At 41.6% G+C, this 115343-nt stretch carries 85 protein-coding genes, 1 tRNA gene, 1 other RNA gene and 4 pseudogenes (1 of these 91 running past the window's edge); 54 read left to right on the forward strand and 37 right to left on the reverse strand.

All coding sequences use genetic code 11. The features are described from left to right. The first annotated feature begins 132 nt into the window (after positions 1-132). A pseudogene (locus tag U1P77_RS00005) lies at positions 133-865 on the forward strand (pyridoxine 5'-phosphate synthase). Positions 866-971: 106 nt separating this feature from the next. On the opposite strand, the gene U1P77_RS00010 reads toward U1P77_RS00005, so the two are convergent. After that, the gene (locus U1P77_RS00010; RefSeq protein ID WP_321156713.1) at positions 972-1529 is read right to left on the reverse strand and encodes a pilus assembly FimT family protein; all 558 of its coding nucleotides are present in this window, start codon (positions 1527-1529) and stop codon (positions 972-974) included. Between the two features lie 684 nt (positions 1530-2213). Between U1P77_RS00010 and U1P77_RS00015 the strand changes: the two genes are divergently transcribed. Then, complete coding sequence (locus U1P77_RS00015) at positions 2214-3395, forward strand: OmpA family protein (RefSeq protein WP_321155457.1); 1182 nt, start codon at positions 2214-2216, stop codon at positions 3393-3395. Positions 3396-3747: 352 nt separating this feature from the next. Continuing rightward, a pseudogene (typA, locus tag U1P77_RS00020) lies at positions 3748-5594 on the forward strand (translational GTPase TypA). 319 nt (positions 5595-5913) lie between these two features. Here typA (U1P77_RS00020) and U1P77_RS00025 read toward each other — a convergent pair. Continuing rightward, complete coding sequence (locus U1P77_RS00025) at positions 5914-6525, reverse strand: zinc ribbon domain-containing protein (protein ID WP_321155458.1); 612 nt, start codon at positions 6523-6525, stop codon at positions 5914-5916. Between the two features lie 117 nt (positions 6526-6642). Continuing rightward, on the reverse strand, positions 6643-9813 hold the full coding sequence (locus tag U1P77_RS00030) for an Eco57I restriction-modification methylase domain-containing protein (protein ID WP_321155459.1): 3171 nt from the start codon (positions 9811-9813) through the stop codon (positions 6643-6645). Positions 9814-10744: 931 nt separating this feature from the next. Between U1P77_RS00030 and U1P77_RS00035 the strand changes: the two genes are divergently transcribed. Further along, positions 10745-12300 (forward strand): IS3 family transposase gene (locus U1P77_RS00035; protein ID WP_321155460.1). Its coding sequence is split into 2 segments (ribosomal slippage): positions 10745-11210 and positions 11210-12300, totalling 1557 coding nucleotides; the frame shifts between segments, so codons are not numbered across the junction. Between the two features lie 146 nt (positions 12301-12446). Here U1P77_RS00035 and U1P77_RS00040 read toward each other — a convergent pair. Both U1P77_RS00040 and U1P77_RS00045 read right to left on the reverse strand, forming a co-directional pair. Next, positions 12447-12854: a hypothetical protein gene (locus tag U1P77_RS00040; RefSeq protein ID WP_321155451.1), complete on the reverse strand. Its 408-nt coding sequence runs from the start codon at positions 12852-12854 to the stop codon at positions 12447-12449. 278 nt (positions 12855-13132) lie between these two features. Then, positions 13133-14338, reverse strand: a pseudogene (locus tag U1P77_RS00045) (DUF3362 domain-containing protein); the annotation flags it as partial. A 168-nt stretch (positions 14339-14506) separates the two neighbouring features. On the opposite strand from U1P77_RS00045, the gene U1P77_RS00050 reads away from it, so the two are divergent. Continuing rightward, positions 14507-14893 (forward strand): hypothetical protein, encoded by a 387-nt coding sequence (locus U1P77_RS00050; RefSeq protein WP_321155452.1) that lies wholly within the window; start codon positions 14507-14509, stop codon positions 14891-14893. Between the two features lie 36 nt (positions 14894-14929). Here U1P77_RS00050 and U1P77_RS00055 read toward each other — a convergent pair whose 3' ends face one another. After that, the gene (locus U1P77_RS00055) at positions 14930-15397 is read right to left on the reverse strand and encodes an Lrp/AsnC family transcriptional regulator (protein ID WP_321155453.1); all 468 of its coding nucleotides are present in this window, start codon (positions 15395-15397) and stop codon (positions 14930-14932) included. Positions 15398-15677: 280 nt separating this feature from the next. On the opposite strand from U1P77_RS00055, the gene rarD reads away from it, so the two are divergent. Further along, positions 15678-16688, forward strand: coding sequence for an EamA family transporter RarD (rarD, locus tag U1P77_RS00060; protein WP_321155454.1), 1011 nt, complete (start codon positions 15678-15680; stop codon positions 16686-16688). A 168-nt stretch (positions 16689-16856) separates the two neighbouring features. On the opposite strand, the gene smpB is transcribed toward rarD, so the two are convergent. After that, complete coding sequence (gene smpB, locus U1P77_RS00065; RefSeq protein ID WP_321155455.1) at positions 16857-17333, reverse strand: SsrA-binding protein SmpB; 477 nt, start codon at positions 17331-17333, stop codon at positions 16857-16859. Positions 17334-17714: 381 nt separating this feature from the next. Here smpB and coaD point away from each other — a divergent pair, with 381 nt between their 5' ends. From coaD to U1P77_RS00130, 13 genes are all read left to right on the forward strand, one after another. Then, on the forward strand, positions 17715-18224 hold the full coding sequence (gene coaD / locus U1P77_RS00070; RefSeq protein WP_321155456.1) for a pantetheine-phosphate adenylyltransferase: 510 nt from the start codon (positions 17715-17717) through the stop codon (positions 18222-18224). Positions 18225-18414: 190 nt separating this feature from the next. Then, positions 18415-18663, forward strand: coding sequence for a YfhL family 4Fe-4S dicluster ferredoxin (locus tag U1P77_RS00075; protein ID WP_201556718.1), 249 nt, complete (start codon positions 18415-18417; stop codon positions 18661-18663). Positions 18664-18889: 226 nt separating this feature from the next. After that, positions 18890-20203, forward strand: a complete 1314-nt coding sequence (gene bioA / locus U1P77_RS00080) for an adenosylmethionine--8-amino-7-oxononanoate transaminase (protein ID WP_321155461.1) — start codon at positions 18890-18892, stop codon at positions 20201-20203. A 229-nt stretch (positions 20204-20432) separates the two neighbouring features. Then, positions 20433-21173: a dethiobiotin synthase gene (gene bioD, locus U1P77_RS00085; protein WP_321155462.1), complete on the forward strand. Its 741-nt coding sequence runs from the start codon at positions 20433-20435 to the stop codon at positions 21171-21173. A 105-nt stretch (positions 21174-21278) separates the two neighbouring features. Beyond that, positions 21279-21660, forward strand: an RNA gene (gene rnpB, locus U1P77_RS00090) — RNase P RNA component class A. 192 nt (positions 21661-21852) lie between these two features. After that, positions 21853-21929: transfer RNA gene (locus U1P77_RS00095), tRNA-Met, on the forward strand. Between the two features lie 414 nt (positions 21930-22343). Next, the gene (gene lepA / locus U1P77_RS00100; RefSeq protein WP_321155463.1) at positions 22344-24140 is read left to right on the forward strand and encodes a translation elongation factor 4; all 1797 of its coding nucleotides are present in this window, start codon (positions 22344-22346) and stop codon (positions 24138-24140) included. A gap of 80 nt (positions 24141-24220) precedes the next feature. Further along, positions 24221-25123, forward strand: coding sequence for a signal peptidase I (gene lepB / locus U1P77_RS00105; RefSeq protein WP_321155464.1), 903 nt, complete (start codon positions 24221-24223; stop codon positions 25121-25123). Positions 25124-25396: 273 nt separating this feature from the next. Next, entirely contained in the window at positions 25397-25792 is a 396-nt protein-coding gene (locus U1P77_RS00110) for a DUF4845 domain-containing protein (protein ID WP_321155465.1), read from the forward strand. A 165-nt stretch (positions 25793-25957) separates the two neighbouring features. Further along, a complete protein-coding gene (gene rnc / locus U1P77_RS00115) occupies positions 25958-26755 on the forward strand; it encodes a ribonuclease III (RefSeq protein WP_321155466.1) in 798 nt (265 codons plus the stop codon). Positions 26756-26910: 155 nt separating this feature from the next. Continuing rightward, the gene (era, locus tag U1P77_RS00120; protein WP_321155467.1) at positions 26911-28101 is read left to right on the forward strand and encodes a GTPase Era; all 1191 of its coding nucleotides are present in this window, start codon (positions 26911-26913) and stop codon (positions 28099-28101) included. A gap of 84 nt (positions 28102-28185) precedes the next feature. Next, complete coding sequence (recO, locus tag U1P77_RS00125) at positions 28186-28920, forward strand: DNA repair protein RecO (protein WP_321155468.1); 735 nt, start codon at positions 28186-28188, stop codon at positions 28918-28920. A 77-nt stretch (positions 28921-28997) separates the two neighbouring features. Further along, positions 28998-29825, forward strand: a complete 828-nt coding sequence (locus tag U1P77_RS00130; RefSeq protein WP_321155469.1) for a pyridoxine 5'-phosphate synthase — start codon at positions 28998-29000, stop codon at positions 29823-29825. A gap of 106 nt (positions 29826-29931) precedes the next feature. On the opposite strand, the gene U1P77_RS00135 is transcribed toward U1P77_RS00130, so the two are convergent. Next, entirely contained in the window at positions 29932-30657 is a 726-nt protein-coding gene (locus U1P77_RS00135; RefSeq protein ID WP_321155470.1) for a pilus assembly FimT family protein, read from the reverse strand. 517 nt (positions 30658-31174) lie between these two features. On the opposite strand from U1P77_RS00135, the gene U1P77_RS00140 reads away from it, so the two are divergent. Continuing rightward, the gene (locus U1P77_RS00140) at positions 31175-32356 is read left to right on the forward strand and encodes an OmpA family protein (protein ID WP_321155457.1); all 1182 of its coding nucleotides are present in this window, start codon (positions 31175-31177) and stop codon (positions 32354-32356) included. Positions 32357-32711: 355 nt separating this feature from the next. Beyond that, complete coding sequence (gene typA, locus U1P77_RS00145; RefSeq protein ID WP_321155471.1) at positions 32712-34559, forward strand: translational GTPase TypA; 1848 nt, start codon at positions 32712-32714, stop codon at positions 34557-34559. Between the two features lie 287 nt (positions 34560-34846). On the opposite strand, the gene U1P77_RS00150 is transcribed toward typA (U1P77_RS00145), so the two are convergent. Next, the gene (locus tag U1P77_RS00150) at positions 34847-35491 is read right to left on the reverse strand and encodes a zinc ribbon domain-containing protein (protein ID WP_321155472.1); all 645 of its coding nucleotides are present in this window, start codon (positions 35489-35491) and stop codon (positions 34847-34849) included. Positions 35492-35608: 117 nt separating this feature from the next. Further along, a complete protein-coding gene (locus U1P77_RS00155) occupies positions 35609-38779 on the reverse strand; it encodes an Eco57I restriction-modification methylase domain-containing protein (protein WP_321155459.1) in 3171 nt (1056 codons plus the stop codon). Positions 38780-39801: 1022 nt separating this feature from the next. Between U1P77_RS00155 and U1P77_RS00160 the strand changes: the two genes are divergently transcribed. Both U1P77_RS00160 and U1P77_RS00165 read left to right on the forward strand, forming a co-directional pair. Continuing rightward, entirely contained in the window at positions 39802-40338 is a 537-nt protein-coding gene (locus U1P77_RS00160; RefSeq protein ID WP_321155473.1) for a porin family protein, read from the forward strand. A 97-nt stretch (positions 40339-40435) separates the two neighbouring features. Then, positions 40436-40897 (forward strand): DUF2846 domain-containing protein, encoded by a 462-nt coding sequence (locus U1P77_RS00165; protein WP_321155474.1) that lies wholly within the window; start codon positions 40436-40438, stop codon positions 40895-40897. A gap of 1556 nt (positions 40898-42453) precedes the next feature. Here U1P77_RS00165 and U1P77_RS00170 read toward each other — a convergent pair. Beyond that, entirely contained in the window at positions 42454-42894 is a 441-nt protein-coding gene (locus tag U1P77_RS00170; RefSeq protein ID WP_321155475.1) for a hypothetical protein, read from the reverse strand. Between the two features lie 282 nt (positions 42895-43176). On the opposite strand from U1P77_RS00170, the gene U1P77_RS00175 reads away from it, so the two are divergent. After that, a complete protein-coding gene (locus U1P77_RS00175; RefSeq protein WP_321155476.1) occupies positions 43177-43788 on the forward strand; it encodes an IS607 family transposase in 612 nt (203 codons plus the stop codon). Further along, positions 43785-44939, forward strand: coding sequence for an RNA-guided endonuclease InsQ/TnpB family protein (locus U1P77_RS00180; RefSeq protein ID WP_321154353.1), 1155 nt, complete (start codon positions 43785-43787; stop codon positions 44937-44939). Before U1P77_RS00175 ends, U1P77_RS00180 begins: the two co-directional genes overlap by 4 nt. A 339-nt stretch (positions 44940-45278) precedes the next feature. Here U1P77_RS00180 and mutM read toward each other — a convergent pair whose 3' ends face one another. From mutM to cysM, 5 genes are all read right to left on the reverse strand, one after another. Continuing rightward, the gene (mutM, locus tag U1P77_RS00185; RefSeq protein ID WP_321155477.1) at positions 45279-46178 is read right to left on the reverse strand and encodes a bifunctional DNA-formamidopyrimidine glycosylase/DNA-(apurinic or apyrimidinic site) lyase; all 900 of its coding nucleotides are present in this window, start codon (positions 46176-46178) and stop codon (positions 45279-45281) included. 141 nt (positions 46179-46319) lie between these two features. Then, positions 46320-48878 carry a RelA/SpoT family protein gene (locus tag U1P77_RS00190; protein WP_321155478.1) on the reverse strand — a complete coding sequence of 853 codons (2559 nt, stop codon included), beginning with the start codon at positions 48876-48878 and terminating at the stop codon, positions 46320-46322. Between the two features lie 347 nt (positions 48879-49225). Then, on the reverse strand, positions 49226-50767 hold the full coding sequence (gene rlmD, locus U1P77_RS00195; RefSeq protein ID WP_321155479.1) for a 23S rRNA (uracil(1939)-C(5))-methyltransferase RlmD: 1542 nt from the start codon (positions 50765-50767) through the stop codon (positions 49226-49228). An 81-nt stretch (positions 50768-50848) separates the two neighbouring features. Continuing rightward, positions 50849-51673 (reverse strand): 3'-5' exonuclease, encoded by an 825-nt coding sequence (locus U1P77_RS00200; RefSeq protein ID WP_321155480.1) that lies wholly within the window; start codon positions 51671-51673, stop codon positions 50849-50851. A gap of 29 nt (positions 51674-51702) precedes the next feature. Next, the gene (gene cysM / locus U1P77_RS00205) at positions 51703-52701 is read right to left on the reverse strand and encodes a cysteine synthase CysM (RefSeq protein WP_321155481.1); all 999 of its coding nucleotides are present in this window, start codon (positions 52699-52701) and stop codon (positions 51703-51705) included. Between the two features lie 495 nt (positions 52702-53196). On the opposite strand from cysM, the gene U1P77_RS00210 reads away from it, so the two are divergent. From U1P77_RS00210 to U1P77_RS00230, 5 genes and pseudogenes are all read left to right on the forward strand, one after another. Next, positions 53197-56910 (forward strand): hybrid sensor histidine kinase/response regulator, encoded by a 3714-nt coding sequence (locus U1P77_RS00210; protein WP_414479023.1) that lies wholly within the window; start codon positions 53197-53199, stop codon positions 56908-56910. A 94-nt stretch (positions 56911-57004) separates the two neighbouring features. Continuing rightward, positions 57005-57817, forward strand: a complete 813-nt coding sequence (locus U1P77_RS00215; protein ID WP_321155482.1) for a crotonase/enoyl-CoA hydratase family protein — start codon at positions 57005-57007, stop codon at positions 57815-57817. 521 nt (positions 57818-58338) lie between these two features. Then, complete coding sequence (locus U1P77_RS00220; RefSeq protein WP_321155483.1) at positions 58339-59598, forward strand: multidrug effflux MFS transporter; 1260 nt, start codon at positions 58339-58341, stop codon at positions 59596-59598. A 697-nt stretch (positions 59599-60295) separates the two neighbouring features. Next, positions 60296-61009: pseudogene (locus U1P77_RS00225) on the forward strand (transporter substrate-binding domain-containing protein). 12 nt (positions 61010-61021) lie between these two features. Then, a complete protein-coding gene (locus U1P77_RS00230; protein ID WP_321155484.1) occupies positions 61022-62821 on the forward strand; it encodes an Hpt domain-containing protein in 1800 nt (599 codons plus the stop codon). Between the two features lie 12 nt (positions 62822-62833). Here U1P77_RS00230 and U1P77_RS00235 read toward each other — a convergent pair whose 3' ends face one another. Continuing rightward, the gene (locus U1P77_RS00235) at positions 62834-64141 is read right to left on the reverse strand and encodes an RNA-guided endonuclease InsQ/TnpB family protein (protein ID WP_321155485.1); all 1308 of its coding nucleotides are present in this window, start codon (positions 64139-64141) and stop codon (positions 62834-62836) included. Between the two features lie 74 nt (positions 64142-64215). Here U1P77_RS00235 and tnpA point away from each other — a divergent pair, with 74 nt between their 5' ends. The 7 genes from tnpA to tsf all read left to right on the forward strand — a co-directional run bounded on the left by tnpA (position 64216) and on the right by tsf (position 69134). Further along, on the forward strand, positions 64216-64614 hold the full coding sequence (gene tnpA, locus U1P77_RS00240; RefSeq protein WP_321155486.1) for an IS200/IS605 family transposase: 399 nt from the start codon (positions 64216-64218) through the stop codon (positions 64612-64614). An 80-nt stretch (positions 64615-64694) separates the two neighbouring features. After that, entirely contained in the window at positions 64695-65147 is a 453-nt protein-coding gene (locus tag U1P77_RS00245; RefSeq protein WP_321155487.1) for an ATP-binding protein, read from the forward strand. A gap of 20 nt (positions 65148-65167) precedes the next feature. After that, positions 65168-65530, forward strand: coding sequence for a response regulator (locus U1P77_RS00250; RefSeq protein ID WP_321155488.1), 363 nt, complete (start codon positions 65168-65170; stop codon positions 65528-65530). 30 nt (positions 65531-65560) lie between these two features. Further along, on the forward strand, positions 65561-66010 hold the full coding sequence (locus U1P77_RS00255) for a chemotaxis protein CheX (protein ID WP_321155489.1): 450 nt from the start codon (positions 65561-65563) through the stop codon (positions 66008-66010). 40 nt (positions 66011-66050) lie between these two features. Beyond that, entirely contained in the window at positions 66051-66500 is a 450-nt protein-coding gene (locus tag U1P77_RS00260) for a chemotaxis protein CheX (protein ID WP_321155490.1), read from the forward strand. A gap of 516 nt (positions 66501-67016) precedes the next feature. Beyond that, complete coding sequence (gene rpsB / locus U1P77_RS00265; RefSeq protein WP_321155491.1) at positions 67017-67937, forward strand: 30S ribosomal protein S2; 921 nt, start codon at positions 67017-67019, stop codon at positions 67935-67937. 312 nt (positions 67938-68249) lie between these two features. Further along, positions 68250-69134, forward strand: a complete 885-nt coding sequence (gene tsf, locus U1P77_RS00270) for a translation elongation factor Ts (RefSeq protein ID WP_321155492.1) — start codon at positions 68250-68252, stop codon at positions 69132-69134. 195 nt (positions 69135-69329) lie between these two features. Here tsf and U1P77_RS00275 read toward each other — a convergent pair whose 3' ends face one another. The 4 genes from U1P77_RS00275 to hflX form a co-directional block, all read right to left on the reverse strand. Next, the gene (locus U1P77_RS00275; protein WP_321155493.1) at positions 69330-70136 is read right to left on the reverse strand and encodes a lytic transglycosylase domain-containing protein; all 807 of its coding nucleotides are present in this window, start codon (positions 70134-70136) and stop codon (positions 69330-69332) included. A 653-nt stretch (positions 70137-70789) separates the two neighbouring features. Beyond that, the gene (locus tag U1P77_RS00280; RefSeq protein ID WP_321155494.1) at positions 70790-71500 is read right to left on the reverse strand and encodes an LrgB family protein; all 711 of its coding nucleotides are present in this window, start codon (positions 71498-71500) and stop codon (positions 70790-70792) included. Further along, positions 71497-71943: a CidA/LrgA family protein gene (locus U1P77_RS00285; RefSeq protein ID WP_321155495.1), complete on the reverse strand. Its 447-nt coding sequence runs from the start codon at positions 71941-71943 to the stop codon at positions 71497-71499. Before U1P77_RS00285 ends, U1P77_RS00280 begins: the two co-directional genes overlap by 4 nt. Before the next feature lie 424 nt (positions 71944-72367). After that, positions 72368-73828 carry a ribosome rescue GTPase HflX gene (gene hflX / locus U1P77_RS00290; RefSeq protein ID WP_321155496.1) on the reverse strand — a complete coding sequence of 487 codons (1461 nt, stop codon included), beginning with the start codon at positions 73826-73828 and terminating at the stop codon, positions 72368-72370. A gap of 398 nt (positions 73829-74226) precedes the next feature. Between hflX and U1P77_RS00295 the strand changes: the two genes are divergently transcribed. Continuing rightward, complete coding sequence (locus U1P77_RS00295) at positions 74227-75042, forward strand: lysophospholipid acyltransferase family protein (protein WP_321155497.1); 816 nt, start codon at positions 74227-74229, stop codon at positions 75040-75042. A gap of 122 nt (positions 75043-75164) precedes the next feature. Here the strand turns inward: U1P77_RS00295 and U1P77_RS00300 are convergent, their stop codons facing one another. Continuing rightward, positions 75165-76205, reverse strand: coding sequence for an aldo/keto reductase (locus tag U1P77_RS00300; RefSeq protein ID WP_321155498.1), 1041 nt, complete (start codon positions 76203-76205; stop codon positions 75165-75167). Positions 76206-76265: 60 nt separating this feature from the next. Continuing rightward, positions 76266-76763: an FKBP-type peptidyl-prolyl cis-trans isomerase gene (gene fkpB / locus U1P77_RS00305; RefSeq protein WP_321155499.1), complete on the reverse strand. Its 498-nt coding sequence runs from the start codon at positions 76761-76763 to the stop codon at positions 76266-76268. A 377-nt stretch (positions 76764-77140) separates the two neighbouring features. Here fkpB and U1P77_RS00310 point away from each other — a divergent pair, with 377 nt between their 5' ends. The 5 genes from U1P77_RS00310 (at position 77141) to U1P77_RS00330 (ending at position 80065) form a co-directional block, all read left to right on the forward strand. Further along, a complete protein-coding gene (locus tag U1P77_RS00310) occupies positions 77141-77536 on the forward strand; it encodes a hypothetical protein (RefSeq protein WP_321155500.1) in 396 nt (131 codons plus the stop codon). Positions 77537-77547: 11 nt separating this feature from the next. Next, positions 77548-78078, forward strand: coding sequence for a hypothetical protein (locus tag U1P77_RS00315; RefSeq protein WP_321155501.1), 531 nt, complete (start codon positions 77548-77550; stop codon positions 78076-78078). Next, complete coding sequence (locus U1P77_RS00320) at positions 78075-78494, forward strand: hypothetical protein (RefSeq protein ID WP_321155502.1); 420 nt, start codon at positions 78075-78077, stop codon at positions 78492-78494. The genes U1P77_RS00315 and U1P77_RS00320 overlap by 4 nt, the downstream gene beginning before the upstream one ends. 201 nt (positions 78495-78695) lie before the next feature. Continuing rightward, the gene (locus tag U1P77_RS00325) at positions 78696-79355 is read left to right on the forward strand and encodes a DUF1294 domain-containing protein (protein WP_321155503.1); all 660 of its coding nucleotides are present in this window, start codon (positions 78696-78698) and stop codon (positions 79353-79355) included. A gap of 98 nt (positions 79356-79453) precedes the next feature. Continuing rightward, positions 79454-80065 carry a glutathione S-transferase family protein gene (locus U1P77_RS00330; RefSeq protein ID WP_321155504.1) on the forward strand — a complete coding sequence of 204 codons (612 nt, stop codon included), beginning with the start codon at positions 79454-79456 and terminating at the stop codon, positions 80063-80065. Between the two features lie 126 nt (positions 80066-80191). Here U1P77_RS00330 and lspA read toward each other — a convergent pair whose 3' ends face one another. Together lspA and ileS are read right to left on the reverse strand one after the other, a co-directional pair. After that, on the reverse strand, positions 80192-80863 hold the full coding sequence (gene lspA / locus U1P77_RS00335; protein ID WP_414479024.1) for a signal peptidase II: 672 nt from the start codon (positions 80861-80863) through the stop codon (positions 80192-80194). Then, positions 80856-83738 (reverse strand): isoleucine--tRNA ligase, encoded by a 2883-nt coding sequence (ileS, locus tag U1P77_RS00340; RefSeq protein WP_321156559.1) that lies wholly within the window; start codon positions 83736-83738, stop codon positions 80856-80858. The genes lspA and ileS overlap by 8 nt, the downstream gene beginning before the upstream one ends. Before the next feature lie 980 nt (positions 83739-84718). Here ileS and ald point away from each other — a divergent pair. Next, positions 84719-85834, forward strand: a complete 1116-nt coding sequence (gene ald / locus U1P77_RS00345) for an alanine dehydrogenase (protein WP_321155505.1) — start codon at positions 84719-84721, stop codon at positions 85832-85834. Positions 85835-86425: 591 nt separating this feature from the next. Here ald and U1P77_RS00350 read toward each other — a convergent pair. Both U1P77_RS00350 and U1P77_RS00355 read right to left on the reverse strand, forming a co-directional pair. Then, positions 86426-86899 carry a protein disulfide oxidoreductase gene (locus U1P77_RS00350; protein WP_321156560.1) on the reverse strand — a complete coding sequence of 158 codons (474 nt, stop codon included), beginning with the start codon at positions 86897-86899 and terminating at the stop codon, positions 86426-86428. A 319-nt stretch (positions 86900-87218) separates the two neighbouring features. Continuing rightward, the gene (locus U1P77_RS00355) at positions 87219-88856 is read right to left on the reverse strand and encodes a carbon-nitrogen hydrolase family protein (RefSeq protein ID WP_321155506.1); all 1638 of its coding nucleotides are present in this window, start codon (positions 88854-88856) and stop codon (positions 87219-87221) included. Between the two features lie 514 nt (positions 88857-89370). Between U1P77_RS00355 and U1P77_RS00360 the strand changes: the two genes are divergently transcribed. Beyond that, complete coding sequence (locus tag U1P77_RS00360) at positions 89371-90003, forward strand: BLUF domain-containing protein (RefSeq protein ID WP_321155507.1); 633 nt, start codon at positions 89371-89373, stop codon at positions 90001-90003. Between the two features lie 121 nt (positions 90004-90124). On the opposite strand, the gene U1P77_RS00365 is transcribed toward U1P77_RS00360, so the two are convergent. Beyond that, the gene (locus tag U1P77_RS00365) at positions 90125-91588 is read right to left on the reverse strand and encodes a D-2-hydroxyglutarate dehydrogenase (RefSeq protein WP_321155508.1); all 1464 of its coding nucleotides are present in this window, start codon (positions 91586-91588) and stop codon (positions 90125-90127) included. A 390-nt stretch (positions 91589-91978) separates the two neighbouring features. Between U1P77_RS00365 and serA the strand changes: the two genes are divergently transcribed. Beyond that, the gene (serA, locus tag U1P77_RS00370) at positions 91979-93205 is read left to right on the forward strand and encodes a phosphoglycerate dehydrogenase (RefSeq protein ID WP_321155509.1); all 1227 of its coding nucleotides are present in this window, start codon (positions 91979-91981) and stop codon (positions 93203-93205) included. Between the two features lie 581 nt (positions 93206-93786). Here serA and U1P77_RS00375 read toward each other — a convergent pair. Beyond that, positions 93787-94785: an oxygen-dependent tRNA uridine(34) hydroxylase TrhO gene (locus U1P77_RS00375; protein WP_414479053.1), complete on the reverse strand. Its 999-nt coding sequence runs from the start codon at positions 94783-94785 to the stop codon at positions 93787-93789. Between the two features lie 437 nt (positions 94786-95222). Here U1P77_RS00375 and U1P77_RS00380 point away from each other — a divergent pair, with 437 nt between their 5' ends. Both U1P77_RS00380 and U1P77_RS00385 read left to right on the forward strand, forming a co-directional pair. Further along, positions 95223-98270, forward strand: coding sequence for an Eco57I restriction-modification methylase domain-containing protein (locus U1P77_RS00380; RefSeq protein ID WP_321155510.1), 3048 nt, complete (start codon positions 95223-95225; stop codon positions 98268-98270). Positions 98271-98371: 101 nt separating this feature from the next. Next, positions 98372-98956: a peroxidase-related enzyme gene (locus U1P77_RS00385; RefSeq protein WP_321155511.1), complete on the forward strand. Its 585-nt coding sequence runs from the start codon at positions 98372-98374 to the stop codon at positions 98954-98956. Between the two features lie 187 nt (positions 98957-99143). Here the strand turns inward: U1P77_RS00385 and U1P77_RS00390 are convergent, their stop codons facing one another. The 3 genes from U1P77_RS00390 to metX form a co-directional block, all read right to left on the reverse strand. Further along, positions 99144-99725 carry a tetratricopeptide repeat protein gene (locus tag U1P77_RS00390; RefSeq protein ID WP_321155512.1) on the reverse strand — a complete coding sequence of 194 codons (582 nt, stop codon included), beginning with the start codon at positions 99723-99725 and terminating at the stop codon, positions 99144-99146. A gap of 389 nt (positions 99726-100114) precedes the next feature. Continuing rightward, positions 100115-100732, reverse strand: a complete 618-nt coding sequence (gene metW / locus U1P77_RS00395; protein WP_321155513.1) for a methionine biosynthesis protein MetW — start codon at positions 100730-100732, stop codon at positions 100115-100117. Next, the gene (gene metX, locus U1P77_RS00400; protein WP_321156562.1) at positions 100729-102153 is read right to left on the reverse strand and encodes a homoserine O-acetyltransferase MetX; all 1425 of its coding nucleotides are present in this window, start codon (positions 102151-102153) and stop codon (positions 100729-100731) included. Before metX ends, metW begins: the two co-directional genes overlap by 4 nt. Before the next feature lie 496 nt (positions 102154-102649). Here metX and hemH point away from each other — a divergent pair, with 496 nt between their 5' ends. The 3 genes from hemH to U1P77_RS00415 all read left to right on the forward strand — a co-directional run bounded on the left by hemH (position 102650) and on the right by U1P77_RS00415 (position 104887). Beyond that, complete coding sequence (gene hemH, locus U1P77_RS00405) at positions 102650-103669, forward strand: ferrochelatase (RefSeq protein ID WP_321155514.1); 1020 nt, start codon at positions 102650-102652, stop codon at positions 103667-103669. Between the two features lie 231 nt (positions 103670-103900). After that, entirely contained in the window at positions 103901-104710 is an 810-nt protein-coding gene (locus tag U1P77_RS00410; RefSeq protein WP_321155515.1) for a BPSS1780 family membrane protein, read from the forward strand. Positions 104711-104722: 12 nt separating this feature from the next. After that, complete coding sequence (locus tag U1P77_RS00415) at positions 104723-104887, forward strand: hypothetical protein (protein WP_321155516.1); 165 nt, start codon at positions 104723-104725, stop codon at positions 104885-104887. A gap of 112 nt (positions 104888-104999) precedes the next feature. Here U1P77_RS00415 and U1P77_RS00420 read toward each other — a convergent pair whose 3' ends face one another. From U1P77_RS00420 to U1P77_RS00440, 5 genes are all read right to left on the reverse strand, one after another. Next, positions 105000-105317, reverse strand: a complete 318-nt coding sequence (locus U1P77_RS00420) for a hypothetical protein (protein ID WP_321155517.1) — start codon at positions 105315-105317, stop codon at positions 105000-105002. Positions 105318-105554: 237 nt separating this feature from the next. Further along, positions 105555-106343, reverse strand: coding sequence for an SDR family oxidoreductase (locus U1P77_RS00425; RefSeq protein ID WP_321155518.1), 789 nt, complete (start codon positions 106341-106343; stop codon positions 105555-105557). Between the two features lie 231 nt (positions 106344-106574). After that, the gene (locus U1P77_RS00430) at positions 106575-106955 is read right to left on the reverse strand and encodes a hypothetical protein (protein ID WP_321155519.1); all 381 of its coding nucleotides are present in this window, start codon (positions 106953-106955) and stop codon (positions 106575-106577) included. A gap of 423 nt (positions 106956-107378) precedes the next feature. Further along, the gene (gene polA / locus U1P77_RS00435) at positions 107379-110387 is read right to left on the reverse strand and encodes a DNA polymerase I (RefSeq protein WP_321156563.1); all 3009 of its coding nucleotides are present in this window, start codon (positions 110385-110387) and stop codon (positions 107379-107381) included. 271 nt (positions 110388-110658) lie between these two features. Then, on the reverse strand, positions 110659-111075 hold the full coding sequence (locus U1P77_RS00440; RefSeq protein WP_321155520.1) for an Ohr family peroxiredoxin: 417 nt from the start codon (positions 111073-111075) through the stop codon (positions 110659-110661). A 629-nt stretch (positions 111076-111704) separates the two neighbouring features. On the opposite strand from U1P77_RS00440, the gene U1P77_RS00445 reads away from it, so the two are divergent. From U1P77_RS00445 to U1P77_RS00455, 3 genes are all read left to right on the forward strand, one after another. Continuing rightward, entirely contained in the window at positions 111705-113327 is a 1623-nt protein-coding gene (locus U1P77_RS00445) for a peptide chain release factor 3 (RefSeq protein WP_321155521.1), read from the forward strand. A gap of 307 nt (positions 113328-113634) precedes the next feature. Further along, positions 113635-114483 carry an RsiV family protein gene (locus U1P77_RS00450; RefSeq protein ID WP_321155522.1) on the forward strand — a complete coding sequence of 283 codons (849 nt, stop codon included), beginning with the start codon at positions 113635-113637 and terminating at the stop codon, positions 114481-114483. Positions 114484-114678: 195 nt separating this feature from the next. Further along, positions 114679-115343 carry the 5' portion of an FHA domain-containing protein gene (locus U1P77_RS00455; protein ID WP_321155523.1) on the forward strand. It continues 541 nt past the right edge of the window, so only the first 665 of its 1206 coding nucleotides appear in the window; its start codon is at positions 114679-114681; its stop codon lies off the right edge, out of view.

Raw genomic sequence — 115343 nt, forward strand, 5'->3', positions numbered from 1 at the left:
TCGGTAAATCATCTGAATATTACTAAAGGATTTTTTATGGCTATCCCCTCACAAGTATCCTCCTCACAACAAAATGTGACCCAGAAAATCTTCAGCAACAACCTCCAAAAGAATCACTACAAAAAAAACCCCCTGCCACTATTGGGTGTCAATATCGACCATGTGGCGACCTTGCGTCAAGCGCGCGGGGTTAGCTATCCGAGTCCTTTAGCAGCCGCATTATTATGCGAAAAAGCGGGCGCAGACGGTATTACCATTCATCTGCGTGAAGATCGACGTCATATTCAAGATGCGGATGTTTATGAAATCGCCGAGCAGCTGACCACTCGATTGAACTTAGAGATGGCCGCTACGACTGAGATGCTAGCGATTGCCTGTGAAGTGCAACCGTTTTGGGTTTGCTTAGTACCCGAAAAGCGTGCAGAGCTGACCACTGAAGGCGGCCTTGATGTTGCAGGGCAGAAGGTATGGCTGACCGATTATATTAACAAGCTCCACAACGCCGGTATCAAAGTATCGTTATTTATTGACCCTAACGAGACCCAAATCAAAGCAGCTGTTGCCTGTCACGCTGACGCTATTGAGCTGCATACTGGCGCTTATGCAGAAATGGGATTAGCGGGTAATACTGAGGGACAGCGAGCTGAATTACAGCGCATTAAGCAAGCAGTCAGCACCGCACAGCACGCTGCTAATAAACTGTTTGATCAATGCGGGTCACGGTCTGACACGTGATAACGTTAGCGCTATTGCCCAAATTGATGGTATTTATGAGCTTAATATTGGCCATGCACTCATTGCTGACGCAGTATTCGTCGGTTTAGCTCAAGCAGTCACTATGATGAAAGCGGCCATGTATCAGTAAGTCCCAACTCAAGGATACAGTCGGTACACTGTAAAACAGATACAGCTACACGGGTTCATCTACGTATCGCTGCTATTTAGCACTGACTATAGTGTATTGAATATAACTATTCCTTACATCCAGTATCATGAATGCTATTAGGCTTGTACTTGATGATCCCTGATTGATTAAACGATATTTGATACATTTTTTGGTTGTAAGATACGTTTGGGCAGTATTTGATGTGTCCAAAAAACCCGCGTGGCTTACCGCTATCGCCAGCAAATCTCACATAAGAACGGTTGCCAGCGCGCAGATGTAGCGTGGCATACTTAGGGTCTAGTGATTGTGTTTCCAAAAGTGCATCGATATTGGCATCAAAATTATTATTATCGTTATTGTCTATAAATAATAGCAAAGTCTTGTCGCTGTCTCTATGACAAACTCCATTAGTATCAGACAAGCATGCTAGAACGTTTCGGTGTTGAATAAAACTTTCTGCCTTAGCAATGGCAAGGGTATTCTTGATATCGAACCTGATACGTTTGGCTTCCATGTTTGCCAGTTGCGTTACTATAGAGGGAGCAGCGATTGTGGCTACAATCGCCAAAATTGCTACCGTCACGATGAGCTCTACTAAAGTAAAGCCGTATTCGCTACTAAATCTATAGGGATCCTTGTGAATTTTAAGTTTTTTATTGGGTGAGCTGGTTGAGTGACTTTAGGGCGAATACTATAAACACGGTTCACCAATGCTGAACAGACCCGTTTATACTTAGTAAAAACTAACTTAAGTAAGATAAATATAGATGCCTGCTGATTACTCGATATTACTTTAGATAAGATAGCCATAAGCTGTTGTTGCCTATATAAGTAGTGACGTTAAACTGAGTAGTTTGACTTGCCTCTATAGTATTCAGCATAATATTCAATTCTTTAATGCATTAATAGAATTATGTTGGCTGTCACAATATAAACAGAATATATGTCTATTGTCAAAAAATGTTTCAATTAGTGAGTGCTAAGTCTTAACAATAGAGAAATACGTGCACTTGTATTAAACTGCGCACAGACAATAGATATCATTTGGTATATTGTCTATTGCGAATTAGCATTCAAAAGCCAGTAAGCGCAATTTATGTTAGCCCTCAGTAAAATAAGCAAACCATTGTGTTTTAGTTACAACGCTATCGTGTAATAATGTGTAGCCCCTTAGCGAAAAAAGTTGTAAACTTAATTGATAGTCGATAAGCTACTTCCTAATTGGTTTTGTTGTATAATTACAAATTCATAACGGTGTCTGCTTTTAGGTCATCTGGGAAGTGGTCCTGCTTAACGCATCACTCAAATTATCCTTTGGAGGAAGTCCATGAAATTGAATAAAATTGCTCTAGCTTTATTTGCCGTGACCGCTGCGCCACTAGCAGCCAACGCTGGCGTTACTATTAGCCCACTACTACTAGGTTATCACTATAGCGAAGGCGCTGACGATGACCAAGCTGATTTGCTGCAAAACGGTAATGACAGCTATTACAAAGAAGATGGCCTATATACTGGTGCTGCGCTGGGTATCGAATTGACTCCTTCTACTCAGTTTCAAGTAGAGTATGGTGTATCAAACACTGATGCCATCAACCAAGCTGGAACTGACTCTGCTGACGCAGAACAAGAAATGATTTCTGGTAACTTCTTAATTGGTACCGAAGAGTTTACTGGTTATACTGATGGTGCCTTCAAGCCATACATGCTGATCGGTGCTGGTCAATCTAAACTTGAGATCGAAGATTCATCTGGTAATCAAGTTGCAGAGACTACTGACACTATCGGTAACTTAGGTTTAGGTGCTATGTATCGCATCAATAACGCGCTAAGCCTACGTGGTGAAGCCCGTGCGATTCATAACTTCGACAACAACTGGTGGGAAGGCATGGCCTTAGCCGGTCTAGAAGTGGTACTAGGGGGTCATTTAGCACCAACAGTAGCGGTACCACCAATGGTAGAACCAGAAGCTCCAGTAGTTAGTACTCCAATCATTGTTGTTGAATCTGATCTTGATTCTGACGGTGATGGCGTATATGACAGTATGGATGCTTGCCCAGGTACCCCAATGAACGTGGTTGTAGATGAACGCGGTTGCCCAGTACCAGTAGACATTACTGATGAGCTGAAAATGGAACTTCGTGTCTTCTTTGATAACGATAAATCAGCTATCAAAACACAGTATCAGCCTGAGATTGCTAAAGTAGCAGAGAAAATGCGCGAGTATCCTAACTCTACCGCGCGCGTTGAAGGTCATGCCTCTAAAACTGGTCCTTCAGCACGTTACAACCAACGTCTATCTGAAGCTCGTGCCGTTGCTGTAAAATCTATGTTGACTAATGAATTCGGTATTGCACCAAACCGTCTATCAACAATTGGTTACGGTTATGACCGTCCAATCGCTCCAAACGATACTGAAGAAGGTCGTGCTATGAACCGTCGTGTTTATGCCATCATCACTGGTGACAAAACTATGACTGTTGAACAAACTAAAGACATGGTTATCCAGTAAGCAATTGCTTATTAAGTAAAATGTAACCAATAAAGTTACAAAAAAAGCTGCCTTTTAGGTGGCTTTTTTTAATTCATTCGTGCAGATAAATAAGTTATTGCACAAATTTACAGTACAATAATGTTATACTAGCCGCCCAAACACTTTGTAAATTGACAGGGTGTGCATAGCATGGCTAACGGTACGATGGATGTATCGGTATAGATGTTTACTTTTGTTGCTACGACTTATCCACGCGCTCATTGTGGCAGGCGTTTAAGAGCAGAGATAAATTATCTGGCTGATTGACGATTGAAGCTTATCCCAGCGGCGCCTACTGCTACTACATTTTATTAAGACAAACGAGCATTTTATATGGCGAACGACATTAAAACATCTGCGTAATATTGCAATCATTGCCCACGTTGATCATGGTAAAACTACTTTGGTCGATAAGCTGTTACATCAATCTGGTACTTTTGGTGGACCGTGCAGTTGCGGAACGCGCAATGGATTCAGGTGACATTGAGCAAGAGCGTGGCATTACGATTCTTGCCAAAAACACTGCTATTAAATGGCAGCACCCTAAAAAGATATCGAATACCGTATCAACATCGTAGATACCCAGGTCACGCTGACTTTGGTGGTGAAGTTGAACGTGTTATGTCAATGGTTGACTGTGTGCTTTTGGTCGTTGATGCCGTTGATGGGCCCATGCCACAGACCCGATTTGTGACCCAAAAAGCATTTGAGCAAGGCTTAAAACCCATTGTTGTTATTAACAAAATTGACCGTCCTGGTGCCCGTCCTGATTGGGTAATGGATCAGATTTTTGATTTGTTTGATAACCTTGGCGCCACTGATGAGCAGCTAGACTTTCCAGTTGTTTATGCCTCTGCACTGAATGGGGTTGCCGGTTTGGAAGTAGATGATCTTGCTGATGATATGACGCCACTATTTGAAACCATTGTAGATGTTGTACAGCCACCACAGGTTGATGCAGACGCTCCATTCCGTATGCAAATATCCAGCATCGATTACAACAGCTTTGTAGGTGTTATCGGTATTGGCCGCATCCAGCGCGGTAAAGTTAAAACCAATACGCAAGTGACTGTGATCAATAAAGAAGGCGAAACACGCAACGGCCGTATCTTAAAAATTATGGGCTACCATGGTCTTGATCGTATCGAAGTTGACGACGCTCAAGCAGGTGACATTATCTGTATTACAGGTGTTGATGCACTCAATATTTCAGATACTATTTGTGATCCTAGTAATGTTGAAGCTATGCCACCGTTGACCGTTGATGAGCCAACAGTATCGATGAATTTCCAAGTAAATAACTCACCATTCGCAGGTCGTGAAGGTAAGTTTGTGACCTCACGTAATATTCGTGAACGTCTAGAACGTGAGCTGATTCATAACGTAGCATTGCGTGTAGAAGACACAGAGTCACCTGAGAAATTTAAAGTATCAGGCCGTGGTGAGCTACATCTGTCTGTGCTAATCGAAAACATGCGCCGCGAAGGCTACGAGCTTGGCGTATCAGGTCCAGAAGTTATCGTCAAAGAAGTTGATGGTAAGCTGCAAGAACCGTATGAAAACGTTATCTTTGATGTTGAAGAGCAGCATCAAGGTCCAATCATGGAGCAGGTTGGTTTACGTAAGGGTGAGATGACCAACATGGTTCTTGATGGTAAAGGTCGTATGCGTATCGAAGCGACAATACCAGCTCGTGGACTTATTGGCTTCCGTTCTGAGTTTCTAACCTTGACTTCAGGATCTGGTATCTTAACGTCTAGCTTCTCGCATTATGGGCCACAAAAAATCGGTGATGTTGGCGGCCGTGCTAATGGCGTACTAGTCTCTATGGCAAAAGGTACTTGCTTGGGCTTTGCGTTATTTAACCTGCAAAAGCGTGGTAAGTTGTTTGCTGAGCCACAGCTTGAAGTGTATGAGGGTATGATTGTTGGTCTGAACTCACGTAACGATGATATGGCCGTTAACCCAACAACAGCCAAACAGTTAACCAACGTTCGTTCTAGTGGTACTGATGAGGCTTTGACTTTAACGCCTGCGATTAAATTTACACTTGAGCAAGCGCTTGAATTTATTCAAGATGACGAGCTGGTTGAGGTTACGCCAAAATCTATCCGTATTCGTAAACGCTACTTGACTGAAAGTGAGCGTAAACGTCATGGTCGTAAGAAGGGATCTTAATACTTTTTCTTACTGAGAACTGATATTGAAATAAAAAAGGCTAACCATTATGGTTAGCCTTTTTTTGTTGTTAAGCATTTGTTTTAACTAGGTATTAAGTTATAACTATTATTTTTGGTGCCCGCTGTGGTGCCCATCTATTTTATTTTCTGAAGTTGAAATGTTACAAAACTGTCTATTTATAAATAAGCTTAACGTATCGGCTAAGCATAATCGTTCATATTCGCTAACGATCTGTTCATTAAAACTCATACAATACTAATTTGGCCTATGAATTTAATATAACTTTAAAACCATTCAGGGGCAAATAGCACATATATTAAATAATCATCAGTGTTATTAAAAACCCAATACCCAGCCCGCCAGCAAGTGAAGTTCCGCCTTGGGCTGATAGTTGCTGTTTAATTATATTAGGGTCAGAAGATAGTATTTTTATTTTGTTTATCTTTTTTATACTGTGAGTTAAGTAAAAATAATTACCAAGAAAACCTGTTAGGAATAACCATAGCAAACCGTATAGCAAGTTATCAAAACTACTATAACCCTCAAAACCCTTAACATGCATCATGGTTATATCAAACGCTGGTAATAAGGCAGCAAGAAGAAAGGCCATGCCATACATTTTACGGTAGCACAGCCAAACAAATCCTAAAAAGAAACCTGCTAGGTTAAAACTATATATTTCAAAACCTTTTTTCTTATCTAGGCTTGGCGTACGACCTTTAAACCATTTCTCGCGGTAATACCCATAATATTTGTCACCCACGAAAGTATTTAATAAGTCATCGGCACTATTAGTTTGTGAGTTGAGAGGCGGTGGACTAGCATATTGATTACTGGTTGATAGTGTGTTTTCGATTAAACCTTTTCCACATTCCGTACAAAAATTACTATTACTTTGGTTATTATGACCACAATTACTACAAAACATCTCAATTCTCAATTATCAAAGTTGTCGTATTCTAGATAAGAGTATTCTAATTGTTCATGGTCCAATAGTGGCAAACCATAGTTCTTATACTTGCCACCATACTTTCTTACCAGCTTGCTACTTAACTTCTGCTTCTATCAAAGCAATCTCATCAGCGGTTAAATTGAACAGCTTATAAACTTCCTGATTTAGTTCATCTTCAAGCAATTTTACTTTTGCCTGTAGCTCTTGGCGCTTGGTTTGCTCTGACTCAAAATAATCTTGCCAGTCGTTTCTTTCAGCCAGCGATATACTACCTTTAAAGGCTTTCTTAATCTCTGATTGCAGACCAGAAAAGTCTAGCTCCCACCAGTTTGTTAGCTTCTTATTTAGCTTAAATACACCTTGGTCTGGTACTAAGTCTTCAATACGGCGAGCAAAACTCGTTTCGCATTTATACCTAGCTTCCGTTGTAACTTGGCAATTAATGGCTATTGTGGAGATAATTTCATCTTTAGGCTTAGCTGGTATTGGTAGAGTTTCAATATATTGAACTCTCACCTCATAATATCCCCCTCTAACGAAAGGACAAATAGATTTGATAAAGAACCAAATAACATTACTGTTTAATAACCCATAAAGGTAATAATCATCCGTCGGGATTATGTAGCTTTTATCATTTGAAAAGTCACCATCTTTGTTCATGTGAAAAAGTGGCTCAGAACAAAAATGTGCATATTGAATCTTTGTACCTTCAAAAGAAGGTTTATAGGCAAGTTGTGCTTGTTGAAGTTCAAACCACTCTTGTTTCGTTGCACGTTTCTCTAGTCTATCCTTATATACTGTTAGCCATGTCTTAATAGCAGGATAGTCCTCTATATCTATCTCGTTCTTAGGTATGTATATAATGTAAAGCTTTCTTGATTGATTGTGCCATTTTTTTAAATCTTTTCCTTCTAGGAATGGCTTTAACAAATCGGCAGAACTTGGATGTTCAGCAACGAGCTTTTTCTTTACTTCGTCTGGAATAACAAAGGCATCATTACATCCCGTTTTTATACCATATTGAGGTGAGCCGTAAGTCTGTGAAAGTGTCAAAGAATTGGCCTGTAGCTTTTCTAATAACGTGAAGCTCTTAAGGTCTTGAAGCTGCCACCCTTGATCCGTTAATTGATTTTGATACATCTCGTTAGCATCATTTTTAAAACTTAACTCTAGATTGTCTGGGACGCACTCTGTCAAATCTAAGAAGCTAATCACGTTGTTTTCTTTATCCAAAATTTTCTTTACAACTAAGATTGCTGGATAGGTTGTTACCCCTTCAAAAATTTGCAAATCGTTAAAATTAACGATTTTTTCTATGCTAAAGCTTTCTAATAAAAAGTCTCTTAGCCGCTTGCCAGAACCTGTTTTGAAAAACGTTGAGTTTGAAATATAAGCCATCTTGCCTTCTGGCTTCAGTATTTTGTAACCTAGCTCAAAGAAATAGCCATATAAATCGAGTCTATCCGACGCCACTATATACTTATTCTCTAGCCAAGGTTTTATGTCTTTTAGCAGCTCCATTCTTACATAGGGTGGGTTACCAAGCACAACATCAAACCCACCTTCAGCAAATATCTGTGGAAAAGCGGTTTGCCAAGAGAATGTATTACCTGGTACGGGTTCATCAAAACCAAGACTGTTACCAGCAATAAAGTTGGCATCTAGGGACTCTAAGGGCTTGCCTCTTTCGGCTGTTTTAAGCCATAGAGAAAGCTTGGTTATCTCTATTGATTCTTCGTTTATGTCTACGCCAAATAGATTGTTGTTCAATATCTCTTTATTCAGGTCTAACACACTGCGTTGACCTGTCAGCTCTGCAAGCTTTTCATTTATTTTTTCATATTCAATGTGGAGGTAATCAAAGGCAGCCACCATAAATGCACCCGAGCCAACAGCTGGATCAACGATTTTGATGGTCATTAGCTTTTCTTGCCATTCATACCAAAAACGCTGCTCTACCTTACTACCTCTCTTCCATTGGATAGTTCCATCAGGTTTGTATTTACCGTATTCAGAAAAGATTAAATCAAACTGTTCGTCTATATAATCACCTAACGTATTGGCAACAATGAACTGTGTAATGTTGTCTGGCGTATAAACGACACCGTCTTTTTTACGCTTGCCAGTAACGGAGGTTGCTTTGCTCTTGGTGTTCGGTAGTACACCAGCAGCAATTGATTCTGTCAGCACTTCTAAATCAGCAATGGATTGCTCGAAAATATGCCCCAGTATCGTTACCGAAACTTCTGAATCAAAGTCATACTCAGCTAAATTCTTAAACCCTTCGCAAAGCTCATTGCTAATAATCAGGTTATCTAGCTCATCATCTTTTGCAAAAAGTCCGCCGTTATAGGCAGGGATATTTAGTGCGGCGTTACCTTTATCAACTGAGTTAAATAAACCAATAAAATTCTGATAAGTAGGACGTGGGTTATAAGGGTCTTGGTGTTCATAGGCTTTCTTAATACTGTTATCAGGTATCAATCCTTTATCTTCTGCAAAGGATATAAATAGAATACGGTCTAATAGCTTCTGTGCTGGCTGTATGAGTTCTTCAGGCGTTTGGGTGGGGTTATCAGTTATCATGTGTGACAGCATATTCTCACGCAATTGCTTATAGTCTGCGTAAAGCTTGTCACTGATGTCTTTATCAGCACTGTTACTTTCTTTAAGCAATTCTTCAGTGTTTCCTGACAGAAAGCTTTTAGCATTAAGTAGCAGATGAAATTTGGCGTATTCAGCTGGGTCGAGTAGGTCTTTAAAAAAGAACCGTTCATAAACTAGGCTGGTTTCGCTGATAGCGTATAAGCGCAATTCTACATAGTTAGAAAGCAATACCCACTTAACGCCTTTGATGTCTCTAGCGTATTCATAAGCTTGCTGTACTGGCGTTTTGTGGCGGCCTGACATGATTGCATCTAGGTTTTTAGTGCCTGCGCCTTTTAATTCAAAAGGTGCTATCACGGTATTTTTTAAATTATCTTTTTCTCCCATAAAGCTACCTAGGGCTAAATCAACACGGCCTCTAGCAACAGGGTATTCTCTAGCAATAGTATAAGTATCTGCTTCGCCAACTTCAGTGTAACCCAACACCTTACACATGATTTGTTGTGTGAACGCTCCCTGAACCTGAACTTCATTGAGATTATTAAACGTGCCTGAATTTATCTGATTTATCCAATTCTGAATCACATCCTTATGAGCTTCGGGTATGGTTGGGGATTTTATATAATTGGCTAAAGTTTTATTATTAAATAGGCTCATTTTTTCTCTAATCTTCCCTATGGATGTTTATGTAGTGTAACGCAAAGGTAAACGAATGACTTTAGAAAATAGAATTTAACTACTGATCTTAACTATCGTATTAAATAATGCTAGAAGTATTCATAACTGTCATGATTGACGGCAAGGTTCGTTAATGCATTAACAAGTCAGTTAGTTAGTTAAGCGACAAACTTTTACAGCTTGTCTGTCTTATGATACTTGTCGATAAACCAAGTTTAACCATCGCTCTAGTTTGCATATAATTATCAATATTGATCAATTAATCACTATCAAAAGGCATTCACTTTTACAGTAGGAATCAGTGCGATCTTGATTCCTTCGGATTCTCTGATTCCACCTGTATACCTATATATGTCTGAACTTGGTAGATATCTGAACTTGGAATCAAAACCAAAATGAGGTGGTTTTGATTCCACTTTTCCACGCTTTGCCTCTGGTTTGATTCCAAATTTTCTGCTATTTCTTACCCATCAATTTTTCCGGTTTTTTGTTTCCTTCAGATGTTCTGTTTTCATGTTTTCATGTTTTTACCTACATATGCCTCATTTGGAAGCAAAATCAAAACAGGGCTTTTTTGCTTCCATGCTTCCATCTTTTGCTTTTATTATCATAAGCTTAGCTTGGAAGCAAAATCAGAAAGGGGTCGTTTTGTTTCCTGTTTCCTTTGTTTTTAGCCTATTCTGTTTCCAATTTATCGTAATGGATAGTGCCAGTAATATTTAGGGCTGTCGTGACTGGCTGGCAAGGATGATCATACCAGCCAGCCATAAAAAAGATAGACGTTTAATACCTGCGTTTTAGAACAGTGAATTAACGGGGGTGACAACTATCCTGCCATAGGGGGCCCCCTATGGCAGGATAGTTGTCACCCCTAAAAAAACAATCCAAATGGGGGCATCAAGGACTCATCATGCCACGCTATAGTGAAGAACGTAAACAGGCGATATTAAACAAACTACAACCACCCTTGAACCTATCCATCGCCGAAGTCTCAAGAAATGAAGGCATTGGGCTACAAACTTTGTATAATTGGCGCAACCAAGCCCGACAACAAGGTCAGCCCATGCCTGGAAACAAGAGAACCCCCAATGACTGGTCAAGCGCGACCAAACTTGCCACCGTCATTGAAACCGGCAGTCTAAGCGAAGCCGAACTCAGTGAATACTGCCGCCGTAAAGGACTCTATAGCGAACAAATCAAAGCGTGGCGTAGCGACGCCCTAAAAGGCTTTAGTAGCAGCAAACAACAAAGCCTTAAAGATAAGCGTCAACAGCAGACGGATCGCAAACACATCAAACAGCTACAACGCGAGCTTGCCCGAAAAGAGAAAGCGTTGGCTGAAACCGCCGCTTTACTGGTGCTCAGAAAAAAGTTGGATGCGTTTTGGGAGGAGCACGAGGACGACTGACCTTGCTGCCAGAGCGCAAACAATATCTAGCGTGGATACAAGACGCGAATCAGTCAGGTGCTAGAATTAACCTTGCCTGTGAAGAGGTTGGAATTAGCTTACGTACCTATCGGCGCTGGTACCGCGCGGGTCAGGTGAGCTGGGACAAGCGATTAGATGCCATACGTCCCGTACCGAAGAACAAGCTAAGCGCGTCTGAGCAAGCCGCGATCATTGCCGTGTGTAACCTGCCACGCTTTGCAAGCTTGCCGCCCACCCAGATTGTACCGACACTGCTTGATGAGGGGTTGTATTATGGTTCAGAGTCCACTTTTTACCGGGTACTTAAGCAACACCAACAACTCAATCATCGAGGTCGCAGTCTTGCCCCTCGAGTATCAAAGGCACCAAAGACCTTCACGGCGACAGGACCCTGCCAAGTGTTCTGCTGGGACATCACTTATTTGCCAAGCCCTGTTCGCGGGCAGTTTTATTATCTGTACATGATTGAGGATGTGTATAGCCGTAAGATTGTCGGTTGGGAAGTGCATGATCACGAGTCAGGAACACTGGCAGCCGAGCTGCTACAGCGTACGTTAATCAGTGAAAATGCGCTACACACGGGTGTGGTATTACACTCAGACAATGGCGCACCCATGAAAGCACAAACCATGCGTATGAAAGCGTATGAGCTTGGTGTGGTTACTTCTTATAGTAGACCGAGGGTAAGTAATGATAATCCGTTTGCAGAGTCGCTGTTTAAAACCTGTAAGTATCGCCCTAATTGGCCAACACAAGGCTTTGAAAGCCTGAATGATGCAAGACGATGGGTACTTACATTCACTCGCTGGTATAATTATGAGCATAAGCACAGTCAGCTTCGCTTTGTGACCCCCAATCAGCGCCACACGGGTGAAGATGTTGAGATATTAGCTCAGCGTAAGATGACGATGGATCTCGCTAAAGCTGAAAACCCTATACGTTGGGGCTCAAAAGAGGTTAGAAACTGCTCACCAGTTGGGCCGACGACATTGAACCCAGTAAAAGAGCAGAAACAGGATAAATTAAAAGCCGCTTAAACCGGCTTATGGTGACAACTAGCTTGATAAACTCCGCCATCGTTTGATGACTGTTTTTTATATCTATAACAACTGACTATTTATGAAGCTTAATGATGTATCTATTCATTAGAATAAGTCGTTATTTTCTCAATTAAAATGACGGTTTAGATTTGGCAATTAACTTGGTATTCTTTACCGTCTGCCCATTTCATGGCTAGGATACCTTTATCGCCTTTTATGTGCCATGCATAGACAATTTCTGGGTTAGAGTCGTTTACATAGCTTGCGGTATCGCCTTGCACGCCACCATTTAAAATGATTGGCTGTTCTGACCATTTAATTTTAGGTAGAGTGGCGTTTAACATGACTTCTTCTTTGTTGATAGACTGTTTTGCCATGATTTTAGCGTCGTCAGTACAAGTATAAGGCGCTGGTGCCATACGATCATAGGCAGCTTTAGTCACGCTTTCTGAAGGGGTACTAGTACTAGGTGCAGTAGGAGCGGTAGTAGCACAAGCGCTAAGTAGAGCAAGGGCTGGTAGGGCAGTAGCTAGTTTCATCATGGTATTCATGGTCTTCTCCAAAATATAAAAATCGTTGTGTCTTTAGTTTTAATAACGCATTAAGCGTATGGCGTTCATAGTATCGAAAAGCCAATCTGGACAATGTTAGAAATTGTTCCTTAGATGTTAGCTTCGTTGCTTAACTTACTGACTAATGTAATTGTTCAGATGAGCTAATAAAAGACCAATAAAAAGCGCACAACAGCTTAAGGGCTGATGTACGCTTTTTATCTGAGCTGATTTAACTTATTTCATTTATATTAGCTCATTTATGCTGATTTATAAGCTTACTTGGTTTTACGCGGTGGCAGTCCGGTATGCTGAGTTTGGAAATTACCTTTACTCACCCTTTTAGCGTTTTTGCCCACTGGACTTTTCGCAGCAGAAGCACCACTCTTGGTAGCGACATGGTTATTACGTTTTACAGAGTCATTACCAAGACGACTGTTCTTTTTACGCGCCGATTGATAGCTGTCCTGCGCCGCATCACGCCCTTCTAAACTGGCGTTAAATGGAGGTATTAGGCAGCCACGACCTTTGCCAATAAGATCGCCACGGCCCATACTCTTAAGCGCCTCACGTAGTAGTACCCCGTTTTTTGGGTCGTGATAGCGTAAGAATGCTTTGTGTAATTTGCGCTGCTTACCGGACTTGACGATATCCATATCACCTTCAGCACGGCTAACTTTATGCAGCGGATCTTTATGGGTGTGATACATGGTGGTGGCAGTGGCCATAGGACTGGGATAAAACGCTTGCACTTGATCTGCGCGGTAGCCATGGCTTTTGATCCAAAGCGCAAGATTCATCATGTCTTCGTCTTTGGTACCCGGATGGGCGGCGATAAAGTAAGGAATCAGGTACTGTTCTTTACCGGCTTCTTGGCTGAACTGTTCAAACATGGCTTTAAATTGATCGTAACTGCCCATGCCCGGCTTCATCATTTTCGATAGTACGCCTTCTTCTGAATGTTCAGGGGCAATTTTGAGATAGCCGCCAACATGATGGCTGACCAGCTCTTTGACATATTCAGGATCTTTAACCGCCAAATCATAACGCAGACCCGAGGCAATAAGGATTTTTTTGACGCCTTTGATATCACGTGCTTTACGATATAGTTTAGTCAAATTACTATGATCGGTAATTAAGTTCTCACAGACGTCAGGATAGACACAAGACGGTTTACGGCAATTCTTTTCAATCTTCTCATCTTTACAGCTGAGGCGGTACATATTGGCAGTGGGCCCGCCAAGGTCGGATATCACACCAGTAAAGTTGGGCGCAGTATCACGAATAGCCTCAACCTCGCGTAGAATGGATTCTTCTGAGCGGTTTTGAATAATGCGCCCTTCGTGCTCGGTAATGGAGCAAAAAGTACAGCCGCCAAAGCCGCCGCGCATGATGTTCACTGAGAATTTAATCATGTCATAAGCAGGGATGCGCGCATCGCCATAGCTCGGATGCGGTAGGCGTGCATAAGGCAAGTCAGAGACAGTATTTTATGAGAAATAGTGTTTGTAACGGCTAATTAGGTATAGTTGAACTGTTTTAGTTCAGTGTTTAACCATAATATACTTCAATGTTATGAGAGGGCCTGTCTCTTGAAGAAAGCAGCATTTAAAAACAGCATTTTCTGAAAACAACACTACCTAGGATTAGAAATGCCCAATCGAATAATAGCGTTTTTATTAATTTTGCTCATACCTCTATCAGCAAATGCTTCAGACATGATTGTATTAAATGGCTTTTTATCTATAGCTTATATGTTGTTCTTCATACCTCTAGCACTATTAATCCATTTGATAGTTACTGTCTATTTTCAAAAGAAAGGCTACTATCGCGGCAAATCTTTTACTATCAAATATCTGATAATCGCTATGTTAGTTCCTATAACGGGCATTGCTTTGCTCACCTTTGAATATTTGTCGAATATGAGTAGGGCAGGCATGCACGTTGGAACCTTTTTATCTATTCTGTTCGTACATGGGTTTCTATCTTTAATTTTTGCTATTCCTTATCTTCTTCATCTTACGGCTACCGAAAAATAGAAAAACTATTCACTTTTCAACAACTATCAATAGTTATCAATCGAGCATAATCTTCGTACCACTCTTAGTAAAGTTCATTACAAACTGACTCTTAAAATTGCGCACATTATTTTCATAAGTCAGCAAGCTGCGGGTGAACTGATGATAGTCGCTCATATTCTTAGCGTTGACCATCAACATAAAATCAAAATCGCCCGACACTTCATAGCAGCTCATCACTCGCGACTGCGCGTCCATTAAGCGCTCAAATCGATGCTGCATCGAAGTATTGGAGCGCTCCATCTCTATCATAACCACCGCTGTCAGACCGTAGCCAACCTTATCAGGATTGACGATAGCCACCTGCTTGGTAATCACGCCATTGTCTATCAGTGCTTGAATTCGGCGTTGCGCCGTGGCGATAGACACATGAACGTGTTCTGCCACTATTTTTAGTGGTAGCGTCACATCGTCTTGTAATAGATTTAAAATGGCTTTATCCGTATTGTCTAAAAGCTGACTCATAAGTGTGTGTCCTCTTAGATAAAATCTTTAATAAGGGCTGATATTCTCAATAAAAAATTGTACAGTATCGAGAGAATATAGCTTCGTTATCATAACAACTTAAAATCTAATAAAAAAAGCTATTATTGTTCTGTTTTTAGATAAATAAAATCATATGTTCGATAATACTGAGATATATTTCCACTGTATCGCTGTAAACTGAATCTTATCAGCCAATAAGCAAAAAAATAAAGCTGGTAACGGTCTCTTTCTATTTCTATCTCAATTTATGGTGCTCTGTATGTCTACGTCAATCCTATCTAATATGGTAGCGTCCACTTTGTCGCGGTGGCTATTACCTGCCGTCTGGACCACCAGTAATACGCAGCAGCGCACCTTGATGTTAGGGGTGGTGTTTGCCATAGTATCCAATGTGCTGTTTGGCGTGCTTTATGCGTACAGCAGTTTTTTGGCACCTTTATCAGGTACGCAAGTATTTATTTGGCGCATGTTGGCGATGTGGGCGGTATTGATCGGATATTTGCTTATCAGTAGTCGGCTCAATTTGCATATTGATAAGCTGCGTGCTTTGAAGTCAGTCAAACAATGGGCATGGTTGCTACTGCCAACGCCAATATTTTTAAGTCAGTTGTGGCTATTTATGTGGGCACCCGTCAATGGTCAAGGCGTACAGACGGCGATGGGATATTTCTTATTCCCCTTGATGATGGTGGTGTTCGGTTGCGTATTGTTTGGTGAAAAGCTCAGCCGCCTCCAGTGGTTGGCAGTCGCATTTGCAGCAGTCGGCGTGGGCAGTGAAATCATACGGACCCAAAGCGTGTCGTGGGCGACTTTATGGGTCTGCGGTACCTATCCAATATATTATATTGTACGCAGACTGCAAGGTATTGATGCGATTACCGGCATGTTGGTGGATTTGACTTTGTTTGCGCCCTTTGCGCTTGGCTATCTGTATCTAGTGGCACCCAGTAATTTGTCTATGGTGGCAGGTTCTGGGTTCTTTATGGTGATGCTGGCAGGTTTGGGTGTGCTGAGTGTGTTAGCAATGAAGACCAATATCGATGCCAGTCAAATGTTGCCTGTGAATGTATACGGAATGATGAGTTATTTGGAGCCGGCGTTATTGTTTATTTTAGCGGTAACCGTGCTGGGCAATCCATTTGAATCGGCGATGATATACAGCTATGGTTTGATTTGGTTAGGTATTGCCTTTTTAATTGCTCATGGTATCCGTCAGTTACGTCGTGCTCGTAGAGAGACGCGAAGGGTGTTAAATGAGCAGGTAGCTTAAATGAATAGAGAGCTTAATTTTAAAGTTATTTAAAAATTACTGAGCAAAACTAACCCTATAAAAGATCATAAAAAAACGGACGATTCAGCTATTATTTAAGCCGAATCGTCCGTTCTATCGTAAAGAAACAAGTGCGTTGTTAAACTAACACCTCTAATATAAAAGCGGCTAGTCTAAATGTTGCTTAAAACCGCGCTGTTTATCACGTTCCCAATCGCGGTCTTTTAAGGTTTTGCGTTTGTCGTGCTGTTTTTTACCTACCGCCAGCGCAATTTGGCATTTGACCATTGAGCGCTTCCAATAACAAGACAACGGTATGCAGGAATAGCCTTTTTGGTTGACTGCCCCAAATAGTTTTTCAATTTCGCGGCGATTGAGCAGCAGCTTGCGAGTCCGAATACTATCAGGGTCTACATGGGTCGAGCTTGAAAGTAGGGCTTGCACATGCGACCCAAATAAGAACGCTTCCCCATTACGGAAGGTAACGTAAGCTTCCGTAATCTTCATTTTACCGGCACGGATGGCTTTAACTTCCCAACCTTGGAGTGACAAACCTGCTTCAAACGTCTCTTCAATAAAGTACTCGTGGCGAGCCTTTTTATTGGCACAAATTTGATTGTCAGGCTTTTTTGATTTTTTTGACATGGCTTCCTCTTCTAGACATGGCGTCTTGGTCTGACCAGTTCCTCATCCTATCGTCAAACCTAACTATTTGGTTTTGACTACAAATACAGATGAGTCGAACCGCCTATTGTAGCAAAGCATCCAACGAAAATGTAAGTAGGCTGTTATGACAAATGTAGCGGCTGCGTTGTATAATGAACGAGTAACTTTGAAAATTTATGAGCGATAAAAACGAGGGTGTTTTGCTAAATTATATTAGCAATAACGGAAATTAAAAAATTAACAGCGCTGACTAGTATTTTTTATTGCCAGATAAATGGGAGATAAATGGGAGATAAGTGTTAAATTTAGGCAAAATTTGCTAGCATAGTCGGTAACATTAACGACCAAATTAGCACCGCTATGAGCCTTCCTGCGACTTCCTCAAAATTACATACTAAAATTTTATATCCGGGTACCTTTGACCCCATTACTAATGGTCATGTGGACTTAGTCACACGGGCGGTAAAACTGTTTGATGAAGTGGTTATTGCCGTTGCTTCTGGCCATCATAAAAAGCCTTTATTTAATTTTGAAGAGCGCGTAGCATTAGTCGAGACAGTATTTGCTGATTTACCGCAAGTATCCGTAATAGGCTTTGAAGGTCTATTAGTCGATTTTATGCGCGAAAAAAATGCCACCGCCGTACTGCGTGGTCTGCGAGCCATGTCAGACTTTGAATACGAGTTTCAGCTGGCCAATATGAACCGTGAGCTTGATGAAAACTTTGAAGCGGTATTTTTAACCCCTTCTCAGAATTACTCGTTTATCTCATCGACTATGATTCGCGAAATCGCTAAACTTGGTGGTGATGTCAGTAAATTCGTGCCGGATTGTGTTGCCGAAGCCTTTACGCAAAAGCTAGATGTATAGTCTATTTACCTTGAAATGACTACAGGGTGGCTGGGGAAAAATTTTGTAGCATCGAAAAGTGGCGTAGCCGCACAGCAAGCAAGAAAATTTTACCAGCCCCACGTAAATAAGACGTGTCTAATTCGGTTTTGTAGCAAATACTTAGAAGTTAAATATACAATAGCCAATTCCAACAAATAAGGAGCCGTTCATGGCGCTATTAATCACGGATGAATGCATCAACTGTGATGTGTGCGAGCCTGCTTGCCCAAATGATGCTATCTCAGAAGGCGATGATATTTATGTTATCGACCCTGACTTGTGCACCGAATGTGTCGGGCATTTTGACGAGCCACAGTGTGTAGTCATCTGTCCGGTTGACTGTATTCCTCATGACCCTAATTATGTCGAAACGAAAAGCGATTTGATGTCAAAATATAAACGTATTACTGGTAAATAAACTACTGGGCAATAAGTCACTATTAAACATGACTGTTAAAAACGACTACTCACATCTAACCACCATTTAAGAAGCATTCATTCTAATACTTTCTCTGAAAATCAAAGCCAACTAGGAAGACGAGTGCAAATGCTGTGTTCGTAGGTTGAGTGAGTCTGAGAGTATTGGCTTAGCTAAATTGTTTTTTGAAATTGGTATAAAGAGCTAATATTTTACGGACAAGACTATGACTATCAGTATGGACCAGTCTACAAGTGACTTTGACCAACAACATCTCTGGCATCCTTATGCCAGCCTGCCGCCCACTTATCCTAATATCGTTATTGACCATGCCGATGGCATTTACATTGTCACCCAAGATGGCACGCGCCTTATAGATGGGATGTCTTCATGGTGGGCTAGCGTTCATGGTTATAACCACCCCACACTAAATGCCGCTATTGTTGAGCAGTTGGGTAAAATGGCGCATGTGATGTTTGGTGGCTTGACCCATCAGCCAGCGATAGATTTAGGCAAAAAATTACTAGATATTGTCCCAGCTGGATTAGATGCTATCTTTTATTCCGATAGTGGCAGTATTGCGGTGGAAGTAGCGCTTAAGATGGCGCTGCAATATCAAGTTGCCGCCAAATGCCCAAACAAGAAGCAATTTGCTTCCACCCATTCAGGATATTATGGCGATACTTGGCATGCAATGAGTGTCTGTGATCCGGTAGCGGGTATGCATAGTCTATATGGTAATCAATTGCCCATGCAGCATTTTGTACCTGCGCCGCCATTAGGCTTTGAGCGTGCGTTGATGGAAGATGAGCGCGATGAGTTAACCACTTTTTTTGATAATAACAGCGACAAGTTAGCAGGCTTTATTATTGAGCCGATTATCCAAGGCGCTGGCGGTATGCGCTTCTATAGTCCTGAGTATTTGCAACTGTTACGTCAGCTGTGTGATGAGCATGATGTAGTATTAATTGCTGATGAAATTGCGACTGGTTTTGGTCGTAGCGGTAAATTGTTTGCTTGCGAGCATGCCAATATCAGTCCCGATATTATGACTGTCGGTAAAGCGTTGACTGGTGGCTATATGACCTTTGCGGCGACTTTATGTACGCGCAAAATTGCCGAGACTATTAGCCAGAGTGATTATCCAGCGCTGATGCACGGCCCTACTTTTATGGGCAATCCTCTGGCCTGTGCGGTCGCGTGTGCCTCAATTGATTTGATAGTATCTTATGATATCCCTAATCGTACCGCAAAGATGCAAGCCACTATGGAGCAGCAGCTTGCACTAGCCACGATGCTAGAGGGCGTTAAAGAAGTACGCTGCCTGGGCGCAGTAGCCGTTATTGAGCTATATGACGCTGTTGATATGCCTACCTTTCAATCCTTACTTATTGAAAATGGAATTTGGGTCAGGCCATTTGGTAAATTGGTCTATATCATGCCGCCTTATGTTATTACCGATTCCGAGCTTGTGACTTTATGCCAAGCGTTGTTAAAAGTAGTCAGCACTTATTTGACTCAAATTCAAAACCAGCGATAGTAAATATTAAATGAAATAGATACGGGTCATAAAAATTGCAAGGCTGGCAAATTTTTATCGCTTGCTGTGCGGCTCCGCCACTCCAGAGGCTTCAAAAAATTCACACAGCCATGCACACTGTATCCGTTTTAAGGTCGATATATCCACCCTGACGCTTAGTTGTGGTTTTTAATTTCATGATTAAGTCACTGTTGTATCGGTTAACAAGTCTTCTGTTATAAGGTAGGTTATGAGCGTTCTATTTGTTTCTGGCATTGATACTGACATTGGTAAAACTTATGCCACTGGAATGATTGCTAAAGCGTTGATGCAGCAGGGTATCAATGTCATGACCCAAAAGCTGGTACAAACGGGTGTGGCGATTAATCCACTCAACGGCGAAATGGGTATTGCTGATGATATTGTTACTCATCGTCAATTGATGGATATCCCGCTACAGCCTTGTGATCTTGATTTTACAACCTGTCCTTATCGTTATCAGAAGCCTGCGTCACCGCATTTATCCGCTAAGCTTTCAGGACAAACTCTTGACCCTGAGTTGATTACTAGCGCCACTCAACGTTTGCAACCCGAGTATGAGGTAGTGTTATTAGAAGGAGCAGGTGGGTTACTCGTGCCGATAACTGAATCGTTATTAACCTTAGATTATATTGCTACTCAAGGCTATCCTGTCATTCTGGTCACCTCGGGGCGGCTTGGCAGTATCAATCATACTTTACTCAGTTTGGAAGCCATAAAATCGCGCGGCCTACAAGTCCATAGTGTTATCTATAATCATATTCATGATGCCAGTGCTAATACCGATGCTGAGATAGCTGGTAGTACCATTGATTTTTTGCGAAACTACCTTCAGCAGCATTATCCCAGTGCGCATTGGTTACAGCTGCCGCATTTAGCGATTAACACGCCAGCTAATACTAAAATGCTATCAGCAGAAGATTGTTTAACTTTGCCTAGTAACTTTGTTTGAGTCATTTATATATTTAATTTACATATTTAATAGCTTTATTTTGAGCGGGCAAATAACTGGAAAAGACTTTCCCAAATAAGCGTAAGGTTTGCTATAATAGCGCGCTTGGTAGACTAGGCAATCGCCGCTGCACACTGGCAACAGACATGCAGGGGAGGAAAGTCCGGGCTACATAGGGCAGCGTGCCAGCTAACGGCTGGGCAGGGTAACTTGACGACCAGTGCAGCAGAGAGTAGACCGCCTTTGATTATTTAATTGTCGCAAGACGTTGATGTCATCGGTAAGGGTGAAAGGGTGCGGTAAGAGCGCACCGCGTGGCTAGCAACAGTCCACGGCATGGTAAACTCCACGCGTAGCAAGACCAAATAGGCATCGGCATGGCGCGGCCCGCGTTCGATGCGGGTAGGTTGCTTGAGCGTATTAGCGATGATACGCCTAGAGGAATGATTGTCCACGACAGAACCCGGCTTATCGGTTTACCAAACCTTTTTTGAAGTTTAAGTTACAAGTTTTCAAATTTCAGTATTTTAAGTGTTAAAACAGCCATAAGGGCTTGCTGTTTTAACGAATGGCTTTATTTTTAAAGTAAAACTATGCTTTTGTAAAAAGTTTTTGTAAAAAAATTCTACTTAAGGGTTGACGCAAGTTATCTGCTTAGGCATAATACCGAGCCTAAAATGGCGATGTAGCTCAGCTGGTTAGAGCGCATGACTCATAATCGTGAGGTCAAGAGTTCAAGTCTCTTCATCGCCACCATTTATATGCAGTTGCTCAAATTTAAAACTCCAATCCTTTGTGATTGGTTTTTTTTTGCCCGAAAAATACTTAACTCTTCAAGCCCTTCCTACCTAGCAGTTTTAATTTCTCTACTTCTACCTCATATAGCCGCAAGCTAAGTCAGCTTCATCAATCAGCTAAGTTATTTTCATCGTTAAATCACTTGATTTTTAAATCAAATGCTTGCTGACGAAATCGCCTTACTTTACAGCAGAAAACTGCTAGAATACGCTCACATGCCTGCGCGTATTAGTAAGCGCTATGAGCTGTTGATTTGAGGCGATAATATTAGCGAACCAGCTGATCTTAATTATGGGCGATTATTTTATTAATTGCGCCTGACATCATTTTTTATTCCCATTATTCAATCACCCCTTATTTAGTAGGCGCTTTGTGACTGCATTAGCCAATATTCGTAACTTTTCTATCATTGCCCACATTGATCATGGCAAGTCGACCCTTGCTGATCGTTTTATTCAAATGTGCGGCGCGCTGCAAGATCGCGAAATGCAAGCGCAAGTACTCGACTCCATGGATATTGAGCGAGAGCGCGGTATTACCATTAAAGCACAGTCGGTGACTCTGTATTATGATCACCCCAATGGTGAGCGCTATCAGCTCAATTTTATTGATACGCCAGGACACGTCGATTTTTCTTATGAGGTTTCGCGCTCACTAGCGGCTTGTGAAGGCGCGTTATTGGTGGTTGATGCTGCGCAAGGGGTAGAGGCACAATCGGTTGCTAACTGCTATACCGCGGTCGATCAGGGCCTAGAGGTGATGGCCGTTTTAAACAAGATCGACTTACCGCAAGTTGAGCCTGAACGCGTTATTCAAGAAATTGAAGATATTATCGGCATCGAAGCTATTGATGCCCCGCGTGTCTCCGCAAAGTCTGGGCTGGGTGTTGACAAGCTGCTAGAGGCCTTGGTTGAATTTATTCCAGCGCCGACCGGTGACCGTGAAGCGCCGCTACAAGCCTTGATCATTGATTCGTGGTTTGATAACTATTTGGGCGTCGTCTCATTAGTACGCGTGCGCCAAGGTACGGTACGTCAAGGCGATAAAATCTATATTAAGTCGACCAAAGATTCGCATCCGGTGGGCTCAATTGGTGTCTTTACACCGAAGCCTTTAGATACCGGTATTTTGGAAGCTGGTGAAGTTGGTTTTATCATTGCGGGTATTAAAAACATTGCCGGTGCGCCGGTTGGTGATACCATTACTCATGCCAAAACGCCTGACGTTGACTATATCCCTGGGTTTAAGAAAGTCACTCCGCAAGTGTATGCGGGTATGTTCCCGGTCGAATCTACTGATTTTGAAAAATTCCGTGAGGCGCTACAAAAATTACAAATTAACGATGCTTCGTTATTTTTTGAGCCAGATACCTCAGATGCGCTAGGTTTTGGTTTTCGCTGCGGCTTTTTGGGTATGTTGCACATGGAAATTATCCAAGAGCGCCTAGAGCGTGAATATAACTTGGACTTAATTACTACGGCACCCTCGGTCATTTATGAGATTGTGAAGAAAGATGGCGAGATTATTTATGTTGATAACCCGTCAAGACTACCTGAACCTAATAACATTGAAGAGTTCCGTGAACCCATAGCGCGCTGTCAGATTTTAGTACCGCAAGATTATCTTGGTAACGTTATGACTCTCTGTATTGAGCGTCGCGGTATGCAGGTTGATATGCGCTTTATGGGCAAACAAGTCCAGCTGATATTTGATATTCCGATGGGCGAGGTGGTGATGGATTTTTTCGATCGCCTCAAATCAGTCTCGCGCGGATTTGCTTCACTTGATTATAACTTTGAGCGTTATCAAGTCGATAACCTAGTCAAAGTTGATGTGCTGATTAATGGTGAGAAAGTGGATGCCTTAGCAATGATTGTACACCAAGCACAATCTCGTTACCGTGGTAACGCGCTGGTTGGTAAGATGAAAGAGCTGATTCCAAGACAGATGTTTGATGTGGCCATTCAAGCCGCTATCGGCGGTCAAATTATCGGTCGTAGTACGGTCAAAGCCATGCGTAAAGACGTGTTGGCTAAGTGTTATGGCGGTGATGTCTCGCGTAAGAAAAAACTATTGTCTAAGCAAAAAGCCGGTAAAAAACGTATGAAGCAAGTTGGTAATGTAGAGATTCCGCAAGAAGCCTTCTTAGCGGTATTGCAAGTAGATTAAAATATTGATATCAAAATAATCATAGCTAGTCTTATAAATTAAAATAGTCAGATAAGCAGCTTGTTAATAGGTCATTGAGTATGGATTTTGATTTTAATTTAATTTTGGTGCCATTAACCTTAGTCTTAGGTGTGGTCTGGCTATTGGACAAATTAGCATTTAAGCAGCGTAAAACCCGTGGGCCCGGCAAAGAAAGTTTGCTGGTACGCTGGGCCTATGATTTTTTTCCCGTACTAGCAGTGGTGTTAATAGTGCGCTCGTTCTTGATTGAACCGTTTAATATCCCGTCATCCTCTATGGTGCCGACTTTATATACGGGCGACTTTATTGCTGTTAATAAATATGCTTATGGCGTACGTTTACCGCTTACTTATAATAAAATTATAGATACGGGTTCGCCGGAACATGGCGATGTAATGGTATTTCGCTACCCTGAAAACCCCAGCATTTATTATATTAAGCGCTTGATTGGTTTACCGGGTGATACCGTTAGCTATGATCAAGGCACACTTGCGATTAATGATGTACCGGTAGACACCAAGTTAGTGAATTTTGATGCCAATGCTGAGCTGACTTCTCAGTTGTATGGCGCAGGGCAGGTTGCTCCCGGACGAGTCATTACTGAGCAAGCAGCAGTACAGATGGGACAAGAAGAAGAAGGTCAGGCGCAATATTTTCAAGAAAACCAAGGTGACAATCAGCATTTAGTTCGTTATTTAGAGGGTATGAATAGCTCACAGTATGCCCCATTTTTACAGCAACAAGCGCCAGAAGTAGTCAGCTCAGAGGGCACGCAGTGGAGTATTACTGTGCCTGAAGGTCAATATTTTGTAATGGGTGATAACCGCGATCGTAGTGCTGATGGACGTTTTTGGGGCTTTGTTCCTGAAGAAAACTTAGCCGGTAAAGCGGTTTATATTTGGATGCATAAGCCGCCAGGTCTTAATCTGCCTACCTTTGCACGTAATGGCTCTATTGACTGAGATGATAAATGGTCTGCTGGTTGGTTCAACTACTGGTTGGTTCAACTACTGGTCGGCCTAACCACTGGATGGCGTACCAATTTAATATTGCCACGTTCCCTCGTTTTTGCCCTGTAAATCATAGACAAGCGTCTTATGAATGCAAAGTTTGTGCTAATATTGACGCCAACTGTATTTTTATTACTACACAATCTCAAGACTTTTCTATAAAAGAGCTATCGCTACAGTAGGTATAGCTACTAAAAAATAATAATTTATCAGTCGGGGAATGTTATGTTGCAGCAGTTGTCTGGTTTGTCTTCACAGCGCGGCGCTAGTGCGACTAGTATAGTGTTGTTTATAATCGTTCTTGGGGTTGCCGCTAAGTTAGTGATTGCTATCGTACCGGCACAGGTCGGCGACTACCAACTGACTAAAACCTTGGAATCACAGCTTAAAGAAGCAAACAATAATAGTGTGGCGGCCAATCAGTTCGTTGAGCACGTTAATAAACAGTTGTCTATTAATGCTGATTATGATACTAAGGCTGAAGACGTGTTTACCTTTACCAATAAAAAGACAGGTCAACTGGCTATCTATAAAAAGTACGAAAAAACCAACACCCTCTATGGTAATGTCGATATCGTTAATCGCTTCGAGGGAAATATCGATGCGGCAGCAGCTGAGTAGTTAGCTATAGCGCTAAGCCGATTTTTAGACTGTTTATATTTAAAAGCGCTTCTTAGCTCTTGTTATAGAGACCTTATCGGAACATTCGAAAACTATTTTTTATAAAAACTCTATACATTTAGCCAACTCAATCATTGAAATAAAAGGGATAACCACAAGCCACGCATGAAATCAATTTCGCAGCAAAATCAGGCGGTGCCTACGGTCCAGAAAAATAGTGCACCTGTGGACACTTTTCTTATCAGCTCAGACTTTATTCAACGGTTGACGGTATTGACCCGTAAGTTGGGTTATGTATTTAATGATCTTAGCTTACCTAAGCTTGCGTTGACCCATCGTTCGTTTGATAGCAAAAAGAACTACGAGCGTTTAGAGTTTTTAGGGGATGCACTCTTGGGTATGATTGTTGGTGAGGCCTTGTATCATCGTTACCCCACCCAAAATGAAGGGCGTTTGACTCGTATGCGCGCAACCTTAGTACGTCAAGAGTCGTTGGTGACGATTGCACAAAACCTAGAGTTGTCCAATCACTTGATCTTAGGTGTGGGTGAGCGCAAAGGGGGCGGCCGCAACCGTGCTTCGATATTGGCAGATGCTGTGGAATCCCTTATAGGCGCTATTTATTTAGACAGTCAAGATATGACTATTACTCGGACTTGCGTATTGTCATGGTACGGGGATCTTATTGATAACGTCAATGATCAGAAAGTACTCAAAGACGCCAAAAGCCGTCTACAAGAATGGCTACAATCTAAGCAATTTGATCTGCCACATTATGAGCTCATGGAGACGCGTGGTAATGCGCCGCATCAGATATTTGTGGTGCGCTGTCAGGTAAATATCAGTAAGTGTCCTGATATTACAGAGTCTGGCGAAAGTCGCCGCATTGCTGAGCAAAAAGCGGCAGAGCTAATGATCAATCAGTTGTATAAGCTGCCGAATGCGCTCAAAAAACGTTCTTAGCTTGAATGTTAGCTATCCAAATAAATACCATTAAATTATAACGATTTTTAAATATATAACCGTCTCGCTGTCAGCTTTATGTTTCGATTAAGCTATTCTGATAAAGTAATTAGAGACAGTTGAGCAGCCTTTATAAAACCCCACAGGATCAACCTATGAGCAATCGCACCGACTTGCCATCTAACCATCAAGATAATGCCGATAATATGACCGAAAACCCCAATAATTTGACAGACAATACAGACCTAAGTTCAGTTGAAAATGCCGTTGAAGGCACAGACTCTGCGTCCGATGAGAACAATGCTGAGTTGGACAGTGCTGATTTGAACGGTGCCGACTTGAACAGTGCCGACTTGAACAGTGCTGAGCCAAACAATGATACGGCGATCGAAGCGTTTTTTGCGCCAAGTGGCCACACTCGTGTTGACGAAGATTTTAAAGCCGGTTATGTGGCGATTGTTGGGCGTCCGAATGTTGGTAAGTCGACTTTAATGAATCATTTATTGGGTCAAAAGCTGTCTATTACCTCGCGCAAACCGCAAACGACACGTCATCGTATTCACGGTATTTTGTCTAACGATGAGATGCAAGCGGTGTTTGTTGATACTCCGGGTATTCACCGTAATGAAGTACGTGCTATCAATGAGCGCATGAATAAGGCCGCCGTTTCAGCATTGGTCGATGTCGACTTGGTGCTATTTGTAGTCGACTCAGACCAGTGGCGTGATGATGATCTACTAGTCCTACAGAAGCTGGGTGATACTGAATTGACCGTGGTCTTAGTGATTAATAAAGCGGATACTTTGAAGGATAAAGGCAGCATCTTGCCTCTTATTGAAACCTTTAGTGACAGCTTTGATTTTGCTGATATCGTACCGGTTTCTGCATTGAAGAGTCAGAATCTAGATCGTCTACAAGAAGTCATTGCTTCACATCTGCCAAAGGCTGCACCCATTTATGACACTGAGCAAATTACTGATCGCTCAGAGCGGTTTTTGGCCAGTGAAATTATCCGCGAAAAAATCATGCGTAGTGCTGGTGATGAAGTACCTTACGATTTGACGGTTCAAATTGATGAATTTAAAGATGAAGCTGCGCATATGGATCCAAAAACGGGTCGTCCGCGCAAAGCCTGTACCTTTATTGATGCCACTATTTTTGTAGAGCGCAGTGGTCAAAAAGCGATTGTTATCGGTGAAAAAGGCCAGCGTATCAAACAAGTTGGTATTGATTCGCGTAAGGATATGGAGCAGCTGTTTGATAAAAAAGTCATGCTGACGTTGTGGGTGAAGGTGAAGCGTGGTTGGTCTGATGATGAACGCGCTCTGACCAGTTTGGGTTATTGATTAAATAGCTTATTAAGTGAATGCTTGGACGGGAAGATCGCACTTAAATAGGCCATATTAAGGTTAACGCTGAGGTAATAAACCATGCGTAATGAAGCATTAATCGGTTATTTATTACATCAGAGGCCTTTCCAAGAAAAGCGTGCGCTATATTACTTGTTCTCGCAGCAACAGGGTGTCATTCATGGTATTGGTAAAAAAGGCGCACCGCTATTTGTGCCATTACAACTTTTTGCTACCGGCAAACGGGATCTAAAGACGTTCAGTCAGATTAATATCGCACAAACAGACAGTACCGCTATAGTAGTAGAGCAGAAGCCCTACAAACAAATTAGCGGTCAACATCAATACGCCGCCTTGTATTTAAATGAAATACTGTGGCGGCTGCTGCCTACCGAACATCCCATGCCAGTACTCTGGCAGCATTATCAAGACAGTTTGCGACAACTTCAGCAATCCCTAACCGCTAACGAGCTGCGCTTATGTTTACGGCACTTTGAACAGCATTTATTTATCGAGTTAGGATTTGCTTTGACACTGGCGCATGACAATACTCTAGCCGCCATCGAGCCTGATTGCGCTTATCGGTTCTTGCCCGATGTGGGGCTAGTTCCGATTGTACAAACTGATCATCCAGCGAGCACTAGCGTGCAAATGGTTTTTGATGGCAGCGAGATTATGATGATGGCAGAGCAGGGTATATCTGATATCACGCTTGGGCCATGGTCACGTTTGCACCGACAGCTGATTGATCATCTACTGGATTACCAGCCTTTGCAAAGTCGTTTACTGTGGCAACAACAACAGCGCTATCAATAATAGGTTTATAGTTCAATAAAAGCTCCATACAACCTATTTATCGGTAAATCATCTGAATATTACTAAAAGGATTTTTTATGGCTATCCCCTCACAAGTATCCTCCTCACAACAAAATGTGACCCCAGAAAATCTTCAGCAACAACCTCCAAAAGAATCACTACAAAAAAACCCCCTGCCACTATTGGGTGTCAATATCGACCATGTGGCGACCTTGCGTCAAGCGCGCGGGGTTAGCTATCCGAGTCCTTTAGCAGCCGCATTATTATGCGAAAAAGCGGGCGCAGACGGTATTACCATTCATCTGCGTGAAGATCGACGTCATATTCAAGATGCGGATGTTTATGAAATCGCCGAGCAGCTGACCACTCGATTGAACTTAGAGATGGCCGCTACGACTGAGATGCTAGCGATTGCCTGTGAAGTGCAACCGTTTTGGGTTTGCTTAGTACCCGAAAAGCGTGCAGAGCTGACCACTGAAGGCGGCCTTGATGTTGCAGGGCAGAAGGTATGGCTGACCGATTATATTAACAAGCTCCACAACGCCGGTATCAAAGTATCGTTATTTATTGACCCTAACGAGACCCAAATCAAAGCAGCTGTTGCCTGTCACGCTGACGCTATTGAGCTGCATACTGGCGCTTATGCAGAAATGGGATTAGCGGGTAATACTGAGGGACAGCGAGCTGAATTACAGCGCATTAAGCAAGCAGTCAGCACCGCACAGCACGCTGCTAATAAACTGTTGATCAATGCGGGTCACGGTCTGACACGTGATAACGTTAGCGCTATTGCCCAAATTGATGGTATTTATGAGCTTAATATTGGCCATGCACTCATTGCTGACGCAGTATTCGTCGGTTTAGCTCAAGCAGTCACTATGATGAAAGCGGCCATGTATCAGTAAGTCCCAACTCAAGGATACAGTCGGTACACTGTAAAACAGATACAGCTACACGGGTTCATCTACGTATCGCTGCTATTTAGCACTGACTATAGTGTATTGAATATAACTATTCCTTACATCCAGTATCATGAATGCTATTAGGCTTGTACTTGATGATCCCTGATTGATTAAACGATATTTGATACATTTTTTGGTTGTAAGATACGTTTGGGCAGTATTTGATGTGTCCAAAAAACCCGCGTGGCTTACCGCTATCGCCAGCAAATCTCACATAAGAACGGTTGCCAGCGCGCAGATGTAGCGTGGCATACTTAGGGTCTAGTGATTGTGTTTCCAAAAGTGCATCGATATTGGCATCAAAATTATTATTATCGTTATTGTCTATAAATAATAGCAAAGTCTTGTCGCTGTCTCTATGACAAACTCCATTAGTATCAGACAAGCATGCTAGAACGTTTCGGTGTTGAATAAAACTTTCTGCCTTAGCAATGGCAAGGGTATTCTTGATATCGAACCTGATACGTTTGGCTTCCATGTTTGCCAGTTGCGTTACTATAGAGGGAGCAGCGATTGTGGCTACAATCGCCAAAATTGCTACCGTCACGATGAGCTCTACTAAAGTAAAGCCGTATTCGCTACTAAATCTATAGGGATCCTTGTGAATTTTAAGTTTTTTATTGGGTGAAGCTGGTTGAGTGACTTTAGGGCGAATACTATAAACACGGTTCACCAATGCTGAACAGACCCGTTTATACTTAGTAAAAACTAACTTAAGTAAGATAAATATAGATGCCTGCTGATTACTCGATATTACTTTAGATAAGATAGCCATAAGCTGTTGTTGCCTATATAAGTAGTGACGTTAAACTGAGTAGTTTGACTTGCCTCTATAGTATTCAGCATAATATTCAATTCTTTAATGCATTAATAGAATTATGTTGGCTGTCACAATATAAACAGAATATATGTCTATTGTCAAAAAATGTTTCAATTAGTGAGTGCTAAGTCTTAACAATAGAGAAATACGTGCACTTGTATTAAACTGCGCACAGACAATAGATATCATTTGGTATATTGTCTATTGCGAATTAGCATTCAAAAGCCAGTAAGCGCAATTTATGTTAGCCCTCAGTAAAATAAGCAAACCATTGTGTTTTAGTTACAACGCTATCGTGTAATAATGTGTAGCCCCTTAGCGAAAAAAGTTGTAAACTTAATTGATAGTCGATAAGCTACTTCCTAATTGGTTTTGTTGTATAATTACAAATTCATAACGGTGTCTGCTTTTAGGTCATCTGGGAAGTGGTCCTGCTTAACGCATCACTCAAATTATCCTTTGGAGGAAGTCCATGAAATTGAATAAAATTGCTCTAGCTTTATTTGCCGTGACCGCTGCGCCACTAGCAGCCAACGCTGGCGTTACTATTAGCCCACTACTACTAGGTTATCACTATAGCGAAGGCGCTGACGATGACCAAGCTGATTTGCTGCAAAACGGTAATGACAGCTATTACAAAGAAGATGGCCTATATACTGGTGCTGCGCTGGGTATCGAATTGACTCCTTCTACTCAGTTTCAAGTAGAGTATGGTGTATCAAACACTGATGCCATCAACCAAGCTGGAACTGACTCTGCTGACGCAGAACAAGAAATGATTTCTGGTAACTTCTTAATTGGTACCGAAGAGTTTACTGGTTATACTGATGGTGCCTTCAAGCCATACATGCTGATCGGTGCTGGTCAATCTAAACTTGAGATCGAAGATTCATCTGGTAATCAAGTTGCAGAGACTACTGACACTATCGGTAACTTAGGTTTAGGTGCTATGTATCGCATCAATAACGCGCTAAGCCTACGTGGTGAAGCCCGTGCGATTCATAACTTCGACAACAACTGGTGGGAAGGCATGGCCTTAGCCGGTCTAGAAGTGGTACTAGGGGGTCATTTAGCACCAACAGTAGCGGTACCACCAATGGTAGAACCAGAAGCTCCAGTAGTTAGTACTCCAATCATTGTTGTTGAATCTGATCTTGATTCTGACGGTGATGGCGTATATGACAGTATGGATGCTTGCCCAGGTACCCCAATGAACGTGGTTGTAGATGAACGCGGTTGCCCAGTACCAGTAGACATTACTGATGAGCTGAAAATGGAACTTCGTGTCTTCTTTGATAACGATAAATCAGCTATCAAAACACAGTATCAGCCTGAGATTGCTAAAGTAGCAGAGAAAATGCGCGAGTATCCTAACTCTACCGCGCGCGTTGAAGGTCATGCCTCTAAAACTGGTCCTTCAGCACGTTACAACCAACGTCTATCTGAAGCTCGTGCCGTTGCTGTAAAATCTATGTTGACTAATGAATTCGGTATTGCACCAAACCGTCTATCAACAATTGGTTACGGTTATGACCGTCCAATCGCTCCAAACGATACTGAAGAAGGTCGTGCTATGAACCGTCGTGTTTATGCCATCATCACTGGTGACAAAACTATGACTGTTGAACAAACTAAAGACATGGTTATCCAGTAAGCAATTGCTTATTAAGTAAAATGTAACCAATAAAGTTACAAAAAAAGCTGCCTTTTAGGTGGCTTTTTTTAATTCATTCGTGCAGATAAATAAGTTATTGCACAAATTTACAGTACAATAATGTTATACTAGCCGCCCAAACACTTTGTAAATTGACAGGGTGTGCACTAGCATGGCTAACGGTACGATGGATGTATCGGTATAGATGTTTACTTTTGTTGCTACGACTTATCCCAGCGCGCTCATTGTGCAGGCGTTTAAGAGCAGAGATAAATTATCTGGCTGATTGACGATGAAGCTTATCCAGCGGCGCCTACTGCTACTACATTTTATTAAGACAAAACGAGCATTTTATATGGCGAACGACATTAAACATCTGCGTAATATTGCAATCATTGCCCACGTTGATCATGGTAAAACTACTTTGGTCGATAAGCTGTTACATCAATCTGGTACTTTTGGTGACCGTGCAAATGTTGCGGAACGCGCAATGGATTCAGGTGACATTGAGCAAGAGCGTGGCATTACGATTCTTGCCAAAAACACTGCTATTAAATGGCAGCACCCTAAAAAAGATATCGAATACCGTATCAACATCGTAGATACCCCAGGTCACGCTGACTTTGGTGGTGAAGTTGAACGTGTTATGTCAATGGTTGACTGTGTGCTTTTGGTCGTTGATGCCGTTGATGGGCCCATGCCACAGACCCGATTTGTGACCCAAAAAGCATTTGAGCAAGGCTTAAAACCCATTGTTGTTATTAACAAAATTGACCGTCCTGGTGCCCGTCCTGATTGGGTAATGGATCAGATTTTTGATTTGTTTGATAACCTTGGCGCCACTGATGAGCAGCTAGACTTTCCAGTTGTTTATGCCTCTGCACTGAATGGGGTTGCCGGTTTGGAAGTAGATGATCTTGCTGATGATATGACGCCACTATTTGAAACCATTGTAGATGTTGTACAGCCACCACAGGTTGATGCAGACGCTCCATTCCGTATGCAAATATCCAGCATCGATTACAACAGCTTTGTAGGTGTTATCGGTATTGGCCGCATCCAGCGCGGTAAAGTTAAAACCAATACGCAAGTGACTGTGATCAATAAAGAAGGCGAAACACGCAACGGCCGTATCTTAAAAATTATGGGCTACCATGGTCTTGATCGTATCGAAGTTGACGACGCTCAAGCAGGTGACATTATCTGTATTACAGGTGTTGATGCACTCAATATTTCAGATACTATTTGTGATCCTAGTAATGTTGAAGCTATGCCACCGTTGACCGTTGATGAGCCAACAGTATCGATGAATTTCCAAGTAAATAACTCACCATTCGCAGGTCGTGAAGGTAAGTTTGTGACCTCACGTAATATTCGTGAACGTCTAGAACGTGAGCTGATTCATAACGTAGCATTGCGTGTAGAAGACACAGAGTCACCTGAGAAATTTAAAGTATCAGGCCGTGGTGAGCTACATCTGTCTGTGCTAATCGAAAACATGCGCCGCGAAGGCTACGAGCTTGGCGTATCAGGTCCAGAAGTTATCGTCAAAGAAGTTGATGGTAAGCTGCAAGAACCGTATGAAAACGTTATCTTTGATGTTGAAGAGCAGCATCAAGGTCCAATCATGGAGCAGGTTGGTTTACGTAAGGGTGAGATGACCAACATGGTTCTTGATGGTAAAGGTCGTATGCGTATCGAAGCGACAATACCAGCTCGTGGACTTATTGGCTTCCGTTCTGAGTTTCTAACCTTGACTTCAGGATCTGGTATCTTAACGTCTAGCTTCTCGCATTATGGGCCACAAAAAATCGGTGATGTTGGCGGCCGTGCTAATGGCGTACTAGTCTCTATGGCAAAAGGTACTTGCTTGGGCTTTGCGTTATTTAACCTGCAAAAGCGTGGTAAGTTGTTTGCTGAGCCACAGCTTGAAGTGTATGAGGGTATGATTGTTGGTCTGAACTCACGTAACGATGATATGGCCGTTAACCCAACAACAGCCAAACAGTTAACCAACGTTCGTTCTAGTGGTACTGATGAGGCTTTGACTTTAACGCCTGCGATTAAATTTACACTTGAGCAAGCGCTTGAATTTATTCAAGATGACGAGCTGGTTGAGGTTACGCCAAAATCTATCCGTATTCGTAAACGCTACTTGACTGAAAGTGAGCGTAAACGTCATGGTCGTAAGAAGGGATCTTAATACTTTTTCTTACTGAGAACTGATATTGAAATAAAAAAGGCTAACCATTATGGTTAGCCTTTTTTTGTTGTTAAGCATTTGTTTTAACTAGGTATTAAGTTATAACTATTATTTTTGGTGCCCGCTGTGGTGCCCATCTATTTTATTTTCTGAAGTTGAAATGTTACAAAACTGTCTATTTATAAATAAGCTTAACGTATCGGCTAAGCATAATCGTTCATATTCGCTAACGATCTGTTCATTAAAACTCATACAATACTAATTTGGCCTATGAATTTAATATAACTTTAAAACCATTCAGGGGCAAATAGCACATATATTAAAATAATCATCAGTGTTATTAAAAACCCAATACCCAGCCCGCCAGCAAGTGAAGTTCCGCCTTGGGCTGATAGTTGCTGTTTAATTATATTAGGGTCAGAAGATAGTATTTTTATTTTGTTTATCTTTTTTATACTGTGAGTTAAGTAAAAATAATTACCAAGAAAACCTGTTAGGAATAACCATAGCAAACCGTATAGCAAGTTATCAAAACTACTATAACCCTCAAAACCCTTAACATGCATCATGGTTATATCAAACGCTGGTAATAAGGCAGCAAGAAGAAAGGCCATGCCATACATTTTACGGTAGCACAGCCAAACAAATCCTAAAAAGAAACCTGCTAGGTTAAAACTATATATTTCAAAACCTTTTTTCTTATCTAGGCTTGGCGTACGACCTTTAAACCATTTCTCGCGGTAATACCCATAATATTTGTCACCCACGAAAGTATTTAATAAGTCATCGGCACTATTAGTTTGTGAGTTGAGAGGCGGTGGACTAGCATATTGATTACTGGTTGATAGTGTGTTTTCGATTAAACCTTTTCCACATTCCGTACAAAAATTACTATTACTTTGGTTATTATGACCACAATTACTACAAAACATCTCAATTCTCAATTATCAAAGTTGTCGTATTCTAGATAAGAGTATTCTAATTGTTCATGGTCCAATAGTGGCAAACCATAGTTCTTATACTTGCCACCATACTTTCTTACCAGCTTGCTACTTAACTTCTGCTTCTATCAAAGCAATCTCATCAGCGGTTAAATTGAACAGCTTATAAACTTCCTGATTTAGTTCATCTTCAAGCAATTTTACTTTTGCCTGTAGCTCTTGGCGCTTGGTTTGCTCTGACTCAAAATAATCTTGCCAGTCGTTTCTTTCAGCCAGCGATATACTACCTTTAAAGGCTTTCTTAATCTCTGATTGCAGACCAGAAAAGTCTAGCTCCCACCAGTTTGTTAGCTTCTTATTTAGCTTAAATACACCTTGGTCTGGTACTAAGTCTTCAATACGGCGAGCAAAACTCGTTTCGCATTTATACCTAGCTTCCGTTGTAACTTGGCAATTAATGGCTATTGTGGAGATAATTTCATCTTTAGGCTTAGCTGGTATTGGTAGAGTTTCAATATATTGAACTCTCACCTCATAATATCCCCCTCTAACGAAAGGACAAATAGATTTGATAAAGAACCAAATAACATTACTGTTTAATAACCCATAAAGGTAATAATCATCCGTCGGGATTATGTAGCTTTTATCATTTGAAAAGTCACCATCTTTGTTCATGTGAAAAAGTGGCTCAGAACAAAAATGTGCATATTGAATCTTTGTACCTTCAAAAGAAGGTTTATAGGCAAGTTGTGCTTGTTGAAGTTCAAACCACTCTTGTTTCGTTGCACGTTTCTCTAGTCTATCCTTATATACTGTTAGCCATGTCTTAATAGCAGGATAGTCCTCTATATCTATCTCGTTCTTAGGTATGTATATAATGTAAAGCTTTCTTGATTGATTGTGCCATTTTTTTAAATCTTTTCCTTCTAGGAATGGCTTTAACAAATCGGCAGAACTTGGATGTTCAGCAACGAGCTTTTTCTTTACTTCGTCTGGAATAACAAAGGCATCATTACATCCCGTTTTTATACCATATTGAGGTGAGCCGTAAGTCTGTGAAAGTGTCAAAGAATTGGCCTGTAGCTTTTCTAATAACGTGAAGCTCTTAAGGTCTTGAAGCTGCCACCCTTGATCCGTTAATTGATTTTGATACATCTCGTTAGCATCATTTTTAAAACTTAACTCTAGATTGTCTGGGACGCACTCTGTCAAATCTAAGAAGCTAATCACGTTGTTTTCTTTATCCAAAATTTTCTTTACAACTAAGATTGCTGGATAGGTTGTTACCCCTTCAAAAATTTGCAAATCGTTAAAATTAACGATTTTTTCTATGCTAAAGCTTTCTAATAAAAAGTCTCTTAGCCGCTTGCCAGAACCTGTTTTGAAAAACGTTGAGTTTGAAATATAAGCCATCTTGCCTTCTGGCTTCAGTATTTTGTAACCTAGCTCAAAGAAATAGCCATATAAATCGAGTCTATCCGACGCCACTATATACTTATTCTCTAGCCAAGGTTTTATGTCTTTTAGCAGCTCCATTCTTACATAGGGTGGGTTACCAAGCACAACATCAAACCCACCTTCAGCAAATATCTGTGGAAAAGCGGTTTGCCAAGAGAATGTATTACCTGGTACGGGTTCATCAAAACCAAGACTGTTACCAGCAATAAAGTTGGCATCTAGGGACTCTAAGGGCTTGCCTCTTTCGGCTGTTTTAAGCCATAGAGAAAGCTTGGTTATCTCTATTGATTCTTCGTTTATGTCTACGCCAAATAGATTGTTGTTCAATATCTCTTTATTCAGGTCTAACACACTGCGTTGACCTGTCAGCTCTGCAAGCTTTTCATTTATTTTTTCATATTCAATGTGGAGGTAATCAAAGGCAGCCACCATAAATGCACCCGAGCCAACAGCTGGATCAACGATTTTGATGGTCATTAGCTTTTCTTGCCATTCATACCAAAAACGCTGCTCTACCTTACTACCTCTCTTCCATTGGATAGTTCCATCAGGTTTGTATTTACCGTATTCAGAAAAGATTAAATCAAACTGTTCGTCTATATAATCACCTAACGTATTGGCAACAATGAACTGTGTAATGTTGTCTGGCGTATAAACGACACCGTCTTTTTTACGCTTGCCAGTAACGGAGGTTGCTTTGCTCTTGGTGTTCGGTAGTACACCAGCAGCAATTGATTCTGTCAGCACTTCTAAATCAGCAATGGATTGCTCGAAAATATGCCCCAGTATCGTTACCGAAACTTCTGAATCAAAGTCATACTCAGCTAAATTCTTAAACCCTTCGCAAAGCTCATTGCTAATAATCAGGTTATCTAGCTCATCATCTTTTGCAAAAAGTCCGCCGTTATAGGCAGGGATATTTAGTGCGGCGTTACCTTTATCAACTGAGTTAAATAAACCAATAAAATTCTGATAAGTAGGACGTGGGTTATAAGGGTCTTGGTGTTCATAGGCTTTCTTAATACTGTTATCAGGTATCAATCCTTTATCTTCTGCAAAGGATATAAATAGAATACGGTCTAATAGCTTCTGTGCTGGCTGTATGAGTTCTTCAGGCGTTTGGGTGGGGTTATCAGTTATCATGTGTGACAGCATATTCTCACGCAATTGCTTATAGTCTGCGTAAAGCTTGTCACTGATGTCTTTATCAGCACTGTTACTTTCTTTAAGCAATTCTTCAGTGTTTCCTGACAGAAAGCTTTTAGCATTAAGTAGCAGATGAAATTTGGCGTATTCAGCTGGGTCGAGTAGGTCTTTAAAAAAGAACCGTTCATAAACTAGGCTGGTTTCGCTGATAGCGTATAAGCGCAATTCTACATAGTTAGAAAGCAATACCCACTTAACGCCTTTGATGTCTCTAGCGTATTCATAAGCTTGCTGTACTGGCGTTTTGTGGCGGCCTGACATGATTGCATCTAGGTTTTTAGTGCCTGCGCCTTTTAATTCAAAAGGTGCTATCACGGTATTTTTTAAATTATCTTTTTCTCCCATAAAGCTACCTAGGGCTAAATCAACACGGCCTCTAGCAACAGGGTATTCTCTAGCAATAGTATAAGTATCTGCTTCGCCAACTTCAGTGTAACCCAACACCTTACACATGATTTGTTGTGTGAACGCTCCCTGAACCTGAACTTCATTGAGATTATTAAACGTGCCTGAATTTATCTGATTTATCCAATTCTGAATCACATCCTTATGAGCTTCGGGTATGGTTGGGGATTTTATATAATTGGCTAAAGTTTTATTATTAAATAGGCTCATTTTTTCTCTAATCTTCCCTATGGATGTTTATGTAGTGTAACGCAAAGGTAAACGAATGACTTTAGAAAATAGAATTTAACTACTGATCTTAACTATCGTATTAAATAATGCTAGAAGTATTCATAACTGTCATGATTGACGGCAAGGTTCGTTAATGCATTAACAAGTCAGTTAGTTAGTTAAGCGACAAACTTTTACAGCTTGTCTGTCTTATGATACTTGTCGATAAACCAAGTTTAACCATCGCTCTAGTTTGCATATAATTATCAATATTGATCAATTAATCACTATCAAAAGGCATTCACTTTTACAGTAGGAATCAGTGCGATCTTGATTCCTTCGGATTCTCTGATTCCACCTGTATACCTATATATGTCTGAACTTGGTAGATATCTGAACTTGGAATCAAAACCAAAATGAGGTGGTTTTGATTCCACTTTTCCACGCTTTGCCTCTGGTTTGATTCCAAATTTTCTGCTATTTCTTACCCATCAATTTTTCCGGTTTTTTGTTTCCTTCAGATGTTCTGTTTTCATGTTTTCATGTTTTTACCTACATATGCCTCATTTGGAAGCAAAATCAAAACAGGGCTTTTTTGCTTCCATGCTTCCATCTTTTGCTTTTATTATCATAAGCTTAGCTTGGAAGCAAAATCAGAAAGGGGTCGTTTTGTTTCCTGTTTCCTTTGTTTTTAGCCTATTCTGTTTCCAATTTATCGTAATGGATAGTGCCAGTAATATTTAGGGCTGTCGTGACTGGCTGGCAAGGATGATCATACCAGCCAGCCATAAAAAAGATAGACGTTTAATACCTGCGTTTTAGAACAGTGAATTAACGGGGGTGACAACTATCCTGCCATAGGGGGGGGGTAGCAATGATTAGACCTCTTGCATAAGTCATCGCTAGCCTTTGAAGCTCTGTTTGTAGAAGTCAATAAAATGGTACTTTTGCAAGAGGTCTATTGATTACTTTCTGTTACAATATATTCTTTTATTCTGCCAACAAAATTTAGGATAGATGTAATGAATATTTCAAAAAAGGTACTTATCACGTTACTAGCTGGTTCATTATTCAGCGTTGCCGCACAAGCTGCTCCTACTGCTCAGTCAGGTTATGTAGGTGCTAAAATTGGTCAATTTATGGTTGATGAGGGCGATCTTGATGATCCTACTGCATTTGGTGCTTATGCAGGTTACAACTTCACACCAGAATTCGGTATGGAAGTTGAATATGTAGGTTCATCTGAAGAAAGTATCAATATTAGTGGTGTTAATATTGACTATGATTTAAAAACATACGGCATCTATGGTACGTATCGCTACGCATTCCCTAACACTGCCCTATACGCTAAAGGCAAGATAGGTTTTGCAAAAGCTGAAATTGATGCTACGGCAAGTAGTTTTGGTTATACTTTCTCTGAAAGCGGTAGTGATTCTGGTGTAGCCGGTGGTATTGGTCTTGGGTATTTAGTTAATCCTAATATTGCAATTGAAGCTGAATATGCTCTTGTTGCAGAAGACCTAGATTTACTAACTATTGGTGCAAATTTTAAATTCTAATTTAAGATTAAATTTTAATTAGTAAGAAAATAGAAAACGGCTATCTTATATGTCGTTTTTTATTTATCCGATAAATAAAAATCATAGAAGATAGAATATGTTAAAAAGACTTTTTTTTATAATAACTTTATCAGGGTTATTCGTTGGCTGTGCAACTGTACCGACAGAGCAAGTTCAAGTAACGAATGCTATGAAACAGTTTAAGTCACCTTCATCTGATAATGCAGGCTTATACATCTATCGAACTGCCAGTGTGCTTGGTGCCGCATTAAAGAAAGATGTTTGGGTAGATGACAAATGCGTTGGTGAGACTGCAAGAGGAACTTTTTTCTATGAAGAAGTTTTAGGCAATATGGAGCATAAAGTCTCAACTGAATCTGAATTCTCACCTAATGATTTAATGATTCAAACTCAAGCGGGACAAAACTATTTTATCAAACAATATATGAAGCCAGGTTTATTTGTCGGTGGCGCAGGTCTCAAACTAGTTACTGAAGCAGAAGGAAAGCAAGACATTAGCGACTTAAAATTAGGAATCAAAGGAAACTGTAGTAAGTAGTTCAAAGATTGTCTAAACATTGATATTTAGTTTTTGTTTTACTGGTTTTTATAAAGTAAAGAGACGCTAACTTTCGGGTTAACGTCTTTCTTATCGGCAAAAAAGGTATTTCTGCTTAGCAACTTTAAAATAATATCGAAGCGTTTCACTATAGTCTAATGATAGTTATCATATGTTTTATGTATAATAAGATAGCTACCAGTCTAGAAGGAACAATGATGTGAAATACTTGATACTTTTAATTCTTATACTTACACCAATTGCTAATGCTCAGTTATGGATTAAGTTAGACATGCCTAAAGGGTCTCTAAATTATATTGACAGGGATTCGATAAGAAAAGAAGGTGATTTTGCCTACTACACTATGAAATATAACTCTTTGGATGATAGTTACAGTTTGGTTAAGTTTAAGCATGACTGCAAATATAAGGCTCGTGGAGTTATATCTACGTCTGATTTTGACAATAAGACAGATAAACTTATATCATCTAATATTAATTCTAAGAATGAAATGTTTGAATACTCTAGATCAGCACGAATGATTAAAGTAGAAAAAATAGTCTGTAGACACTAACATCCTATTCATAAGGTCTTTTTTTCTTTGAGCCTATTTTAGCTCCATGCTTATTAGAGAATGTCTGATATTAATGTACGGCCCATAACTGGCATGTCCATATTATGGTGAGGGCTGATTCTTTTTACTGACAGCATTTATAAATCCAAACAGAGCACACTGTCAATTCACCTTTAACCATAGCTGGCTGGCATGACAATATTATAGTGGTGGTCATGTGATGAAAATTTTGAGCAAATGATAGTCAAGTTGGTAGCCAATTTATAATATCTAAAAGTCAAACCCTTATTTATAAATGGTTTAACAGACAAAAAAAGGCCCAAAAAGGGACTATTTTGAATCATAGCAGAAAAAGTGCCAAAAACTACAGGCACAAATAATGGTACTTAAAGTATAGATAAATTAGGAAGTTTATAAGCTGTTTAATTTAACTGCTGATAAAATTGCCTTGATAGAATCTGGAGTTAAGTATCTACTGGCGGGAAAAGAACTTCACAAGTGATTGAAAGTTTTTGTAGACTGTCGTAGTTAATCATTCAATCGAAAGCCAGTAGTTAGCCTTTGAACTCGCCCTGACTTTGAATCTAGCTAGGTGGCTGGCACGTTAACTGCCAAACCAAAATTAAGCTTTTAATTATAGATTGATAGAGGTTCCCGTTTTGTAGCAGTAAGCCTCATATCATGCTGAACAATCACTTGTAGCTGGCATATAGCTTTACCTATACACAGACAATTTTGTAACGGTCAAACCTCAAAAAATAAAATAGATGGGTACCACAGTGGGTACCAAAAATAATAAATATAATATAATTATATTTAAATCAATGAATTAGGTAACAAAAAAGGCTAACGCGATGTTAGCCTTTTTTTATGCAATTTTTTTATATAAATACTGTTATTTGAATGCTGTTATATAGATGCTATCTGTTTAACGAAATCGTCCTAAGGGTCTTGCTTTAATAGTTACTTATATAAGTAAAGGCTAAGGCGTGACAATCACATAATCATTGGTGTTAATTAAAATCTCTGATGGGCGATCGACGACGATACGTACTACATTATCATTAACTACTTGTGATTTATAATAGTTGTCTTCAGCAACGGTGCAGCCTAAGCAGCGGGCAATCGCATCCCAAGGTTCAACGAATAGTTTTTGTTGTGCTTGATCCGCATTACCACCGATAAGTGAGAAAGGCAGACTGACCAGATAAGCGGCCGTACCAGCAACAGCAGTTACTAGCTGTAGAGGCTTGCCAACTATCGTATCTACTGCCATAGTTTCATAAGAGGGGCCAAAGTCAGTTTCATCAATTTCTATAGCGGCTAATGCAGGTTGCATGCTCACCATAATTAAGCTTACGCTGGCGATTGCCGTAAGAAGCCTATGCTTGACTGTACGTTGGGTGTTGGCTGTAACCGTCATGACAATATCCTAAAACTCGTAAGCGTTATTTTTAACAGTTGCTGCTATTTTTCACATGGAAATGAAGCGGCAACGATTGCTATTATAATTGAATACTACCTATAAATAAGCGATAAACGCTATTCGTGTAAGTGCTATTACTATTAAAGCAAGATGTGCATTGATAAGCAACAAAAATGCGCACGATATATGCAGGGTTACGAACAGTTACCTAAAATACAACCAATTCTAATCATTTATATCTATAATAAGTAAATTAAGAAACAATAAAGAGATAGGGTTATGGGAAAACTGGTTAGTATTGGGGAGGCGGCCAAGCATTTTGGGGTTGCTCAATCGACATTAAGACGTTGGGATGAAGATGGTACGTTAGTCGCCAAAAGAACCGAAAATGGTCACAGACGTTATGATTTAAATGAAGTAAGACCACACCCTTTAAATACACCACCAAAATTAGACCGAAAAACCATTGCTTATGCTCGTGTTTCAAGTTGTGACCAAAAAGATGACTTGCAGCGCCAAGCGCAGGTTTTGGAACTTTATTGTGCCAAACAAGGTTGGCGTTTCGAGACAATCACCGATTTTGGTAGTGGTATGAACTATAAGAAGAAAGGCTTAAAAATCCTGCTTGACGACATTCTTGACAACAAAGTCGAGCGACTGGTAATCACCCACAAAGACAGACTTTTACGCTTTGGTGCTGAATTGGTGTTTATGCTATGTGAGGCGCGTGATGTTAAGGTGGTCATTATCAATCAAGGCGAGGAACTTAGTTTTGAGCAAGAATTAGCCCAAGATGTATTAGAGATTATCACTGTATTTTCAGCGAGGCTCTACGGTTCTCGCAGCAAGAAAAATCAAAAACTAATAGAGGCGGTTAAACAAGTATTATGATCCGTGGTCATATCATCGAACTCAAACCAAACAACGTACAGGCGAACCATTTTGCCCGTGCTTGCGGTGTGGCGCGGAAAGCTTACAACTGGGCCTTGCATGAGTGGCAACGTCAATATAGAGAGGACAAGGCCTACCGTGACGCCTGTTTATTGGCTGGTATTGAGATTGATTCCAAAAATCTAAACAGACCCTCACAAGCCAAGCTCAGACGCGAATTGAACGCCATTAAACGTGAGCTATTCCCGTGGATGACGGAAGTGACAAAATGTGCCCCGCAAGCCGCAATCATGCAACTGGGCGATGCTTATAACAACTTCTTTAAAGGGCTGGCTGAATACCCCGTCACGCGCAAGCGTGGTAAAGACGATAGATTCAGTCTCTCTAACGACCAATTTGCCATTAAAGGTAAATCCATTCGCATCCCTAATTTAGGCTGGGTGCGTATGAAAGAGGCTTTACGGTTTGACGGTAAAATAATGGCGGCCACCATCTCTAAGCGCGGCGGGAAATGGTTTGTCAGCGTTGCAGTTGATTTAGACCACAGGGTTAAAAAGATTATCAAGACAGGTAAAAGCGTTGGTATCGACCTTGGTATTACCGATTTATTAGTTTTATCAGACGGCACCAAAATTAAAGCACCTAAGCCCTTAGCTAAATATTTAAGCAAATTAAGAACACTCAATAAAAACCTGAGTCGCACTAAAAAAGGCAGTAAAAACAGAGAAAAGGCGAAAACCAAGCTCTCTCGTTTGCATTATAAGATCAGAGGTATCAGGCAGGATTCGTTGCACAAAATAACCTCTAGCTTGGTCAGAGAGTTTGATGTGATTGCGATTGAAAGTCTTAATGTCAAAGGCATGGTTAAAAATAGAAAGCTGTCACGCGCCATTAGTGATTTGGGTTTCTTTGAATTTAAGCGTCAGCTTATCTATAAAGCCAATGAGCAAGGCAAGGTTGTGAAGTCAGTCGGTCGTTTTTACCCAAGCTCAAAGACTTGCTCAAACTGCAATCACATCCTTGGCAAAGATGAATTAACACTAAAGATGCGCGAATGGACGTGTCCTGAGTGTCAGTCCAAACATGACCGCGATCTCAACGCCAGTATCAATATTTTAAATAACGCGACTGTTATTTTAACAGTCGCATAACCCCGCTCATTGGTCGGTGAGTTCCATCGCCAATTAAAAAAGTCTGTGGAGTCGTAGTCAGTCTAAGTCTCAAACGAGAGGTAGCGCATGGCATTGAAGCAGAAAGAAAATTTTAAATCTAGCTAGTTAGATATATTTAGTGAGATTTGAGTAATATTTTTGGAACGGTGTTGACAAATTACTAGGTAGTAAATAACTATTATCTTATTACGGTCTCAGTCTCGATTAATTTTATTCAAAGAATACTTTCATCCACTATAACGCCACGACTTGCTTAACAAATTATACCAACCGTATTAGAGCTGACTCTATATTCTATGGTAATTTATCGGGTTCCACTTATTTCAACGGCTGACAGGTTGGGCAATAAACACTGGCACGTGCATTGAGCTTGATGTTATCGAGTACCGTATCGCAGTGCGGACAAGTCTCACCCTGTCTACCGTAGACATTTAATGTCTGCTGGAAATAACCCGTTTGACCGCTAGCTACTGTGAAATCGCGTAGTGTTGAGCCGCCAAGTTCTATCGCCTTTTTTAAGATAGCTTTAATATGATCGACCAGTATAACGGTCTGATCGTACGATAACTGATGAGCGGGTGTTGCTGGATGAATACCTGCTAGATATAAGCTTTCGGTCGCGTAAATATTGCCTACGCCAACCACGACTTGCTGTTCCATAATCACTGACTTGATAGCACGTGCGATAGGGCGTTTGCTCGGTTTATTGGCTGTATTATTCGGTATCTCATTAGCAATGGGAATACGCTGGATGAAATGATAAAGATAGTCTGCGGTAAACTCTGTAGATAGGGGCTCAGGACCCAAATGATTCAACAATTTATCACTATAGTCTGCATACCATAAAACTGCCCCAAAGCGTCTAGGGTCATGATAGTGCAACTGTGTGTCTATACCATCGGTATTGCTAAAAGTCATAATTAAATGATCGTGCTTACGTTTATCAGTATCCACTGGATATTGCTGTAAACTTCCTGACATGCCAAGATGCATTATTAATTGGCGTTGCGGTAGTTTCTTTATTGTAGGTGTGAAGGTAAGTATTAAATACTTTGCTCGCCGCTCTACAGTATGCAAAGTATAATCAATTAAGCTATTCAAGTCATCAGGCATCAACCAACGCAATTTTGGCTGGAACACTTGGACATTGCTAACTTGCTGTCCTAATAAAGGAGTTAAGCTGGTTTTGGTAGTTTCAACTTCGGGTAATTCAGGCATAGTAGTTTTTTATAATGACTCTGTTGTTATCAAAGGAGTATGGTATTAAAAGAATCTGTTTTTAAAAAGATTTAGTGTCCATCTCTAAAAGATAGACACTAAATAATAAGTGCTAAACAACAGATCCTAACTAATAGATTTTTATGCAACGGCGCGGCGCGCATGCAAAACACCATGCTGCTGCTCAAGCTTGGCTAATAGTTTAGATAGATGCGCAAGTCCCGAAACTTCAACATGGAATCTCAAAAAAGCAATGTTGTCGTCTGTACTTTGGGTCTCAACTTGACGAATATTGACATTTTCTTTATCAATAATTTGGGTCAAATCACGCAGTAAGCCGCGGCGGTCATAAGCTTCGACATGAATATCAACCGGCTGATAACGACCAGAATTAGACTTCCAAGCAGCATCTATTTTACGTTCGGGGTCGCGCTCAATTAAGCGCATATATTCTGGACAGCCGCGGTTATGGACACTGATACCGCGCGATAAGGTAATGTAGCCAGCAATCGGCTCTCCATGTACGGGATGACAGCAGCCTGCTAAATTAATCTCAATATTATCCAAACCATCGATACAGATCTTGTAAGCATCAATCTTACCCGTGGTCTTAGGATCAACACTGGGTGCAAAGTATTCTTCTTGTTTTTCAGGTTCTAGATGGAGCTGACGAGAAATATGACCCGTAAGCTGGTTTATGCCTATCTCACCAGTTACCAAACCGACCACAATATCATCGCTATTATTGACGTGAAAATACTGGAGATAATCGTTCAAATCAATACTGTTAGGATGCACTGATAAGCGCTCTAGCTCCTTGCTTAGCATCCGCCGACCAATCTCAATATTTTTATCACGATCCTGCTTATTAAACCATTGACGTAGCTTTGAGCGGGCTCGATTAGTATGAATGTAACCCAGTGATGCCACCAGCCAATCACGATTGGGCTCGCGTGAGGCCTTGGTAATAATTTCGACTTGCTCGCCAGTCTTGAGCTGATAAGTCAGTGGCACATAGCGCTGATTTACTCTTGCGGCTTGGGCACGGTTGCCCACTTGTGTGTGCACGTAATAAGCAAAATCAAGGACAGTCGCGCCCTTCGGAAGCTCAATAATATCGCCATCGCGACTAAAGATATAAATGCGTTCGAGCTCATCAAAATCAACGATTTGCTCTTCGTCATCAAGCTCAGCAAGCTCTATTTCATCATGTTCTTCACCGGTCACTAACGCGGAGCGCAGCTGATTGCGGGTTTCATTATTGACAGACAGTAAGTGACGTAGTGAACTGATTCTTTGATTGAGGTAATTGTCTTTTTTGTTCTTCAGCCCTTCTTTATAATTGACATGGGCACACATGCCAAGCTCGGCTTCAAAATGCATCTCATGAGTACGAATTTGTACCTCAAGCGACTTATTTTCGGCAATAACAGCGGTATGCAATGAGCGATAGCCGTTGGATTTTGGGTTGGTGATATAGTCATCGAATTGCTCAGGGATATAGCGCCATAAACCATGCACCAACCCTAAAACGTGATAACAGTCTGAAGGATTAGTGACCAAAATTCTGAGGGCACGAATATCATATAGCTGATCGAATGATAAGCCTTTGAGCTTCATTTTACGATAGATAGAATAGATGTGCTTGACGCGTCCTGAGACTTCACCGGCAATACCGGCCTCTATCAGAGCATCATTCAGCTTATCTTGGACGCGCTGAATATAAGACTCACGCTCGCTACGCTTTTCAGACAGTAACCTAGCAATCTCTTTATAACGCTCAGGCGCGAGATAACGAAATGCTAAGTCTTCAAGCTCCCATTTAAGCTGCGCAATACCTAGACGGTGGGCAAGCGGAGCGTAGATAGTCATGACTTCACGTGCAACCCGGTTTTGACGTTCAGCATTAGCAAAGGTCAGCTCACGCATGGCGAATGTACGCTCAGCCAGCTTGATGAGCACCACGCGCACATCATTGGTGACCGAGATGAGCATGCTATAAATGTTCGATAGCTGATCGCGCTGATTATTGACGAAGTGATCTTCTAGGCGTTTATTGCTTTCAATAATCTCTGACAGCTTACCCATCGATAAAGTGTCTTTCACTAAAGCAGATATATCAGCGTCAAAGTTTTTCTCAATATCAGCCAGACTTATTAAGGACTTACGCGCACTACGATATAACATAGCAGCGACTAGCGCATCTTCATCTTGATACAGATAGGTTAAAATGTCCGTCATACCAATGCCAGTCACATAGGCACCTGAGCGCTCAGATTCACTGGTATTCATACGGCTGCGGATAAACTCACAAGCAGTACTAAGATTGGGCACTGTCTCTTGCCCGATACGTTTGGCCACATTGTCTAGCCAAGCAGGGACATCAATATTGGCATGATTTAAATCGATAGCTTCAAGCTCTTCTGAGAGCATAAGGGTTTTGTCCAAATGGGTATTGGCCAAATACTTGTTTTCAAACTTTGAGTTATGATTGTGATGAGCATGCTGCGCTGAGCGATCAAAAGTAGTGTGCAGTTTATGAGTCGTCAGTTGTTGTTTGATATCAAGCGGTATTTGGGCGTAGCTGTTAGCAGACTGCTGAGAGCGTTGACTGGCGACCAGTTGCGCTGTTAATGTCGCACTGTCAGCTTGCGTGGTTTGTCCATCTACCAGCGGTAAGCCTTCACGAATTTTTACCATAGCCGATTCCTCTTAGCTATTTTTGAATTATTTATGACCTCACTCGCCACGTGCAACCCCTGATTTATATCTCATAAACTATCAAATATAAATCAACATAGCTGCCAAAAAGTCCATTTTTTAGCAGCTGATATAAAGGCGAATACCTAGTATTTATAAGGCTATAGATCCCAATATTTAGCACATTCTTTGTCATATTCTGATCAAAAAATTCATAAGCCAGTGGGCAATTATTATCTCATTTACACACTGCAAATCAAGCAGAGCTCTGTAATGTTAATATAGGTGAGGGTAACATAATGGCCGCTTGACTAATGGACTTTAATCTATTCGTTCAAAAATAGTAATTAAATAGATAGTTTCTCGAAGCGCGCAATCGACTCAACGTGACCTGTATGACAAAACATATCCATGACACCAGCGTGTGTCAGACGGTAGCCTTGTTCAAGTAACGCCTTGGTGTCACGTGCTAAAGTAGCTGGATTGCACGAGACATAAACAATACGCTCAGCTTTAAACTTAGGCAAATATTGCATAATTTCCCAAGCTCCAGAGCGCGGCGGATCGATGAGTAGCGCATCAAATCCTTGGTTGGCCCACGGCTGATCGGTACAGTCTTGAGTCAAGTCTTGGCTATAAAACTCGGTATTATGAATGCCATTGCGACGAGCATTGTCAGCAGCACGTAGAGTCATCGCCTCGCTACCTTCAACCCCAACTACTGTACCGGTCTCACCAACCAAGCGTGCCATCGGTAAACTAAAATTACCCAAACCACTAAATAAATCCAGTACCCGCTCACCCGCTTTTAGGTCCAATAAATCACAAGCTAACTTGGTCATTTCTCGATTGACGGACAAATTTACTTGGGTAAAATCAGTAGGAATAAATTCAAAAGTCAAATCATACTCGGGCAATTGGTAGTACAAGCGACCAAATTGCTGGCTCATATCATCATTATCCGTTAGGGCAATGCGCTTGATGCTATCAACGCCTTTAGATTGCAGGTATAACTGCCAGTTACGTGCAGCAAAAAAGACTTTTAATTTATCCACATCACCGTCTGATAAAGGCGATAGATTACGTACAATCAATGCCACCGGTTGATCGCCATCAGGCAGTTCTGGCAAGTATTCACCCATTGCTAGCTCAAGTTGGGCGATTTGACTACGGGCTTCAAGCGAGCTGATCAGCGCCTTTAAGTTTTCAATCTCAAAACCGATACGCGGGTCTAAGATATGACATTCATTCAGCTCAGCCAAGAAGTTACTTGAACGCTCACGAAAGCCGACTAGCGCGGTTTCTTTTTTAGCGACATAGCGCACACCCATTCTCGCCTTAGTACGATAACCCAGTCGATCACCGACCACTGGCGCCAGCCACGTATCAGGCTGCGTGTCCGCTTGGTGCGTCAACATCTCAGCAAGCACTGACTGCTTAAAATTAATTTGTGCATCGGGCTGCCAATGTTGCAAGTTGCAACCACCGCAAACCCCAAAGTGCGGGCAGGGCGGCACGGCGCGCTCAGGATTAGGATTGGCAGTAACGCTAAGCGCATCGCCTTCTTCAAAGCTAGTGCGGCTGTTGGTCAGCTTGACGTCAACGCTTTCACCTGGCAAGGCAAAGCTGACAAAGATTTTTTTGCCATGTTTGTCCTCTACATGACCGTCTTCCTCGCCCCAGCCATTGCCATACACTGCAACGCCGCGTCCATCATGCGATAAGCCATCAATAGTAAAGGGTAGCGGTTGCGCCTCTTTTAGACGTTTGCGCGTCTTTGATGAGGGTTTGGATTTTTTCTTATTAGGCGGAACGGTAATGGTTTGAGTGTCGCTGGCTTGTTGAGTAGTGTCATGTGCTGTAGAAGTCTTGGAATCGGTGGGTTGCATAAACCTGCCTTAACAATAAATGAGAAATAATAAAAGGGAATAAAGGGCGCTGATAACTATCAGCTCCTATAATGTCAGTACTTATGATGCAGGCGATGACGTCCAATCAGCAATAAATTCTTGATGTCGTAAGCTACCATCCGCTTGAGTAAATTTGGCTATGTAATTGCGGCTTTGCTGCTGCCAATAATCAAAAGATGGCGATGAAAGCTGTCCGGTTAGACGCAGCCAGCGTAGATAAATCAGCCAAGTATTCATCACGTCAGACTCGCAGTATATAGATAGTGTCTGCCATTCTTCATTGGCAACGAGCTCACCGACCATACTACCGTCAACATCAGTTTTACCCGGTAGACCATATAGGCTAGCGACCACATCCATCGCCTCACGCCGGCTGGCACCGTATTGGCTAAATCTGTCCATCAAATCAAGGTGTTTGGTTTGGAAACGGTTAACATAATTGTCAAAACGCATGTTTTTGATACGCGCGCCTTCTTCAAACAGCCACGGCGCTGACAAATCGTACTGCATGGCGCGGTAGATAAGTACAGGGATGTCGAACCCTGAGCCATTCCAACTGATCAGCTGTGGCAAGTTATCAATATCGCCAAATGCTCGAAAAAATTTGGCAAGAATGTCCTTTTCACTAAACTTGTCCGCGGTCAAGGAAAACAAAGACAGTTGACCGTCCTTGATATATAGCGCAGAAATACAGACAATACGCTGCAGTGGCAGCCGCATAAAATCATGTCCCGCTTCTTGGATACGAATCGCTTGTAATGCGCTCATGGCATCAGCATCGTTTAGATCAGCCAATTGCGGATAGATACGGCGTGCGGCATCGGTATCCGCTACTGTCTCAATATCGAAGACCAATATCGGGTTGCAAGGTAAGGCATGTGGCATAAATAATCCTGAGCTATCATTGGTTACGCTTATTTGGCATTGTCACTCATATTGTCACTAATACTGTTATTAAAAATAGTATCATCAATACTGTCATCAACATTATATAAACCAGTCGATAAATAACGATCACCGCGATCACAGACGATAAAGGCAATCACCGCATTAGGGTTGGCTTTGGCAACTTGTACGGCTGCCCATGCAGCAGCTCCTGAGGATACCCCTGCAAAAATACCCTCATTTTTAGCAAGTTTACGCATATAAACTTCAGCAATATACTGATCAATATCCATCATCTCATCGACGGCATCAGCCTCAAAGATACCGGGCATATAAGCGGCAGGCCAGCGGCGGATGCCCGCAATAGAGGCTTCCTCATTAGGCTGGAGGCCAATAATTTTGACCGCTGGATTTTGTTCTTTTAAATATTGCGAGACACCCATAATGGTGCCTGTAGTCCCCATAGAACTGATAAAGTGAGTGATCTTACCGTCAGTTTGCGCCCATAGCTCAGGACCTGTAGTAAGATAATGTGCCTGCTTATTATCAGGGTTATTAAACTGATCTAGTACGATACCTAAACCGTCATCTTGCATCTTTAACGCTAAATCACGTGCCGCTTCCATACCTTCATCGACTTCGATTAAAGTAGCTCCATATGCCGTCATGGCATCTTTACGCTCTTGGGTTGATTTGGTTGGCATTAGTAGTGTTATTGGATAACCGCGCATGGCGGCTACCATCGCAAGAGCAATACCAGTGTTGCCACTGGTTGCTTCAATCAAGGTATCACCAGGCTTGATATCACCGCGTTGTTCCGCTTGATAAATCATATTAAAAGCAGGGCGATCTTTAACGGAACCGGCAGGGTTATTGCCTTCAAGCTTGGCCAGTAACACCGCACCATTGGCAATTTGCTCTTGTTCAGGCAAACGCTGTAGTTGGACCAAAGGCGTCTGACCAACGCAATCAGCAAGATCAGTGACTTGAGTGATAAAGTTAGCGTTCAACGGGGTCGTAGACGACATAAGGCATCCTTATTGATTATTTTAGATAACAATTTAAGTGTTGGTGTAGAAACGTATGACGTAACAGGTTGAGACGATACCACTGGAACGACTTTATTGCGGCAAATAAAAAGTGGCACCATTATATCATTTTGTTTTCAGCTGCGCTTATCGCATCAATATTTATTGGTAAATAGACCCTGTTTAAAAAAGACTAACCAATCAAATTGCTTTCAAAACTAACATTAATATAAACCTCAAAATACTCTATAGCCGCTCGAGTACTAAGCCAATATATGAGCTTCAGTACAGACAACCTTTAATATAAGACCAAAAACTCCATTGCTCGCAAACACGCATGTCGCTTATTTATTTTCACTAGATTGCATTGGTAGCACTTACACTTATAAATGCTGTTAAAATACCTACAATATTTAGACAGTTAGCTATATAGGAACAGCGGTCTACAGCTGCTATATATAAACGGTATGAACGACAGTGGGGTTTAAATCTAGCATGGCATACAAAAAACGCTTCGATACCAGTAGCGCCTATGGCCAGTTGATTATATTGGTGTTTTTGCCGATTTGTGTGTTGGCAGCAGTCGGTGGCATTTTGGTATTCTATGAGACCATGCGAGCCAGTAATTCCGAGCAAGAAGCTTTAGCAGAAGCGTTCTTAATCCGCTATAAACCGATGGTTACTGAGCTTATCCCTGAATTATTGCTGCAACAGAATCAGCAGTCAAAAGCAAACGAGGAAAATGCTCAGAACCTTATCGATAGCATGGCAGCGGCTAGTCAATCGGCGCTTGAGAAGAGTATACCCGCTGAGCATCTACCCTTATCACAGGTGCACTCAGATCACTATATTGGTACACGCGTCGGTAGTTTGAGCAGTGCCGCACTCTCAGAAGAAGTATTAGGAGGCATGTCTACCTCTGCACAATCAAGTACAGTAGTCGTCGATGAGAGTCAAGACATTACAGAGCTTGCGCGGCAAGGAGCCGTGGCAAGCCTAGTGTCGATTCGCGAAAGACTCAGTCGTATGCAGTCCGAGCAGCATGTACAGCGTATTGCTATCATCAATGAGAACAATCAACTACTCGCTACGGTGGGCTATGGGGTTAATGAGCCGTGGCCTCTGATAGATGCGTCGCAGCGCTTCTTATCGCAACAAGCCACACCTATCGGTACGGCTTATGGCAGTGTACTGGGCAATTTTGAAGGTCAAAGGCTATGGCTATTGGTCGATATGGACAACGAGCCGCTCTATATCGCGCGCTATCGCATTGCTATGGCACTGGTCATTACTGGTTTGACCACTATTTTAATCTTATTACTGAGCTTAAACATCTACGCCAAACGCTGGATTGCGCCGATTTATGAGCTGCGTTTGCAGCTACAACGGACCCATGTCGACAATCTCTATAAACCCGTTCCCGTTGAGACTGATGGGGAGCTGAACTTATTGCAGCAAGATTTAGTCAGAACCTTACGCCGTCTACATAGTAGCTTTCAAGAGCTCAAAGACCATGCGGAACAAACTGAAGATGACTTACGTCTTGCGTTTGATGAGATGGAAATGCAAAACATCTCAATTCGAGATGCGCGTGATGCCGCAATCTCAACCAGCCAAGCTAAATCAGCGTTTTTGGCCAATATCAGCCATGAGCTGCGTACCCCGCTGAACAGCATTGATGGTTTTATTAATTTGCTGGCACGCCACGGCGAGCTGAATGCTGAGCAAGATCTATATGTGCAAACCATTCGTAAATCTTCTGCGCACTTACTGGCATTGGTCAATGATGTCTTGGATTTTTCAAAGATTGAAGCCGGTAAGTTGGTGCTTGATCGCCATGAGTTTGATCTGTATGACAGCATCTATGATGTGGTCGATATGTTCTCACCAGTCACTGCAGAAAAAGGCTTGCGGATGGCGGTGCTGTTTTATAACGACGTACCGATGCGAATCGTTGGCGATGCGCTGCGCCTCAAGCAAGTGCTGACCAACATCGTTGGTAATGCAATCAAATTCACTGATAGTGGTGATGTGGTGGTGCGCGTTAGTTTGGATGATCATCGCGACAATTATTTGATGATTAGCGTGCAAGATAGTGGCAAAGGTATCTCGGCCGCCGATCAAAAAATGCTGTTTCAAAGCTTTAGCCAAGGCGATCCGTCTATTACGCGCCAATATGGTGGCACAGGGTTAGGTCTAGTGATATCTAAGCAATTAACACGGCTTATGGGCGGCGATATTGGTTTTTATGACAATGCACAAGAAAATATTGCCAATCAAGGGGCGACGTTTTGGTTTCGGATGCCAGCGCATGTTGATGTGTTAGAGGCTGCCACAGGGCAAACTATTGCGCTGCCCGTCCTTGCTCCACTTACCAGTGCCAGCGATGAGTTTCACGTTTTAGTCTGGATCAATCACACGGCTTCTAGACAGGTGCTTAAGGCCAGCTTGCAAAACCTACCGATTAAGCTGACCCAAGCCAACTCCTTACCTGGTGTGCTGGAATCATTAAAAGAGCAAGGCAATTATTGGGATTGGGTGATTGTCGATAACGATACTCAAGACGATATGATGGCGCTGCTCAAACAAATTCGCCTGCATTATCAAGGCAAGCTTGCCGTATTTGGTTATCAGGTGGCTGCCGATCAAGCGCTATTAAACCGTTATCATGCCAATGTATTATATGAACCTCTAGATAAGCGGCAACTATATGCCATGCTCGATACTCAAAAGCGAAGTGCACCGATACAAACGCAAGCACCACGCTGGACAGGGGTAACTGTGCTGGCAGTTGATGATCACCTGCCCAATCTATTGGTGCTAGATGCTCTGCTCAGTGAGCTTGGCATTCAAGTCATCACTGCCAATAGTGGTTTTGATGCTATAGAGCTCATCAGCAAGCAGCAAACTAAAAATATAAAAGCGGCCAAAGCCAACCAGCAAAGCCTGTCAAACAAAACGCAAATCTCTAAAGCTCAAGCACATGCGCAGGTCAACAAAACCTCAAATAATCCTTTGTCTACTGCGGATGTAAACGCTGAAGATAAGGCTGGTTCTGATAATAAAAACAGTATCGACTTAATCTTTATGGATATTCAGATGCCGCGGATGTCAGGGCGTGAAGCGGCAGAGCAAATTCGCAAAATCGAAATAGATGATACTCGTATTCCTATTATCGCCTTAACTGCCCATGGGTTGTCCGATGAGCGTGATAAGCTGATTGCTAGCGGCATTGATGATTACGTGGGTAAACCTATTAGCCAGCCGCAACTGCTGCAAGTTCTACAAAAGTGGCTTGGACGTACAGCAACGCCTCAAGGTCTAACGGCAACCACCACCAATGCCACGCCACAAACTATTGGTTCACAAAGTCTCTCAACGCCTAATAAAGGCTTAATGACTGTTAATACTGCTGAAACTACTGAAACTATTGACTCATTGGCTGTTGCAAATAATGATGGGATAGATGTTACTTCCCATACTAAGCAAGTAGGCGTTCAAGCAGATAAAAAGATAGCCCGTCCCTTATCGCTAAAAAAAATCCGTGATGACTATTTGCGCGATAGTCAGCCCCGTGATGATTATAGACGTGAGCCGCAGCGTGCTACCCAGCCGCGCTATGAAAATTTGCACTATCAAAGATCGGGGCAAGTACCCTTAAAAGCTCCAGCATACCAAACGCTAGACCGTCATAAAACGGATGTTATAGAAGGGGAAGGCAGTATAGGAGATATAGAGGGCATAGACTCAAAATCGAGCAATCCAAAAGATAGCCCCTCGAAAACAAATACTATCGAGGCGTTAGATATTTTAAACTGGCAAGATGCATTGACCCGCTCAGCGAATAAGCCGGATCTTGCCGCCAAACTCATCATTATGATGCTCGATACTATTGCTGATGAAAAAGAGGTGTTAACTCAAGCATGGCAAGCCCGCGATCGTAGCATGCTCGCGCAAATTTCCCATCGAATTTTAGGGGGCAGTCGCTATACGGGGGTACCGCAACTGCGCCAAGCCAGCCAAAATTTAGAAGACAAATGCTTATTAAATATTCAACATACGACGCCGGCACAGATTGCTATGCTCAAACCTTATTATGAAGCTTTGTTACTGGCACTGACCAATCTTCAAACGCTTGATTTGTCGCCGTATTCGCAGTTGAATTATCATCGTCTGAGTGAAAATGACATGACCTGGAAAATGATTTGATATTGCTTTTATCCTTGTCTTAACTTTATCCTTATCTTAAAAAGTCATTTTATTCTTCAATATTATTTATTTATTGATCTTCCTAAGGACTGTTATGCACGCTATCGCCGCTCACCAGTATCAGACTCTACAAGTCAGTATTAGCCAAGATATCTTAACCGTCACTCTAAATCGTCCGCAGAAAAAAAATGCCATGAGCTTTGAGATGATGCGTGAGCTGATTGCAGTTGCTATGCGTATTAGCAAAGATAAAACCTTACGAGCGGTCATTCTTGATGGCGCTGAAGGTACGTTTTGTGCGGGTATTGATTTGGGTGATTTAAACCAACCCAAAAATCAAGCCTCTGCATTATGGGAGCTGGTTAAGCCAAGTCAAAGTCTATTTCAGCGGGTCTGTCTGGTCTGGCGTGATGTTCCTGTTCCGGTTATTACCGTGTTAGAGGGTCACTGTATCGGCGCGGGATTACAACTGGCTTTGGCCTGTGATATACGTATCAGCAGCCCTGATTGTAAGCTATCCATTATGGAGGCGAAATGGGGCTTGGTGCCGGATATGGGATTGACCCAATCAGGGTTTGGGGTTGTGCGTGCAGACATATTAAAAGAGCTGGCAATGAGCGCTCGTATTATCGATGCAGAAGAGGGTAGGCAATTGGGTCTTATTAGCCATTGTAGCGAGTCGCCATTAGAGCAGGCGCAAACCCTTGCTGCCGAGTTTGCGCAGCGTTCACCCGATGCGGTGCTGGCAAGTAAGCGTATTGTGAATGCCATGTATCAGCAATCAGCTCTGACGTTATATAAAGAAAAAGCTTGGCAACTCAAACTAATGTTAGGGCGCAACCGTAAGCTCGCCGTAAAAAAAGCGAAGGAAGCGGGAACAACCTTTGCTAAACGCCAGTTTCGCTAGTTAAAGGTAGAGGAGCGACTTTCAAAGCTTTGTGAACTTTGAATTTTGGCGGACAAGGGAGTCGAACACTCTTTAAACAGTCTCTTTTATGGCTATTTCATATAATAGCTTTATACAAGAATGACTATATAGCTAAGCCGTTTTAAAACAGATATAGGATAGCTGGAAGAAATTTTCGAAGCCTCTGAAGTGACGCAGTCACACAGCAAGCTAGAAAAATTTTTGCCAGTTGTCCAAATCCATATGTGTATCCGTTTTATTTAGTTCTGACTATAGATAAATAACAACAAGCTGAATAGCAGTTTTGAACATATCACTATGGCCTTATTTGTTTTAATGCTCCTCTCTGAAAATCATCTACTATTGAAATAGCGGTAGGCAGCACGATATAACACTGTCTGCTATGGTATACCTGCGTCTATACACTGCTGCTTTTTTGTTGTTTATAGCAATTATTATTCATAGAAATATCGGCGAAGAAGAACTAATAATTATAATCCTTATATAAACTGGTCTGTGCTATGTCTGCTCCAAAACCCACCCCATCCAATCAATCTATTGCGAATGCACGAGTGCGCTCATCGGAGCTGCCGGTCGCATGGATTATGATGCTCGGACTTATCGTGGCAGTAGGGCCATTATCCATCGATATGTATTTGCCAGCATTGCCGGTTATGGCAGATAGTTTCGGTGTATCGACTGCTTTTATGGCCAACTCCGTACCCGCCTACTTTGTTGGTTTGGTATTTGGGCAGCTGTTTTATGGCCCCTTTAGTGATCGTGTTGGCCGGGTTAAGCCTTTATATTTTGGCATGACTTTATATATCATCGCCTCGATCATTTGTGCTACCACTAATAATGAATATGTGCTGTTTGCAGGGCGTACTTTGCAAGCACTTGGGGCCTGTGTGGGGGCAGTGGTTACCCGTGCAGCGATTCGTGATCGTCTTAGTGCAAAACAGACCGCAAAAGCATTTTCTATTATGATCTTAGTAATGGGTTTAGCGCCAATATTAGCGCCATCGCTCGGTGCGCTATTTTTGCAATTTTTTAACTGGCATTCTATTTTTTGGTTTTTAGCCGCATTTGGTACGCTTAATTTAATTTTAACCAAGTTTTTCTTTTTTGAGACCTTAACAGAAGAAAACCGTAATGTCCGTCCTGCTAAAGAAGTGCTCAGTCAGTATTGGGATTTACTAAAAGATCCGACTTTCAACTATCCTGCGATTGGCGGCGGTTTATTGATGGGGGCCATGTTTGTCTATATCAGTGCTGCTTCTGAATTATTGATGGATACTTATGGCATCTCATCTACTCATTTTGGTTGGATATTTGGCATGAATGCGGCAGGCTTTGTGGCGTTGACTCAGATAAATCAATTGCTGATTAATCGCTTTCGTATCTTAAGTTTGTTGCGATTTGGGGCAGTAATGCAGGTAGTCGCTTCAGCAGGGTTATTTATACTGGGTCTTAGTTTCGGTAGTGATGCCTGGCTGCCACTGGTGTTAGTCTGTATTTTCTTTTGTATTGCTGGTCTTGGATTAACGCAGCCAAATGCTTCAGCTATTGCACTTGCCTTTCAAAAAAGCCGCGCTGGGATGGCAAGTGCATTACAAGGCTCGCTGATGTTCTCAGTAGGTATTTTTGGCGGTTTATTGTTAAATTTATTCCCTGTCAATCCGGTCCTTAAGATTGGTATCACTATGTTTATGCTAATGAGTCTCGGCTGTCTGTTAATCTGGCGCATTGATCGCAACTTAAACCTTGACGATGCTGAATAACTAATCGATAAATAAAATTATTTTCTAACCTATTTCTAGACTGTTTCCACACTATAAGCATTCAGTTTTCACCCTAAAAGCATTCAAACGTTGAACACGTATTGGATGCTTTTTTTATGTCTGATCCATTATCTATCTTTAAATGTAGCAGACGACTATTTTATTATTCGCTATGCAAAACTATTTGTACATACAAGACAAACATAAATATTGCAATCGACAAGCAACTTAATTATTATCCATTGTAACTTTGTGTAAAAAAATGATATTAATCTGTTATTTAACCTTATTAGATTGTTGTTCATTTCATTAAGGGAATACCTTTTAGGTAATAATTTTAATACAAAGTTTTTCTTATAATAAGTTTCAGCTGACCTCAAAACAGGATTTTAATATTCATATATCAATGCATTAAAGATATCAGCGTGCAGAATGCTTTTTATTTCTCACCTATAAGCATGCATTAACTTTAAGAAAAAGATTGTTATTTACTAAAATTTAGAACCAATTTGAGTTGTAAGGATAAATTATGAAGCAGTTATATCGCGTGTTACCGTTTGTGTTGAGTGTTGGTTTATTTGGGTGTAGTAACTCTACTACTCAGGAGAATGCCAATACAAACAATGCAACAGGTACGGAAAGTAAAGATAATTTTGTCAGTGAGCTACCAGATTCAGCACCTATGCTAAAAGTAGCCATGACTGGTAATTTACCGCCGTTCTCGTTTCAAGATGACTATGGCAATATGCAGGGTACCGATGTTGATTCAATACGTGCTATTGGTGAAGAACAAGGATTCAAGGTCGAGTTTTACAAAGAAACCTAGCAAGGTCTGTTCGATAGTGTGGAGTCAGGTAGTCGTGATTTAGCGATATCGGGTATCTCTTATAAAGACGAACGCGACGTAAAATACGGCTTGTCAACCCCTTACTTTTTTAATCCAGCCACTATAATATATTTGAAAGGTGACTTGGACATAAAAAGTTTGGAAGATATAAAAGGGATGAAAGTTGGTACTTTAGAAGGCTCAAAAGAGGAAGACACCTTAAAAGAAATGGGCACATCCGTTGAGCTGTTTTCAAGATCTACTATATTCCTAGTATATGAAGATTTAGTACAAGGTAAGACTGATGTTCTCTTGTATGATTTGCCTGTTTTACAACATACGATAAAATCTCATCCAGAATACGAAGTCGTACTTGTACCTTATGAAGACGCAGATGCTCCATCAGCGCAGCAAATAGTATTGATGGCAAAAGGTAATACTAAGCTAATCAATACTGTGAATGAAGGTATTACTAAGCTTAAGGCAAAAGGAGTTTTCAAGGAAATTGAGGAGCGCTGGTTAGGTGAGAAAGAAGCGGCACCTGCCAATAGCACCTCTGTTACTACCACTCAGCAAGCGAACTAAGGAATTCTGAAGATGGCAACCACACATGATGTCGATAACAAACGCTATCGCAGTCTAATTATTTCAATTGCACTGTTTTTAACTTTGATTGGCGCCTTGCTAGCGTTTACTTTTTATACCTCAAGCTTATTAGAAAGAAATACAGTTTTAATTGACCGAACCAACCAAGTTGCTAATAGCGCACAAGCGGTAATCAAAGACTTGTTTGACTTAGATAACAGTTATGGTGAAGATACTAACTCTCCGCACATACAACGAGTTTTGGAGCGTTTGGAAAAAGACACGGCGCTTATTACCAGCTCTATTGCTGCCATTGGTCAAGGCGGTACGATTACTGACGTTAATGGTAAAAGCTATGAGCTACCAAAAATCAATAACACGTCTCAAACTAAAGTTGCTGCAGCTGATGAGCAATGGCAGCTTTTAGAACCTAAGATTCAAAGCTATCTAGAAAACGCTGACAACGTCATGGTCGACTCCTCGGATAACCTGACCCAAGCGGTTGAACAAGCAAAAACCTCAAGTTTGTTTATTAACGACTCGTTAGATCAGCTCACCGATGAAGTTTTTATAAACGCTGAACGTCAAGCCAATACCATTCGTCTGATTCAGGTGCTTGGTGTTGCTGCCATCTTTGCTTACTTCTTGATTTTCGTATTTTTCTTCGTACGTCGTTTGCGTGATACCGATGCTGAAGCCTTGTCTGCGCGTCGCGAAACCCAAGAAATCATGGAAACGGTTAATACCGGTCTATTCTTGTTAGATAAAGATCTCAACATTGGTCAGCAGCATTCTCGAGCGCTCACCAATATCATTGGTGCCGATACTTTGGCAGGAGAAAACTTTGCCAATATATTACGCGGTCGTATTTCTGATAAAGACCTGAAAACTACGCAGCAATTCATTGAACAGCTATACAATCCGCGCGTTAAAGAAAAACTGGTGGATGCTCTAAACCCACTACATAAGGTAATGCTACACAACACCTCTAGAGAAGACGGCTCAGACAGTCGATTTTTAGATTTTAAATTTTCGCGGGTTTATGAAAATAAAAATATCGCGCGTATTTTGGTCAACGTCAACGATGTTTCAGATGCCATTTATTTAGAACAGCGTCTAGAACAAGAGCGTACGCAAAATGACATGCAGATTGAGATGTTAACGACCATCTTAAATGTTAATCCAAAAATTATTTATGAATTTATTACTAATACCAAATCACATATCGACAAGATGAATAACATCCTGAAGAATCCTGGTAGCTCGCAATATGAGCTTGAGGGTAAACTAAATGCGATTTATCGTGAAATGCACAGTCTAAAAGGCGAAGCTTCTGCGCTAAAACTGCACAGTTTCACTAAAATTGCCTCAGACGCAGAAGATCAGCTTAATGCATTGCAAAACCAAGGCAAGCTATCGGGCAATGACTTCTTATCATTGGCAGTACATTTGGATGACTTGTTAAGTCTGTCTAATACCATTGAGACCTTAGGCGAGCGTATCAATCGAGCCTCACCAGCGAGTGCAACAGCTGTTAAAGCGGCAGCTCCGGTGACTACTGCGGTAGATAGTAATACGCCAAAGGTAGAGGAAAGTGCCAATCAGACAATAGACCGTTCAATGAACACTGTTAGCGCTATGGACATTGAAGGCGGTGAGGATATCGACTTAGATGATCAATCGGACAGCCACCTGTTAGCGTACTACCAAGATTTTGCGCGAGATATCGCGGTAAGACAAGGTAAGCAAGTACAACTAAACAGTGTTGACATACTCCCCCCACTTTCACATGGCTCAAGTGGGGGATTCTAAAAGCCGAAGCTCTTAGGTGACATCCTCACGGTTGTCACAAGTTTTCTGTTTCAACGGGCGACCTTTACTGCATCCTCCCTCCACAGACAAAACGGCATGTCCTGCCGCCAATACATTACGTGCCGCATTAAAATCTGCGTTCGCAACATACATACATTTAACGCACTCAAATTTTGCCTGAGTACGCCTATTTTCTTTCGCCACATGCTTGCATTTAGAGCAGGTTTGGCTGGTGTATCTTGGGTTTACCTTAATGAGTAACCCACCGCGCCATTGCTGCTTATACTCAAGCATTACGGTCATCATATGCCAACCTTGATCCAAAATTGATTTATTCAATCCTGACTTAGCTTTGACATTACGCCCTTTTTGAGCGGTTGTACCGCTTGCGGATTTCGACATATTGGCTACTTTTAAATCTTCAACAACGATCATGGCGTGGCTTTTGCTGAGCGTGGTGGTGACTTTATGCAAGTAGTCATGGCGAATATTGGCAATATGATGATGTAGCTTTTGAATCTTACGATTTTGCTTTTTCCAGTTTTCGCTAAATTTTACTTTCTTACTTAATCGACGCTGTAATTTGGCAAGTTTGATTTGATTGGCTTTAAAGCTGTTTTTGGGCTTGATGTACTGACCGCTTGAGGTGGTGAGTAGTTTTGTGATCCCCATATCCAAACCTAACGCACTTTTAGAAGGATGGATTGGGTTTTCCAGTAACGCTTTCTCAGTGCCAAATGACACGTACCAGTGACCTGATTTCTTGCTAAGGGTGACATTTTTGATTGTGCCGATAATGGCTTGAGATTTTCTAAACTTCACCAAACCAATGCCATTAGGTAGTTTCACCCGATTGCCCTCGACACGGCAGTATTTATCAAACTGAACCAAGCGAATTGAATCGCAGCCATCTGATTTATGCTTGAATCTTGGCATCAGCGCCCGTAACTGGATTTCTGACCCATCAGCCCGTTTAAAAAACTTGGGTTTTCTAGGTTTCTTTTTATTTTCTTTTAATCGTGCATGTACTTTAGGGTCAAAAAATCGTGACCAAGCAGCCGCAAGATCGCGTACCTTTTGTTGCAAAGACACCGCATTAGAATGGGTTTTTAAAAAGCCAAAATCAGGATTGTTCTTTAAATCCATGATTTTATTAACGAGATTAGTGGCGTTGATAAACTCATTTTTGGCAAACATCTCAAGCGATATTGCCAGCATTTGATTCCAAACAAAACGTGCAGAGCCGACCAGATTATTTAAAATAACCTCTTGCTCCGAATTAGGCTCAAGCCTAAATTTATACGCTTTGTTGATTTTCATAAATGCTTTCTTTATTAATGAGTGTGTATTTGATAATATGTAGATAATACTAGCACTTAAGAGTTTTTATTACAATGAGTGAGATATATAAAAATCGCCATGCGGCCTTTAATCTCCATGTTCACTTGGTTTTTATTACCAAGTATCGAAGAAAGGTATTGGGCGGGGTGCATCACAAGTATTTCAGTGAGTGTGTTGCTGAGATATGCAAGAGCTTTGATGCTGAGTTAAAAGAATGTAACGGTGGAGCAGATCACATCCACATGCTTATCCAGTACCCGCCAACGGTGCAATTAAGCAAATTGGTCAATAACTTAAAATCAGTCACCAGTAGACGAATGAGGGGTGATTTCATTGACTTGAGAGCTGCTTATGCCAAACCTGTGCTTTGGTCACGATCATATTTTGCAAGCTCTTGTGGTGGCGCTCCATTAGAAATTATTAAGCAATACATTCAGAACCAGCAAGGCTAACAAGCGATGCGAAATTCACCTCCACCCTGATGTCGGGTGGAGTCCTCTTTCGCTTTTTTGATAGCTTGGCGCAAGTTAAAGTGCCAGAGCGCCTCAAAAAAGCTGTCAAAGAGATCAGTATCCAGCTGTTACGTAACGCTGTGGTACACGGTATCGAAACGCCCAATACCCGCCTGTCAGCCAGTAAGCCCGCTGCCGGTATGATTGATCTAGAAATGCAGAGTAATGGCCAAGGTTTTGTTATTACCCTACAAGATGATGGTCAAGGTATCGACTACGATAGCATTCGTGACAAATTAGTCACTGATGGTCGCTTTAGTGCAGAAGACGCCAGTCAACTCAATCGTAGTGCGCTACTAAAACAGTTGTTCTCATCGGGATTTTCTACCAAAACTTCCGCAGATGAAGATGGGGGCCGCGGTGTCGGTTTGGATATTATTAAAGCCACAATTAAAGAATATGACGGCAAGCTCAATGTCAATAGCGAACTTGGTCGTATGACTCGTTTTGTCATTACCTTGCCTGCTGCTTAATTAAGGACAATAGATAAGCTATGTATAAATTAATGATTGTTGATGATTCCAACATTATTCGCAACCGAATTCAACGGGCGTATGATTCAGGAGAGTTCATGTTGGTTGCCACGGCAACCAGCGGCGTCCAAGCCATTGAAAAGTTCAATATCCATCGCCCTGACGTCATTACGATGGATTTGACCATGCCGCAAATGGATGGTCTTGAATGTATCGAAAAGATCATTGCGATTGATCCTGAAGTACGTATTTTGGTGGTATCGGCATTGTCTGATAAGTCCACCGGAATTGAAGCATTGTCGTTGGGCGCTAGTGGGTTTCTTTGTAAGCCCTTCTCAGAAGAAGAGCTCGTAGAATCTTTATATGAACTCATGCAAGACTAATACTATCCAACGACTTAAGCAGATGTCATTATGAAAGAACAAAAGCTACAGATTTTTTTGAATATTATTACTAACTACTTTAATCAGTTTGGTAATGAAGAGTTGATCGTTGATACTCCTTATCTATTAGAAAATAAACAGCCGAAAGTTCACGATTATACCGGTGTGATTGGTATATCAGGGGTGCAAAAAGGCGTGGTGTATTTTTCAGCGACTCGTGAGCTATTGGCTCGTATTCTAGATAGTATGGGTGAGACGGATAAAAGCGAGGATAATTTTGTAGACCTTGCTGGAGAAGTTGCCAATACTATCGCTGGCAATGCTCGTAAAGAGTTTGGGCCAGAGTTTCATATTTCTGTACCGCTAGTGTTCAAGGGCTCACCGCAAAGTATTATATTACCCAAGGATGAGCGTTCTTTTATCATTCCTGTCATGTGGAAAAGCCAAGTCGGGGAGATTGTGTTTTGTTTGCAGGATTAAAAGCAACAGTCACAAATGATAAGTATGGACAATAATAACTATGGTTAAAGTAGAAAAGTTAGGTGTGTTTTTAAGCTCAATCAGCTCATTTTTTGCGCAGATTGACGGCTCACCAGTGGCTATTGATACGCCCTATTTGAACAACAACAAGAGTGCCGTCGGCTATGATTATAGCGGGATTATTAAGATATCTGGGCCACTTGAAGGCTGCGTTTATGTCAGCGCGCCCAGTAATATGCTGCGTGAAGTCATGAAAGTTATGGGTGAGCCTGATTCATCGATGACAATGATGAAGGACTTACTGGGTGAGATGGCGAATACGATTTCGGGAAATGCTCGTACCGAGTTTGGGTCTGATTTTATTATCTCACCCCCTAAGATCGTTGAAGGGGTGCCCAGCATTTCTTTATTACCAAAAGATCGTCACAGCTATGTCACACCATTTACTTGGCGGGGTTATGAGGCAGTGATAGGCATCTGTATCGCCTAACTGCCTAACTACACTATGATTTCATGTGAGCTCACATGAGTTTGTAGTCAAATGATAAACTGATGACAAGAGCAGTAACAAAAGCAGTAACAAAAAACGGCGTATCAACGCCGTTTTTTTATGCAAGATCAATAAAGAAATTTATTTCTTGTCATCTCCTTTATAGTATTGTTTTAATAGCATTAATTGCCCTGGCATGAACTAATAAATTGCTGGAGCTTAATAACCGTTATATGGTAAAATGCAGCGCAGCTATTTCTATAATCCATTTTATAACTTATGACGTGGTTTATAGTTTGAGTTTAGACATTTAGTTTAAAGTTAAACGATAGCTCATTTTTTAAACCAACCAATGACACACACATCATGGTAAAAAATTGCTGGGTGTTCGGCGACTTGATTAATTTGCAATAGTACGGTGCTGTATTAATAAGCAGTAATCGTCAGCAGATGCGTATCGCGGAATAGGCAGTTTTTGTGATGTGGAGGCATAACCCAACACAAAGGACATTTTACATGGCTAATCAGAACCCAACACAAATCGCAATGCGCGACTTACTACAAGCCGGCGCTCACTTTGGTCACCAAACACGTTTTTGGAATCCAAAAATGGGACCGTACATCTTTGGTGCGCGTAACAAGATTCATATCATCAACCTAGAGCACACCGTAAAAGCTTTCAACGAAGCGCTAAACTACGTAAACAATCTAGCTAGCAAGAAAAATAAAGTCTTGTTCGTTGGTACTAAACGCGCTGCTAGCGGTATCATCCGTGAGCAAGCTGCCCGCGCTGGTATGCCTTACGTTGATCATCGCTGGTTGGGTGGTATGTTGACTAACTGGAAAACTCTACGTCAGTCAATCAATCGTCTAAAAGAGCTTGAAAAACAAGCAGAAGACGGTACGTTTGCTAAGCTTACTAAGCGTGAAGCGTTAGAGCGTACTCGCGATATGGAAAAACTTGAGCGTTCACTAGGCGGTATTAAAGACATGGGCGGCCTACCTGATGCTATCTTTATCGTTGATGTTGATCATGAAGCGATTGCGATTAAAGAAGCTAAAAATCTAGGTATCCCAGTTATCGGTATCGTTGATACCAACTCTAACCCAGATAACGTTGACTACATCATCCCAGCCAACGACGATGCTATTCGTGCCGTGACTTTATATGTAACTGTTATGGCTGACGCGATCATCGCTGGTAAAGAGTATGCACAGACTCAAGCTAGTGGTAAAGAAGCTGCTGAGCAAGAAAAAGCCGCAGCAGAGCAAGCGCCTGTTGCTGAAGAAGCCCCAGCTGAAGACGAAGCCCCAACTAAAGCTGCTGATGCTATCGAACAGCCAGAAGAAGCCCCAACTAAAGCGGCTGATGCTATCGAACAGCCAGAAGAAGCCCCTGCAGTAAAAAAACCAGCAGAAGCACAAACTGACCTATAAGGTTCAGCACACAACGTTATAAATAGAAGGCTGCCTTGATAATTTCCTTATCAGCATCCATATAATGTTAATGACAGCGTAAAAGCTTATAACAGGCATGATGTGGTTTTACTCGTCATGCTTTGTTGTTAGTGGATAAGCTATCAGTGAGCTAGTAGACGAGTATTATCGCCTATAATAGCAAGCATTGAGTTTATAGCTATAGTTACAAAGATCAACGGACGAATGAGCGCTTTTATTAAGGTTAAAGTAAGAAACGTTATCAAACGAAAGTTAATCACTCCTATACATAACAATACTGAGGTAATTCTTATGGCACAAGTACAAGTATCTGCCAAAATGGTAAAAGAGCTGCGTGACCGTACTGGTCTTGGCATGATGGAATGTAAAAAAGCGTTAGAAGAATCAAATGGTGATGTCGAAACCGCCATCGATAATTTACGCAAGTCTGGTCAAGCGAAAGCGGCCAAAAAAGCCGGTAACATCGCAGCTGACGGCGCTATCATCATCGCTCAAGGTGATAACAAAGCCTTCCTAGTAGAAGTTAACTGCCAAACTGACTTCGTAGCAAAAGACGATAGCTTCACAGCGTTTGCAGAAAAAGTGGCCAATATAGCACTAGAAAACAACACTACTGATGTTGCTGCTATCTCTGAATTGCCTTATGGCGATGGTCAAACTGTTGAAGAAGCTCGCGTATCGTTGGTACAAAAAATCGGCGAAAACATCCAAATACGCCGTGTTGAAACCCTCGAAGGTGACAATCTTGCTTCATACCGTCACGGTCTACGTATTGGTGTGGTTGTATCTTTTGAAGGTGGCAACGCTGATACCGGTAAAAACCTTGCCATGCATATCGCGGCATTTAACCCGGTTGCGGTAGATGACGAAGACGTAGCTGCTGATGTATTGGCACGTGAAAAAGACATCATTGAAGCCAAAGCAAAAGAATCTGGCAAGCCTGACAACATCGTTGAAAAAATGATCGAAGGCGGTCTACGTAAATACCTAGACGAAGTCACTTTACTACGTCAACCATACGTCATGGACAATGACAAAAAAGTTGGCGACGTTCTAAAAGCGGAAGGCGTAAAAGTGCTTGGCTTTAAACGTCTAGAAGTCGGCGAAGGCATCGAGAAAAAACAAGAAGACTTCGCTGCTGAAGTTGCTGCTACCCAAGCATCAGCTAACAAATAAGCGATAAGTTGGAATAGTGTACGCTTATATGAGTGCTGATTGGATTTCTACTCAGTATCCATTCGCTCAGTACTTATATGTTTTCTTCATATGATATCTTGATAAGTATGAAGTGACCAAGCACGAAAAAGCCTGTTATTGATTTAACGGGCTTTTTTGTATCTGTTGTTTATAGTGAGCTTTTAGCTACTCAGGTTAGCGCAGTGCCGCATAAGCTGAGTTGGCATAGCTGGCGCTGCCACTGTTATTGCTGGTGCCATAGCTGACATTTTGCATGCCGCCGCTGTTAGTAGAAGCATTATTGGCGCTCATGCTGCTACCAGAGAGTCCTGAGTCGTTTTTGTATAAACTATGATAGCGACTCATGACCCTTTTGACATAATTACGTGTTTCTTTAAAAGGCGGAATACCACCGTATTTATCCACGTTACCTTCCCCCGCGTTATAACCAGCCACGGCATATTCGACTTTATTATCAAAGCGGCGCATCAGCCAAGCGATATATTTGGCTGAGCCTTCGATATTTTCGGCAGGATTCCAAGCATTGCTGACTTTAAAGCGCCGTGCTGTGGCAGGCATCAATTGCATTAAACCTTGAGCACCTACAGGAGATCGAGCATTAGGATTAAAGGCCGACTCAGTATGCATCATGGCTTTCATTAGTGCAGGATCGACACCGTGACGGGTGGCAGATGCCAGAATATAGTCATCATAGGAATTACGACTACCACTTGAGCTGGCAGCACTACTGCCATAGTCGCTGCTATTGCTACTACTACTATCGTAATTTTTTGAGTCTTTGTAGTAAGTAACTTTTACTTTTTTAGTGAATTTATCAAAGTTACCGCTTGGATTGACATTGGTGAGTAGCACTTGTCCGGCTTTATCTTTATAAATGTACATATTACCAGCTTGAGCAGTAACAGACAGAGTGGATAGGGCAACAGCAGTCAATAGAATAGGAGACAGAAAGCGGTTAAATAAAGGTATAACATTCATCATAGGGGTATCACTTTTTATCGAATAATAGCAAATCGCTTTGCCTATAGGGCGCATTATTTGGCCGTCAAAACGGTTACCATGAACGCAGGTTTTTATAGCAATAAATGATATAAATAACCTAGAATCTTCACGCCTAACAGGAAACCACTTGCAATAGATACAAAAAATAATAGTGGCTTACTATAACATAAAATAACTTTTAGCCCCATCTGATTGTCGAGAAAGACAAACGAAATAACTTTGGATTTGTATAAAAGTTTATTTAAATCAAAACCCTAGCATCATTTGTTTTATAGATCAGACAAGTATTCTAATATCTACAACAGTAGATAACCTCATAAGAATATAAGTTATCAGCAATAAAAATTAAGAATAAATAGAGATATATTTTGAAAGAAAGAAGAGGCAATTAAGGCCCATAATATGTTTTAAAATTGTAAAAATTCGCAAGAAATGGCTATTCAAATAGAATCTAGTCAAGTAAAAGGAATGACGAATAAAGGCAGTTGGTATTGCCGATTTATAACAAAACAAATATAAGGAAGCGTAGCACAGGTTAACCATTAATATGGCTAGCGAGGCTGAGAGCAGAGTCGTTTTATTCTGGGCATATTGTGCTCTGCTGCATTAAGCATTGAGTATTGAGTATTGACTTAAGACGTCAGCGCACTGATAAATAGGGGCACCCAAACGGCGGTAAGCAAGCCATTAACCGCTAATCCAAAGGCGGCATAACGTCCAGCAGTAGGGCTGATTTGCCACGCTTCTACTGTACCAAAGGCATGAGCTGCTAATCCTAAAGCTAAGCCTTTTGCGCGATCGTCATTGATACTGCGAAATAAAAATCGAGCCAAAGTGGCACCTATAAGTCCTGAGACAATAATAATTAGGTTGGCCATAGCCAGCGGTGCTTGTATAAGGCCTGCCACACTCAGGCCAATCGGTGTAGTCACTGAGCGTGTAGCAAATGCTAATATGGTGTCATGACTGAGCGAAAACAGATAAGCGAGTGACATGGGTAGCAGCGCGCCAACTAGACTAGCAATCAAGATAATCAAAGTGAGACGTTTGATTGGTAACCCTTTAAAGTTCATCGCGGCGAGAGGTATCGCTAGCAGTACTGTTACATATCCCAACAGGTGATCGAATATTGGTTTGGCAACGCTATAGTACTCACTATAATCCCACTGTAAGGCGAATAAAAACACGATAACCAGTACAATAGCACTGATAACCATCGGTAGTCCTGATAGCTTTTTTGCCAGTACACGAGCAGTAATATGCGCGGCTAACGTTAATACTATAGCTGCGATGGTAGCAATGATAACGCTATCAAAGCCCGTTCCTGCGATGCTAAAGCTCATAGCTGTTCCCTATGCTCAGTGGCGCTATTAGTAGAGCTATTAGTAACGGTATCAGCCGAGCTACCAAGCCAACGATTGGCCAGTATTGCCAGACCCCAAAGTGGTATCAAAGTACTAATCACCATCGTTAGCATCACGCCCCAAAGCTCATCGCCTAGCGCAAATAATAGCAAGCCTGCGCCAGCAGATACCGGCAAAAACGCAAAACCACTATCTACCAATAGTATATTACTGGCTCTGGTCAGCCAGTTTGGTAAGCCTCTAATCAATCGCCATGCCATCAAGATTAAAAACATCACTACTAGGCCAACCACATTGGCTGCTTTTTCAATACCTGCCCATTGGCAAATGATCACTGCTGATTCGCGGACAACGATGACCATAACTAATGTTAGGCTCAAAGCAATCCATACTGGTAGCTTGGGGCCATTAGTAGGCTTCATAAACAATCCTTGCTAAGTTTATTATCAATAAGGTGGTAATCATTAAGCGGAATGAACAAGGTAGGGTATACATCAGTGGCGCAGAAGGCCCTAGTTTAAAATATGATAATTGAAGAGTGATAGTGAGCAATCATTAATGATCTGTATCAACTCTAATTATCAACACTAATAATGACCTTCTGTTGATTATATAGATAATGAATAAACTAATAAACCCTGTCTAATAGCTAGGTTGCTCCTACAAAATTCAATGTTTTGATTTGGAAAAGATTATGAATACCAATCCTTATAGAGTAAAGGGCTGTTCGTATTTGCTAAATGGTAGCAAATACAGACAGCCCTTTATTTAATTAAAGTAGTGATTTATTGAATAATCAGTCATCGAATAAGCCAGACATCAAGCAATCAGACATAAAGAGAGTAATTAATCTTGCGGGTCAGACGGTCGTGATTTATGCTCAGAGTCAAGATCAGCCACTTTTTCTTCTGCTAAATAACCATCAGCGGTTAGCTCTTCCTCATCCTCATCTATGTCACTTTTCTTCTCTTCATTGCCTTTTTCAAACGCTTCTAAAACTGGCATTAATAAAGTCGCTTGTGCCAGTGGTAATACGTCCAGCGGTGATAATTCGGCCTGACCTAACAGCTGTTTAAGCCTGTCACTAGGCAAGCGAATCGTTAAGCATTCGTGACCCGTATCATCATAGCTTTCTCCCTGAATAACACCCAGCTCGTACAAAGTATTTTTGAACTGACCAGAATTATAAGGTAGCGTCAAATCAAACGTCGTCAGCGTACCGGTAAGCAGTTGTTGCACTGCTAGCGATAGCTCTTCCATACCTAGATTGTCTTGAGAGGAGACATAAACGCGATTGGGCTGACCTTCGCTAGCATAACCGATATGAGCAGGTTCATCAGTCAAATCAATTTTATTATAGATATTGAGTACAGGCACATTGTTGTCAATTTCAGCCAACACAGCTTTTACTGCTTGGATTTGCTCATGCATATCTTCACTAGCTGAATCTATGACATGCAATAATAGATCTGCCTCTAGCGTTTCTTCTAGAGTAGCATGAAAAGACTCAACCAACTCATGCGGCAGATGACGTACGAAACCGACCGTATCAACTAATACTACCCGACCAACGCCTTGCCAATCTAAACGACGTAAGGTTGGGTCTAAGGTTGCAAACAGCTTATCAGCGGCATAGATATTTTCATCGACTAAGCGATTAAATAAGGTTGATTTACCCGCATTGGTATAACCTACCAATGAGATAGTCGGCACGTCTGATTTTTGGCGTCTGGCCCGACCTTGAGCACGAGTCTGTCGTACTTTATCAAGTTTGCTTTTGAGCTGATTGACCCGTGTTTGTAATAAGCGACGATCAGTCTCAAGCTGAGTTTCACCAGGGCCACGCAGACCGATACCGCCTTTTTGGCGTTCCAAATGCGTCCAACCACGTACTAGACGGGTCGATAAATGGTTCAATTGTGCCAGCTCAACCTGTAGTTTACCTTCATGAGTACGTGCACGCTGGGCGAAGATATCTAAAATCAAACCGGTACGATCCAGTACCCGACACTGTACCAACGCTTCAAGGTTACGTTCTTGTGATGGCGACAAGCTATGGTTAAAAAGCACAATATCGGCATCGTGTTCACGAACCAATTCAGCGATTTCTTGTGCTTTACCGCTACCGACAAAATATTTGGCATCAGGTTTCATACGCGAACCCGTTACCAACGCATAACGATCTGCGCCTGCTGAATCTGCCAACAGTTCAAACTCGCCCAAATCATCAGGGTCTTGCATTTGACGAATGTCTAAATGTACTAAAATGGCGCGCTCGCCACCCTTATGTTTTTCAAAATAGTCCAAAGAGTATCACCTATGAATAAAGTAAATAAATCGCTACTATCGATATATAAATAACATTAAATGACATTTAATATTCTCAAGAATTATCGTTAAAGCAGCGTTCAGATAACTATGTATATGCGGTCTTATCACTTGATATTAAAGGGTCTTAGCATGATTAGTAATGGTTTTATGTTACAGCAATCATTATTCAATTTATTACCCTACAATTTTAGTGGTAAAGAGTTGTCTGTATAGTAGTGATAAGATAGTAGTGATAATAAAATAACAGCGGTAAAACTAGAATGGCGGAAGAAACATATTGCAAAATCCAACTGAGTGAACAAATCGTCACTGACTGAGAGAATTTTGCTATACTTATTTCGTTTTTTACAGATATCTAATTATGAGGGACACAGATGAGCCAATCTAAGTCAGGCTTTTCACTCAAAAAACAATTGGGCCGTGGCAAAAAAATCGCGGGCATGGCCACGACGATCGCTGGTGGCTTGCGGACAGCGCAACGTATTGGTGCCTTTCGGCAGCCGCCACGCGAAAGACTACCACGCTACATTCAGACCTTTTGTCGTAAGATGGCAGGCTCCTTTGGGGTAAAGGTCGTTGAGGTCGAGCCTGTACCGCAGCATCATGGTCTATGGGTATCCAATCATGTGTCATGGATGGATATTCCTGTGGTCGGTAGCGTGAGTCCGGCGTTTTTTTTATCAAAAGCTGAAATTGGTGAATGGCCTATATTTGGTAAGCTGGTTCAGGCGGCAGGGACGTTATTTATTCAGCGCGGTTCTGGCGATGTTGACGCAGTAACGACGCAACTCACCAGCTTTTTGTCAGAAGGCTTTTCAGTCGTGTTCTTTCCAGAAGCGACTACGACTGATGGTAAGAAGATAAAGCGCATTCATGGCACGTTGTTGCAAGCAGCCATAGATGCCAATGTGCCTATTCAGCCGATGGTCTTGTCTTATGTCAATAAAGACGGCACTTTGAGTGAAGCGCTACCTTATTATGGCAAGCTTACGATGAAAAACAGTATGAAGCGGGTACTCGATAGTAAAGATGTGACCGCTTATGTATTGCCGCTTGAGCCGATAGATCCAAACGGTCATACCAAAAGTGAGCTGACCAATATGCTACAGCAGCGTATGCGAGAAGGCTTAACTGAACTGCATACGCGGGTATTGAGACCATCAGCTAATGCTCAAGCGTCCGTGTCGTAGATAACGTTTTTACCAACGGTTTAATTAATACCAAAAAGGCGCAAATCACTATGATTTGCGCCTTTTTTATGTCAGTTTATTGATATCACTAATAAGCGTAAAACAATAATAGCAATATCAGGCTATGGAGACGGATTAGGCTGGCGTGTATGTATCGCTTCGATAGCGTCTAATACGTCTGAGTCTAAGGTTAGATCAATACTGTCAATATTAGATTTTAGCTGTTCAGTATTGGTAGCTCCAATGATATTACTAGTGACAAACGAGCGCGAATTGACAAAAGCCAATGACATCTGTGCCATATCCAAGCCTGCCTCAGCGGCAATCTTGGCGTATTGTTCGGTTGCCGATTTTGCTTGCTCATTGACGTAACGCTCGAAGCGATCATACTTAGTCAGACGCGCACCTTCAGGACGTTTGCCATCGAGGTATTTGCCTGATAACACGCCAAAGCCAAGCGGCGAGTAGGCAAGTAGACCGACATTTTCACGGTGTGAAATCTCTGCCATGTTTACTTCATATAGGCGATTAAGTAAGCTGTATGGGTTTTGAACGGTGATAGGCGCTATTAAGCCGTTTTTATCCGCTTCCCAAAGATAGCGCATAAGACCCCAAGCAGTATCGTTTGACAGTCCATAAGCGCGAATGCGGCCTTTTTTGATTTCATCATTTAAAGCCTTGATGGTCTCTAAAAATGGGGTTAAATCCTCTAACGGCTGTGCTGCCATATCTTCATTATAACCACGCTGTCCAAAAAAGTTGGCTTGACGTTCCGGCCAATGCAGCTGATAGATGTCAATATAGTCCGTTTGCAAACGTTGCAGATTATCATCAATCGCAGCGCTAATATGCTCAGCAGTATAGCGGCTCTTGCCATCACGCAAAAAGCTCATCGGTGACATTTTACTGGCTAAGATGACTTTGTCGCGCTGTTTGGTTTTGCTAAACCAGGTGCCCATAAAGCGCTCAGTATCGCCTTGCTTGTCTTTATCTGGCGGCGAAGGATACATCTCGGCAGTATCCCAAAAATTCACGCCCTCGCTCAGAGCCATATCCATTTGTGCATGAGCGTCATCTTGGGTGTTTTGCTGACCCCAAGTCATGGTACCCAAACAGATTTTGGAGACCTTTTCATCGAGTTGTGGCAGTGTTTGGTATTGCATGCGGCTGTCCTTTTTTTATTCTATGTTATATGAGTTTATTATCGCTAAACGATAGTGTTTTTAAGCAAGCTGTATTCCAGTCACGCCAGGTGGCGTTACTTTAAATACTTTAACTTTGAATAGTACCGATTGACCAGCAAGCGGGTGATTAAAGTCCACTTCTACCTCATCATCACTGATAGCACTAATAGTACCGGGCAGGGTGTTTTTACCTTTGTCCTCAAACTCAATCATCATACCAATTTCTGGGTTATCTGCGACCAGTGCAAATTTAGTACGGCTAAAATGCTGGATATTATCAGGATTCCAATCGCCAAAGGCTTGTTCGGGATCGAGATGAGCGCTGCGTGTGTCGCCAGCGCGAAGGTTCATCAGCACTTGCTCAAAGCCTGGCAATAAACTCTCATCACCAATGGTCAGAGTAACTGGAGTATCACGGCTAAAAGTAGAGTCAACAACAGTGCCGTTCTCAAGCGATACTTCAAAATGTAGCTTCACTAAGCTGCCATGAGTGATGCGGGTGTCTTCATTGGGATTGATAAATTGGGATTCGGTCATGATGGTCGTAACCTTTATTAAATAGGATATGGAAGGTTAATAATTAGAAATAGTTTAGCATAATCAGTCGATTGCACACGGTTATGTCATGGTAAGCATTTAAAACAAATATGAGCAAAAAAAGTGTAGTTCATCCTACAGATATTATGATGGTTGCTTAAATCTTTTTCGGATACCATCAAATTCCTAACTCGATGTTTACATTCTTTAACCTAACGGTTACATTAGAGCAGTCTGGCGTGAATATAGAACATGTTATATAAGCCGTTTGGGAATGTTATATCCCCTCATATTGGTAACGAATAAATCTTTGGGCTTACTATCATAGGTAATTAAGCAGTAAAACTAAGTTTATTGGTTAACTAAAAGGAAGTGAAATGAAAATTATAGTTGCCTTATTGGCTGTTCTGTCAATGGGTGGTTGCGTCTCCGCATCCACTCATGCTGATCAAGTCCAAAACAACGGAAACATCTCTGTAGGAGTTGCCCAAAAAGAGATTAAAGTGGGGATGAGTGGTGCAGATGTAATACAGGCGCTTGGATCACCAAATATGGTTTCTACAGATGATAAAAGAAGAGAAGTTTGGGTTTACGATAAAGTCGCTACAGATACTGTCCAGTCGTCAAGCTCGGGTTGGGTATTTGCTGTTCTAGCTGGTGGGCAGTCTCGCTCAGGGGCAACTTCTACATCACAAAGAACCCTTACAATTGTCATAAAATTTGATGAACAAAATTTGGTAAGAGACTTTGCTTATCATTCGTCAAAATTCTAAGGGGATATTAGATGATAAAACTTAGATATATATTGATCGCTGCTGCTTTAGGATTGTCTGGCTGTGCCACTACTATTCCGGAAGATGCATTTAAATTGTCTGATACTTCATTGCAAGAAAGACAGCTTCAATCACGATTTTTTGAAACAAAGAACGAGGTAGAGCTTCTTTCGGCTGGAATAGCAGTGTTGCAAGATATGGGATATTCGATTGATGAAACAGAAAAAAATGCAGGGGTTGTTACTGCCTCTAAAACTGTAGATGCCACTAATGGTGGCCAAGTTGCCGCTGCGGTATTTTTAGCTCTAATGGGTGGTGGAAATGTAGCAATTGATAGCCAGCAAACAATCGAAGTTAGTTTTGTAACACTACCGTCCAAACTTAATCGAGATGGTTACTTGTCTAGAGTGACTTTCCAGCGAGTTGTTATAAATACACAAGGAATGGTATCAAGAGCTGAAACTTTAAATAACGAAGAGTTATATAGTGAGTTCTTTGACAAATTATCTAAATCGGTATTCTTAGAGGCACAAAAAATATGAATTTATTAAAAATTACTCTTTTTACTACTTTATTGTTTGCTATTTCAGGCTGTGCTACTACACATGATAGTAGGATTTTACAAAGTGGCAATCAAGTAGAACTACGTAGTATGCAAACAAGATCTTTTGATACCGAAGATAAGAATATTGTCGTTAGAAATGTAATTTCAACTTTACAGGACTTGAGCTTTGTTATCGATAAAGCAGATGCTGATCTTGGTACAGTTTCAGCTACCAAGCTAAGTGGTTATAAAATTAGAATGACAGTGACTGTAAGACCTCAGTCTGGTGAGTCTGTATTGGTTAGAGCTAATGCACAATATAATCTAAAGCCAATTGAAAATCCAAATGTATATCAAGACTTTTTTTCAGTATTATCTAAATCGCTTTTCTTATCAGCTAATTCAGTACAGTAAAAGTCCAACGGACTCATAAATAAAGACAAAATAGCTTACATTTTTTTCTTACTTATTGAGGTGTTAGGATTTTTAATATACTACTAGGTTCTTTACAGGCAATTAAAAAAGCTGAGAGCAAAATCTCAGCTTTTTCTATGAGTCACTGAAAAGGATATAATAATCGCTAACAATAGCTAATGATAAGAAGAGTAAATAAGCATGACCACCAAACAACAAGGCCATATCAAAAAATGGCAAGATGATAAAGGCTTTGGCTTTATTGAAACTGAGGCTGGCGAGTCAGTATTTTTCCATGTCAGTGAGTTTAAAACGCAGCGTCGTCCCAATGTTGGTGAGCAAGTGGTATTCACAGTGGGGCAAGACAATCAAGGGCGCAAGCAAGCCAAACAAGTACAAGAGCTGAGCTTCGTTCAGCAACAAATGGCGCAAAAAAATAAGCAAATCCGTCAGCGCAACCAAAAACGAAGCGCGCAAGCGGACTTTGAAGCGGGGCAGAAAAAACGTTCATTTCTCGGTGTTGGCTTTTATTCCGTATTGATATTACTAGCATTCATGGAAGATCTCAGCTGGCTGGTGGTCGGATGGTACGTAGTATTAGGACTGATCACTTATATGATGTATGCCAAAGACAAGGCCGCTGCGCAAAATGGCGATTGGCGTACCCCTGAATCGACTTTGCATTTTTTAAGTGCGCTTGGTGGGTGGGTCGGAGCAATGTTCGCGCAGACTTATTTGCGCCATAAATCACAAAAACCTGAATTCCGAATGACTTATTATTTGACAGTATTGATTAACTTGGCGGGGTTGTTGTTTATATTGGCAGGTGGGGGTTTGGATGTTTTGCAAGGGTTGTTGTAAAGATAGAATTATTTTCTATCGTTTGCTTGTCTATTGTATGAGTATAATAATTTGTACTTTATTAAAACCGTTTCACAAATAATAAAAGGCGTACCCTAGTGATTACATTATACAAATATACCCATCCAAGTCGGGCAGAAACAGTCGTTTGGGCCTTGCAAGAGCTCGGTTTAGATTATGAGGTCAAAGAAATAGACGGCAAAAAAGGCGAGCAAAGAAGTCCTGAATTTTTGGCAATCAATCCCTTTGGTAAAATTCCAGCGATTACTCATAACGGTAAAAATTTCACTGAATCGTTGGCTATTATTGAATATCTCAATGAGCTGCATTCTGATAAACCACTGACGCCAAATAGAGAAGATGACGACTTCGCTGAGAAGAATTATAAACTTCGTCAAGTAATTTCATTCGGCTTGATTGAGATCGAAAGCTATTTATGGATACTCACTAAAATCAAAGTATTAGAAAATTACGAGAACTGGCCTGAAGGGGTTGATTCAAATTGCTTAGCATCCATTCAGAATGCTTTACCGATTGCTTGTGATTGGTTGGATGGGCAGGAATATATAGCAGGAGACAGCTTTACGCTAGCAGATATTTATTATCATCATCTTTTTTCTTGGTTGAAAATGTTGGGGATAAAACTGCCCGAGCAAGTTAAGACTTATCTTAAAAAATTGTCAGCGCGGGAGAATTTTCCTAGTAAATAGAGTCTTAGGTTCTTGAGTATAAGCCCCAATAATTTAACTTATAAGAAATGACAGGCAAAAAATAAGGTGGGTTACGTATTCGTTAACCCACCTTTGAAACTATAAAACTATCTAAAGTTATAATTGCTAAACTTCACGCTTTTTTTCCAAAAATAGCATATCAATGATAATCATTGCTACCCCAATACTAATACCCATATCGGCAATATTAAAGATAGGATAATGCCAGACATCGGCGTTATGAACATGGATAAAATCGATGACATGACCATGTAATAAGCGATCAATCAAATTGCCGAGCGCACCGCCAAGCACCAATGCCAAACCAGTAGATAGCAGTTTGGCTCGACGCGGGGCTTTAATCAGATAGATTATTAAAAACAGAGACATTACCAGTGCTAAGCCAGAAAAGAACCATTTTTGCCAACCGCCCGCATCCGCCAAAAAGCTAAATGCCGCCCCATAATTGTATGCCAGCGTCCAGTTAAGAAACGGCTCAATGACCGGAACCGGCTCATGGAAAGTTAGATTGGTTTCAGCCAACCATTTTGTCCATTGATCAATGATAAGGACGACAAGCGCGAGCAAATACCACCTAAAGGCGCGACTGCCATTAGCAATCATCTTTGGTGTCTTCACCAACCGACTTATGGGTATCATCGAATTGCCTGACGTAACGTGGGCAGCCGTAGGCGCGCTGGGACTGACACTATTAGCATCATCAAGTGGCTCTTGTCCTTGTGCGTCTGACAGGTCAGACGGGATGGGCCTGTCAGACGAATTAGGTGAATTAGGCATAGTGACGTACCTCGCCATTACCGCTTACGTTAGCCACGCAGCGTGCGCATAGCTCAGGATGGGCAGCGTCAACACCGATATCATCACGGATATGCCAGCAGCGAACACATTTAGTACCATCAGCCGCGCTGATTGTCACGGTTAAATTTGTCAATTCATCCGTACTGTCTGTATCATTATCTGTTTTGGCTTCAGCAGACGCTTCACTCATTGGCTTCAATGCCGCGGTACTGGTAATCAGTACAAAACGCAGCTCTTCACTAAGTTTAGCCAAGCTGTCGTACATTGCGCCATCAGCATATAAAGTCGCATCAGCAGATAAGTTAGCATTTATCAATTTATTGCCACGGGCGGTTTCGATATGTTTATTAACCATCTCTTTGGCCTGCATAATACGCTGCCAGTCATCAGAACTAATGGCACTGAGTTCAACCTCAGGAAACTCATACCACGCTTGGGTAAACACGTAACCATTTGAATTGGCATCCGTACCGTGAAGTACTTCCCATGCTTCCTGAGCGGTGAAAGACAAAATCGGCGTAATCCAGCGAATCAAGGCTTGCGCGATATGATAAATTGCCGTTTGTGCTGAACGGCGTGGTTTGCCATCCGTTTGGGTTGTGTACTGGCGGTCTTTAATGATATCTAGATAGAAACCACCTAAGTCTTGTGAGCAAAATGCAGTGATATGCTGGGTAACTTGGTGGAAGTCCATGGCATCATAAGCGCTGATGATGTCTGCTTGTACGGTTTGCGCTCGCTCAATGATGAATTTATCAAGACTGACTAGCTCATTGATGTTTACGCTATCGGTGGCTGGATTAAAGTCATCGGTATTGGCCAATAAAAAGCGCAAAGTATTACGGATACGGCGATACATATCGATAGCGCCTTTAAATGCTGTTTTACCCGCGTTCATCTCATAGCGATAGTCATTAGAGGCAATCCATAAGCGCAACATATCCGCGCCGGTTTTATTAATCTCTTCTTGCGGAGTGATGATGTTGCCGAGTGATTTACTCATCTTACGGCCATTTTCATCGACCACAAAACCGTGAGTCAGTACTTGCTTGAATGGGGTACGCTCGTACATGGCCTCAGAAGTTAATAGCGAAGTCTGGAACCAACCGCGATGTTGGTCTGAGCCCTCTAAATACATATCCGCAGGGTTAGTCAATTCATCACGCTGCTCAAGTACGGTGAAATGAGTCGTTCCTGAATCAAACCAGACGTCTAGCGTGTCCGTTGCTTTATCATAATCAGCAGCTTCCTCTCCTAAGAAGTCTTCACAGCTGGCATCAAACCACGCTTCGACGCCGCCCTCGCTGATTCTTTGTGCCGCAGTTTCCATTAGCTCTAAAGTGTTTGGATGTAGCTCGCCGGTTTCTTTATGGATAAAGAAGGCAATTGGCACGCCCCAAGTACGCTGGCGGGAGATGCACCAGTCCGGACGACCGTTCAGCATGGACTCAATACGATTTTTCCCCCATGCTGGGGTCCAATTCACGGTTGAGACATCAGCAAGCGCTCGCTCACGTAATCCTTTGGTTTCCATATTGATAAACCATTGCGGCGTGGCCCGAAAGATAATCGGAGACTTATGACGCCAGCAATGTGGATAGCTGTGCTCAATTTTGGTATGGCTCAATAAGTGGCCATTCTCCTGCAAAGCCGCAATGATTTTTGGATTGGCTTTATAAATATGCTCACCAGCAAATACCGCTGCAGTACTCAAATAAACACCAGTACCGCTGACTGGATTTTCGACTGGTAAATCATATTTTAGACCTACGATATAATCGTCTAGACCATGACCAGGTGCGGTATGTACCAGACCAGTACCACTATCAGTAGTAACGTGATCACCTAAGATAATTGGTACTTGACGGTCTTCAATTAGCGGATGCTGGGCGCGCAGACCTTCAAGCTCGCAGCCTGATACCGTGGCTAACACGCCCTGATTAGTAAGCTCAAGCGCGCTTAATGCACTGTCAATCAGGTCAGTGGCTAAGAACAGATTGCCTTTTTCAGTAGCAACCACGCTATAGTCATGCTTAGGATGTACCGTGATAGCTTGGTTGGCTGGCAAAGTCCAAGGTGTCGTGGTCCAGATGACCGCAGCAATGCCATCTTTTAGCTCAGCCTCGTCAATCTCAGCAAAGGCAGTTACTTTTTCAGTATCTAAGACATCAAAGCTAACATAAATGGCGTCGGACACTTTATCTTGGTATTCGACTTCGGCTTCAGCCAGTGCTGAACTACAATCTAAGCACCAGTTGACTGGCTTCATGCCGCGTGTAACATGACCGTTATCATAAATTTTAGCCAGTGCGCGCACAATATTGGCTTCTTGAGCGAAGTTCATGGTCAAATAAGGATTGTCCCAATCCCCGAAGATGCCTAAACGCTTAAAGTCTGCTTTTTGTAACTCTACTTGGCTACTAGCATACTCACGGCATAGACCACGAAACTCCGTCGCCGAAACTTTTTGTCCGACTTTACCGACTTTTGCTTCGACCTTTTGCTCGATAGGCAGACCATGACAGTCCCAACCGGGGACATAAGGCGCATCAAATCCTGATAAGGTTTTTGATTTCACGATAATGTCTTTGAGTACTTTATTGACTGCATGACCTAAGTGAATCTGCCCGTTAGCGTAGGGAGGGCCATCGTGCAAAATGTATTTAGGAGCGCCATCGCGCGCCTGGCGAATCTTGCCATAGACGTCGTCTGCTTCCCAAGCATTTAACCAATCTGGCTCACGTTTGGCCAGATTGGCACGCATTGGGAATACGGTATCAGCAAGGTTTAGGGTGTCTTTATAGTCGTGGCTGGGCTTATCATTGCTTTGTTTAGTCGTGGGCTTATCAGTCATAGATTTGTCAGTCATAAAAAGGTTCTTTATTTGAAGGATGGTGTTTGGTTTATAAATATCGATTTAGATAGTAAATTAGTGATAAAGCAAATAGTTATATAAGAAATAGGTCTACAAAATGAGTAGCCAAAATATGCGCTTATGATGTAATTCTATATTTACTTATGAAGGCAGCTATTATATGACAAAACGGATAGGGTAAAAAGGGCTGGGCAGCTTGGCCATCGTTTTAATAATTTTAGTTGCAGACTTTAATAATTAAGTGTACAACTGTACTTAATAACGGTTTGTTTTTGTGCGAACTTATCTGTGCTAGGTTTTCTATCCAATGACAAGTCACACGCTCACTAACTGCGCTATAACTAATCATCGGACTATTACTGATAGCCATATTATCACTAAAAAACGGCTTAATATTGGATAAATTACATCTCATCAGTAATCGTATCACCGTTAGTCCATAAACCTTTGTTAGTCCGTAAATCGTCGTAAGTCAGCAAGCCAATCAGCAACACTCTCAACAGTATATATCTGAAGTACTTCTAAAACCATCATAGTCAGCAGACTGATAATCCCATCTGCAACTGCAAAGCCGAATAATATTTTATAGCCAAGCGCTACAGCCAACTATTATGTTGGCATATTAAATTGCTTTATTGTCTATAAATTCTAAGCTTTGATTTTAGGCCTTGATTCTAAGATTGATAGTTCTAACGTGGACTATCAAAAATTCCGTCTATCATTAGTGTTGATCACCTAATTTTATGATGACATACAAAAGCTATGCCACCTGCAGCTGACAGTAACCGCTACGCTTAACAGTTGTCTAGATGACATGAAATACCTTCGTCACATTCAATGTCGCACAGGGTCACATCAAATAAATATAACGATTAGAAATATAATGATCAAATGGAATCAAAATCTAGCCAATCTTTACTCTAACAAGTCTTACTTTAATAATTATGCAAGGAGCAATCATGAAAATAGGTATCCCAAGGGAAGTTAAAAACAACGAAAATCGTGTTGGTCTACCACCGAACGGCGTCAGCGCTTTAGCCGATAACAGTCATGATGTTTATGTCGAAACCGATGCTGGTATCGGTTCACAGTTCACTGATGAAGATTACAAAAATGCGGGCGCAACGATCGTTGATAGCGCTGAAAAAGCATGGGATGTCGAGCTGGTCATCAAGGTCAAAGAGCCTCAAGCTGAAGAATATCAATATTTCAGAGAAAATTTAACCCTATTTACTTATCTACATTTGGCCGCTGAACCTAAGCTTGCTAAAGCACTGGTAAATAGCAAAGTAACAGGAATCGCTTATGAGACCGTGCAGTTAGCAGATAATTCATTACCGCTCTTAACCCCAATGAGTGAGATTGCAGGGCGTATGAGCACACAAATTGGGGCACAATTTCTGCAAAGTTTTTATGGCGGTAAAGGGATTTTACTCGGTGGCGTCCCTGGCGTTAAAAAAGGTAAAGTAACTATTATCGGTGGCGGTATATCTGGTACGGAGGCGGCCAAAATTGCTATCGGTTTAGGCGCAGACGTCATTATTTTAGACTTAGATCCCAAACGTCTCAAGCAGCTGTCTGAGCTGTTTGGCAATGATGTACAGACATTGATGTCAACCAAAGTCAATATTGCTAAAAGTGTTGCAGAAAGTGATTTGGTTATCGGTGCGGTATTGATTCCGGGCGCAGCAGCACCGAAGCTGGTCACTGAAGATATGATTGAATCGATGAATGATGGTGGCGTTGTCGTTGATATCGCTATTGACCAGGGCGGTTTGTTTGAGACCACTGACCGTATTACTACCCATGATAATCCGACTTATATTAAGCACGGCATCATCCATTATGCCGTTGCCAACATCCCTGGTGCGGTACCACGTACAGCGACTTTAGCACTATCTAATGTCACCTTGCCCTATGTACTAGCGCTGGCCAAAAAAGGCTTTAAGCAAGCTTGTATTGACAATCCTGCCTTTGCAAAGGGGGTCAACACGACTCAAGGTCATGTGACTTATAAAGCTGTTGCTGAAGCGTTAGATTATGATTATAAGGAACTAAGCTCGTTAATAAGCTAAGCTTTTTAATTGGCTGTGTTTTTAAACCAATAAAAAATGTGAAGAAAACTAATAGCCTGCTAATTGTGCATGATTGTCGATGTCGATGTCGATGTCGATGAAGTGCATATATAGCAGGTTTTTTTATGGTTTTAAGCCATTCGATCTTTATGAGAAGACAGTCACTAACTAAGACTGATTAACAGGCAGTTAACAATCAATTCCATAGCTTCTTTTATAGAGATTATTGAGGTTTACATAGGTTTTTAGGCAATGCAATCAGGATATCGCATGAACTACCCACTACCTAAGAGGTAGGGGTTTCTTGGGTAATACCCATACTTATTTGCGATGTTCTGCAATAGCGGTTAGGCAAGTTTACCGAGCTATCCCCCTCGCACCGAGGGTTCACATTATTGCTGTTTTCAAGCAATTCGGTGACAGACTAACGATGATGTTATTAGATTGCTCTAAAGGTCTGAAATGCTGTTCCTTAAGTAGAATTTAGCAACTAAGCGAGATTTTGTCAAGACGCATTCAGCCCACTACCTTAGAGGTAGGAGACTTCTGCGCTAAAATGTTAAAAATATCGCCAGTAAGAGTTATTACTATTTAACCAATTGAACTAAACCAAAGTCGCAATTTAAGCGACCATAACGGTTGAATACCCGTTAGGCCTTGAGTCATCTCGCCATCTTTTAAGATCACATATGATGGCGTTACTTGTCCCTGCCAGTCGGCGAAGATGTCACCTTTTTGATCATTGATGGTAGTAAAGTTATAACTATGTTCGCTCAGGTAGCTGTGTAGCTCTTGGTCTGTACCCGACTTTATGGCAACAGTCACGACCGGATAATTTTCTTGCGCCGCAAGAGTATTGACCGATGGAGAAGTCGTGCGACATATTGGACACCAGGTGCCCCAAAAGTATACTAGCGTCGGCTTATCAGCACTCAACGCTGCCAAATCAACCGCCTGCCCTTGATAGTCCGTAAGTTGCAGTTGCGGATTGGCTGGCATGACAGGTTGCCGCCACCAATTAATCGCGGTATAAACCACCACAAAAACCAAGCCATAAAGTAGCATTGTTTTTACTATCGACAGTAGCTTCTGTAGTGGGCTCTTCTTAGGTCCTTTTTTATTGTCTTTTTGAGGGTTTGGCGGCTTCTTCAGCTTGACGCTTACCTTGCTAGTATTAACTTTGGTGTCCTTCTCTTTATTATTAGTTTCATTGTTGGCATCAATAGTCATGACAGCTGCTTTTTAGGTTTTGAGGTTTAGACTGTTTGTTTTATGAGCTTAAATTGCATAAAAATAAACGGCTGAATAATCAGCCGTTTTATTAAATCTTTAATTAAATCGTTTTTTTTAAGAATTCGATTTGTAAAACCTAAGATTTTAACACTTAAGGTTTTTGAGCCCGACCTTGCAGCGGTTCACCCTGTAGCACGCTACCTGAGTTTTCACGGCGTTCTTCATCGCTCAGCTTACTTGCTGAGACCCGAGATTTCTTCTTCCATCTAAGGCTAAATAAGTCATCACGGCGATCAAGCAGGTTATGTACCGAGCCTTCGTTACGCACATGGGTGAGTTTATCAAGGTTAACATCGGAGAAAAATATCATTTCAGTATTAGCTGTAGTTTCGGCCATGATGGCGTCATGTGGGAAGGCAAAGTCCGATGGCGAGAAGACAGATGATTGCGCGTACTGAATATCAAGACTTTCGACTTGCGGTAAGTTACCGACTGAGCCGCAAATCATCACATAACATTCGTTTTCGATGGCGCGCGCTTGGGCGCAAAGGCGCACGCGCAGATAGCCGTTTTTGGTATCTGTCCAAAACGGTACAAACAAGATATCCATGTCTTCTAGGGCTAGCAAACGAGCTAACTCTGGGAACTCAACATCATAGCAAACTAGAATGCCAACACGACCAGCATCGGTGTCGAATACTTGTACTTTATCTCCGCCTTCAATGACCCACGCGCTACGCTCATGAGGGGTGATGTGAATCTTACGCTGTTCCTCAACAGTACCATCGCGGCGACATAAATAGCTGACATTGTATAAAACGTCATCTTCATCTAATAGCGGCATAGAGCCCACGATAACATTGACGTTATAAGTAACCGCTAAATGCGAGACTTCGTTTTTGAACCATTCGGTATAACCGGCTAAAAAGCGAATCGCAATGTTTTGATCGGTCGACTCACACAGTCCCATCAAGGGGGCATTAAAGAACTCTGGTAAGCAGGCAAAATCAGAATTGTAATCGGCCATCACATCAACGAAAAACTCAACTTGCTGCAGGAGCTCCTCAGGGGATTCGACCTCACGCATTTGCCACTGGATACCACCAATTCGCACCTCAGACTTACGAGTGCTAGGTTTATAATCTTTCGGCTCGTAGTAAATATTTGACCATTCCAGTAAGGTTGCAAAGCCTTTCGACTGGGTGTCATCGGGTAAGTAAGCGGTCAAAATACGCTTAACAATAAAACCATTGGACAGTTGAAATGACAACGCTGAGTCGTGAATTTCACGCGATTCAACGGCATCAATGTATTCACCTGGCGTTAAGTCTTTGTGATTATAATAATTGGGGATTCGGCCACCGGCAAGAATAGCGCGGAAGTTTAACTGTCGGCATAGCTCTTTACGAGCATCATACAGCCGACGTCCAAGACGATAGCCACGATACTCTGGATCAATTAGCGCATCTAAGCCATAAATCGCATCACCTTTTGGATTGTCTCTGATAATGTCTTTCTGGCCAATTAAATCCTCATAGGTATGCGGGTTAGAAAACTTAGCATAATCGACGCGCATTGACAGCACAATACCAATTAGTTGGTCATGGTCAAACATGGCAATCTGCCCTTCTGGAAAGGCATCAATCAAGGTATTGATGGTGGTTCTTGACCACGATCCGCCTAAGTTAGCATAAACGCGGTCCATCAAGGCCTTTAATTGGGGGTAGTCCTTTTTCTTAATTTCAGCAATCGTTAAATGAAAGTCATCGATTTTTTCTATTTTACTCATAGTATTCCTACTTTGTGTTTTTCGTGATGTATAGCATTGAATCTTAAAGTTTGTGCTGATTTTATGGCGTTTTATTTCTACGGATTTCTACGGAATTAAGGACGACACATCTTTTTGTAACAATATTCATAAAAATTCACCAATAATGACACATAATCGTTACAATAATTTATAAGCACAGTATCGGATTTTGAGGAGCATTTTGTTTGAATTTTTTAGCTGGTTACTAGGTATTTTAACCAGTTGCCATTAGCTAACTATTAACTGGTTACATTAAAACTGGCTTTTATATTGCTCAAATATCCAAGTGTTGCCCGACTTTTTAGCGCTTCTTATTGCGTCCGCTATGATAACAAGCTAGAAGGGCGATAACAGTTGAACGTGGTAAATATTTGCTACGCTTTTGTGAATTAATTTTTTTCGTTCCTGTTGTTTTTATTGTGGTTGTCACTTTTTGCGTTTGCTCAGTTTTATTTATTACCTACTTATCGCCGCTGCTTTTTAGGATTACTTAATGATGTCCTTGCAACATATTGATATGGTCAGAACTTTAAAAGAAATAGAAGAGTCAGCGCTGATTCAGCTGGTTTACGTTAGTAGCCTGACTATGATGTCGCGCTTCAACAACTCACTATTTACTGATGTAAAAAGTCGGGCGGGTGCTAATAATGAACAGCACGGTATTACTGGTATTCTGTGCTACGGTAATGGTCATTTTTTACAGTGTATCGAAGGTGAGAAAGCGCACGTATTGGTGCTGCTACAGCGCATTTCTTCTGACAAGCGTCATAAAAATATCAAGGTACTGCTGATACAAGCTATTGATCAGCGCAGTTTCGTTGATTGGCGCATGCGCTTATTATTCTTGGAGCGCTGGCTGTGGTCACCTGCTACCAAAGAGCAAGCGACCCAACTATCAAATTTTTTGTCATTTGCACCGCATGGCTGGGAGCCTGAGCGTACCGAACAGTTTTTGCAAACCATTAAGAACTTTGAATCCGATCCACATATTAGAGCTTCAGGTATTACTTATAGCGCATTGAGCAATATGTTTCGTCATATCATCGGCCCTCATCAAGCATTCTTGGTTGTTCAGGGAATTTTAAGCCTGCTTATTGTCGTTGCTATTATACTGTTATTTTTATAAAACACTCCTGATTGGTATTTTTAATCTCTGTATTCTCCTATAAAAGCAACACCATAAAAAATGACGCTAAGTTTTGACACTTAGCGTCATTTTTTATGCAATTTTTTCTAAAGCTTTTTATTTAAACATCAAAGATCTTACCGCGGTTCATAATGTTATTAGGATCAAAGACTTTTTTGATTTCCTTTAAATACTCAATCTCAGTCGCGCTGCGGCTGTAATGTAGATAGGGCTTCTTGGTCATGCCAACGCCATGCTCAGCAGAGACTGATCCACCATACTTTTGCACGGTTTCGAACACATATTTATTTACCACCTGACATTCAGTAAAGAAGTCATCTTTGCTCATATTTTCAGGTTTTAGAATGTTTAAATGTAAATTGCCGTCACCGATATGACCGAACCAACAGACCTCAAAGTCAGGGTAATTACTACTGACGATATGATCAATCTCATTAATAAAATTAGGTACGTGGCTGATTAATACCGACACATCGTTCTTATAAGGGGTAAATACTGAGATGGTCTCCGAAATATATTCGCGTAGCTTCCATAGCTCTGCAGCTTGAGCCATGCTTTGGCTCATAACCCCATCGACCACCCAGCCTTGTTCCATACAGTGTTCAAATATCGCCATTGCCTTATCCATGATCGGCTCATACGGCGATTCAAACTCAAGTAGGGTATAAAACTTGGTGCGTGATTCAAACGGCTCTTGCACTTGTCCATGCACCATTAGCTTATCAATAGCTATACTGTCAAAAAACTCAAAAGCGGTTAGGTCAATCTGAGCTTGAAAGGCAGACAGCACGTTCATGATATCGGTAAACTCATCCATGCCCAGTACCATTACCGTCAAATCTTGCGGCGGACGCTCAAGCTTAATCTGTGCATGAGTTACCAGACCTAGCGTACCTTCACTACCAATAAACAGCTGACGCAAATCATAACCGGTAGCGTTTTTGACCATGCCGCGGTTGAGGTGCAAGATATCACCTTTACCGGTAACAACGGTTAGCCCCATAATCCATTGGCGGGTCATGCCGTAACGAATAACTTTAATACCGCCAGCATTGGTACCGATATTGCCACCCATTTGGCTAGAGCCTGCCGAGGCAAAATCCACAGGGTAATATAGGTCTTTGGATTCTGCAAACTGTTGCAGCTGTTGGGTCACGACACCAGCCTCAATCTCTACCAGGCGATCAGCCAGATAAAAAGTGCCAATATGATTCATTTTATCCATGCTAACCACAATCTCGCCATTAGCAGCGACTGCGCCAGCAGATAGGCCAGTACGACCACCACTGGGAGTCAATACTACGTTATGCTCATTTGCTAGTAGGACAATGGCTTGTACTTGTTCGGTAGTTTTGGGAAAAACAATAGCAGCGGGCGCCGGTGCAAAGTGTTTGGTCCAATCTTTGCCCCAGTGCTCCAGACTTTCAGCATCGGTTTTGATTTGCGTACTATCAAATTGGCACTTGTCTGTAAGCGTACTTAAAATCACTTGGACAGCAGTGCTATTGGCATTTGAGTCGGTATTATGATGGAAGTCGGCGGTAGGCAGGTTTGATGCAGTCATGATAGTCTCGAATGTTTATCAAATTTGTAGTAATAGAGAAGAGTATGGGGCTAAAAAAATTTATAGTAAATTAAGTAACTTGTTAGAATCTATTTAAAATCCATTTTAAGATTCATCTATAGCCGAGTTAAAACTTACTGTTATTAAAAATGTTTTATCATCCAACTCTAATATTATCACACTGCTGACAGATAGCTAGAATAGCTTAACAGTCAAAATTGATATCATAGCGTAAAATAGTAACTATTTATTTGGGCTTCTCCTCTAACATCATGGCTTGATTTTGTGTAAGATAATCTAATGGTTTTCTTTTCATTCATCGCAGACTATTTATCTGGTAATCTATCAGCGAACCGGCAGGTTATCAGACAATTATAGGACAGGTTTCACATGGTATTATCACTACAAAAAGATAAAATCCGGTTTCTATTACTTGAAGGTTTACACGAGAACGCCTTAAAAGTACTACAAGCTGCTGGCTATCAAAATATCGAATATCTCAGTCATGCACTGGATCAAGATGAGCTGATCGAAAAGATTAAAGATGCGCATTTTGTTGGCATTCGTTCGCGTACCCAGTTGACTCGTGAAGTACTTGAGCAGGCCCAAAAGCTTATTGGCATCGGCTGCTTTTGTATTGGCACCAACCAAGTCGATTTGGAAGCCGCTCGCGAGCTGGGTATTCCGGTTTTTAACGCCCCGTATTCAAATACGCGCTCGGTTGCTGAGCTCGTATTAGCAGAAGCTGTTATGCTTTACCGCGGCATCCCTGAAAAGAACGCTATTGTTCATCGCGGTGGTTGGGGTAAGTCGGCTAAGAACTCAAATGAAGTACGCGGCAAGACTATCGGTATCGTCGGTTATGGCTCTATCGGCTCACAGTTGTCAGTATTGGCTGAAAGCTTTGGCATGAAAGTCATTTATCATGATGTTATGACTAAACTACCTTTGGGTAACGCCCATCAAGTCAGCAGCTTAAATGAATTGTTGTCACAAGCAGATATCGTCACCTTACATGTTCCTGATGAGCCCAGCACTCGCTATATGATGAAAGCGGAGCAGTTTGCGCAGATGAAAGAGGGTAGTTATTTTATCAATGCGGCACGCGGTACTTGTGTTGAGATTGATGATCTAGCGGCGGTACTAGAGTCAGGCAAGGTCTTAGGCGCTGCGATTGATGTGTTCCCTAAAGAGCCAAAATCTGCTGATCAAGAGTTTGAATCACCGTTACGTAAATTCGACAATGTTATCTTAACCCCGCATGTCGGGGGCTCAACTCAAGAAGCGCAAGCCAATATTGGTTTAGAAGTGGCTGAAAAATTCGTCAGATATTCTGACCAAGGCGATACCATCACTGCGGTGAACTTCCCAGAGGTTTCTATTCCGTTTAAAGAAGGGACTCATCGTCTGCTACATATTCATAGAAACGTTTCCGGCGTCTTGTCGCAGATTAACCGTCTGTTCGCTGAGGCGCATATCAATATCCTAGCCCAAAGCTTGATGACTGAAGGTGAGGTTGGCTATTTAATGATGGACGTTGATTATCATGATTCGGACGCTGCCCTTGATCAGCTCAAAGATGTGGAAGAGACCATTCGTATCCGTATTTTATTTTAATGCAGATTTCTTTAAGTGAATAAAATATAAGTACTAGATTTTCTAACAGTAGCCAGTTCTATAAGTAATAGCAGAAGATTTTGAAATCTTCTGCTATTTTTTTTATTATTTGAGTAGGCTTAATGTTGTGGCTCCTACATTCCACATACATTTAAGTATATAAATTAACATATACTTCATTATGAGGTATTAAAGACAACTTATACTACACAACTGAGTGCATTATTGAACTTATTACTAATACTATCTATACTGATTGACACTAACATATAGCCATTAATGCCTAAATATCTCAACACGATGATTTTAGTAATTGTTAAAATTAGTACTTTTTATAATGATACTCATTGATGAGATATTAGTTTTGTCATATCTGAGTTGATGGTCGATAACTATCGTATAGATACTGTATGCAAACTTATTCTATTAATAACTAAACTAAAGGACGCTTTATCAGCGTACGGTTATAGCACCTATCGTGGTAGCTAAGTCTAATTAGTAAATATCAGAATAAAAAAAAAGATGCTTAATTGAGCATCTCTTTTTTATGGAAGACAGTTTTGTAAGTAAAAAATATAAGCTTAACCGGCTTTGGCTTTATTGGCGGCATCAGCTTTACGGCGGGCTTCAATCTTAGCTGCTTTGCGCTTTTCAATCACCTCAATGACGTCGCTACCGATATGCACTTCACCGCGTGTTTGTGCCAGCTGCATTTGGTGCTCACGCTCACGAAAGCGTGCTTTTTGCTCATCGGTGGCTTTATCAATACAGTGCGGGCAGGATTCACCTTTGATATAGGCAGAGTTTTGTTGATCCGCTTCTGTGATGGGCATACGGCAAGCAAAGCACTGCTCATAAGCGCCTTTTTCTAAGTTATGATTGACTGATACCCGGTTATCAAAAACGAAGCAATCACCTTCCCACATAGACTCTTCGCTTGGCACTTCTTCGAGATATTTTAAGATACCACCTTCTAAATGATAAACCTCTTCAAACCCTTGCTGACGCATAAAGGCGGTTGATTTTTCACAGCGAATACCGCCAGTACAGAACATAGCGACTTTCTTATGTTTGCTAGGATCCAGCTCTTTTGCCACGTAGTCTGGGAACTCACGAAAGGTTTCGGTCTGTGGATTCACAGCATTTTTAAAGGTGCCAATCTGTACCTCATAGTCATTACGAGTGTCGATTAATAGCACTTCCGGATCTGAGATCAGCGCATTCCACTCGCTCGGTTTCACATAACGCCCAACCGACTGTAATGGGTCAATATTTTCCACGCCCATGGTAACAATTTCTTTTTTGAGCTTAACTTTGGTGCGATAAAACGGCTGCTCATTAGTATAAGATTCTTTAAACACTAAGCTACCAATCGCTTCAATAGTACGCAGATAATCAAGGACGGTATCAATGCTGTGGCGCGTACCAGAAATAGTGCCGTTAATACCTTCGGCGGCGATAAGTAGGGTGCCTTTAACCCCATTATCTAACATGGTATTCAAAATTGGCTCACGATACTGCTCAAAATCTGCAAAGCGCGTAAACTTATAAAGTGCCGCAACGACGATATTATTGGTGATGCTGTCGTATTCGGTGGCTTTTTTGCTATCACTAATCATGTTGTCTGGGGTAGTACTCATATTGTTCTCCTGCTGGCTAAGTCGTAAACCTAGTGCAATCGTTTATTAAAAGGATAACACTGTTCTAATTGTGGAATTAGAAAAGTGCGCATGCAGTGTAGCAAATTTCATCGGGTTTTGGGATGTTTTATATTTAGAAAAACGGCAAAAGAAGAAGGCAATACTGATTTATCCTGACCAGATTGTTTAAATACTGTCTAAATATTGTTTTAATAGTTTAGGTTTTTTCAATACTCAATAGCATTAAGTTTATTCATTTAGCCTATTATGTCGCGCTAACATATATCCTATTGGTAGACCTTGCTATAGTAGACGTTTGCCGATTATCTCGTTGTACTTTACTATTCGAATTTTATTCCACCGTTTAAGGCGCTTGTATGTCTCTATTTCAGTCCGTTGTGGTCACCCGCTATGTTAATGAGCTCGATGCGCAGCTACTTGAACAGGCATGGCAGCGTTATGCCAGCTGCTTTTTAGATCCGCTCAAGCAAGCCAATATTCGCGTCAGTAAAGAAGAGCAATATCAAGAAGGCTTTTTGCGGGATTTATTCGTCGAGGTATTTGGCTATACTTTAAATCCCAATCCTAACTATGACCTCACCACTGAGTTCAAAAACCAGACCAGCAGCAAAAAGGCAGACGGCGCGATACTCAAAGACGGTCATGCTATCGGAGTGGTCGAGCTAAAAGGTATGAATACCACTGACCTTAGCAAAATCGAGCAACAAGCCTTTGGTTATAAAAACAATCAGCCTCAATGTCGCTATGTTATTACTTCTAATTTCCAAAAGCTGCGCCTGTATATTGATAATGCGGTCGAGCATATTGAGTTTGATTTATTTACCATGACTCAAGATAAATTTGCGCTACTGTATTTACTGTTGCATCGTGATGGCGTCATGTCTGATTTGCCTGCCAAGATTAAGTCTGAATCATTGTCGCAAGAAGAAGCCATTACTAAACAGTTATACAAGGACTATTCGGTCTTTAAGCGGGAGTTATTTGCTGATTTAACCGCCAACAATCCCGATATTGACCCGCTAATACTATTTCAAAAGTCACAAAAGTTACTTGATCGGCTGTTATTTATATTCTTCGCTGAAGACAGGCATTTGCTACCGGCCAACTTTGCCAAAGGTATCATCAGTGAGTGGGAGCAGCTCAAAGCCCTCAAAAGAAACGAGCCGCTGTACGACCAAGTCCAACAGTACTTTACTTTTTTAGACACCGGCTATAAGGATGAGCACTGCGAGATATTTGCTTATAATGGTGGTCTGTTCCGCACTGATGAATTGCTTGATCGCATCATTATCAGTGATGAGCTGCTACGTAGTCATATTCTCACCCTGTCTGAATATAACTTCGCCAGTGAAGTCGATGTCAATATCTTGGGGCATATTTTTGAAAACTCCCTAACTGAGCTGGACGAGGTCAAAGCAGAGCTGGCAGGCGAGGCGCTGGACAAATCGCAAACCAAACGTAAAAAGGATGGGGTCTTTTATACGCCCAAATACATCACTAAATATATTGTTGAAAATACGGTCGGCAAGCTCTGTGCAGATAAAAAGGCTGAGCTGGCGCTGAATGAAGAAGATTATCAGCAAGACGTTACCCTTAATAAAAGCGGTAAAAAACGTAAAAAAACACCACAACAAATTGCCAAAGAAACGCAAGCATTAGACCGATTAAACGCTTATCGAGATTGGTTATTACAAATCACTATTTGTGACCCTGCTTGTGGTAGTGGCGCGTTTTTGAATGAAGCCTTGAACTTTTTAATCGCCGAACATGGCTATATCTTAGAGCTGGAAACCAAACTCTTTGGTCATGGTCTGGCATATCCTGATATCGAAAATAGTATCCTAGAAAATAACTTATTTGGGGTGGATATCAATGAAGAAAGTGTCGAGATTGCCAAGTTGTCACTCTGGCTACGCACCGCGCAACCACACCGTAAGCTTAATGACTTAAATAACAATATTCAATGTGGTAACTCCCTGATTGATGACAAGGCAGTAGCAGGGGACAAAGCCTTTAATTGGCAAACGGCATTTCCGCAAGTATTTGTTAACGGCGGCTTTGATGTGGTGATTGGCAATCCGCCTTATGGGGCTAGGTTAAGTGAAGTAGAGAAGTTTTTTCTTGAAAATTCTTACAATTCTTTCGAATATCAAGTTAATTCTTATGTAGTTTTTTATGAAAAAGGCATTAATATTCTCAAGCAGAACGGACTCTTAGGTTTTATTACTCCTTCTACTTTCACTTATCAACACTATTTCAGAAATATAAGAAAGATTCTAAATAGATTTAAACTTATCGGAGTCTCTAAGTATTTTTATGAAGTGTTTGATGATGCCGATATTGGAGATTCTGTAACATGGATTATTGAGAAAAGTCATGAGAATAGTTCAAACGTTTTATACCAGATTTGTAAGAATGAACAAGATGCAATGAAGCTTCCTTTAGTTAGAAACTATAGTGAGATTGTTAACGATGATGGTACTTATTCACTATCAAGCCTTGCTATTAATCTTAATAGAATTCAGAAACTCACAACTCCTCTCGTAGATATAGCTGAAATTACCGCTGGTATAAAGCCTTATCAGAAAGGAAAGGGTGTTCCTAAACAAACAGCAAATGATGTAAAAGAGAAGAGGTTCAATTCTAATGAAAAATTAGACGATAGCTATATTCAATGTATTATAGGGAAAGATATAAAACGTTATGGTTTCTTAAGTGAACCAGAGTTATATTTAAGCTATGGGAAATGGTTAGCCGAACCAAGAGGAAGTGCACCTTTTTTTGATGAAGAAAAGATAATATTGCGACAGACGTCGGACTCTTTGATTTGCAACTTAGAGACAGGTAAAAGAATTAATCTTAATAACATATATAATATTGGAAAAAAAGAAGTAGGTATAAGTTTAAAGTATATATTGACTATCATGAACTCAAAATTACTCAATCTAATATATCAAAATATAGCGCAAGAAAAGGGAAGAACGTTTGCAGAGGTAAAAAAAGTCTACTTATCTAAACTTCCTATCAGAAAAATTAATATGGATGAGCAAAAACCTTTTACTGAAAAAGCTGACCTAATGCTATCCCTTAACCAACAACTACAAACCCTTAGCGACAAATTTATTCGTACTTTACAGCGCAAGTTTAATATCGATAAACTCAGTAAAAAATTAGAAAACTGGCATGACCTCACTTATGCAGATTTCATCAAAGAGCTGGGCAAAAAGAAAGTCAAAATGAGCTTGGGTGATGAGGCGGAGTGGGAAGACTATTTTTTGGCCGAACACGGCAAAGCTCAGCAACTTACATTACAGATTGAGCAAACCGATAGCGAGATTGATCGTATGGTCTACGCTTTGTATGAACTAACGGAAGATGAGATAGCCATTATCGAAGCCAGTTAATCATTTTGTGCCTAAAGATTTTCTGATACTTGCATTTATTTAGCCAGTTTTAGTAAAGTTCCTAAGGAACTCAAATATAACAAAGTCAATGGAGATGACATATGAGCAGTTCACCCATCAGCCGATACCCTGTACCTTCTTTAGATAGCATGCCTGCTGACATTCTTGAACGTATCCTCGCGGTTCAAGAAAAAGCTAAATTCATTCCTAATGTATTTTTAGCTTTGGCATACCGCCCAGCAGAGTTCAGAGCTTTTTTTGCCTACTACGATGCCACTATGGAGCGAGAAGGGAGCACGTTAAGCGCCGCCGAAAAGGAAATGATCATTGTGGCCACTAGCGCCGCCAATGGCTGCCAATATTGTGTGGTCGCTCACGGTGCGCTGCTGCGGGTGTTCTCTAAAGAACCGTTGCTGGCAGATCAAATAGCCATCAATTACTTGCATGCGCCTATCAGCCCTAAACAGCAAGAGATGCTGTCATTTTCTCTGAAACTTTCGCGAACACCGGAACTTATTCAGGACTCAGATTATGCAGCACTTAGAGAACACGGCTATGATGATGAGGACATTTTAGATATTACCGGCATCACTGCTTTTTTCGGTTTGTCTAATAGAATGGCGATTGTGATGAACATGCAGGCAAATACAGAATTCTACACCATGGCGCGTGAGGCGAGGAAGTAAGACTTTTTTTAGACAAGCTAATGGCCAGATAGATCGCATGGTTTATGATTTATATGACTTGACCGACGCTGAGATTGCCATCATCGAAGCCAGCTAATGGCTTTAACCACGAACTTTTATTTATTCTAAACCCAAAAAATCCAGCAATAGGCTGGATTTTTTATGAGCACAAGACTGATGTTAGGGCTTATTTATTTTGGAACCAGCTATCAGCTTGGCTACGAGCGCTGGCGATATCAGAGCTAGATAAGTTCAATGCCAATTGCCCAATCTTACCGCGAGCTTTGGTACGTACCTTTTCGTCTAACATGCCATCACGAGCAGCAAGGTCATACCATTTATAAGCATCGACTAGATTTTTTTGTTTTTCATCTAACAATGCAAGCGTATAGCTGGCACGATTATCGCCGCGCATGGCTGCTTTTTCTAACCAAACGCGAGCTTGTTGTAAGTTTGGCTTGACGCCTTCACCGCGCAAATACATGATAGCTAGGTTAAGCTGGGCAGGGGCGACGCCTTGTTGTGCTGCTTTGGTATACCACTGAATCGCTTGCTGAGTATTTTGGGCGATACCTTGGCCTTTTTGTAGGCGTTTGGCTAAGTAGAACTGCGCGTGATCGCTACCTTGGGCGGCGCGGGCAGACAATTCACTGATCGGCATAAGCTCAAAACGTGAGGTATCAAGCGGTATGTTTGCGGTCAATTCAGCATTTGCTAGTCCAGCGCAAGAAAAAATAGCAGTGAACAAGGCAGCTTTTAATAATTTCATAGCGGCTCCAAAAATAGGCAGTTGATAAGCAATGGATAAAGTTATGCCGCTAAAATAAAATTTATATACGGCGGTAACCATTAAGTTAGACGTTGCAATATTAACTTACCTAAGTATTAGCAACTTTACGCTAATTTAACAGATAAGCGGTTGTAATAAGGGTGTCGTTGACATTGATTTGATAGCTTACCACCCAAACTTACGAAACTCAAATACTAATTATCTAATTTAACGTAGGCTTGTCTCTTATAGAGTGTAACAAAATCATGCAGTTACTAAGCTGTAAGAATATCTAAACAACATATTAAGGTTGGATAGAGTAGTTATTAACTTTATATTATAGCCATAGACTTATGTATTCACAGTCGTAAAGTTAATTAACAAGCACGTTAAGCGGGTTGGCGCTTGGTCACTCGATAAATGGCGACATCCGCCAGCAGGTTAGGCGCTTGCCGTATCAATGCGGTCATTAGAGGCGTATGACCTCTATCAGAATCACTAACGGCAAAGCGGTTGATGATATGAATATCATGCTGCGCACACAGCTGCTCAAAATCTTTAAAGGTACATAAATGGATATTTGGGGTATTATACCACTCGTAGGGCAGCGCCTCTGAGACCGGCATTAAGCCTTTCAGCCCTAAGTGAATACGGTTTTGCCAATGGGCAAAGTTAGGGAAGGTGATAACCGCTTCGCGTCCGACTCGTAGCATATCGAGCAGTAGCACGTCGGGAGACTTGACCGCTTGCAGAGCGCGTGCCATAACCACGGTATCGAAGCTATTATCCGCGAAACGCCCGAGACCGTCATTAAGGTCTTGCTCAATAATAGAAAGCCCTTTGGCTATCCCATCATTAATCTTCTCTTCGTCAATCTCTAACCCGTAGCCCGTGGCGCCTCGATTTTGCTGCAAGTGCGCAAGCAGCTCGCCATTACCACAGCCCAAGTCCAGCACATGCGACTGGGGGGCAATCCAACGCTCGGCCAATTGATGATCCATTCTCATGAGCGTTCTCCTGCGGCTTGATGGCTATCGGTAATAAATGGCGCGCTTAAAAAGCCTTTAACAGCGCCCATATAACGTGGAATATCGAATAAAAATGAATCATGACCGTGCGGGGCGTCGACGTTGATATAGCTGACCGGTTTGCCAGTTGCCATAAGAGCATTAACAATTTCTTGTGAGCGTTCGGGTGCAAAGCGCCAATCGGTGGTAAACGACACTACTAAATACTGGCATTGGGTGTGAGCAAATGCAGCTTTGAGCGCATCAAGTTCTTGATAGTGCGCGTTGTCGCTGTCATCATTCGCATCGTTGGTATTTATAGCGTCATCAGAGTCACTCTCAGTATCATGGTCAGTGCTACGGTTGCGCGGTTCTAGTGGTTTTGCTAACAGGCCTGCGAGATTTTCTTTGGTTGGTTCTGATTGCTCGGTTGAAGACTGCTCTATGGGATAGTCGCGAGTTGGATCAAAATAATCTAAGGCTTTGGTCATCAATAGATAAGTATTGGCATCGAAGTTTTCGCTAAAGCGTTCGCCTTGATAGCGTAGATAGCTCTCAACCTGAAACTCAACATCATAGCCATACATAAACTTGCCAGATTTTAAATCGCGACCGAATTTTGCTTTCATGGCATCATCGGTTAAATAAGTGATGTGACCGACCATCCGCGCTAAGATAAGACCGCGGCGTGGATAAGTACCTGCTTGTAGATAGCGTCCTTCTTTAAAATCTGGATCCGATAAAATAGACTGGCGCGCGACTTCATTAAAGGCAATATTTTGTGCCGATAGCTTAGGGGTACAAGCGATAACCACGCAACGTTTTAGGCGGTTTGGATAATCTACTGCCCATTGTAGCGCCTGCATACCACCCATTGAACCACCGACAATCGCGTGCCAAATATCAATGCCTAAGCGGTCTGATAACATAGCCTGGGTTTTGACCCAGTCTTTAATCGTAATTAGAGGAAAATCGGGGCCATAAGGGCGCGGGTTTCCTGTTTTAGTGCTGTCGGCTTTGGTACTGTCCGTATTAACACTGTCCGGATTAATAGTCGTTGGGCCAGTAGAGCCAAAGCAGCTGCCAATATTATTGACACACACCACAAAGAATTGGTTGGTATCGATGGCCTTGTTTGGCCCAATCATATTGTCCCACCAGCCCGATTTTTTGTCATCGCTACTGTAGAAGCCTGCCGCATGGTGACTGCCAGACAAGGCATGGCAAATCAATACGGCGTTTGAATGGTCGCTATTTAGCGTGCCATAAGTCTCTACTATCAAGTCAAACGAGGGCAGCGTACGATTACATTCTAAGGTCAATGGCTCAGAAAAATGAAAATTTTGGGGCGTGACAATGCCCACTGAGCCAGTTGATCCAGCCGAGTGAGGGCGATCATTAGTGGAGTGGTCACTGGTAATATTAGGACATGCGTTCAAAGCTACCTCGCAAAACAACAGTCATCAATAAAAATAAAAAACCATAGGCAATATACCACCCTACAGCTCTGTTTGCCTATTGTATGGCGATGCGCTTATGAGTACAACCTCCGCGCTGGTCTATTCTACGATACTGAAATAAGAATTCTCTAACACGCTATTAAAGTTACTGCATTTATTATCCTAAAGTAACGTTCATTGAATGGCTTATACTTTTGCGATGCGTTCATCATTGATAAAATGCTACACTAAGAAGGCTTGACAGCCGTATTATTTGGTCATCATTTCTTATATACTCTAATTAACGTTATTTTAATAATAACCAAGTGTTGTTAACTATAACTTAATGGCAGCTTACTCTGTATCTTGACCTGCTTTGCTGTTTTAATAATGCTTTGACAACGTAACCGCTTTCTTTATCCTATTAATTCTAATATCTACTTACAACCACTTATCACTACTTATAAAATGTGACGCTATGAAACCTGATCTGCCCCCACGTATTGCCGTCTTATTAATCAATCTTGGTACGCCTGATGAGCCTACTGCACCAGCGGTACGGCGTTATTTACGTCAGTTTTTATCAGACCCACGGGTAATCGAAATTCCTAAGTTTTTATGGGCGATTATTCTTAATCTATTTGTATTGCCCAGCCGCCCCAAACGCGTGGCAAAAGCTTATGCCAGCATTTGGGATGGCGATTCGCCGATGCGCAATATCCTTAATAAGCAGGTTGAGATGTTGCAGCCACGTTTGGCTGAGACTGCCTCTCCTTTTCGAGTGTCTGTCCATTCAGCGATGAGCTATGGCAATCCAGGCTTGCCTGACGTTATGGATAAGCTGCGAGCTGAAGGTGTTGATCACTTTGTTATGTTGCCGGTATTTCCACAGTATTCAGCGACCTCAACCGGCGCAGTTTATGATGCGATTACTAAATGGTCACTTAAGCAGCGTAACTTGCCTAACATCACGATAGTAAAAGATTATTTTGCCCATCCGCTATATATTAAAGCACTCGCGGATAGTATTCGCCGCTTTCAAGCTAAGCATGGCAAGCCTGAAAAGTTAATGTTTAGCTTTCATGGTATTCCGCAGCCGTATATGGATAAAGGCGATCCGTATCCTAGGCGCTGTAAATGTACCGCTGCACAAGTGGCTCATGAGCTGGGGCTTAATGAGGACGAATGGATTATTAGCTTCCAATCCCGCTTTGGTAAGCAAGAATGGGTGAAGCCTTATACCGACGTAATATTAGATGAATGGGCCAAGTCCGGCGTGCGCTCAGTACAAATTCTCAGCCCTGCATTTTCAGCGGATTGTTTAGAGACGCTAGAGGAATTAGCAATTGAGAACCGTGAGAACTTTATCGAAGCAGGCGGCGAAGAATATCACTATATCCCAGCGTTGAACGCAGATGAAGCACACATTGATTTGTTAGAAGCTATGAGCGCGCCCTTGGTAAAAGGTTGGGCAGGAACATTAGATGGTTGGGCCTAGTTGCTATTCTGAGTAAGTCATAAAATTTTAAAAAATACCGGACATGATGTTCGGTATTTTTTTGGCTTAATTTTCTTAATAAAAACTAGACTAATGAAATAAAGTTGGGATTTTAAATATTAATGTGTAAGACTGTCGACAAAAGAAAATAATAGTACTTCTGAATTTTATAATATTGACATTTTATTTTTACTTACTCTGGTTTTATTTTTAACAGCAACTTTGAGGCTTATGATGTCTATATCCAATAATTCAGACCTACCAGACCCAAATGTATCGCTACAAAAGTCTAATAACGTTCCGCCAGATTTACCATCAACTGACAAATATGGCGACCTTCTGCCGCAGCTGTTGTCTGAGCCAAACTCCTGTGAAGCAGCGGCTGGCATCAGTTGGCTAATGAAAGCGGCGAGTATGATCAAACAGAATTTTTTACTTTGGTTGGGTATCAGTCTGACATTTTTATTTATTGTCGGGATATTAGGTAATATTCCGGTTATCGGCTTCATTTTCAGTCTTATGGGATTGATATTTGTTGGCGGTATTATGAAAGGTTGTGCGGCGCAAGCTCAAGGTGAAGAGCTTAGGTTTGATCATTTATTCTCAGGATTTAAGACTCATCTACAGCCCCTTATTATTCTCTGCTTACTTTACATAGTAGGCATCGTTATTGCGTTGATACCGCTGTTCCTAGCGTTTGGTAGTCTATTTTTGTCGATACTATTCGATAATAGTATGTCAAACATTAATAATTTTTCAATAGCGGCTATATTAGTTGGCTTGTTGTTATCATTGCTATTAATCATTCCTTTGATGATGATTATTTGGTTTGCACCACCGTTGATTGTATTGCACGACTTAGACGCTATTAGTGCGATGAAAAAAAGCTTTCAAGGTTTCTATAGTCGATTCAATTTAAAAACGATACAGTGCTACTGGGATGAATTTTTTGCAGCCTCTGTCCCGCTTGCGAACAGCACGCAAGAAAAAATTATACCAGTAGCACGCTGCTATACACGACTCTCTTTTATTGTGAACTGACTATATGCCAATATGATACCCATGACGGTCTGTGGATTGGTAAGCGCTATCGTATTAACTGTTTTTGTGGTAGTTACTTTAGGTTTTGGTATTATCGTCGTGGTTCCACTAATAATAGTGACCTATTACACCAGCTACCGTGATGTTTGGACGGATCAGCCCTTATCGGCAGCATAAATTGAGTTTAACTGCGCCATAGTGATAATTTTATTTATACGGCTCTCAAAATAAAAAAGCACGCTTACTATAATTAAGCGTGCTTTTTTATTGACTATAGGATAGCTAGATTTTATAGATCATTTTCATTGCTATGTTCTGCCGCATCTCTATCCGCAATATCGACAATATCAGGATAGTCGCTATCATCTAAATTGTCTTCGACTAACACTTCATCAACGCGGGCTTCATCAATATTTTGACGGTGCATCGGCGTAAGACCTTGAGTGGCATCGTTGCCTGCTTGCGAGTTATCAAATCCTGCGCTATTGTCAATGACATCATCATTATCAATAGTATGTAGCATAGGGTTGTCTAAATCGACTTGCTGATTGTTATTGCCGTCGATGCGGTTTTGTTCATCAGGTAACGGGGTTTTTGAGTTGTCCATGATATCTTCCTTAGTTTTCATTAAAAGTAAGTCATTCATACATATTAAAACTTTGAGTACTGTACTATTTAGTTTGTATGGTTATGCTCTTTATCGCTAGTAGTAAGGTGTCACAGCATGTTCAAAAAATGTAAGGCTAATAAAAATACAAAACACTCAAATAATAATAACGGCTACTCATATTGGGCAGCCGTTATTATTTTGCATTAGAGCTGAATTTTATAATTGACTTAAATACTACTTCGCACCGACTCTACTATTGACCCAACGCAAGAGTGGGTCAGGCGTAACTTGTGAGAGTTTTTGTAATACTTTGGCTGGCATACCGATAGGATAGTGGGTACGTGATAGCTTACGATTGGCGCTACCGCTAAGTTTGCACAAGGTTTTAGCGACATCATCAACGGTCAGGTTGATACCTAAGCGATCAATGCTGGTAACGCTCACGTCTTTGGTCATATCGGTCTTGACCCAAAGCGGCATCACATCAATGACCTTAATACCAAGTTCAGCGTATTCAATATTAAGCGCTTCCGTTAAACCACGTACAAAGAACTTACTGGCAGAATAAGGCGCAATTTCAGACTGACCATAGATAGCAGAGGCGGAGGATACGTTAATAATTTTACTGTTTTTGGCATCTGCTAAATAAGGGGCTAGCTTATGACAGCCAATCAATACCCCTTTACAGTTAATATCAACCAGCGACAACTGCTTATCCAAATCGGTGGTAGGTAGCACGCCACTGATTAATATGCCGGCGTTATTAATCAGCGTATCAATGCTGCCAAAGTTATCAATCATGTGTTCAATGGCTGTGTCCCATGCCTCAGGCTCAGTCACATCGAGATGACCCTGGACGATGCGCTTATTCTTTAGCGCTTTTTTAAACACTTTATCATTGACCGCGCGCTCAAGCTCAGCGGTATCGATATCAAAAAGGCCAACGCTATGACCTTTTGCTGCCAGTTGTTTGGCAGTTGCTAGACCGATACCGCGTGATGCGCCAGTGATTAATATATTCATAGTGACTCACTTAATAGTTATTAATAACGATTATCGCTTTTTGCTTTCATTTTTAGTATAGCAAATTACTGACAAAAGACTAATAGTAAGACAAAACGGCAACGTCGACTTTATAACTTGCTTGTACGCATGCCTAGGGTTAAGAAGAGGAGATAAGGTCATGGCTACCGTTCAGGACATTGTTTGTTACTGTGGCTTTTGATACTGCGCCGCTTGCTATTGCATAGTTACTTATTGCATAGTTACGTTATTGCGAGTAACATCAAAATCGGGTCTATTCGCTAAGCGTGATTCAAAATCCGCTAATGTAAAGGTCCATAAATAAATCAAGGCGACAATATAGATTACATTTTCAGCCAGTTCTTCGATGATGATACCCAAGGAATAGGGGAACATAATGGCGTTTTCTCCCATATATTGAATGAGCACTAAAACCGTAACGCCAAGATATAGCAATCGGGAGATGTTCTTTAAAACGGTCCAAAAATAACGCCATGAGTAAGCCAATAAGCCAAGCATAACAATGATGATGACTAAGAGAACCATATCCTCCCACCAATCGTATGAATAACCTAGAAATATAAAGTCGCTTGGTACCATTGAATCTAACAAATAGCTCAACTCTCTACGAATAGCGCTAATGAATATTAGAACTGATGCCAACCACAAGTATCGCCCCTGTTTGAGGCGACTTTGTATAGCATATTGCATACAACGCAGCAAACACAGGACTAAGACAGTTGCCTCACCAATTTCGATGATACTGTTTTCAGTAAAAATGGTAATCTCTCCGTATATAATGAATAAAAAAGTGAGCCCGAAAGCTCACTTTAAACGTTGAATATTCCCTGCAAAAAGAATAGTTTAACGTAGGTCTATTATATTGCTAATCTCAATATCCTGTCAGCATTAAATCTGAACGCCACAGATTCAATAAATTTTAAAAATCTATTAACGCTTTTTTAGTATATTGTGTTGAATCCAAATAAAGCAATACAAAAAAGTCATGCCATTCGACTGTTAATGCGACTCTCTTTAATGCGCCTCATCCCAATTCTGACCAATATCGGTCTCAACCAATAATGGTACGGCAAAGTCCACATCCCAACCTTTATCTTTCGCGGTTACTGACAAGACTTCTTGCATGGCGTTTGTAACCAGTTGGGCGATTTCATCAGCCTTGTCGGCATCGACTTCGAATACCAGTTCATCATGGACCTGTAGCAGCATTTTTGCCTGCGATTTTGGCAATACTTTATCTACTGCAATCATCGCCAGCTTAATAATATCTGCGGCTGAGCCTTGTAATGGCGCATTAATAGCAGCGCGTTCAGCACCTTGCTTGACCATGCGATTGCTATTATTAATATCAGGCGTGTAGAGCTTACGGGCTAATAAGGTTTCGACATAGCCTTTTTCATATGCGCTGGCACGAGTATTTATCATATATTCTTTGACACTAGGATAACGATTGAAGTACATATCGATATAGTCCTGCGCCTCGCCGCGACTCATCTGGAGTTGCTTGGCCAGTCCAAAGGCGCTCATGCCGTATAACAGCCCGAAGTTGATAGCTTTGGCATTACGGCGTTCAGTAGCACTAACTTCATCCACAGTTTTGCCCAATACTTCAGCAGCAGTAGCGGTGTGAATATCCAGCCCTTCGTTAAAGGCTCGGGTCAGATTTTTATCGCCCGAGAAATGCGCCATTAGTCTTAGCTCAATTTGCGAGTAATCCGCTGCTAAAATAACGCGGCCTTCTGGAGCGATAAAGGCTTGGCGAATCAGGCGACCGGTGGCAGTGCGAATAGGAATATTCTGCAAGTTAGGATCTGTTGATGACAGTCTACCGGTACTGGTCAGCGCTTGATGATAGCTGGTATGAACGCGATCAGTCTTAGCGTCTGCGACCGCATCAAGCGCATCGGTATAAGTGCTTTTAAGTTTCGCTAAGCTGCGATATTCCAAGACAATATCAGCCAGGGGGTGGTCAATCTTGGACAATACCGCTTCGCCAGTTGAGTACTGACCCGATTTAGTCTTTTTACCACCGACGACCTCGAGCTTATCAAATAACATCTCACCCAGCTGTTTAGGAGAGCCTACATTAAATTCTTCGCCAGCCACTTCATAAGCACGCTGCTCTAACGCTATAATTTCTTCATCAAAACGTTTTGATAACTCATTTAAAAACGAGCGCTTAATTAAGATACCGTGAGCTTCCATCTGACATAAAATCTCTGCAGTTGGGATTTCTAACTCGTGCAATAACTTAGCATTGTTATTAAGGCCGTTATCATCGTCGGCAAGTTTTTTGCTAAAAATATCAAACAACTGGTAAGTAATATCCGCATCTTCACAGGCGTAGTCGCTAGCAATATCAATAGCGACCTGATCGAATGTCACCTGCTTAGCGCCCTTACCGGCGACATCTTCATAAGTAATGGTTTGCTTTTGCAAATAATGCCGTGCCAAATCGTCCATACCGTGACGGGTAATCGCCGCATTAATCACATAGCTGGCAAGCATGGTATCCATTGCCCAGTTATTTTTTGACTGCTGACTGTCTTTCTTGGCAGCGTCTTCATCAACAGGGGCATGAATATCTCCCACCAAATCAATATCGTAATGACTTAGAATGTGGGCATCATATTTAAGATGCTGGCCAATTTTACCAATATTTGAATTTTCTAAAATGGGTTTTAGGCGGGCGAGGACCGTATCGCGATTAAGTTGCTTTGCGGTTAGCTCATCACCTTCTAAACTGTGGGTTAGTGGAATGTAATAGGCTTCATGCGCTTGCATCGCAAAAGACAATCCAACCAATTCAGCCTGTCGCCAATAAACACTGGTGGTTTCGGTATCGATAACAAAGTGCGGGGCGGCTTCTAACTGCTCAACTAAGCCATCAAAAGCAGGTACATCTAAAATGGTATGCCATGCTTTGTCATGATGCTTACTGTTTTTGACATTATCAATTTTGGTGGACTGTAATGATTTGGCGATTTGCGCTTGTGATTCGGTTTCTGCTTGTCTAGCAGCGACGTCGTTTGTTCCTTGGCCATTTGCAGGATGATTGGGATGATCAAGCGAGGCCAGCTCATTCTTAAACTCAAGCTCGCCATATAAGTCACGTAGCTCGTCAATATAGGCGCAAGGGTCCGTATTAATCTTTAGGTCGCCCCAATCTTGGCCGATATCCAAGTCAGTAACGATAGTCGCCAGCTGAGCATTCAATGGAATATCGTCTGCATATTCGACCAAGTTTTTCGCCCCACGACCTTTAATATCCGCGACGTTTTGCAACATATTCTTTATATTGCCATATTCATTAAGCAAATCCTTGGCGGTCTTTTTGCCAATGCCCGGTACGCCTTTGATACCGTCAGACGAGTCGCCCATCAAGGTTAAAAAATCAATCATCTGATCCGGTTTAATACCAAATTTATCGACCACCCCTTGGCTATCGGTAATTTTACCCGTGAAGCTGTCTTCCAAAATCACGCAGTCATTGACCAGTTGTGCCATATCTTTATCACCGGTCGATATGACCACATGATGACCTTCGGCAACGGCACGATGCGCCAATGTACCGATAATATCATCGGCCTCCGCGCCTTCAATACGTAGTAGCGGAATGCCCAAAGCAGTCACCAAACGATGGAGGTAAGGTATTTGCTGCGCCAGCTCAATATCCATCGGTGGGCGGGCGGCTTTGTAGTCCGTAGACAAATGATGACGAAAAGTGGGCGATTTGGTATCAAAACAGACCGCCATATGAGTCGGATGATAGCGCCGCATGACTTTCAATAGTGCATTTAACGTACCGCGAATAGCGTTGGTATGCTGACCTTGAGTGGTCATCATTGGCGGTAGGGCATGATAAGTGCGAAATAGATAATAAGAGCCATCGACTAAGATAAATGGCGGCTTGTCCTTGTCCACGTGACTGGTGTCCATAGTCGCCACATTAGGCATAGTATCAAAGCTTGGTAGCATAGCCGGGTCAAGGGCTAGGTGGGAGTTGTGGTCACTGTCGGTCATGTTGTCGGTCATAAGGGTCACTTATTAAGTATCAGATAAATTAGGTATAAGATAAAAAGTTGCCCTTATTATAACGATAAAATCAGCACGTGCCGAACTTCTCGATCGTGGCGATGAGTATGTGCTAAAAAGGCAGCTTATAAACATCGGCTATGAACGAAGTCCATAAAAAGAGAACCCAGTGCTTACTGGATTCTCTTAGATAATATTTAGAGTTTCTATTTACTTCAACCATGCTACCTCGACGGTACCATTTTTTAACCGTGGCTTCTTATGATTTTACTTCTGAAGTCACTTCGACATCGATATTACCGTGAGTGGCTTTAGAGTAAGGGCAGACTTCATTGGCTTTTTCGACCAGTTTTTGGAACTCGTCAGCTGATAGATCTGTACTTTCAGCAATGATATGGAGTTTTACAGCGAGATTATAGTCGTGACCATCACCCTGTAATAAAGATACACTCGCTTCAGTGGTCGAACCGAAGCTGGCTTTTTCCATTTTTTTGACTACGGCTAGTGCCCCATCAAAGCAGGCAGCATAGCCCATAGCAAATAGTTGTTCTGGATTATTACCCTCTTCACCCGAACCTGGCGCTACCATATTAATCTTCAGGTCGCTGTCTTCGAGGCTGGCATTGCCTGTACGACCGCCAGTAACCGTTGCTTTAGTAGAATAGAGTGTTTTCATGATATGTCCTTTTATATGAATTTTTATAAATTATTTTAATAACTAACTTTTAAATAGCATACTTAGCATAACAAATCATGTGGCCAGTTCTATATAGTCGTAGTAAATGTATGATACGGATTTGTAAGTAAGCCTTACTAATTAATAATCGATACACTGGTATCAATTATGATAATGATATTTATGAAGCGGATTATATCGCCGATGGCACTACTAACCCTAACACAGACAGTTTCCGCGGGGTGGTTGATTGTACCTTGGTGAATGATGTGGCAGCAGACTTCTTGGCAGAGCAGATAGCGGACAATTATACCAACCAGTAGCTATAAAAGATATTATGGGTAACAACTAATAGTCGTTAAAGCCAGCTTCTTTTTAGGACTCATCGCATAAAAATAGAAGACCGTAAAAGACGACAACGCTGAGCAAAATTGTGACGTTATTGCCTTTTAGTCGCTGCCTATTAGCACCCTATTAAGTCTATATAACCTTTTGACACATACGAGCAAAAATAGCATCTTGACCATAAATCCGCTACAATATGCACACTAAAATCTTTCATATCTACTGTTAAACCTTTTATTAAATCCTGCTATTTTCTTCCAAAATTTAACGATAAGTTATTGACTATGAGCGCAGATACCAAACTTCCAACAGCCAAGCTCTCAGCAACCAAGCTCGCCCGTGAAGTTGCCAAACGCCGCACCTTTGCCATCATCTCGCATCCCGATGCAGGTAAAACCACTATGACTGAAAAGTTATTGTTATGGGGTCAAGCCATTCAGGTCGTCGGTGAAGTCAAAGGTCGCAAGACTGACCGTCATGCCACCTCAGATTGGATGAGTATGGAGCAAGAGCGTGGTATCTCTATTACCACCTCAGTCATGCAGTTTCCGTATCAAGAGCATGTGGTCAATCTGCTTGATACCCCTGGTCATGCTGACTTTAGTGAAGATACCTATCGCACATTAACCGCAGTGGATAGCGCGCTGATGATGGTTGATGGCGCAAAAGGCGTCGAGGAACGTACCATCAAGCTGATGGAAGTGTGCCGGATGCGTGATACGCCGATTATATCATTTGTGAATAAATTGGATCGGCAGATTCGCGAACCGCTTGAACTGCTCAGTGAGATTGAGTCGGTACTGAAAATCAAATGTATCCCTTTGACTTGGCCGATTGGCATGGGTCAAGATTTCATTGGGGTCTATCATTTAACCGAAAACAAGACGTACTTTTATCAAAAAGGTAATGGTGGTAAGACGATTATTGTCGAGACCCGCGATGGCTATGACTATCCTGATGTGCGTGAACGTTTGGGTGAGCTAATGTTTAATGCCTTTGAAGAGTCGCTTGAGCTAGTGCAAATGGCGCTAGAAGACTTCAGCGTTGAGGCGTTCTTGGCGGGCGAGATGACGCCGGTATTGTTCGGAACGGCGTTAGGAAACTTCGGTGTCAACATGGTACTTGATACCCTTGTGAAATATGCGCCACCGCCAAAAGCTCATCCTGCGAACGAGCGGGAAATTGCCGCGACCGAAACTGACTTTACAGGATTTGTGTTTAAAATACAGGCCAATATGGATCCGCGTCACCGTGATCGTATTGCCTTCTTACGAGTATGCTCAGGCAAGTATGAGAAAGGCATGAAGATGAAGCATGTGCGTCTGGGTAAAGAGGTGCGTATTGCTGATGCTTTGACCTTTTTGGCCGGCGATCGTGAAGCGTTAGAAGAAGCCTATCCTGGTGATATCATTGGCTTGCATAACCACGGTACTATCTCTATTGGTGACAGTTTCACTGAGGGCGAGGAGCTAAATTTCACCGGTATTCCGCATTTTGCCCCTGAATTATTTCGCCGCGTAGTGCTGAGAGATCCACTCAAATCTAAAGCCTTACAAAAAGGCCTGAAACAGTTGAGTGAAGAGGGTGCCACGCAGGTATTTATGCCGCAGATTAATAACGATTTAGTCTTAGGTGCAGTTGGGGTGTTACAGTTTGAAGTGGTGGCGCATCGTCTGAAAGAAGAGTACAAAGTTCAATGTACTTTTGAGCCGGTATCTATTGCCACGGTACGCTGGATTCATTGTGATGATGAAGTTGCTTTGGCGAAATTTAAACGTAAAGCCCATGATCAACTATCACTCGATGGCGGTGGTTATTTGACTTATCTTGCACCTTCAAGAGTTAACCTGCAACTCATGCAAGAGCGCTATCCGGAAGTTACTTTTAGTAATACCCGCGAGCATTAAAACCAAGAACCTGTTTTTCTCCTAGTATCACCTTAGTACTTACTTACTATCAACTTTAAAAGACACGCTAAACGTGTCTTTTTTATTGTCTATCGATTGTTTATTTTGTAAATATCACTTTAAAGTTACTTTTTTAGAAGTAGCAACCCCTCAAAAACACAAACAGTGTTCCAACAATATACCGGAGTGGTTACGGTAGACTATTAGGAATGATATCTATAACAAGTGCCGTCTATAACAAATGTCATCAAATTATCAAAGAGGATATATACCAATAACGACTCAATCTGCTACCACTAAGCCGTCCGTGGCTCAGCAATTAACGATTAAGCCCAGTCTTCTGCGCCTAATGACTATGTGGGGTGGGTTGGGTAGGTTAAGTAAGTTGGGCAATGGAGTACTACTTGGCGCAATAAGCTTATCAGCGAGTGCGAGCACTCTTATAAGCAGTAGCGACTATCTCGATTATGAGCTCCCCAAAACAGTACAAGACAATTGTAGTGAGCACCAGAATTGTCCAGAGATTGAGGTCAAGTATCTTAAAACCAATCATCACTGGATAAATGACATTACTAACAAACGTATAAATAACCTAGTTGTTAATAGTAAACCTAGTGAGTCTTCACCTATTACTGTCAAAAATAGTGGAAATTCGAAAGTTATTAAAGCGGCTATTGATGAATTTGTAGCATCGCAATTTTCAGACTTACCTGATGACAGTGTTTTTGTTTATAGCTTGATGGTCACGCCTGACTATTTAGGCCATGTAGATAGCTTTGAGTTGTTCGAAGTTAATTCTTATGTCTTTACAGGGGGCGCTCATGGCATGCCTTATAGCGAATATTTAATCTTTGATCCCAGTACTAAAAAGCAAGTACGACTAGAGGATATGCTCCAGAAAGGTAAAAAATCAGACTTTGAGGCGCTAGCTTACGATGCCTATAAAACGTGGGTTAAAACGGTTGATCAGGATGTTAGTAGCTACGAGAAAAACTGGCCATTTATTTCAAATGATAACGTTACGTTGACTGATAAGGGTATTGATATTCGCTATCAGCATTATTCTATCGGCCCCTACGCTTACGGTATGCCAATCCTCAGCATCCCTTATGATAAGCTACGCAGAATAATCAAACCCCATTTTTCCCCCAAGTAAACATACAGCAACAGCGATGGTCTTATACTAGGTTGTAAAGCTGCTAAAACAAAATAAAAAAGTTGATTTATCTGATGCCTTGGACAACAAGATTTTGAATAGCAAGGTAATGACTAATCAAAAAGATATATAATTACTTGACAATAATAATGGATCAAACATTGAATAATGAACTAAATAACAAGGAGCAATAGTATGGCGAGCAACTTAGAGGATAAAAATATGACCAAAGCAGACACGGTATTAGAAGCAGAAGAAGTAAATACTTGGCATCTTAATGCCTTAACCGAAGCGCTTGGTGATTTAACATTAAACGTCAGTGATAGCCTGTCAGTTGGGCGTGGTAGTGATAATAATGTGGTGCTGGGCAGTAAGCAAGTATCGCGTAATCATGCGCTGCTTAGCGTGCTAAATGGTAAGTTGTATGTTAAAGATTTGGACTCATCGAACGGTACGTTTATTAATGACACCCGTATTGAAGGCAATCAGTCTAAACACCTTCAAGCGGATGATACCCTTGGTTTTGCCAGCTTTTCTTTTCAAGTTATGAAGCCAATAGCGGCGAAAGTAACCAGTACAGATACCCCAGATGTTGAAGCAAAACCTGTGCCTGTAGTTGATGAACAAGTGGCTGGTACTGATGAGGCAGATTCTTCAGCAGCGCCAGTAGCTGATTTAGAAACAACAGACGCTCAGCCTGCGGTTGCTTCACCAGCAGAACCAGTTGTTGCAGAGGAAACGGCTGTTGCCAGTACTGAGGCGGATAATATATCGAGTGTAGATAATGTAGCAAGCGCAAGTAAGACAGATGATCCAGTGGTAAAAGAGACGATAATTGAAGAAGTGTTGTCTTCTACTGC

The sequence above is a fragment of the Psychrobacter sp. LV10R520-6 genome (assembly GCF_900182925.1).
In the GTDB taxonomy this organism is placed as follows: domain Bacteria; phylum Pseudomonadota; class Gammaproteobacteria; order Pseudomonadales; family Moraxellaceae; genus Psychrobacter.

Excerpts from the sequence above, each read along its gene's own strand:
- mutM (WP_321155477.1), bottom strand. The coding sequence starts at position 46,178 with ATGCCTGAATTACCCGAAGTTGAAACTACCAAAACCAGCTTAACTCCT.
- U1P77_RS00325 (WP_321155503.1), top strand. The coding sequence starts at position 78,696 with ATGACCACCAAACAACAAGGCCATATCAAAAAATGGCAAGATGATAAA.
- ald (WP_321155505.1), top strand. The coding sequence starts at position 84,719 with ATGAAAATAGGTATCCCAAGGGAAGTTAAAAACAACGAAAATCGTGTT.
- U1P77_RS00250 (WP_321155488.1), top strand. The coding sequence starts at position 65,168 with ATGTATAAATTAATGATTGTTGATGATTCCAACATTATTCGCAACCGA.
- rlmD (WP_321155479.1), bottom strand. The coding sequence starts at position 50,767 with ATGCAACCCACCGATTCCAAGACTTCTACAGCACATGACACTACTCAA.
- coaD (WP_321155456.1), top strand. The coding sequence starts at position 17,715 with ATGAGCCTTCCTGCGACTTCCTCAAAATTACATACTAAAATTTTATAT.
- U1P77_RS00310 (WP_321155500.1), top strand. The coding sequence starts at position 77,141 with ATGAAAATTATAGTTGCCTTATTGGCTGTTCTGTCAATGGGTGGTTGC.
- U1P77_RS00210 (WP_414479023.1), top strand. The coding sequence starts at position 53,197 with ATGGCATACAAAAAACGCTTCGATACCAGTAGCGCCTATGGCCAGTTG.
- U1P77_RS00050 (WP_321155452.1), top strand. The coding sequence starts at position 14,507 with ATGCCCAATCGAATAATAGCGTTTTTATTAATTTTGCTCATACCTCTA.
- rpsB (WP_321155491.1), top strand. The coding sequence starts at position 67,017 with ATGGCTAATCAGAACCCAACACAAATCGCAATGCGCGACTTACTACAA.
- U1P77_RS00315 (WP_321155501.1), top strand. The coding sequence starts at position 77,548 with ATGATAAAACTTAGATATATATTGATCGCTGCTGCTTTAGGATTGTCT.
- U1P77_RS00230 (WP_321155484.1), top strand. The coding sequence starts at position 61,022 with ATGGCAACCACACATGATGTCGATAACAAACGCTATCGCAGTCTAATT.
- U1P77_RS00180 (WP_321154353.1), top strand. The coding sequence starts at position 43,785 with ATGATCCGTGGTCATATCATCGAACTCAAACCAAACAACGTACAGGCG.
- era (WP_321155467.1), top strand. The coding sequence starts at position 26,911 with ATGAGCAATCGCACCGACTTGCCATCTAACCATCAAGATAATGCCGAT.
- serA (WP_321155509.1), top strand. The coding sequence starts at position 91,979 with ATGGTATTATCACTACAAAAAGATAAAATCCGGTTTCTATTACTTGAA.
- U1P77_RS00300 (WP_321155498.1), bottom strand. The coding sequence starts at position 76,205 with ATGCAATACCAAACACTGCCACAACTCGATGAAAAGGTCTCCAAAATC.
- lspA (WP_414479024.1), bottom strand. The coding sequence starts at position 80,863 with ATGCCTAATTCACCTAATTCGTCTGACAGGCCCATCCCGTCTGACCTG.
- U1P77_RS00295 (WP_321155497.1), top strand. The coding sequence starts at position 74,227 with ATGAGCCAATCTAAGTCAGGCTTTTCACTCAAAAAACAATTGGGCCGT.
- lepB (WP_321155464.1), top strand. The coding sequence starts at position 24,221 with ATGGATTTTGATTTTAATTTAATTTTGGTGCCATTAACCTTAGTCTTA.
- tnpA (WP_321155486.1), top strand. The coding sequence starts at position 64,216 with ATGAGTGAGATATATAAAAATCGCCATGCGGCCTTTAATCTCCATGTT.
- recO (WP_321155468.1), top strand. The coding sequence starts at position 28,186 with ATGCGTAATGAAGCATTAATCGGTTATTTATTACATCAGAGGCCTTTC.
- U1P77_RS00190 (WP_321155478.1), bottom strand. The coding sequence starts at position 48,878 with ATGGTAAAAATTCGTGAAGGCTTACCGCTGGTAGATGGACAAACCACG.
- hemH (WP_321155514.1), top strand. The coding sequence starts at position 102,650 with ATGAAACCTGATCTGCCCCCACGTATTGCCGTCTTATTAATCAATCTT.
- U1P77_RS00285 (WP_321155495.1), bottom strand. The coding sequence starts at position 71,943 with ATGAAGCCTACTAATGGCCCCAAGCTACCAGTATGGATTGCTTTGAGC.
- metW (WP_321155513.1), bottom strand. The coding sequence starts at position 100,732 with ATGAGAATGGATCATCAATTGGCCGAGCGTTGGATTGCCCCCCAGTCG.
- fkpB (WP_321155499.1), bottom strand. The coding sequence starts at position 76,763 with ATGACCGAATCCCAATTTATCAATCCCAATGAAGACACCCGCATCACT.
- U1P77_RS00155 (WP_321155459.1), bottom strand. The coding sequence starts at position 38,779 with ATGAGCCTATTTAATAATAAAACTTTAGCCAATTATATAAAATCCCCA.
- U1P77_RS00280 (WP_321155494.1), bottom strand. The coding sequence starts at position 71,500 with ATGAGCTTTAGCATCGCAGGAACGGGCTTTGATAGCGTTATCATTGCT.
- ileS (WP_321156559.1), bottom strand. The coding sequence starts at position 83,738 with ATGACTGATAAGCCCACGACTAAACAAAGCAATGATAAGCCCAGCCAC.
- tsf (WP_321155492.1), top strand. The coding sequence starts at position 68,250 with ATGGCACAAGTACAAGTATCTGCCAAAATGGTAAAAGAGCTGCGTGAC.
- polA (WP_321156563.1), bottom strand. The coding sequence starts at position 110,387 with ATGACCGACAGTGACCACAACTCCCACCTAGCCCTTGACCCGGCTATG.
- U1P77_RS00320 (WP_321155502.1), top strand. The coding sequence starts at position 78,075 with ATGAATTTATTAAAAATTACTCTTTTTACTACTTTATTGTTTGCTATT.
- cysM (WP_321155481.1), bottom strand. The coding sequence starts at position 52,701 with ATGTCGTCTACGACCCCGTTGAACGCTAACTTTATCACTCAAGTCACT.
- rnc (WP_321155466.1), top strand. The coding sequence starts at position 25,958 with ATGAAATCAATTTCGCAGCAAAATCAGGCGGTGCCTACGGTCCAGAAA.
- U1P77_RS00350 (WP_321156560.1), bottom strand. The coding sequence starts at position 86,899 with ATGCTACTTTATGGCTTGGTTTTTGTGGTGGTTTATACCGCGATTAAT.
- U1P77_RS00385 (WP_321155511.1), top strand. The coding sequence starts at position 98,372 with ATGAGCAGTTCACCCATCAGCCGATACCCTGTACCTTCTTTAGATAGC.
- U1P77_RS00425 (WP_321155518.1), bottom strand. The coding sequence starts at position 106,343 with ATGAATATATTAATCACTGGCGCATCACGCGGTATCGGTCTAGCAACT.
- bioA (WP_321155461.1), top strand. The coding sequence starts at position 18,890 with ATGACTATCAGTATGGACCAGTCTACAAGTGACTTTGACCAACAACAT.
- U1P77_RS00260 (WP_321155490.1), top strand. The coding sequence starts at position 66,051 with ATGGTTAAAGTAGAAAAGTTAGGTGTGTTTTTAAGCTCAATCAGCTCA.
- U1P77_RS00440 (WP_321155520.1), bottom strand. The coding sequence starts at position 111,075 with ATGAAAACACTCTATTCTACTAAAGCAACGGTTACTGGCGGTCGTACA.
- U1P77_RS00160 (WP_321155473.1), top strand. The coding sequence starts at position 39,802 with ATGAATATTTCAAAAAAGGTACTTATCACGTTACTAGCTGGTTCATTA.
- U1P77_RS00420 (WP_321155517.1), bottom strand. The coding sequence starts at position 105,317 with ATGGACAACTCAAAAACCCCGTTACCTGATGAACAAAACCGCATCGAC.
- U1P77_RS00110 (WP_321155465.1), top strand. The coding sequence starts at position 25,397 with ATGTTGCAGCAGTTGTCTGGTTTGTCTTCACAGCGCGGCGCTAGTGCG.
- U1P77_RS00390 (WP_321155512.1), bottom strand. The coding sequence starts at position 99,725 with ATGAAATTATTAAAAGCTGCCTTGTTCACTGCTATTTTTTCTTGCGCT.
- U1P77_RS00360 (WP_321155507.1), top strand. The coding sequence starts at position 89,371 with ATGATGTCCTTGCAACATATTGATATGGTCAGAACTTTAAAAGAAATA.
- U1P77_RS00415 (WP_321155516.1), top strand. The coding sequence starts at position 104,723 with ATGATACCCATGACGGTCTGTGGATTGGTAAGCGCTATCGTATTAACT.
- U1P77_RS00355 (WP_321155506.1), bottom strand. The coding sequence starts at position 88,856 with ATGAGTAAAATAGAAAAAATCGATGACTTTCATTTAACGATTGCTGAA.
- U1P77_RS00175 (WP_321155476.1), top strand. The coding sequence starts at position 43,177 with ATGGGAAAACTGGTTAGTATTGGGGAGGCGGCCAAGCATTTTGGGGTT.
- U1P77_RS00365 (WP_321155508.1), bottom strand. The coding sequence starts at position 91,588 with ATGACTGCATCAAACCTGCCTACCGCCGACTTCCATCATAATACCGAC.
- U1P77_RS00445 (WP_321155521.1), top strand. The coding sequence starts at position 111,705 with ATGAGCGCAGATACCAAACTTCCAACAGCCAAGCTCTCAGCAACCAAG.
- U1P77_RS00220 (WP_321155483.1), top strand. The coding sequence starts at position 58,339 with ATGTCTGCTCCAAAACCCACCCCATCCAATCAATCTATTGCGAATGCA.
- U1P77_RS00135 (WP_321155470.1), bottom strand. The coding sequence starts at position 30,657 with ATGGCTATCTTATCTAAAGTAATATCGAGTAATCAGCAGGCATCTATA.
- U1P77_RS00015 (WP_321155457.1), top strand. The coding sequence starts at position 2,214 with ATGAAATTGAATAAAATTGCTCTAGCTTTATTTGCCGTGACCGCTGCG.
- U1P77_RS00075 (WP_201556718.1), top strand. The coding sequence starts at position 18,415 with ATGGCGCTATTAATCACGGATGAATGCATCAACTGTGATGTGTGCGAG.
- U1P77_RS00170 (WP_321155475.1), bottom strand. The coding sequence starts at position 42,894 with ATGACGGTTACAGCCAACACCCAACGTACAGTCAAGCATAGGCTTCTT.
- U1P77_RS00130 (WP_321155469.1), top strand. The coding sequence starts at position 28,998 with ATGGCTATCCCCTCACAAGTATCCTCCTCACAACAAAATGTGACCCCA.
- rarD (WP_321155454.1), top strand. The coding sequence starts at position 15,678 with ATGTCTACGTCAATCCTATCTAATATGGTAGCGTCCACTTTGTCGCGG.
- U1P77_RS00165 (WP_321155474.1), top strand. The coding sequence starts at position 40,436 with ATGTTAAAAAGACTTTTTTTTATAATAACTTTATCAGGGTTATTCGTT.
- U1P77_RS00140 (WP_321155457.1), top strand. The coding sequence starts at position 31,175 with ATGAAATTGAATAAAATTGCTCTAGCTTTATTTGCCGTGACCGCTGCG.
- U1P77_RS00215 (WP_321155482.1), top strand. The coding sequence starts at position 57,005 with ATGCACGCTATCGCCGCTCACCAGTATCAGACTCTACAAGTCAGTATT.
- U1P77_RS00380 (WP_321155510.1), top strand. The coding sequence starts at position 95,223 with ATGTCTCTATTTCAGTCCGTTGTGGTCACCCGCTATGTTAATGAGCTC.
- U1P77_RS00150 (WP_321155472.1), bottom strand. The coding sequence starts at position 35,491 with ATGTTTTGTAGTAATTGTGGTCATAATAACCAAAGTAATAGTAATTTT.
- U1P77_RS00030 (WP_321155459.1), bottom strand. The coding sequence starts at position 9,813 with ATGAGCCTATTTAATAATAAAACTTTAGCCAATTATATAAAATCCCCA.
- smpB (WP_321155455.1), bottom strand. The coding sequence starts at position 17,333 with ATGTCAAAAAAATCAAAAAAGCCTGACAATCAAATTTGTGCCAATAAA.
- U1P77_RS00025 (WP_321155458.1), bottom strand. The coding sequence starts at position 6,525 with ATGTTTTGTAGTAATTGTGGTCATAATAACCAAAGTAATAGTAATTTT.
- U1P77_RS00410 (WP_321155515.1), top strand. The coding sequence starts at position 103,901 with ATGATGTCTATATCCAATAATTCAGACCTACCAGACCCAAATGTATCG.
- U1P77_RS00055 (WP_321155453.1), bottom strand. The coding sequence starts at position 15,397 with ATGAGTCAGCTTTTAGACAATACGGATAAAGCCATTTTAAATCTATTA.
- U1P77_RS00275 (WP_321155493.1), bottom strand. The coding sequence starts at position 70,136 with ATGATGAATGTTATACCTTTATTTAACCGCTTTCTGTCTCCTATTCTA.
- bioD (WP_321155462.1), top strand. The coding sequence starts at position 20,433 with ATGAGCGTTCTATTTGTTTCTGGCATTGATACTGACATTGGTAAAACT.
- typA (WP_321155471.1), top strand. The coding sequence starts at position 32,712 with ATGGCGAACGACATTAAACATCTGCGTAATATTGCAATCATTGCCCAC.
- U1P77_RS00040 (WP_321155451.1), bottom strand. The coding sequence starts at position 12,854 with ATGAATACCATGATGAAACTAGCTACTGCCCTACCAGCCCTTGCTCTA.
- U1P77_RS00255 (WP_321155489.1), top strand. The coding sequence starts at position 65,561 with ATGAAAGAACAAAAGCTACAGATTTTTTTGAATATTATTACTAACTAC.
- U1P77_RS00235 (WP_321155485.1), bottom strand. The coding sequence starts at position 64,141 with ATGAAAATCAACAAAGCGTATAAATTTAGGCTTGAGCCTAATTCGGAG.
- U1P77_RS00200 (WP_321155480.1), bottom strand. The coding sequence starts at position 51,673 with ATGCCACATGCCTTACCTTGCAACCCGATATTGGTCTTCGATATTGAG.